The sequence below is a fragment of the Sanguibacteroides sp. AM78-02pH3A genome, from assembly GCF_027666085.1.
Taxonomy (GTDB): Bacteria; Bacteroidota; Bacteroidia; order Bacteroidales; family Marinifilaceae; genus Gabonibacter; species Gabonibacter massiliensis.
Window position 1 is genome coordinate 519,196 of the sequence record NZ_JAQEHX010000001.1, and the last position, 115,343, is coordinate 634,538.

At 41.1% G+C, this 115,343-nt stretch carries 98 protein-coding genes, 4 tRNA genes and 2 pseudogenes (2 of these 104 only partly in view); 40 read left to right on the forward strand and 64 right to left on the reverse strand.

Annotation, left to right across the window (positions count from 1 at the left end):
- On the reverse strand, nucleotides 1–1,503 hold the 5' portion of the coding sequence (gene purH, locus PGR74_RS02230) for a bifunctional phosphoribosylaminoimidazolecarboxamide formyltransferase/IMP cyclohydrolase (RefSeq protein WP_041504899.1). The gene continues 36 nt to the left of window position 1, outside the view; the window shows 1,503 of its 1,539 coding nt (coding positions 1–1,503); the start codon lies at nucleotides 1,501–1,503; the stop codon falls past the left edge of the window.
- A 190-nt stretch (nucleotides 1,504–1,693) separates the two neighbouring features.
- Here purH and PGR74_RS02235 point away from each other — a divergent pair, with 190 nt between their 5' ends.
- Nucleotides 1,694–2,215 (forward strand): hypothetical protein, encoded by a 522-nt coding sequence (locus PGR74_RS02235; RefSeq protein WP_041503653.1) that lies wholly within the window; start codon nucleotides 1,694–1,696, stop codon nucleotides 2,213–2,215.
- Nucleotides 2,216–2,221: 6 nt separating this feature from the next.
- Here the strand turns inward: PGR74_RS02235 and PGR74_RS02240 are convergent, their stop codons facing one another.
- Together PGR74_RS02240 and PGR74_RS02245 are read right to left on the reverse strand one after the other, a co-directional pair.
- The gene (locus PGR74_RS02240; RefSeq protein ID WP_041503652.1) at nucleotides 2,222–3,484 is read right to left on the reverse strand and encodes an outer membrane beta-barrel protein; all 1,263 of its coding nucleotides are present in this window, start codon (nucleotides 3,482–3,484) and stop codon (nucleotides 2,222–2,224) included.
- On the reverse strand, nucleotides 3,474–4,007 hold the full coding sequence (locus PGR74_RS02245; protein WP_041503651.1) for an RNA polymerase sigma factor: 534 nt from the start codon (nucleotides 4,005–4,007) through the stop codon (nucleotides 3,474–3,476). Before PGR74_RS02245 ends, PGR74_RS02240 begins: the two co-directional genes overlap by 11 nt.
- Nucleotides 4,008–4,198: 191 nt before the next feature.
- Here PGR74_RS02245 and PGR74_RS02250 point away from each other — a divergent pair, with 191 nt between their 5' ends.
- The gene (locus tag PGR74_RS02250) at nucleotides 4,199–4,891 is read left to right on the forward strand and encodes a hypothetical protein (protein ID WP_041503650.1); all 693 of its coding nucleotides are present in this window, start codon (nucleotides 4,199–4,201) and stop codon (nucleotides 4,889–4,891) included.
- 108 nt (nucleotides 4,892–4,999) lie between these two features.
- Here PGR74_RS02250 and PGR74_RS02255 read toward each other — a convergent pair whose 3' ends face one another.
- Complete coding sequence (locus PGR74_RS02255) at nucleotides 5,000–6,784, reverse strand: aminopeptidase P family protein (RefSeq protein WP_041503649.1); 1,785 nt, start codon at nucleotides 6,782–6,784, stop codon at nucleotides 5,000–5,002.
- 629 nt (nucleotides 6,785–7,413) lie between these two features.
- On the opposite strand from PGR74_RS02255, the gene PGR74_RS02260 reads away from it, so the two are divergent.
- Nucleotides 7,414–7,827 (forward strand): helix-turn-helix domain-containing protein, encoded by a 414-nt coding sequence (locus PGR74_RS02260; protein WP_052634659.1) that lies wholly within the window; start codon nucleotides 7,414–7,416, stop codon nucleotides 7,825–7,827.
- A gap of 38 nt (nucleotides 7,828–7,865) precedes the next feature.
- Here the strand turns inward: PGR74_RS02260 and PGR74_RS02265 are convergent, their stop codons facing one another.
- The 13 genes from PGR74_RS02265 to PGR74_RS02325 form a co-directional block, all read right to left on the reverse strand.
- Nucleotides 7,866–8,771: a dihydroorotate dehydrogenase gene (locus PGR74_RS02265; RefSeq protein WP_041503648.1), complete on the reverse strand. Its 906-nt coding sequence runs from the start codon at nucleotides 8,769–8,771 to the stop codon at nucleotides 7,866–7,868.
- Nucleotides 8,759–9,520, reverse strand: a complete 762-nt coding sequence (locus PGR74_RS02270) for a dihydroorotate dehydrogenase electron transfer subunit (protein ID WP_041503647.1) — start codon at nucleotides 9,518–9,520, stop codon at nucleotides 8,759–8,761. Before PGR74_RS02270 ends, PGR74_RS02265 begins: the two co-directional genes overlap by 13 nt.
- 19 nt (nucleotides 9,521–9,539) lie before the next feature.
- A complete protein-coding gene (gene uvrA / locus PGR74_RS02275) occupies nucleotides 9,540–12,302 on the reverse strand; it encodes an excinuclease ABC subunit UvrA (RefSeq protein ID WP_041503646.1) in 2,763 nt (920 codons plus the stop codon).
- Nucleotides 12,303–12,459: 157 nt separating this feature from the next.
- Nucleotides 12,460–12,900: a 50S ribosomal protein L9 gene (gene rplI, locus PGR74_RS02280; protein WP_041503645.1), complete on the reverse strand. Its 441-nt coding sequence runs from the start codon at nucleotides 12,898–12,900 to the stop codon at nucleotides 12,460–12,462.
- Between the two features lie 21 nt (nucleotides 12,901–12,921).
- Nucleotides 12,922–13,191, reverse strand: a complete 270-nt coding sequence (gene rpsR / locus PGR74_RS02285) for a 30S ribosomal protein S18 (RefSeq protein ID WP_041503644.1) — start codon at nucleotides 13,189–13,191, stop codon at nucleotides 12,922–12,924.
- A gap of 3 nt (nucleotides 13,192–13,194) precedes the next feature.
- Nucleotides 13,195–13,542 (reverse strand): 30S ribosomal protein S6, encoded by a 348-nt coding sequence (rpsF, locus tag PGR74_RS02290; RefSeq protein WP_200889858.1) that lies wholly within the window; start codon nucleotides 13,540–13,542, stop codon nucleotides 13,195–13,197.
- A gap of 153 nt (nucleotides 13,543–13,695) precedes the next feature.
- Nucleotides 13,696–14,724, reverse strand: a complete 1,029-nt coding sequence (mltG, locus tag PGR74_RS02295; RefSeq protein ID WP_041503642.1) for an endolytic transglycosylase MltG — start codon at nucleotides 14,722–14,724, stop codon at nucleotides 13,696–13,698.
- Between the two features lie 6 nt (nucleotides 14,725–14,730).
- The gene (locus PGR74_RS02300) at nucleotides 14,731–15,777 is read right to left on the reverse strand and encodes a nucleoid-associated protein (RefSeq protein ID WP_041503641.1); all 1,047 of its coding nucleotides are present in this window, start codon (nucleotides 15,775–15,777) and stop codon (nucleotides 14,731–14,733) included.
- A gap of 4 nt (nucleotides 15,778–15,781) precedes the next feature.
- Nucleotides 15,782–17,377, reverse strand: a complete 1,596-nt coding sequence (locus tag PGR74_RS02305; protein ID WP_235375070.1) for a DUF3078 domain-containing protein — start codon at nucleotides 17,375–17,377, stop codon at nucleotides 15,782–15,784.
- A gap of 10 nt (nucleotides 17,378–17,387) precedes the next feature.
- The gene (locus PGR74_RS02310) at nucleotides 17,388–18,197 is read right to left on the reverse strand and encodes an SDR family oxidoreductase (protein ID WP_041503640.1); all 810 of its coding nucleotides are present in this window, start codon (nucleotides 18,195–18,197) and stop codon (nucleotides 17,388–17,390) included.
- Nucleotides 18,198–18,430: 233 nt separating this feature from the next.
- A complete protein-coding gene (locus tag PGR74_RS02315; RefSeq protein ID WP_041503639.1) occupies nucleotides 18,431–19,675 on the reverse strand; it encodes a tetratricopeptide repeat protein in 1,245 nt (414 codons plus the stop codon).
- A gap of 58 nt (nucleotides 19,676–19,733) precedes the next feature.
- A complete protein-coding gene (gene gyrA, locus PGR74_RS02320; protein ID WP_041503638.1) occupies nucleotides 19,734–22,232 on the reverse strand; it encodes a DNA gyrase subunit A in 2,499 nt (832 codons plus the stop codon).
- A 152-nt stretch (nucleotides 22,233–22,384) separates the two neighbouring features.
- Nucleotides 22,385–23,146 carry an MBL fold metallo-hydrolase gene (locus PGR74_RS02325; protein WP_041503637.1) on the reverse strand — a complete coding sequence of 254 codons (762 nt, stop codon included), beginning with the start codon at nucleotides 23,144–23,146 and terminating at the stop codon, nucleotides 22,385–22,387.
- A 119-nt stretch (nucleotides 23,147–23,265) separates the two neighbouring features.
- Between PGR74_RS02325 and PGR74_RS02330 the strand changes: the two genes are divergently transcribed.
- On the forward strand, nucleotides 23,266–23,997 hold the full coding sequence (locus PGR74_RS02330) for an SAM-dependent methyltransferase (RefSeq protein ID WP_041503636.1): 732 nt from the start codon (nucleotides 23,266–23,268) through the stop codon (nucleotides 23,995–23,997).
- A 44-nt stretch (nucleotides 23,998–24,041) separates the two neighbouring features.
- Here the strand turns inward: PGR74_RS02330 and PGR74_RS02335 are convergent, their stop codons facing one another.
- The 3 genes from PGR74_RS02335 to PGR74_RS02345 all read right to left on the reverse strand — a co-directional run bounded on the left by PGR74_RS02335 (nucleotide 24,042) and on the right by PGR74_RS02345 (nucleotide 25,755).
- Complete coding sequence (locus PGR74_RS02335) at nucleotides 24,042–24,623, reverse strand: dienelactone hydrolase family protein (RefSeq protein ID WP_041503635.1); 582 nt, start codon at nucleotides 24,621–24,623, stop codon at nucleotides 24,042–24,044.
- Between the two features lie 133 nt (nucleotides 24,624–24,756).
- Nucleotides 24,757–25,308 (reverse strand): NADH peroxidase, encoded by a 552-nt coding sequence (locus PGR74_RS02340; protein WP_041503634.1) that lies wholly within the window; start codon nucleotides 25,306–25,308, stop codon nucleotides 24,757–24,759.
- Between the two features lie 21 nt (nucleotides 25,309–25,329).
- A complete protein-coding gene (locus PGR74_RS02345; RefSeq protein ID WP_041503633.1) occupies nucleotides 25,330–25,755 on the reverse strand; it encodes a Fur family transcriptional regulator in 426 nt (141 codons plus the stop codon).
- Between the two features lie 177 nt (nucleotides 25,756–25,932).
- Here PGR74_RS02345 and PGR74_RS02350 point away from each other — a divergent pair, with 177 nt between their 5' ends.
- The 4 genes from PGR74_RS02350 (at nucleotide 25,933) to PGR74_RS02365 (ending at nucleotide 29,965) form a co-directional block, all read left to right on the forward strand.
- Nucleotides 25,933–26,247 (forward strand): hypothetical protein, encoded by a 315-nt coding sequence (locus PGR74_RS02350; protein WP_041503632.1) that lies wholly within the window; start codon nucleotides 25,933–25,935, stop codon nucleotides 26,245–26,247.
- Nucleotides 26,248–26,327: 80 nt separating this feature from the next.
- Entirely contained in the window at nucleotides 26,328–28,463 is a 2,136-nt protein-coding gene (locus PGR74_RS02355; protein ID WP_041503631.1) for a TonB-dependent receptor, read from the forward strand.
- A gap of 14 nt (nucleotides 28,464–28,477) precedes the next feature.
- On the forward strand, nucleotides 28,478–29,170 hold the full coding sequence (locus PGR74_RS02360) for a hypothetical protein (RefSeq protein ID WP_041503630.1): 693 nt from the start codon (nucleotides 28,478–28,480) through the stop codon (nucleotides 29,168–29,170).
- A 138-nt stretch (nucleotides 29,171–29,308) separates the two neighbouring features.
- Nucleotides 29,309–29,965, forward strand: a complete 657-nt coding sequence (locus PGR74_RS02365; protein WP_082027475.1) for a superoxide dismutase — start codon at nucleotides 29,309–29,311, stop codon at nucleotides 29,963–29,965.
- A 29-nt stretch (nucleotides 29,966–29,994) separates the two neighbouring features.
- On the opposite strand, the gene PGR74_RS02370 is transcribed toward PGR74_RS02365, so the two are convergent.
- From PGR74_RS02370 to PGR74_RS02395, 6 genes are read right to left on the reverse strand one after another with little or no spacing between them, the layout of a single operon-like run.
- Nucleotides 29,995–32,172, reverse strand: coding sequence for a S46 family peptidase (locus PGR74_RS02370; RefSeq protein ID WP_041503629.1), 2,178 nt, complete (start codon nucleotides 32,170–32,172; stop codon nucleotides 29,995–29,997).
- A gap of 31 nt (nucleotides 32,173–32,203) precedes the next feature.
- Nucleotides 32,204–32,785, reverse strand: coding sequence for a Maf family nucleotide pyrophosphatase (locus PGR74_RS02375; RefSeq protein ID WP_041503628.1), 582 nt, complete (start codon nucleotides 32,783–32,785; stop codon nucleotides 32,204–32,206).
- A 2-nt stretch (nucleotides 32,786–32,787) separates the two neighbouring features.
- On the reverse strand, nucleotides 32,788–33,732 hold the full coding sequence (locus PGR74_RS02380) for a geranylgeranylglycerol-phosphate geranylgeranyltransferase (protein ID WP_270516663.1): 945 nt from the start codon (nucleotides 33,730–33,732) through the stop codon (nucleotides 32,788–32,790).
- 54 nt (nucleotides 33,733–33,786) lie between these two features.
- Complete coding sequence (locus tag PGR74_RS02385) at nucleotides 33,787–34,314, reverse strand: KdsC family phosphatase (RefSeq protein WP_041503626.1); 528 nt, start codon at nucleotides 34,312–34,314, stop codon at nucleotides 33,787–33,789.
- Between the two features lie 12 nt (nucleotides 34,315–34,326).
- On the reverse strand, nucleotides 34,327–35,157 hold the full coding sequence (locus PGR74_RS02390; RefSeq protein ID WP_041503625.1) for a Rossmann-like and DUF2520 domain-containing protein: 831 nt from the start codon (nucleotides 35,155–35,157) through the stop codon (nucleotides 34,327–34,329).
- Entirely contained in the window at nucleotides 35,154–35,639 is a 486-nt protein-coding gene (locus PGR74_RS02395; RefSeq protein WP_041503624.1) for a hypothetical protein, read from the reverse strand. Before PGR74_RS02395 ends, PGR74_RS02390 begins: the two co-directional genes overlap by 4 nt.
- Before the next feature lie 131 nt (nucleotides 35,640–35,770).
- Here PGR74_RS02395 and PGR74_RS02400 point away from each other — a divergent pair, with 131 nt between their 5' ends.
- From PGR74_RS02400 to buk, 4 genes are all read left to right on the forward strand, one after another.
- Complete coding sequence (locus tag PGR74_RS02400) at nucleotides 35,771–36,559, forward strand: aminotransferase class IV (RefSeq protein WP_052634657.1); 789 nt, start codon at nucleotides 35,771–35,773, stop codon at nucleotides 36,557–36,559.
- Nucleotides 36,560–36,677: 118 nt separating this feature from the next.
- Entirely contained in the window at nucleotides 36,678–38,084 is a 1,407-nt protein-coding gene (locus tag PGR74_RS02405) for a serine hydrolase domain-containing protein (RefSeq protein ID WP_270516664.1), read from the forward strand.
- Complete coding sequence (locus PGR74_RS02410) at nucleotides 38,017–39,138, forward strand: glycerate kinase (RefSeq protein WP_082032903.1); 1,122 nt, start codon at nucleotides 38,017–38,019, stop codon at nucleotides 39,136–39,138. The genes PGR74_RS02405 and PGR74_RS02410 overlap by 68 nt, the downstream gene beginning before the upstream one ends.
- Before the next feature lie 114 nt (nucleotides 39,139–39,252).
- The gene (buk, locus tag PGR74_RS02415; RefSeq protein ID WP_041503622.1) at nucleotides 39,253–40,326 is read left to right on the forward strand and encodes a butyrate kinase; all 1,074 of its coding nucleotides are present in this window, start codon (nucleotides 39,253–39,255) and stop codon (nucleotides 40,324–40,326) included.
- Nucleotides 40,327–40,419: 93 nt separating this feature from the next.
- Here buk and PGR74_RS02420 read toward each other — a convergent pair whose 3' ends face one another.
- The 3 genes from PGR74_RS02420 to ahpC all read right to left on the reverse strand — a co-directional run bounded on the left by PGR74_RS02420 (nucleotide 40,420) and on the right by ahpC (nucleotide 43,591).
- Nucleotides 40,420–41,232, reverse strand: a complete 813-nt coding sequence (locus tag PGR74_RS02420; RefSeq protein ID WP_059027200.1) for a M48 family metallopeptidase — start codon at nucleotides 41,230–41,232, stop codon at nucleotides 40,420–40,422.
- A 158-nt stretch (nucleotides 41,233–41,390) separates the two neighbouring features.
- Complete coding sequence (gene ahpF, locus PGR74_RS02425; protein ID WP_041503620.1) at nucleotides 41,391–42,941, reverse strand: alkyl hydroperoxide reductase subunit F; 1,551 nt, start codon at nucleotides 42,939–42,941, stop codon at nucleotides 41,391–41,393.
- An 86-nt stretch (nucleotides 42,942–43,027) separates the two neighbouring features.
- A complete protein-coding gene (gene ahpC, locus PGR74_RS02430; RefSeq protein ID WP_041503619.1) occupies nucleotides 43,028–43,591 on the reverse strand; it encodes an alkyl hydroperoxide reductase subunit C in 564 nt (187 codons plus the stop codon).
- Between the two features lie 125 nt (nucleotides 43,592–43,716).
- On the opposite strand from ahpC, the gene PGR74_RS02435 reads away from it, so the two are divergent.
- Nucleotides 43,717–44,640 carry a hydrogen peroxide-inducible genes activator gene (locus PGR74_RS02435; RefSeq protein WP_041503618.1) on the forward strand — a complete coding sequence of 308 codons (924 nt, stop codon included), beginning with the start codon at nucleotides 43,717–43,719 and terminating at the stop codon, nucleotides 44,638–44,640.
- A 10-nt stretch (nucleotides 44,641–44,650) separates the two neighbouring features.
- On the opposite strand, the gene PGR74_RS02440 is transcribed toward PGR74_RS02435, so the two are convergent.
- The 6 genes from PGR74_RS02440 to PGR74_RS02465 all read right to left on the reverse strand — a co-directional run bounded on the left by PGR74_RS02440 (nucleotide 44,651) and on the right by PGR74_RS02465 (nucleotide 55,480).
- A complete protein-coding gene (locus PGR74_RS02440; RefSeq protein WP_041503617.1) occupies nucleotides 44,651–45,805 on the reverse strand; it encodes a M20 metallopeptidase family protein in 1,155 nt (384 codons plus the stop codon).
- Nucleotides 45,806–45,809: 4 nt separating this feature from the next.
- Nucleotides 45,810–47,138, reverse strand: coding sequence for a nucleobase:cation symporter-2 family protein (locus PGR74_RS02445; RefSeq protein WP_041503616.1), 1,329 nt, complete (start codon nucleotides 47,136–47,138; stop codon nucleotides 45,810–45,812).
- Between the two features lie 20 nt (nucleotides 47,139–47,158).
- Nucleotides 47,159–47,728 carry a xanthine phosphoribosyltransferase gene (gene xpt, locus PGR74_RS02450; protein ID WP_041503615.1) on the reverse strand — a complete coding sequence of 190 codons (570 nt, stop codon included), beginning with the start codon at nucleotides 47,726–47,728 and terminating at the stop codon, nucleotides 47,159–47,161.
- 131 nt (nucleotides 47,729–47,859) lie between these two features.
- Entirely contained in the window at nucleotides 47,860–51,546 is a 3,687-nt protein-coding gene (gene purL / locus PGR74_RS02455; protein ID WP_041503614.1) for a phosphoribosylformylglycinamidine synthase, read from the reverse strand.
- 175 nt (nucleotides 51,547–51,721) lie between these two features.
- Entirely contained in the window at nucleotides 51,722–55,171 is a 3,450-nt protein-coding gene (locus PGR74_RS02460) for an AAA family ATPase (protein WP_110688401.1), read from the reverse strand.
- Between the two features lie 236 nt (nucleotides 55,172–55,407).
- Nucleotides 55,408–55,480 (reverse strand) — tRNA-Gly (locus PGR74_RS02465).
- Nucleotides 55,481–55,845: 365 nt separating this feature from the next.
- Between PGR74_RS02465 and PGR74_RS02470 the strand changes: the two genes are divergently transcribed.
- Nucleotides 55,846–56,757 carry a L,D-transpeptidase gene (locus PGR74_RS02470; RefSeq protein ID WP_152614092.1) on the forward strand — a complete coding sequence of 304 codons (912 nt, stop codon included), beginning with the start codon at nucleotides 55,846–55,848 and terminating at the stop codon, nucleotides 56,755–56,757.
- Nucleotides 56,758–56,769: 12 nt separating this feature from the next.
- A complete protein-coding gene (locus PGR74_RS02475; protein ID WP_082027469.1) occupies nucleotides 56,770–57,459 on the forward strand; it encodes a murein L,D-transpeptidase catalytic domain family protein in 690 nt (229 codons plus the stop codon).
- A gap of 9 nt (nucleotides 57,460–57,468) precedes the next feature.
- On the opposite strand, the gene PGR74_RS02480 is transcribed toward PGR74_RS02475, so the two are convergent.
- From PGR74_RS02480 to PGR74_RS02490, 3 genes are all read right to left on the reverse strand, one after another.
- Complete coding sequence (locus tag PGR74_RS02480) at nucleotides 57,469–60,861, reverse strand: golvesin C-terminal-like domain-containing protein (RefSeq protein WP_146216409.1); 3,393 nt, start codon at nucleotides 60,859–60,861, stop codon at nucleotides 57,469–57,471.
- A 256-nt stretch (nucleotides 60,862–61,117) separates the two neighbouring features.
- Nucleotides 61,118–61,190, reverse strand: a tRNA-Gly gene (locus PGR74_RS02485).
- Nucleotides 61,191–61,419: 229 nt separating this feature from the next.
- Nucleotides 61,420–61,854: an Hsp20/alpha crystallin family protein gene (locus tag PGR74_RS02490; protein WP_041503611.1), complete on the reverse strand. Its 435-nt coding sequence runs from the start codon at nucleotides 61,852–61,854 to the stop codon at nucleotides 61,420–61,422.
- Nucleotides 61,855–62,020: 166 nt separating this feature from the next.
- Between PGR74_RS02490 and PGR74_RS02495 the strand changes: the two genes are divergently transcribed.
- Genes PGR74_RS02495 through PGR74_RS14110 form a run of 3 tightly spaced genes read left to right on the forward strand, consistent with a single transcriptional unit; the run spans nucleotide 62,021 to nucleotide 64,239 of the window.
- Nucleotides 62,021–62,533: a gamma carbonic anhydrase family protein gene (locus PGR74_RS02495; protein WP_041504032.1), complete on the forward strand. Its 513-nt coding sequence runs from the start codon at nucleotides 62,021–62,023 to the stop codon at nucleotides 62,531–62,533.
- A 23-nt stretch (nucleotides 62,534–62,556) separates the two neighbouring features.
- Nucleotides 62,557–63,207, forward strand: a complete 651-nt coding sequence (gene rpe, locus PGR74_RS02500) for a ribulose-phosphate 3-epimerase (RefSeq protein ID WP_181416479.1) — start codon at nucleotides 62,557–62,559, stop codon at nucleotides 63,205–63,207.
- A gap of 42 nt (nucleotides 63,208–63,249) precedes the next feature.
- Nucleotides 63,250–64,239, forward strand: coding sequence for a cell division ATP-binding protein FtsE (locus tag PGR74_RS14110; RefSeq protein WP_316933177.1), 990 nt, complete (start codon nucleotides 63,250–63,252; stop codon nucleotides 64,237–64,239).
- 80 nt (nucleotides 64,240–64,319) lie between these two features.
- Here PGR74_RS14110 and PGR74_RS02510 read toward each other — a convergent pair whose 3' ends face one another.
- Nucleotides 64,320–64,766 (reverse strand): SPOR domain-containing protein, encoded by a 447-nt coding sequence (locus tag PGR74_RS02510; protein WP_052634653.1) that lies wholly within the window; start codon nucleotides 64,764–64,766, stop codon nucleotides 64,320–64,322.
- 171 nt (nucleotides 64,767–64,937) lie between these two features.
- Between PGR74_RS02510 and PGR74_RS02515 the strand changes: the two genes are divergently transcribed.
- The 4 genes from PGR74_RS02515 (at nucleotide 64,938) to PGR74_RS02530 (ending at nucleotide 70,340) form a co-directional block, all read left to right on the forward strand.
- Entirely contained in the window at nucleotides 64,938–67,490 is a 2,553-nt protein-coding gene (locus PGR74_RS02515; protein WP_041504893.1) for a S9 family peptidase, read from the forward strand.
- Nucleotides 67,491–67,492: 2 nt separating this feature from the next.
- Nucleotides 67,493–67,960 (forward strand): CYTH domain-containing protein, encoded by a 468-nt coding sequence (locus tag PGR74_RS02520; RefSeq protein WP_110688404.1) that lies wholly within the window; start codon nucleotides 67,493–67,495, stop codon nucleotides 67,958–67,960.
- Between the two features lie 129 nt (nucleotides 67,961–68,089).
- On the forward strand, nucleotides 68,090–70,114 hold the full coding sequence (locus PGR74_RS02525; RefSeq protein WP_041503608.1) for a transketolase family protein: 2,025 nt from the start codon (nucleotides 68,090–68,092) through the stop codon (nucleotides 70,112–70,114).
- A 153-nt stretch (nucleotides 70,115–70,267) separates the two neighbouring features.
- A tRNA-Met gene (locus PGR74_RS02530) sits at nucleotides 70,268–70,340 on the forward strand.
- A gap of 93 nt (nucleotides 70,341–70,433) precedes the next feature.
- Here the strand turns inward: PGR74_RS02530 and PGR74_RS02535 are convergent.
- The gene (locus PGR74_RS02535; protein WP_041503607.1) at nucleotides 70,434–70,976 is read right to left on the reverse strand and encodes a GNAT family N-acetyltransferase; all 543 of its coding nucleotides are present in this window, start codon (nucleotides 70,974–70,976) and stop codon (nucleotides 70,434–70,436) included.
- A gap of 292 nt (nucleotides 70,977–71,268) precedes the next feature.
- On the opposite strand from PGR74_RS02535, the gene PGR74_RS02540 reads away from it, so the two are divergent.
- From PGR74_RS02540 to PGR74_RS02550, 3 genes are all read left to right on the forward strand, one after another.
- Nucleotides 71,269–71,341 (forward strand) — tRNA-Met (locus PGR74_RS02540).
- A 162-nt stretch (nucleotides 71,342–71,503) separates the two neighbouring features.
- A complete protein-coding gene (locus PGR74_RS02545) occupies nucleotides 71,504–73,453 on the forward strand; it encodes an LruC domain-containing protein (protein WP_110688405.1) in 1,950 nt (649 codons plus the stop codon).
- 44 nt (nucleotides 73,454–73,497) lie between these two features.
- Nucleotides 73,498–74,049 carry a nitroreductase family protein gene (locus PGR74_RS02550; RefSeq protein WP_041503605.1) on the forward strand — a complete coding sequence of 184 codons (552 nt, stop codon included), beginning with the start codon at nucleotides 73,498–73,500 and terminating at the stop codon, nucleotides 74,047–74,049.
- Here the strand turns inward: PGR74_RS02550 and PGR74_RS02555 are convergent.
- The 4 genes from PGR74_RS02555 to fabG form a co-directional block, all read right to left on the reverse strand.
- Nucleotides 74,046–77,273, reverse strand: coding sequence for a UvrD-helicase domain-containing protein (locus tag PGR74_RS02555; RefSeq protein WP_110688406.1), 3,228 nt, complete (start codon nucleotides 77,271–77,273; stop codon nucleotides 74,046–74,048). The genes PGR74_RS02550 and PGR74_RS02555 overlap by 4 nt on opposite strands.
- A gap of 53 nt (nucleotides 77,274–77,326) precedes the next feature.
- Nucleotides 77,327–78,484, reverse strand: a complete 1,158-nt coding sequence (locus PGR74_RS02560) for an iron-containing alcohol dehydrogenase (protein ID WP_041503603.1) — start codon at nucleotides 78,482–78,484, stop codon at nucleotides 77,327–77,329.
- An 11-nt stretch (nucleotides 78,485–78,495) separates the two neighbouring features.
- Nucleotides 78,496–79,473 (reverse strand): DUF6340 family protein, encoded by a 978-nt coding sequence (locus PGR74_RS02565; protein ID WP_041503602.1) that lies wholly within the window; start codon nucleotides 79,471–79,473, stop codon nucleotides 78,496–78,498.
- A 183-nt stretch (nucleotides 79,474–79,656) separates the two neighbouring features.
- Entirely contained in the window at nucleotides 79,657–80,403 is a 747-nt protein-coding gene (gene fabG, locus PGR74_RS02570; RefSeq protein ID WP_041503601.1) for a 3-oxoacyl-[acyl-carrier-protein] reductase, read from the reverse strand.
- A 248-nt stretch (nucleotides 80,404–80,651) separates the two neighbouring features.
- Here fabG and PGR74_RS02575 point away from each other — a divergent pair, with 248 nt between their 5' ends.
- The 7 genes from PGR74_RS02575 to PGR74_RS02605 all read left to right on the forward strand — a co-directional run bounded on the left by PGR74_RS02575 (nucleotide 80,652) and on the right by PGR74_RS02605 (nucleotide 86,050).
- Nucleotides 80,652–81,119: a hypothetical protein gene (locus PGR74_RS02575; protein WP_041504028.1), complete on the forward strand. Its 468-nt coding sequence runs from the start codon at nucleotides 80,652–80,654 to the stop codon at nucleotides 81,117–81,119.
- 139 nt (nucleotides 81,120–81,258) lie between these two features.
- Nucleotides 81,259–82,260: a phosphate acetyltransferase gene (pta, locus tag PGR74_RS02580; protein WP_041503600.1), complete on the forward strand. Its 1,002-nt coding sequence runs from the start codon at nucleotides 81,259–81,261 to the stop codon at nucleotides 82,258–82,260.
- 25 nt (nucleotides 82,261–82,285) lie between these two features.
- Complete coding sequence (locus PGR74_RS02585) at nucleotides 82,286–83,485, forward strand: acetate/propionate family kinase (protein ID WP_041503599.1); 1,200 nt, start codon at nucleotides 82,286–82,288, stop codon at nucleotides 83,483–83,485.
- A gap of 117 nt (nucleotides 83,486–83,602) precedes the next feature.
- Nucleotides 83,603–84,193 (forward strand): LemA family protein, encoded by a 591-nt coding sequence (locus PGR74_RS02590; protein ID WP_041503598.1) that lies wholly within the window; start codon nucleotides 83,603–83,605, stop codon nucleotides 84,191–84,193.
- A gap of 23 nt (nucleotides 84,194–84,216) precedes the next feature.
- Nucleotides 84,217–84,663, forward strand: coding sequence for a TPM domain-containing protein (locus PGR74_RS02595; protein WP_041503597.1), 447 nt, complete (start codon nucleotides 84,217–84,219; stop codon nucleotides 84,661–84,663).
- A 13-nt stretch (nucleotides 84,664–84,676) separates the two neighbouring features.
- Nucleotides 84,677–85,435 carry a TPM domain-containing protein gene (locus tag PGR74_RS02600; protein ID WP_041504027.1) on the forward strand — a complete coding sequence of 253 codons (759 nt, stop codon included), beginning with the start codon at nucleotides 84,677–84,679 and terminating at the stop codon, nucleotides 85,433–85,435.
- Between the two features lie 30 nt (nucleotides 85,436–85,465).
- Nucleotides 85,466–86,050: a DUF4251 domain-containing protein gene (locus tag PGR74_RS02605; protein WP_041504888.1), complete on the forward strand. Its 585-nt coding sequence runs from the start codon at nucleotides 85,466–85,468 to the stop codon at nucleotides 86,048–86,050.
- Between the two features lie 95 nt (nucleotides 86,051–86,145).
- Here the strand turns inward: PGR74_RS02605 and PGR74_RS02610 are convergent, their stop codons facing one another.
- Genes PGR74_RS02610 through PGR74_RS02620 form a run of 3 tightly spaced genes read right to left on the reverse strand, consistent with a single transcriptional unit; the run spans nucleotide 86,146 to nucleotide 87,565 of the window.
- Complete coding sequence (locus PGR74_RS02610) at nucleotides 86,146–86,616, reverse strand: YqaA family protein (protein WP_041503595.1); 471 nt, start codon at nucleotides 86,614–86,616, stop codon at nucleotides 86,146–86,148.
- Between the two features lie 47 nt (nucleotides 86,617–86,663).
- A complete protein-coding gene (locus PGR74_RS02615) occupies nucleotides 86,664–87,128 on the reverse strand; it encodes a YqaA family protein (protein WP_041504887.1) in 465 nt (154 codons plus the stop codon).
- 41 nt (nucleotides 87,129–87,169) lie between these two features.
- Nucleotides 87,170–87,565, reverse strand: coding sequence for a hypothetical protein (locus PGR74_RS02620; RefSeq protein ID WP_041503593.1), 396 nt, complete (start codon nucleotides 87,563–87,565; stop codon nucleotides 87,170–87,172).
- Nucleotides 87,566–87,949: 384 nt separating this feature from the next.
- Here PGR74_RS02620 and PGR74_RS02625 point away from each other — a divergent pair, with 384 nt between their 5' ends.
- Nucleotides 87,950–89,095 carry an amidohydrolase gene (locus PGR74_RS02625; protein ID WP_041503592.1) on the forward strand — a complete coding sequence of 382 codons (1,146 nt, stop codon included), beginning with the start codon at nucleotides 87,950–87,952 and terminating at the stop codon, nucleotides 89,093–89,095.
- Between the two features lies 1 nt (nucleotide 89,096).
- Here the strand turns inward: PGR74_RS02625 and PGR74_RS02630 are convergent, their stop codons facing one another.
- From PGR74_RS02630 to PGR74_RS02670, 9 genes are all read right to left on the reverse strand, one after another.
- Nucleotides 89,097–90,206: a clostripain-related cysteine peptidase gene (locus PGR74_RS02630; RefSeq protein WP_181416480.1), complete on the reverse strand. Its 1,110-nt coding sequence runs from the start codon at nucleotides 90,204–90,206 to the stop codon at nucleotides 89,097–89,099.
- 169 nt (nucleotides 90,207–90,375) lie between these two features.
- Nucleotides 90,376–92,187, reverse strand: coding sequence for a peptidase U32 family protein (locus PGR74_RS02635; RefSeq protein WP_110688408.1), 1,812 nt, complete (start codon nucleotides 92,185–92,187; stop codon nucleotides 90,376–90,378).
- Nucleotides 92,184–92,861: a dethiobiotin synthase gene (gene bioD / locus PGR74_RS02640; protein ID WP_041503590.1), complete on the reverse strand. Its 678-nt coding sequence runs from the start codon at nucleotides 92,859–92,861 to the stop codon at nucleotides 92,184–92,186. The genes PGR74_RS02635 and bioD overlap by 4 nt, the downstream gene beginning before the upstream one ends.
- 21 nt (nucleotides 92,862–92,882) lie before the next feature.
- On the reverse strand, nucleotides 92,883–93,677 hold the full coding sequence (bioC, locus tag PGR74_RS02645; protein ID WP_052634646.1) for a malonyl-ACP O-methyltransferase BioC: 795 nt from the start codon (nucleotides 93,675–93,677) through the stop codon (nucleotides 92,883–92,885).
- A 2-nt stretch (nucleotides 93,678–93,679) separates the two neighbouring features.
- Nucleotides 93,680–94,327 (reverse strand): DUF452 family protein, encoded by a 648-nt coding sequence (locus PGR74_RS02650; protein WP_052634644.1) that lies wholly within the window; start codon nucleotides 94,325–94,327, stop codon nucleotides 93,680–93,682.
- A 1-nt stretch (nucleotide 94,328) separates the two neighbouring features.
- Complete coding sequence (locus tag PGR74_RS02655; RefSeq protein WP_041503589.1) at nucleotides 94,329–95,486, reverse strand: aminotransferase class I/II-fold pyridoxal phosphate-dependent enzyme; 1,158 nt, start codon at nucleotides 95,484–95,486, stop codon at nucleotides 94,329–94,331.
- Nucleotide 95,487: 1 nt separating this feature from the next.
- Nucleotides 95,488–96,756 (reverse strand): adenosylmethionine--8-amino-7-oxononanoate transaminase, encoded by a 1,269-nt coding sequence (bioA, locus tag PGR74_RS02660; RefSeq protein ID WP_200889855.1) that lies wholly within the window; start codon nucleotides 96,754–96,756, stop codon nucleotides 95,488–95,490.
- A gap of 54 nt (nucleotides 96,757–96,810) precedes the next feature.
- Nucleotides 96,811–97,773, reverse strand: coding sequence for a biotin synthase BioB (gene bioB, locus PGR74_RS02665; RefSeq protein WP_041505006.1), 963 nt, complete (start codon nucleotides 97,771–97,773; stop codon nucleotides 96,811–96,813).
- Nucleotides 97,774–97,775: 2 nt separating this feature from the next.
- Nucleotides 97,776–98,105, reverse strand: a complete 330-nt coding sequence (locus PGR74_RS02670; protein WP_041503588.1) for a hypothetical protein — start codon at nucleotides 98,103–98,105, stop codon at nucleotides 97,776–97,778.
- 156 nt (nucleotides 98,106–98,261) lie between these two features.
- Between PGR74_RS02670 and PGR74_RS02675 the strand changes: the two genes are divergently transcribed.
- Nucleotides 98,262–101,225: a PEP/pyruvate-binding domain-containing protein gene (locus PGR74_RS02675; protein WP_041503587.1), complete on the forward strand. Its 2,964-nt coding sequence runs from the start codon at nucleotides 98,262–98,264 to the stop codon at nucleotides 101,223–101,225.
- Nucleotides 101,226–101,277: 52 nt separating this feature from the next.
- On the opposite strand, the gene PGR74_RS02680 is transcribed toward PGR74_RS02675, so the two are convergent.
- From PGR74_RS02680 to PGR74_RS02700, 5 genes and pseudogenes are all read right to left on the reverse strand, one after another.
- A complete protein-coding gene (locus PGR74_RS02680; protein WP_052634642.1) occupies nucleotides 101,278–102,147 on the reverse strand; it encodes a YwqG family protein in 870 nt (289 codons plus the stop codon).
- A gap of 117 nt (nucleotides 102,148–102,264) precedes the next feature.
- A pseudogene (locus PGR74_RS02685) lies at nucleotides 102,265–102,489 on the reverse strand (GNAT family N-acetyltransferase); the annotation flags it as partial.
- A gap of 12 nt (nucleotides 102,490–102,501) precedes the next feature.
- A complete protein-coding gene (locus PGR74_RS02690; protein ID WP_110688410.1) occupies nucleotides 102,502–102,711 on the reverse strand; it encodes a hypothetical protein in 210 nt (69 codons plus the stop codon).
- A 53-nt stretch (nucleotides 102,712–102,764) separates the two neighbouring features.
- Entirely contained in the window at nucleotides 102,765–105,986 is a 3,222-nt protein-coding gene (locus PGR74_RS02695; RefSeq protein WP_146216410.1) for a hypothetical protein, read from the reverse strand.
- Between the two features lie 35 nt (nucleotides 105,987–106,021).
- The gene (locus PGR74_RS02700) at nucleotides 106,022–106,468 is read right to left on the reverse strand and encodes a fibronectin type III domain-containing protein (protein ID WP_110688412.1); all 447 of its coding nucleotides are present in this window, start codon (nucleotides 106,466–106,468) and stop codon (nucleotides 106,022–106,024) included.
- Between the two features lie 279 nt (nucleotides 106,469–106,747).
- Between PGR74_RS02700 and queC the strand changes: the two are divergent.
- The 3 genes and pseudogenes from queC to PGR74_RS02715 all read left to right on the forward strand — a co-directional run.
- Nucleotides 106,748–107,425: pseudogene (queC, locus tag PGR74_RS02705) on the forward strand (7-cyano-7-deazaguanine synthase QueC); the annotation flags it as partial.
- A gap of 15 nt (nucleotides 107,426–107,440) precedes the next feature.
- Nucleotides 107,441–107,977 carry a 6-pyruvoyl trahydropterin synthase family protein gene (locus PGR74_RS02710; RefSeq protein WP_041503583.1) on the forward strand — a complete coding sequence of 179 codons (537 nt, stop codon included), beginning with the start codon at nucleotides 107,441–107,443 and terminating at the stop codon, nucleotides 107,975–107,977.
- Nucleotides 107,956–108,813, forward strand: coding sequence for a 7-carboxy-7-deazaguanine synthase QueE (locus PGR74_RS02715; protein ID WP_235375069.1), 858 nt, complete (start codon nucleotides 107,956–107,958; stop codon nucleotides 108,811–108,813). Before PGR74_RS02710 ends, PGR74_RS02715 begins: the two co-directional genes overlap by 22 nt.
- Nucleotides 108,814–108,836: 23 nt before the next feature.
- Here the strand turns inward: PGR74_RS02715 and PGR74_RS02720 are convergent, their stop codons facing one another.
- Both PGR74_RS02720 and PGR74_RS02725 read right to left on the reverse strand, forming a co-directional pair.
- Entirely contained in the window at nucleotides 108,837–109,355 is a 519-nt protein-coding gene (locus PGR74_RS02720) for a GNAT family N-acetyltransferase (RefSeq protein WP_041503582.1), read from the reverse strand.
- 4 nt (nucleotides 109,356–109,359) lie between these two features.
- Nucleotides 109,360–111,261, reverse strand: coding sequence for a RecQ family ATP-dependent DNA helicase (locus PGR74_RS02725; RefSeq protein WP_041504884.1), 1,902 nt, complete (start codon nucleotides 111,259–111,261; stop codon nucleotides 109,360–109,362).
- A gap of 137 nt (nucleotides 111,262–111,398) precedes the next feature.
- Here PGR74_RS02725 and PGR74_RS02730 point away from each other — a divergent pair, with 137 nt between their 5' ends.
- From PGR74_RS02730 to PGR74_RS02740, 3 genes are all read left to right on the forward strand, one after another.
- The gene (locus tag PGR74_RS02730; RefSeq protein ID WP_041503580.1) at nucleotides 111,399–112,241 is read left to right on the forward strand and encodes a hypothetical protein; all 843 of its coding nucleotides are present in this window, start codon (nucleotides 111,399–111,401) and stop codon (nucleotides 112,239–112,241) included.
- Nucleotides 112,242–112,331: 90 nt separating this feature from the next.
- Nucleotides 112,332–113,666, forward strand: a complete 1,335-nt coding sequence (locus PGR74_RS02735) for a peptidylprolyl isomerase (RefSeq protein ID WP_041503579.1) — start codon at nucleotides 112,332–112,334, stop codon at nucleotides 113,664–113,666.
- Between the two features lie 48 nt (nucleotides 113,667–113,714).
- Nucleotides 113,715–115,280 carry an OstA-like protein gene (locus PGR74_RS02740; protein ID WP_270516666.1) on the forward strand — a complete coding sequence of 522 codons (1,566 nt, stop codon included), beginning with the start codon at nucleotides 113,715–113,717 and terminating at the stop codon, nucleotides 115,278–115,280.
- A gap of 45 nt (nucleotides 115,281–115,325) precedes the next feature.
- Here PGR74_RS02740 and PGR74_RS02745 read toward each other — a convergent pair whose 3' ends face one another.
- Nucleotides 115,326–115,343, reverse strand: the final stretch of a protein-coding gene (locus PGR74_RS02745) for a thiamine diphosphokinase (RefSeq protein WP_041503577.1). It continues 612 nt past the right edge of the window; only the last 18 of its 630 coding nucleotides appear in the window; its start codon lies off the right edge, out of view; it ends in the stop codon at nucleotides 115,326–115,328.

The window sequence follows — 115,343 nt, forward strand, 5'->3', positions numbered from 1 at the left end:
AGCTATCCCGTATTTGTCGGCAGCATCAATGGATTCCTGATCCCGGATAGAACCTCCGGGCTGGATTATAGCCGTGATACCAGCCTTATGGGCTGCTTCCACGCAATCGGCAAAGGGGAAAAACGCATCGGATGCCATAACGCTACCGGGGATACGCTCTGCTCCCTGACGAATCGCATTTTCTAATGCCCAAATCCGGCTGACCTGTCCCGGGCCTACGCCTGTCGTACACTTATCCTTTGCAATCACAATAGCATTAGACTTAGTATGCTTTACAACTTTCCATGCAAAAAGTAAGTCCTTCAACTCTTCTTCCGTCGGGTGACGCTGGGTTACCACTTTAAGTTCTCCTTCGGTCAATCGGTGATCCATGTCCTGTATCAATAAACCGCCTAAAACGGTTTTAGCTTTAGGCGTGGTATATGTCCTCCGATCGATATCTTTTACTTGCAATAATCTTAAATTTTTCTTTTTGGAGAAAACGGACAATGCTTCTTCGGAAAAAGAGGGAGCGACGATCACCTCTAAAAAAACGGGAGCCATTTTTTCAGCGGTAGCCTTGTCTATTTCCCGGTTGGCGGCTACAATCCCTCCATATATGGAAACCGGATCCGCGTCATACGCTTTCTGGAAAGCATCCGCCAAGGTTGCGGCACTCCCGACACCACAAGGATTAGCGTGTTTCGCCGCTACAATCGTAGGTTCATCAAACTCTTTCAATGCCTCTAACGCCCCGTCCGTATCCCCGATGTTATTGTATGATAACTCCTTGCCTTGTAATTGGATCGCTCCCGTTAATGTCCCTTCCGTCTCCTGGATACAACTATAAAAAGTTGCTTCCTGATGCGGATTCTCGCCATATCTTAAATCTTGTTTCTTTTCATAAGTTAAGGTTATGGTTTTGGGAGAGGTGATATGCAGACGTTTCGAGAAGTAGTTGGCGATCAAAGCGTCGTAATGCGAGGTATGAATAAATACTTTGGCAGCCAATTGCTCTTTCGTCTCCGGCAAGGTTTCTCCGTTTTCCCTTATTTCAGCAATAACCCGCTCGTAATCTTCCGGATCAGTAACAACCGTCACGAAAGGATAATTTTTAGCTGCGGCCCGGATCATGGTAGGCCCGCCAATGTCTATATTTTCTATGATCTCCTCGTGCGAGACTCCTTCTTTCAAAATCGTCTGTTTGAAAGGATACAAATTACAAACCACCATATCGATGGGCTCTATACCCAATTCGGCCATTTGTTGTTTATGTTTTTCATTGTCCCTGATTGCCAAGATACCCCCTTCGACATTGGGATGCAGCGTTTTCACTCTTCCGTCGAAACATTCCGGAAATTTTGTCAGGTCAGCGATATCTTTCACCTGAATACCCTCTTCCTTTAATATTTTTGATGTTCCTCCGGTAGAAATAATTTCCCACCCCATAGAATTTAGAGATTTAGCAAAGTCAACAATTCCACTTTTGTCAAATACACTAATCAATGCTTTTTTCGTTCTCATCCGGATTTATTTTATTTTTTTAAACGAAATCAATTATACTCGTTGACAAAGGTAAAAAAAAGATAGTTATTTTACATGTTGAGTATATAATTTCATAGAAAAAATATATAGGAAAAATATTTTTCTTACATCGGAAACGTGGGGTTATAAAAAATAGTTATATTTGGTCAACACTAAAAATGATATTTTTATGAGTGACAACGCTTTGGATATTATAGTATATATAGCATTGACCATCGGAGCCAGCTTATTGGGAGTTCTAAAGTCTTCTAAGGATAAAAACAAAAAGAGGCAACCCTCTGCGCCACACGAAACTGTTCGTCCGGAAATTTACGTTCCGGCAGAAGATGGGACAGAAGGAGATTTTTTCGATCAAATTTTTGGTAAACGGGTAGAGGTCCCGCAACAGGAAGACGAAATAGAGAAGCCGGAAGTCGGAACGGAAAAACAAATTATACCCGATTTTTTAAAAAGGAAAGAGACGGAAGCCATCGCTCATTTCGGAAAATCCGATGAAGAGAGGATGGAAATATTAAAGAGCGATCAACGGGCCCGAAAAGATATGAGAGACAAACGCTTTGCCGCTTTATTCCGACTGCACGAAAATGACATGCAAGAAAGCGATACGAGCGAATCGAATTCCGGTAATACAATCCGTTTCGATTTGCCGGAAGCGGTTATCGCGAGTGAAATATTGAATCGCAAGTATTAACCTCTTCTAAAAAGATATTCCGAAACCGGTGGAAAAAGTAAAAGTATAAGGATTGTACCGGATATCCGGATCTTTACTTAAAGATTGCAAGTAATACCTGAAGCCGGGTTCTATTTTAAAATGAATCGATTTACCAATCGGATATTCAACGCCCAAACCGACATGAGTACTCATGTTAATACGGCGAATATTATCCGTTTCTCCCATCTTTTCTTTTACACCCTCATAGCGCAAATAGGTCATGTTACGTACTAAAAAACTTGCGCCAAATCCTCCCAAGATACTGAATTTCAGTTTGTTGTTATTCAGATAATAGCGGAGGGAAAGAGGAACTTCTATCGCGTCGAACTCCTGCTCAATGCTTCCCGTTGTTTCGCTATTGCTTCTCAATAACTGGGAATTGGAAACGAATACGGCCGCGTTAGACCGGCTTTTTACGTTTCCAAGCGGGGTAAGTACCCGTGTTTGGTTGTTGTAGCTGCTCATCATGGCATTTGTCTGGGGAACGAAAACCTTAGAATCGCTCGTTTTTTGGCCGATACGGGTGTATCCGATACCCGTTTCGATAGAGATCCGGCTTCCCGGCGATACGGCAAAAGTAATCCCCCCGTTCATATTGAAGATGCCGCTTAACTGATCGTCCGTGTAGCTAACAAGTCGGCTCTGTTTGTTTTCCATGTGGTAGCTACCCGAAGAGTATCCCGGAGAAACATAACCGCCGAGGGTATACTTCAGGTTCATTTTCTTCTTTTTCACCACCGGCTGTTCATGAATTAATTTGAGATATCGGCGTTGATTTTCCAACGCTTCTTTATTTATTAAAGGGATAAAATCCTCGCGAATAGCCGTCTTTTCCAGCTCGGCTACCGGGTGCGATACCGGCAACAGACCGGAATCGAAAAATTGAACCGTCATCGGATCGACCTTGACGAATTCCGGTGTTCCGGATTCTTCGATTTTTCGGTGGGCAGCCGGAGGAATGTTCGGGACTGGCGAGTGATATGCCAAGAGATAGGGGGCCGGTGGCTTTAAAGACTGAGTTTTTACCAACGGAGGATAAGATGTCTTTTTCTTTTCTTGTTGAAGCATAAAAAGCGAGGAGAGAAGCAAGACTATTGCTGCCGCCGCTCCACTATATATAAATAACTGCCTAAACCTGTTTTGTTTGCCACCCAGGCGAGAATTTATGCCGGTCCACACCCTTGCCGGGGGATCGACCGTAACCTCTTCCAGGGCTGTCTTAAATAGTTTTTCTAAATTATTGTCCATAACTTAGGTATGTATTAATTTTTTTCTTTAAAATCTCTTTTGCTCTCGCTAAATTCGATTTTGAAGTTCCGTCCGAAATGCCGAGCATGGAAGCAATCTCTTTATGAGATAACTCTTCCATTACGTACAAGTTAAATACCAACCGGTATTTTTCCGGCAATTGACTTACAAAACCAAACAACACTTCCGAAGGAATGTTCAAACCCGCATCGACATCTTCCATTTCGATCTCGGGAATCTCTTCCACGGGTTGTACGGGATTATTTTTACGGTACTTTTCGAGAGCGATATTGATAAAAATACGTTTCATCCATCCCTCGAAAGAACCTTTGCCCGAATATTGACCTATACACTCCAAAGTTTTAATAAAACCGTCCTGTAAGTTATCTTCCGCCTCTTCGCGCGTTTTGGAATACTGAATGCAAACTGCAAACATCTTGGAGGAGAACATGCGGTAAAGTTGTTCTCCGGCTTGTCGATTGCCTTTTTTGCATTTCTCTATTATTTTGTCCAAAGTATACATCGATAACTAACGCTAAGATGCTGTAATTTGCTAAAGGTTGCGTTGATTTGGCGAAAAAATAAAAAAACTTCACGATCAGAGAAAAAGCACTCCTTTTTTTTGCATCGTATTGTTTTTTTGCGAATATTCGCACCATGAAACACAGAATTAGTGTGCTATTTAATTATTTTAAACAATAAAAACAACTAAAAATGAGAACTATTTTAAGATTAAAGCAATTTATCTTTGTATTATTGAGTGTCACCTTATTGAACTCTTGCCTAAAGAGCGATGATCCTGATTTTGCGATTACCTACGCGAGTTGCGTAGTGCTTCAAAAAAATATAATCGACGGGGATCAAGTCGAGAAAAGATTCCTCCCTCATATTCAAATTATAGCCAACGAGGTGATGGAATCTTATACCTGTCAGGGACCCGAGGGGATTCTCAGCATGGAGTCGATGCCCGATTCATATGGCCAGGGAGCTCAAAGTAAAATATTGAACAGTCAATTTTCCACTACTTTCCCCAAAGGGAATTACAGGGTTTCCGTAAAGAATGCTAAGCAAGAGATAGCCGGATGGTCCGTCGATATCAAAGATACCGAGAAAGTATTGGGGACGATCGAAGCAACGATATCATATGAAAACGGAAGAGTAAAAGCCAAATGGAACAAGGTGGAAAACGCTAGTTTTTATCTTGTCGGAATCGGAACGAAAGGAGAACCGTACTCTTTGATTAACGGTAAAAAATTTACGGACAGTCCCGAAAGCGGAGTGGATTTCGCTATTAGCGATATCAGCGCAGGTTTTACCAAAGGCGAATATCAATTGGTGGTGCGTGCCGTTCAGTCGGAGGCAGGTATCGTGTTGGATAGCGAAAGCGTTATAATTACTTTGGACTAATCATCAGCGTAGTATAATCGCTCGAAACAGAAAAATGGAGTTCATAAAATGAACTCCATTTTTCTGTTTCTATATTCGCCCCGGTCGAAGATTTTGATGTCGCGATTTTCAGCTCTTCAGAGGATTGGTTTTATCCCGTAACCATTTTGCCTCCTCCGCTGACAAATAGGGAGACGTCTCCCGGTACACCCGCTCGTTATAAAGATTTAGCCACTCTGTTTCTTCCTGTTCCAAAAGTTCAGGTAAAATAGCCGAAGTGTCGAAATAACAAAGCGTTATCGTTTCAAACTTATAAAATTCTCCGAATTCGTTAATCGTATCCGTCCGGCAAACGATCAAATTTTCGTGGCGAATACCGTGAAGACCTTCCCTGTATAATCCCGGTTCGTTAGAGGTCACCATTCCCGGAAGTATCTCCTGGTCCTTTAAGTCGGGACGAATGGATTGCGGCCCCTCGTGCACGTTTAAGAAATAACCGACACCATGTCCTGTTCCATGACCGAAGTTTCTGTGATTCATATATAAAGGCAACCTTGCAACTATATCGATATTGCACCCTCTGGAGCCTTTGGGAAATATCAATCTGCTTAAATTGATCATACCTTTAAGGACCAGGGTATAGTCCTCTTTTTCCAAATGCGTTAATTCCCCTACGGGCATAGTACGTGTAATGTCGGTTGTACCGTGCAGGTATTGCGCACCGGAATCAACCAAATACAAACCTTTGGCTTGAATCTCGGATTGATGTTCTTTCGTGGCGGAATAATGGGGTAACGCGGCATTTTTTCCATAAGCGGAAATACATTCGAAACTGTCGGAAACGTATTCGGAATCCGCACTCCGGAATTTTTGTAACACCGCGGCAGCTTCCAGTTCGGCAACGGAGCGGGTGGCTAATGTATTTTCGAGCCAATAGAAAAATTTTGTCAAGGCAACGGCATCTTTGCGGCACGCCAAACGAAATCCAGCTAATTCCGTTTCGTTTTTCACTGTTTTCAGCAAAGGTATGGGAGAAACGATCTCCTTCACCTTGAATTTCTGACAAATCCGATGATACACGGCGTAATTACAAGTAGTCGTGTCCAAAATAAAATCGGCAGGGGACTTCAATTCATCCAAGTAAAGAAAAAGATGATGATAATCGTGTATCTCTACGCCGTCCGCACACAGTCGGCTACCGGTTTCCGGTGTGATTTTATCCTGTTTTACAAATAAATGGGCTTTCTCTTTATCGATTAAGGCATAAGCGATGGCAACCGGATTATAAGAGATATCGTTACAACGGATATTGTAAAGCCAGGCTATTTCGTCCAAAGCAGAGAATAGAATATGGTTGCCGTTATTACTAATAATAAACTCTCTTATTTTCTTAATTTTGTTTCTGACCGTTTCTCCGGCATATCGATCGGGTAATACGGTTATGGCTCCTTGAGGAAAAGCCGGACGATCCAGCCATATCTCACCCAAAAGATCCGTTTTTTCACAAACGGCTATGTTTTTAAGGGCCAAAGTATCTTTTAAGGTGCGGACATCGTTGACAGACATACAAAAACCGTCTATGCCGACGTTCTCACCCTGTTGCAAATGTTCGCACAACCATTGGGGATAATCAACGGCTCCGGGAATACGTAGTTTATGTAGTTCTATCTCTGTTTCGCTCAATTCCTGTTCTGCTTGAATAAAATAACGGGTATCCGTCCACAAGCCCACATGATCCCTGGTAACAACGACCGTACCGAAAGACCCTGTAAAACCGGAAATCCATTTCCGTTGTTGCCAGGGAGCGGGTAAATATTCACTATTATGAGGATCCGTTCCGGAAATAACGTAAGCGGCTATATTTTCCCGATCCATAATTCTTCTGAGTTCTGCTATTTTTTCCGCGATTGTCATGATTAACGTGTTTAATTTTTTTCAAATGTAAAAGAATTTCACGAAGATAACAAGGCGTTAATTATTTACATTTGTCATAATGTTTGAGTCAAAAATGAATTTACATTTGTAAAAAACACGTTGCGTTCGGACAAGGTTTCTTCCGGTAAAGAAAGGGTTTACGAATGTAAAGAAATAAGAGACAGAAAGTATTTAACACTTTGATACAATTATATTTTTACTTCTAATTATCAATGATTTATATAAATAAATTCATCTTTTACTTTAGATTGAAAGAGTATCTGAAGATGATTTTTACATGAAAACACACAAAATTGAGATGTTTTTAATACTTAAGCATCTAATTACCAGTAATATATTAGTGTTTATATCATGTTTTTATTTATAATATCAAAAGAGGTATTTTTATTTTAATACACTAATAAACAATGTATTATTTTATCATAATAGAAAAAAGGAGGGGGATCATATTTAACTACTTGGTACTTAAGTAAGATACTATTTTCACTTTCGATATACCTCTCTTTCTGTTTTACATATGTAAATAGAAAGAATTACAAATGTAATTTGCTTTTCCCCCTTCGAATCATTACATTTGTAATGCATAATATTTACAAAATGATAATCAAATGCAGGATCGGTTGAATCAATTATTTGCACAAAAAGAGCTCACTGCTACGAAATTTGCGGCGATGATCGGCGTGAGCGCTTCTACCATTTCTCATATATTAGCCGGGAGAAACAAACCCGGTTTTGATATCATCAACAGCATAGCGGAGGTATTTCCGGATATTAGTCTTACCTGGTTAATAACAGGAAAAGGTCCCATGTATACCGGAAGTGTTCCGGAACAGCCCATGAAGAAGCCGATAGAAGAACCATTGTTGTTCAAGGAGGAGGAGATCCTTAAAACCAAGCAGGTTGAAAAAGAACTTCCAGAATGGAGCACCTCTTTTCGGGTATCGTCCGAGAAAAGCAAAAACTTAAAGCGTATTCTGCTCTTTTTCGATGACGGAAGTTTCGAAGATTACAATAAAGAATAAGAGACCGGGAGAAAATTCATTTTCTCCCGGTCTCTCTTTTAAATCAAACCAATGATATCTTTAACGGATTTAAAACCGTTCTGATCCAAATATTCATTGATACCCCGTATCACTTTTAGCGTAATAGCCGGATCTATAAAGTTGGCCGTACCGATTTGGATTGCCGATGCTCCAGCCAATAAAAATTCGATGGCATCGTTAGCAGAAGTTATTCCTCCTAAACCTACAACCGGTATTTTTACGACCTTGGCAACCTGCCATACCATTCGAAGAGCTACCGGTTTTACACAGGGGCCGCTTAACCCTCCGGTTACCGTACTCAGAACAGGTTTTCGACTTTTTGTATCGATAGCCATTCCCATTAACGTGTTGATCAGGGAGACGGAATCAGCCCCAGCCTCTTCGGCGGTAAGGGCGATCTCCTGAATATTGGTCACATTGGGAGATAATTTCACCATCAGGTGTTTTTTGTATGCCTTTCTAACTTCTTTTATCACTTCTCGGGCAGAAGCACAACTGGTTCCGAAAGCCATACCGCCTTCTTTCACGTTAGGGCAAGAAATATTAAGTTCAATGGCCGGTATATTTTCCAGTTCATTGATTTTTTCCGCCGTCATTACGTAATCGGCCACGGTAGATCCGGAAACATTTACCAAAATATTACTTTTTATCGCTTGTATCTCCGGATAAATGTGTTCGATAAAATAATCCACACCCTTATTTTGAAGGCCTACCGCATTTAACATTCCGGAAGGCGTTTCGGCCATACGGGGATAGGGATTTCCTTCCCGGTGTTTTAAGGTGGTACCTTTCACGATAAAACCGCCCAATGCGCTTAAGTCGATGAAATCCTGAAACTCTATCCCGTATCCGAATGTCCCGGAAGCAGTCAAAACCGGATTTTTCAGCTGTAACCCGTTGATATTGATACTTAAATCTGCCATGTTAAATCTTTTATATTAAAAATAGGACCTTCCGTGCATACACATTTATGGCCTGTCGTCGTTTCCGTTACGCAACAGAGACAAGCGCCGATCCCGCATGCCATCGTGTTCTCGAGAGATACCTGACAATCAATATTATTCTTGTTAGCATAAGATGCAACTGCTTTCATCATCACTTCCGGTCCGCAACAGAAGATATGGTCGAAGTGCTCTTTCAATATCGAATGTTGCGTGGGGTATCCCTTTTCTCCGTAGGAACCGTCTTCAGTTGTGTAGTATACTTTTGCATATTTTTCAAACTCTTCCCGGCGTAAAATCTCTTTTTGCGTGCGGGTTCCGATCAAAAGAACGGGATCCATTCCCCCGGATCGCATGACACGCGAAAGGTGGAGCATGGGTGCCACCCCACAACCGCCTCCGATTAGCAAACATTTGCCATCCTGTGGTATTTTAAAGCTGTTTCCTAAAGGAAGGATAATATTCAACTTTTCTCCCGGTTTAAGTTCTCCCAAGGTTGCCGTTCCGCATCCCACTACTTTAATATAGAGATAGAGAAGGCCTTTCTCTCCATCCACATCATGAACCGATATGGGACGTCTCAACAAGGTGGAAGGGGATTTGTCCACTCTCACGTTTACGAATTGTCCCGGTAGAATGGGGGGTAATTCATCGGAATGAAGTACCAGCAGAACGGTATCCTGATTTAATAGCTGATTTTCTTTTACTGTAAAATCAATAATTTTCTTCATATCTGTATGTTTCAAACGCTTATTGGTACATCTCTAATTTTTCTTTTAAATATTTTCCCGTGTAGGAATTCTGGCATTTGGACAACTCTTCGGGAGTTCCCTCGAAAACCAAATAACCTCCCTCGTTACCTCCTTCGGGTCCTAAATCTATGATGTAATCGGCACATTTGATTACGTCCATATTGTGTTCTATGATTAAAACGGTGTGTCCTCGGTCAATCAAAGCATTTAAGGATTCCATCAATTTGTGGATATCGTGAAAATGTAAACCTGTCGTAGGTTCATCGAACACGAATAGGGTAGGGTCCGCGTTTTCCTGGCTTAAATGGTAAGCAAGTTTTACGCGCTGACTCTCTCCTCCGCTTAACGTACTGGAGGCTTGCCCCAGTTTTATATATCCCAGCCCCACGTCTACCAGTTTTTGCAATTTGCTAACAATGCTCCGTTCACTGTGACTACTACCGGTACCGAAAAACTCGACCGCCTGATTGACCGTCATCTCCAGAATATCGTATATATTTTTATCCTTGTATTTTACTTCCAGTATCTCCTCTCTGAAACGACGTCCTTTACAATGTTCACACTCCAGGTATACATCGGCCATGAATTGCATCTCCACTTTTATAATACCTTCCCCCTGGCACTCTTCACACCTTCCACCCGGGACATTGAAAGAGAAAAAAGCCGGTTTGAAACCATTCGTCTTGGATAGTTTTTCTTCCGCGAAAATTTTTCGTATATCGTCCCAGGCTTTAATGTAAGTTACCGGATTCGAGCGGGAAGATTTGCCGATAGGGTTCTGGTCAATAAATTCGACACCGAAAATCCGGTCTAAGTCACCGGAAAGACGATTGAAACTTCCGGTTCTATCCGAATAATCCCCGTAGTATTTTTTCAAAGCGGGAACCAGAATCGTTCTGATCAGGGTACTTTTTCCAGAACCGCTTACACCGGTTACCGCTGTCATAATGCCGAGAGGAATCCTTACGTCTATGTTTTTTAAGTTGTTTTCGGTCGCTCCTTTCAGTTCGATCCGATAGGGAGAAGTCCGACGATGATCCGGTACGGGAATGTATTTTTTGCCGGACAGATAATCTGCCGTCAGCGTATCTGCTTCCCGTATCTTATCTAAAGTTCCCTGGTATACGATTTCTCCTCCCAGTCTGCCTGCCAAGGGACCCACGTCGATAATCTCATCCGCCGCCAACATAATATCTTCGTCGTGTTCAACGACAACCACGGTATTACCCAAATCTCTTAATCTTTTCAGAACCTGAATCAGACGATCCGTGTCTCTGGAATGTAATCCGATACTGGGTTCATCCAATATGTACAAAGAACCCACTAAAGCCGACCCGAGAGAAGTGGCCAAATTGATACGCTGCGATTCTCCTCCGGAGAGGGAAGAAGAGAGACGGTTCAAGGTCAAATATCCCAAGCCCACGTCCAACAGAAATTCAATTCGATTATGAATATCCGGAAGAACCCGATCGGCTATTTGTTGATCCGGCTCTGAAAGAGACAGTCGTTCAAAAAAATACTTCAGCTCCGAGATCGGCATATCGACCAAATCGGTGATGGCTTTATGTCCTACTTGCACGTAAGAAGCCTCTTTCTTCAAACGTGTTCCATGACAGACCGGGCATTTGGTCTTTCCGGTATAACGTGCAATCATCACCCGGTTCTGAATCTTGTATTTTTTGGATTCCAAATGTTCAAAAAAAGCATAAATTCCCATCGGACTGTTCCAAAGAAGCTCTTTTTCCGCTTTAGTCAATTCGTAATAAGGCTTATGTACGGGAAAATTCGTATGATGAGCCTGACGAATGAAATAGTGCTTCCATTCGCTCATCTTCTCTCCGCGCCAACACATGACGGCATCGTCATACAGGCTCAATGATTTATTGGGAACAACGAGATCCTCGTCTATACCTAAAATTTTACCGTATCCCTCGCATTTGTTGCATGCCCCGATCGGGGAGTTAAAACTAAACATATTGACGGAGGGAATTTCAAAGGTTATACCGTCAGCCTCAAATCTGTTGGAAAAAGAACGAATCTCTCCGTCCAATTCGATGTAGCATACTCCTTGTCCTTCATATAAAGCCGTTTCAACGGAATCGTTAATCCGGGAGATGGTATCCTTCTCTTCATGCACGGTAACCCGATCGATAACCAAAAACAGGGGAACATCCGTTTTAACCTCTTCATTGCTCTCTAAAAAATCGGATATACGCGTAAATTCATGACCATACTTGATACGGCTAAACCCTTGATTCATCAAAAGTCCCAAACTCTCTTTCGTCACCGAAACAGGCTTGGCCATAATGACGACGCTTTTATCCGCGTGCCCCTGAATAATATAATCACAAATATCGTCTACGCTATGCCGTTTTACCTCTTCACCGGAAACGGGAGAGATGGTTTTACCGATACGGGCATACAACAACTTGATGTAGTCGTATAATTCGGTAGAGGTACCTACCGTTGAACGCGGATTGGAAGTATTTACCTTCTGTTCTATCGCCACTGCCGGGGGAATCCCCTTTATATAATCGCATTCCGGTTTATTCAGACGTCCCAAGAATTGACGGGCATAAGCGGATAGGCTCTCCACGTAACGACGTTGTCCTTCCGCGTACAAAGTATCAAAAGCCAAAGATGACTTGCCGCTTCCCGATACACCGGTAATCACGATCAGCCGATTCAGTTTGATTTTCAGGTCGATGTTCTTCAGATTATGAACCCGTATACCCTTCAACTCAATATATTGTTCGCTCATAAAATCTATCCTCCAATTCTTGCAAAGATAAGATTTTCACTTCATTTTCTATTTACATGAATGTGAAATGTACATAAAAAAAAGCACCTTTACGGGTGCTTTTCGTTTGGAATATGTTTGGAAATACGTTTAAGTCTTGTTTATGACTTGTTTTTAATTATTCTGAAACTACTTCGAATTCTACATCGACTTTCACTTCCCTGTGAAGTTTGATGATTGCGCTGTAAGTTCCAATCTCTTTCACATCTTTCAGCATGATCTTCTTTCTGTCGATATCGAATCCTTTCTCTTTCAGACATTCAGAAATCATGATGCTGTTAACGGAACCGAAAATCTTACCGGTAGAACTGGTTTTAGCTCCGACAGTAAGTTTTACTTCAGCCAATTTTGCTGCAAGTTCCTCAGCTTCAGCTCTCAATTTTGCTTCTTTGTGAGCTCTTTGTTTCAAATTCTCAGCAACTACTTTTTTTGCTGACTCTGTTGCTAAAATAGCATAACCTTGGGGAATAAGGTAGTTACGACCGTAACCTTGTTTAACATTTACAATGTCATCCTTATGACCTAAGTTCGCTATGTCTGTCAATAGTATAATCTCCATTTGTGTCCTCCTTCCTTAAAATTATTTCATCAAGTCGGTTAAGTAGGGCAACAAAGCAAGGTGTCTTGCTCTTTTCACGGCGGTTGCTACTTTCTTTTGGAATTTCACAGAAGTTCCGGTAATTCTTCTGGGAAGAATTTTCCCTTGCTCGTTCAAGAATTTCTTCAAAAATTCAGGATCTTTGTAATCGATGAATTTGATTCTTGCTTTTTTGAACCGACAGTACTTTTTCTTTTTGACTTCAACCGTAGGAGGGGTCAAATATCTAATTTCGCTTTCGTTCTGTGCCATGGCTTATTTCTCCTCTTGTTTTACTTGATTTTTAGCTCTTCTTTTTAACGCATACTCGTAAGCATACTTGTCTAATCTAAAGGTCAGAAAACGGATCACTTTCTCATCGCGTCTGTAAGCGGTCTCTAATTTGTCCACTAAAGTACCTTCAGCCTCGAATTGAAGCAAGTGATAAAAACCTGTAGTTTTCTTTTGGATAGGATAAGCCAGCTTGCGCAGTCCCCAAGCCTCTTCATGCTCGATATTACCTCCATTCTGGGTAATAACGTTTTTGAATTTTTCTACCGCTTCCTTTACCTGTATTTCAGATAAAACGGGAGTTGTGATGAAAACGGTTTCGTAATGATTCAACATAACTGTTTGTTTATTAATAAATTAAATAATAAAAATTATTTTATCGCCCGCAAAGTTACTACTTTACTCCGAATTTGCAAAGAAAGTAAGTATTTAATTTTGAGTTTTTTGCCATTTGTTTTATCCTCTCTGCTTGGACATCGTTCTTAATTATCTCCAAATTTTCCTTCTATCCAATTCCCGGTGGTATTCCCGCGCATGAGCGTTATGCTGTCGCAATGTTCTGGAGAAATAATGGTAACCGGAAAAGTCGCTTTTGGCACAGAAATAGAGGTAATCATGTTTCTGATAATTCAACACGCCATCAATAACCTGAATAGAGGCCATTCGGATAGGACCGGGGGGTAAGCCGGCATACTTGTAAGTATTATAGGGAGAATCTATTTCCAAATAGCGATCCAAAATCCGGGTAATCGTAAAATCTCCCAACACGAATTTAAGGGTCGGGCAAGCATCCAGCTTGATGCCCTTTTTCAACCGGTTCAGGTAAACCCCGGCGATGACGGGATACTCTTCCTTTTTTACGGTCTCTTCTTCAATAATCGAGGCCAATATGGTCACTTCAAGTGGAGAAAGTCCTATCTCTTCCGCTTTTTTCTGACGCTGTTTATTCCAAAAACGCTGGTACTCCTTATACATTCTATTCAAAAAATCAGTAGTTGAAATATTCCAATATATCTCGTAAGTATTGGGAATAAACATACCGATCACGGTTGCCGGGGAAAAACCGTATCGGATAGTCGTATCAGGATTACGAAGCCGAGAGAGTAAATCATCGGACGATACGGCCAATTGAAGAGATACCGTTCCGGCAAATTCTTCTAACGTACGTATATTATTAAATGTCAGTTGTACCGGAGATTGATTTCCCGAACGTAACATATTGATCAATTCGTTATTGTTCATACCTTCTCTGATCCGGTAACGTCCGGATTTTGCTTTTGCTTTTTTCAACCGGGCAACCTGCAGCAGGGTAGAGGGATGTTTGACATATCCCCGGCTTCGCAAGGTGTCCAGCACCTCCGTTATCGAACCGGAGCTTCGAACATAAATGATTCCGTCGTCTTTTACCGTAATATTCGGATAAAATACATAGTAATATCCGATTCCTGCTCCCATTAATCCCGCAATACACAAGGCCGCAAAGAGTATGATAATTCTTTTCGTTGCTTTAATCATGGAGGTTCAATTTTCTTCCCGGAAAAATAATTTATAATAATTCATATCTTTGGCCGAATCGTATCCTTTCTCGATGTATTTTTTTTGGCCGTGAATGTAAACATGAAAATTCTTATCCAATTTTAAAACGTGTTTAAAATAACGTTTTTCATCTTTTACGGCGCTATCCGACACGTCGAAAGAGTCCTTCAAGGCTATTTCATTTTTCTCCTCGTAGAAATTTTTAAAATCTTCAAACGCGCGAATGACTTGCGGATCCATGACAATCTCTTCTTTAAATCGATCTTCATCAAAAGTGTCTGCTTTTTTGAAATAATCGATGGATCTATTCAACATATCGATCTGATCGGCTTTAGGAATATCGTTTTCCTGATTATAAACCTCTTGTACGAAATCTTTACATAACTTCAAGTAATTGGAAGTCTGAAAATAGTCATCCTCCTGCTGTTCCAATCCCAAAAAATCAGTTGTCCAATATACCGCTTCCGTATGATTAGTTTTATCCAAAACAGTAACCCGATAGCCGCTCTCCTCGTTCATGTTAAATATCAGACAAGCCTTATCTAACTTTTTAATGTTAATACCGGACTCACTGGTTAGTTGATAACTATTTTGATTAACAATGATTTTCAAAAAAGTATCTTTATTTTCCGATTTAAAAATACCGATCGCATCGCAAGTTCCGTCTTCCAATAAACAGTTTTTAAAATGCACCAAATAGAGTTCTCCGGATTTGATATTCGGATGGTTGGATTGTTCGAACAAATGCCGGGCGATGTCGATGGATGCCTTATAGAAAGAGGCAGGGTCCTCGAACACAGAACGTATCGCCGCGTACACGGGATTGCGGGAAAGTTCTCCCTCGTAAGCGGAAAAACGATAAAAGGCATCTCTTTTGAAAGGAGTCAGAAAATAAGTTTTCAGCAAATTATGAACTTCCTGTTCGTCCGGAACAAAATTAGATTCGGAAAACCGGATGTCTCCTTCTTCATACTTATTTCCTATATCGTGAATAACGATATTACCAATTTCACAATTTTCAAAATTCATCATAAGATTAAAATCTAAAATATATACCGAGATTCAGCGTCTCTTTGAACTGTATTTTTTTCGAATAATTTTGATCGTATATGGCATTCATATAAACGGATGTCTTCATAAAATAATTTATTTTGAAATCGAGACTCAAACGCCAATCAACGGTTATGTATTCCGGTTTCTCATAATAACTGGAAAAAATAATCAACCGGTTATCTATTTTCAAAAACTTAAAAAATTCATGCTCATTCCTTAATTCCACTTTGGCTCCGGCATCGCTCCTGTACCTTTTTCCCTTTTCGACACCATAACGTGTCGGATCAACTCTGGCCGTATCCCGAACATAGATCCATTGTCCGGCAATAGGCGAGAGGTAAAGAGAGATATTGTTTTTAGGTTTATAATCAAGACCTAAGGAGATGGTGAAGTAACCCGGAGAGAGAAAATTAGCGATAATTTGGTCGTTTTTAGGATAATTGTGAGTCCTGAACAGTACCGTATTCATATCGAACTGAGCCGCGTAATTCCAGTGTTTAAAAGCTTTTACTCCTAATTTGGATAATACTTCAAATTTATCTTCGTTTTTACTTAACTCTTCCTTTCCGCTCTTTAGCGCCCCTAATCTATACCGGAATGCATTCTCCCAGGATAAACTGTTCTTCTTGTAATTTAAAAAATACTTCAAATCGGAAAGAATAGAAAGTGAATTTTCACCCCCAGAAGCCCAACTGTCACTAAAATATCCTTGTCCGAATGCGAAACTGATATCCCAGTAATACCGCCAGTAGTTTCTTTTTATCGGAAGAGGTGTCAGGGGTTTTAATTTTAAATAGGCCGAGTCCTGTATCTTCAAGCTGATATCTTTTGAAATTTTATCGGCTTGACTGTACTTCTGATACATGTTTTCATCCACAAAAAACTTCACCCGATTTCCACGGGAAGAGACTCTTAACCAGGATCCCACGGAATCTCCCGCGACGCTTTTGGTCGAAAAATAGTAGTAATAGGTTTTTCCTCTATTCAACCAAACCTGATTGGGTTTATCCGAAGCGTTCAGTATGATTAGTGGAATGGAATCCCTGCTTTTTTCACGCATCCATTGATAATTCTCATCTTTTTCCATAAAAGTTAGAAGAGATTGCAAATCTTGATTCAAAAGTATATCGTAACGTGCCGAATCCATAGGATTTCTCTTACGGTATTCCAGGCTATCTTTTTTGATTCGTTCCCGTATTTGTTGAATGGCTTTTTCTTTTTCTTCAATGGTTGCAAAATAGGCCCGAAGATAATTTATCATGTATTTTATATGTTCATTTTCAGCGTATCCCCTCAACGTATTTATGGCTTGTTTCAACTCGTAATATTTTGATCTGTCTCGGGTAAGTTTTTCCAACGCGTAACGAACGGCGGGATTTTCTATATGTTCATTTTTTAATTGTGCCGATCGATAAACCAAATCGGGAATACGGGTAAAACGGAGTGAGTCCGTCCGACTGATTTTTAAAACAGTTATCGGAATGGGATAAGATTTCATGATTTTCAGTATTCCCTTTTCCTGAGCGAAAAGAGAAAAAGAGAGGAAATTCAGTATAAAAACAAATACATAAAATCTCATCGATTCACAATTATTTAAAAGGAGAATCAGGTTCCTTGGCCATATGATTATAAGCCAGTTTATCCAACAAGCTGGGCCACCATTTACTTAAGAATACGGATATTTTTCCCTCCACTAATGTCATAATAATTTCCCGTTTCCGTTTTCTTATTCCTTTCACGATGATTGCAGCACACTCCTCTGCAGACATCATCTTACTTTCTTCCCGGGGACTTTCTCCTTGCTGGTTTCCATCTGCAACCAGTGCGGTTTTACGAATATTGGAAGCCGTAAAACCGGGAGCTGCAACCAATACATGCAACCCTTTTTTCAAATTTTCTACCCTCAAGGTGTTCAAAAAACCTCTTACGGCGAATTTACTTGCTGCATACCCGGTTCTCCCCGGTAAACCTACAAAACCGGCCACAGAGATAATTCCGACCAAACTGCCCTTGGAATGAAGTAAATAGGGGATAGCATATCTTGAACAATAGACAGTTCCCCAAAAATTAACATCCATAACGCGCCGAATGACATCCACATCCAACTCGTCAAATAATGCCCTCATGGAAATCCCGGCATTATTGATTAAAATATCAATTTTCCCGAATTTCTGGACGGTTTGCTCGATCAAATGTTTACAATCGTCTTCGCGGGTCACATCCGTTTGAACCGCAAGAACCTCAATACCTTTATCGTTCAGCTCTTTTTCCATTTGCTGAAGTTCCGCCAAATTGCGGGCTGCCATTACGATTTTACTCCCGAATTTTGCAAATTCATATACTAACGCCTTACCGATTCCGGAAGAAGCTCCGGTAATGATTACCACTTTATTTCGCATGAGATAATTTTATTCATTACTTTGACTTACAAAAATAAGAATAAAAAGTGGATTTGAAAAACAGATCGTTTATCGATAAAAATGAAAAATTGCCTCGTGGGAATTGCTTGTATAATTTGTCCTATAATTTATATTATGTTAAGTGTAATATGTAAAAAGAATTAAAATACCTTCTACCGCAATAAAAAAGACGAGACTTTTTGAATCTCGTCTTTTTAGAAGAAACCGGACTTTTATAAACTTTCCAGCATCTCTTTTGTTTTTTCATATTTCTTCATGTAGTCCGTATTGGGTTTTTCCCTCAACCGGTAATATAACTCTTTCAACGTGGTCAACGTATTTTTCTCTCCCGGTTCCAATTCCAAGGCTCTTTCAAAATAAGGAATAACCGACTCGTATTCTTTCAATATCTGTTCATAAGCCACTTTATACTTAGCGTCATCCAGTTCGTCTATTTTGTTATGTTTTTCGATAACTTTGTTCAACTGAATATTTCCCAAGTTGTACTGGGCTCTGAAATCATCCGGATTTAATTCCAACGTTTTAAGATACATCGCTTCGGCTTTATCCGTTTGCTTCAAAATCTCGTACATATCACCTTTAGCACGATAGAGCTCCGAATTGTCGGGTGTTTGTTCAATAGCCGCATCTAAGAATTGTTCTGCTTTTTCCGGGGTATCTCCTTGCAGGTAATAGTTGATCAACTGAATCAGCAAATAAGATTCATTCGGGAACAATTCGTGTCCTTTCAGCAGATACTGAACAGCTTCTTCCTGGTAATTTTTTCCTAAAACGCTATCCCCTGCATCATTTGCATTCTTGCTTTGAGTAAACAGGATGCTGATAATCATCGGATATACTTTTGAGGCGTCATAGTTCAATTCCAGTGATTTTTTATAAAAATCCAACGCCTGTTCCAAGTCTCCTGCCCGTTGGGCCGTAATACCTGCATTGTAAATAATAGCCGTATCAACTCTTTGGCTTCCGTATTCCGAGGCATTGATTTCCAACACGCGTTTAAAATTATCTAAAGCGAGGGCAAAATCTTTTTTTGCGGCGTCAGGATTTGCTTTATTATCATTATCCACTCCTTTATTATAATTTTCGACACCATAATTTTGAAAATCAGCAACCAGGTTGGCATATTGATTGATCAAATCTTTTTTAAATTTTCCCTTATCATCCAGTTTAATGACTTGTTGAAAAGCTTCCCACGCGATATTCAGAGGGTCTTTTACCAACTTCAAATAATCCGGATTTTGAGACTCGTAAATGGCTTGGTAAATCTGTCCTTTTACAAAATAGGCTTTGGGCCAGCTTACACAATTCTCGTGAACGATAGCTTCATCTATTAATTCTTTGGCTTTGTCTAACTTTCCTTGCGTGAAAAAGCTAACCGCAGAAGTAACTTTCCCCTTTTGTGCAAATGTGAAATTCGCACAAAGTAGAAGTGCAATGATAAAAGATAGTTTTCTCATACGTTATAAAATTTGTTTTACATTTAGATGTTTTTTCAAATCGTCAGTTATTTTCGTTTTACTCTGTTCCGTCTTCGATATCCCCCTGCTTCTCTCCTTCCACCTCTTCTTCTTTAGCGGAAGAGACCTTAGCAACAGCGGCAATAGCATCATCGTTTCTTAAATTAATCAATTTCACACCCTGCGTATTCCTTCCCATTACCCTTAATGTCGATATATCAAGACGTATTGTCAGGCCTGATCTATTGATAATCATTAGATTGTCATCGTCTGTTACATCGATTAAAGAAATCAGGTTACCAGTTTTCTCCGTTAGATTAATGGTCTTCACACCTTTTCCTCCCCTATTGGTAATACGATAATCTTCAATATCGGAGCGTTTTCCGTATCCGTTTTCCGAAACGACCAAAATATCTGCTTTTCCCGGTTCAACGCATATCATACCTATAACCTCATCGTCTTCACTACCCAGCGTTATACCTCTGACACCTGAAGCCGTTCTTCCCATCGGACGAACCTTATTTTCAGGGAAACGAATGGCTTTACCCGATTTGACGGCTATCATGATATCGTTTTCTCCGTTTGTCAATTTGGCATCCAAAAGTTGGTCCCCCTCTTTTATCGTAATTGCATTTACACCATTCGCACGAGGACGCGAATAGGCTTCTAAGGTCGTTTTCTTCACGATACCTTGTTTGGAACATAAAACGATATAGTTGCTGTTTATATAATCCGTATCTTTCAGATCCAAAATGTTAATATAAGCTTTGACTTTATCGTCCGGTTCAATATTTAACAGATTCTGTATGGCTCTACCTTTGGATTGTTTCGTACCTTCCGGAATTTCCCATACTTTCAACCAGAAACATTTTCCTTTTTCGGTGAAGAACAGCATCGTATTATGCATGGTTGCCGTAATCATGTGTTCCAGGAAGTCTTCATCGCGAGTTGCGGATCCTTTTGATCCTACTCCTCCCCGATTTTGAACCTTGTATTCACTTAAAGGAGTACGTTTGATATATCCCATATGCGAGATGGTGATCACCATCTCTTCGTCGGCATAAAAGTCTTCGGGGTTGAATTCTTCAGATGCGTATACGATATCCGTTCGCCGCTCGTCTCCGTATTGCGCCTTTATCTGCAATAACTCATCTTTAATGATTTGCATCCTCAGTTCCACGCTTTCCAAAATAGCTTTCAGATGCTCGATCAATTTCATGATCTCTCCGTATTCCGTCCTTAGTTTATCCTGTTCCAGGCCTGTTAACTGACGTAACCTCATTTCGACAATAGCTCTGGCCTGAACCTCGCTTAGAGAGAAACGTTCTATCAATCCGTTTTTAGCTTCATCGGGGGTTTTCGAGGCACGAATAATACGAATGACTTCGTCGATGTGATCGGAAGCAATAATCAGACCTTCCAGGATATGGGCACGATCCTCCGCTTGCTTCAATTCAAAACGGGTACGACGGGTAACGACATCATGACGGTGATCCACGAATAACCGAATCAAATCCTTCAAATTCAGCAACCGGGGTCTTCCACCGACCAACGCGATGTTATTGACCCCGAAAGAGGTCTGCAATGCCGTGTGTTTCAATAATGTATTTAAAACGACATTGGCAATCGCATCTTTTTTCAGATCGATAACGATTCGCATTCCATTACGATCCGATTCATCATTGATGTTTGAAATTCCGTCTATCTTTTTTTCATTCACCAAGTCTGCAATCTTAACGATCAACTCGGCTTTATTAACCATATAAGGAATTTCATGCACAATGATCTTCTCTCTTCCGTGAGGTGTCGTTTCTACGGAAGTTTTAGAACGGACGATAACCCGTCCTCTTCCCGTGTGATATGCCTCTTTTACTCCACTATATCCGTAAATCGTACCTCCTGTCGGAAAATCAGGAGCTTTGATGATCCGGATCAGATCATCGATCTCAATATCATTATTGTCAATGTACGCGCATATGGCATCGATGGTATCTCTAAGATTGTGAGGCGGCATATTGGTCGCCATCCCGACGGCGATACCGGATGCGCCGTTTACTAATAAAATAGGAATCCTGGTCGGTAATACACTCGGTTCTTTTAAGGATTCGTCAAAATTAGGTATCATATCGACCGTATCCTTCTCCAAATCTGCCAAAGTCTCTTCGGCAACCTTCATCAGACGTGCTTCTGTATAACGCATAGCAGCCGGACTATCCCCGTCGACCGATCCGAAATTACCCTGCCCTTCTACCAATCTGTATCGTAGAGACCACTCCTGAGCCATACGTACCATTGCCATGTACACGGAACTATCTCCATGAGGATGATATTTTCCCAATACTTCTCCAACTATTCTGGCTGATTTCTTGAATGGTTTACCAGAGGTCACCCCCAATTCACTCATTCCATACAACACCCTTCTGTGCACCGGCTTTAAGCCGTCCCGAACATCTGGTAATGCGCGGGATACAATCACCGACATTGAATAATCAATGTACGAAGATTTCATCTCCTCCTCGATGTTGATTTTAATAATTTTTTCTCCGATGTTTTCCATTTAATATGATCTAATTACTCTATTAACAAATTGGCAATAAGGTTATTATGTGTAAAATAACCCTTTCTGTCCCAAAATTTCACAAATGTAATAAAAACGACCGATTAATTGAAATTTTATCCTCTTTTTTATTAACATTTGCGAGACGAGATTCAAATTTCAAATGTCAGCATATCATGGGCTAACCGTACGTTCGAAGGTAATTCTGCAGAGACTTGGGTACTCAATCCCATCTGATGCCCGATATGTGTGATATAAGCTTGTTTAACTTGTAATTCCCGAATAACCTCCAAAGCCTGATCCAATGAAAAATGAGATATATGAGGCTCTTTCCTTAGTGCATTGATAATCAAATACTCCACTCCTTTCAGTTTTTTCTTGTTCTCTTCAGATATGAAATTTGCATCCGTAACATACGCAAAATTACCGATCCTGAAAGCGGTAACGGGCAATTTGTAATGCATGACCGTGAGCGGGATAATTTTTATATCGTCCACATAAAAAGGACGATTATCGATGACATGCATGCTCATATCGGGGACACCCGGATACTTAACGGGCATGAAAGCGTAATCGTAATCCTTATGGACGGCATCACAGGTTCGTTGATCGCAATAGATATCAACATATCCTCCTTTTATCCAATTAAAAGCTCTTACATCATCCAGTCCCCCGGTATGATCTTTGTGTTCATGTGTCAAAAGAATGGCCCTCACGTCCTTTACGTGTGCCCTTAACATTTGGTACCTGAAATCAGGACCGGCATCGATCAACAATTTTTTCCCTTCTATTTCAATCAGAGCAGAACTTCTCAATCGTTTATCGCGGGTATCACTGGATCGACACACTTCACATTCGCATCCGATAACGGGTATCCCTTGCGAAGTCCCACTTCCTAAAATCGTTATTTTCATCGGTTAAGCATTTAATATCATAAAAGAATCTCCGGAAATCTCCCCCGTCAGCCTCTTTTAATACGGACAAAATTAATAAGATAAAAATAATCCTATATATTTGCAGCAAACATTTTATCATGGGAAAATTATATTTACTCCCCAATTTACTTGGAGATACGGAAGTTCGGCAGGTACTTCCCGAACACGTGACCGACATTTTAAAAAAACTAAGGGTATTCGCAACGGAAAACGTCAAAAACACCAGACGGTTTTTAAAAAAAATAGATAAAAATATTTGCATCGACGAATTGATTTTTTTGGATCTGAACGAGCACTCGACACGGGAAGAGATCGAATCTTATCTTCCTTACTTGGCCGTGCAGGATGTAGGTATTATTTCAGAAGCCGGATGTCCGGGTATTGCCGATCCGGGTGCGGAGCTCGTGGCATTAGCTCATCAACACCAGTTTCAAGTCGTCCCGTTGGTCGGTCCTTCGTCCATCCTTTTAGCTTTAATGGCTTCGGGCTGCAACGGACAAAATTTTTCATTTAACGGTTATCTGCCGGTAAACAGACAAGACCGGGCCAAAGCGTTGAAAATATTCGAGAAGCAATCCTTACAAGAAAACAGGACTCAAATATTTATTGAAACACCTTACCGGAATCTGACGTTATTGGAAGATATGTTATCCGTTCTCTCTCCGACAACGAAACTGACCATTGCCTGTGATTTAACAACGGCGAACGAGTACGTCAAAACACGATCGGTGAAAGAGTGGAAAAATGAAAAACCCGATATACATAAACGACCGACCATATTCATCGTGTACGCGGGAATGAATGAATGTAAAAAAGGCTGTCGATCGTAAAATCGGGACAGCCTCCTATAAGATAAAGTCTCTTTTTCAAATATTTAGTGAGTATTGAACCACCGGTAAACATTCTTTACCGTTTTATCTAACACTAAAGGATCTTCATAGTATTGCACACGAGAAACCGAATCTTCCCAAATGGCCATTTTGTCTTCCGCCTTAATGGTCGCGTATATCTCCCGTGCCGATTCCAAACTTTCGTTTTCTCCGCCATGGATAATGATCGTAGGTGTTTTCAGTTGAGAAGCTTCTTTCTTCTTGTAACAACCGGATACGAGAGCAATAGCTCTCAACCGTTGCTCTTCTTCGCTACGATTAATGACCTCGTTCGTTCCGTGACAAATACCGACCGCATACATTTTGTCTGCATCTACCTCTTCTTTGAAGCTCAGGTAATCAATGGCGGCTTTAATGTTTTCGGTCTCTTCCAAGCATAAGGTAACATAACCGTAATTAGCCAGTCTCGTGGCATATCGCATAGAAATTTTATCATCTTTTGAGTTCTGCGGCCCTAACACGATCACGGCCGGCTTTTTTCCTGCCTCTTCAGGATTGCATAACCATCCTTTTATTGTATTTTCATTAGATAAAATCACGTCTTCACATGTATAACTTCTCATCATCTTCTTTGTTTTAATATTATTACCTGATTCGTTTACGGAAAACAAAAGCAAAGGTTACACTTTTATCGAAAAAAAATGAAGAAAGGACCTCCTTAAACCGGGAAGTCCTTCATAAAAAAAGAGTTATATCTAATTATTTTTTAAAATAACGATTATAAAGCCCTTCAAAACCTTTACCGTGGCGAGCCTCGTCCTTGCACATTTCGTGAACGGTATCGTGAATCGCGTCTAAATCCAACTTTTTAGCTAACGTGGCAATACGTTTTTTGTCTTCACATGCTCCGGCTTCAGCTTCCATGCGTTTTCTCAAGTTTGTCTCGGTATCCCACACGCATTCTCCTAACAATTCTGCAAATTTCGAAGCATGTTCTGCTTCTTCCCAGGCATAGCGTTTGAAGGCTTCGGCTATTTCCGGATATCCCTCGCGGTCAGCCTGACGGCTCATGGCCAAGTACATTCCGACCTCCGTACATTCGCCGTTGAAGTGAGCTCTTAATCCTTCAAGCACTTCAGCATCAACTCCTTTTGCCACTCCAATCCGGTGCTCGTCGACAAAGGTCAATGCACCTTCGGTTTCAACCAACTCCTTGAATTTACTTTTCGGTTGCTTACATTGAGGACAAAATTCAGGAGCTTCATCTCCTTCGTGAACATAACCACATACGGTACAAATAAATTTTTTCATAACGCTCATTTTAATAAATTACTACTTATCTTTTCTCTCTATACAATTTTTACAAAATCCTTTATAATACAGATGAATTTCCGTGACGACAAACCCCTCCTCCCCCTTAAAAGAAAACTTTTCCATATCTTCTACGGAAAGGTCGTGTACTTTTCCACACCCCATACACATGAAATGGGCGTGAGGCATGGTATGGATATCGAACCGAATATTTTTCTCGTCAATAACTATCGGAGTAACGGCTTTTTGCCCGACAAATAATTTCAACGTATTATATACCGTCGTTTTGGATAAAGTCGGGTATTCCGGAGATAACGCATCATAAATCTCCTCTACGGTAGGATGTATTCTATGGGAAATCATATAATCCATTATGGCGATCCTCTGCACCGAAGGCTTTATATGATATTTACCTAAATACGCCTGAATCTCCTGTATTTTATTCATTATTTATTTGTAACAATTACATTTTTTAAACTTGTACAAATATATAAAAATTGTTTCTTTAACAATTTATTTACAAGTATAATTCTTTAAAATTTAGAATGTTTCTAATTAATTGTATTTTTCGATTAATTTTGATATTAGCATGAAGCGTATCTATATTTTTAATAGCTTTGTAGCATGTTTTTTATAGGCCCATCGGTACATATATTTGTATATCTGCTTGTTTCAGCCTTTTTCTTTATCTGTTTTTATACAAAAAGCGAAACAAGAATTCGGGAAAACTTACCGGAAGAGAAAATTATTACTCTCTCCCAAGGGACTTTCGAGACATTATCCGCGTGTAAAATAGTAGATTTTATAAAAAATACGATTCATAAGGAGCCGGAGGCGGCAGAATTTTTAGTTTTAAAGAAAAAAGTTTTACCCTACATCATAAATTACAAAGATCCTCTTTCGTCGAGTAAAACCCTTCGAGCCCCTCCTGCTGCTTAATTAGCTTTTTCGCTTTCCGCTATTACGACATCCGTTTGTAATGCACTTTGAACTGATTTACCTTACTAAAATTTATTATAATGCGAATAACTATTTGTATAATACTATTTTGCATCCTATCCAAAGCCCTAAAAGGGCAAAGCAGTACGGCCATTCGCGAGCAAGATTCAACTTACAGCATAATTGAACAATTAAAAGAGGTCGTCGTATCTGCCGAGAAAAGGATATTGCCTATAAACAGTATTCCCATAGCCTTAACTGTCATCACGGGGAAGAACCTGCCGAACGAAAATAATCTGGATTTAAGGAATCTATCGGGAATCGTTCCCAACTTTTACATACAGGAGGACGGTCTCAAATTATCAACCCCCTTGTATATACGCGGAATAGGTACCGTTTCCGGTACTCCTCCTGTCGGGTTATACGTGGACGGAGTTCCCGTTTTCGATAAAAATGCTTTTATTTTTGATCTGTACGATGTCAAACAGATTGAGGTTTTACGGGGACCGCAAACAACACTTTACGGAAGAAACAGTATTATCGGATTGATCAATATCACAACCAATATACCTTCAAATGTTTTTTCCATGGAAGCGAAAGCCGGAGTGGCCAGTTATAATTCACAAAACTACATGATATTAACGAATTTGCCTCTCCGTAACGTTATTTATAACAAGCTGTCTTTTACTTATAACCGCACGGACGGATACTTTAAAAACAGGTATACGGGAGGTAAGCCTAATCAATCCGACTCTTATAATCTGCGTTATCAGGGATTAGTACATACGAACAACACCTGGAAGATAGCTTTGGGTATGAATTACAACCATAGCTTCGACGACGGATACGCCTACCACGCGATCGATTCGTTAAAACGACATCGCTATACCGTGAATTACAACGCGACCTCTTCCTATGAAAGAGATCTGGTATCTACTTACGTTAACCTGAAAAGAAATTTCGAACGAACGTCTTTCCTGTGGGTGACTTCTTACTCCTGGTCGGAAGACAAGCAGCTATTAGATGCCGATTTCACTCGTTATGATGTTTTTCAGAATGAAAAAAGCTCTAAACAAAATCTGATTACGCAAGAGATCAATTATCAATCGACTCAGGCAAAACGCATAGATTGGACTGTCGGGACTTTCGGTTTTTACAAAGACTTAACGAATAATTATTTGGCATTATTCGGAGAAGACCGGCAATTGTTGCTTCCGATTGATTTGGACAAGGCTTTGTATTATAACAGTACAAAAACCTGGGGAGCTGCCGGATACGGTCAGATTACCGTAAAAGATTTACTTCCCGGACTAATGCTCACCATCGGATTGAGATACGACTATGAAAAGGTAAAACTGTCGTATCGCGACAGTCTACTCTATCACGGAGAGCAAAAATTTACCGGTTATCATGATTGGAAAGAGTCCAAAGATTACAAGGAGTGGTTACCCCAATTTTCTATTTTACAGAGGTGGAGCGACCAATTGTCCGTTTACGCGAGTGTATCCAAAGGCTATAAAGCGGGAGGTTATAATATTATTTCTAATGAAATGACGTCTCAAATAGTCAAGTTGGGCTATGATAAAGAGAGCCTGTGGAATTACGAGACGGGAGTAAAATATTTTAGCCGAAACAGTAAATTCAACCTGAACGCTTCTCTTTTTTATATCGATTGGAAGGATCAGCAGATATTCGTCATGGGCATGATGGGACCAAGTATCAAGAACGCCGGAGATGCCCGAAGCATAGGAGGCGAAATGGATATGAAATGGGAATTTGTGTCTCGCCTAACCTATTTCTTATCTGCAGGATACAGCGATTCGGAGTATTACCATCACCTGAACAAAGAGTATGAAGGAAATAAAATCGTTATGGCCCCCGACTTCACGATGAATACGGGATTCTCTTACTATAAACGCATAAAATTTTTCTGTTTTAATACTTTGACAGCTTCTACTTCGGTAACCGGTTTCGGGACACAATATTTTGACGAAGCAAATCGCTTGAAGCAGAATCCTTATTTCCTCTGGAACATGGATTGGGGTATATCAGGGAAGTACATTGACTTCAGAATATGGGGAAAAAACATATTGAACAAAGCGTTTTTCAGCTATATGTTTACCAGTCCGGTAGGAGCCAATTTACCCGCTTATCGCCATTCAGGGCAATCCGGAGCCCCTTCAAGATTCGGAGCTTCCATTACGTTTAAAATTTAAATAAAACAATCATCATGAAAAACAAATTGACTTCTATCATTTCGATATTATCCCTGTTATTCGTTATCGTTTCTTGCAATGACAACAAAGAACCGGAACCCTTTTTGCAAGGAACATGGGCTTACAAAGCTCCTTATTTCGTGTTCGAATATAGCGAGGAAAACATAGATGTGAATTGGGGAGGACAAACACTTCAATTTAAACCCGAAGAGTTAACGACGATGTTCAAGTCCATGGCAGGAACTAAAATGGGAGAATATTTTGTCGGTATACAATTTGTTTCCGAATCGGAAATGAATATCAATATGAAATTTAAAGACCAGACACAAAAGACATTAAAAGCCACTTATGAAACTCAAGGAACCAAGTTGGGTATCTTATTGGATAAAGAGAGTTTAAAAGAGATTACCGGAAAAGAATTGAATATTCCTCAACTCTCTTTCGATTATAAAATTATCAACAACCAGTTGACGGCCTATTTGAACTGGAGCTATCTGAAAGGCTTTTTAAATACACCCTATGTATCCGGTATGTTAGATCAATTATTTCCCACGTTGGCCGCAACGCTTCTGAAAGACCAGTGGCAATTTATGCCGGAACAAGCTCAACAGGCCGTGGTCAATCAGCTGAAACAGATCTTTAACGAAGTTAAATCAAAGACAGAAGACTTAGAGATCGGTGTCGTAATGGAATCCGTTTCCCTCTAAAAATGATTATATTGCAAATATATGATACTAATTTGGCAAAAAAAGATTTAAATTGTATAACTTTATAAGGCTTGAATTGCAACTTTCGTTTGGAATCGGACGTATAACAGTAGCCTGTCAAATTAAAAAAGATACATTATGAAAACAGAAGAATTTAAAGAGTTAGATGTGTTGATTTCATCGAACGTAATAAATGCCAGAGGTGAGGACAAAAAATTCAAATTACCCCCTCTTCCTTATAAAGAAAACGGTTTGGAGCCTTATATCAGCGAGAAAACCATTCAATTCCATTACGGAAAACACATGGCTACTTACATCAATAATATGAACAATCTGATTGCCGGTACCGAATACGAAAACATGTGTTTAGAAGGGATCGTGATGAAATCGGAAGGCGGTTTATTTAACAACGCCGCCCAATCTTATAATCACGCGTTTTATTTTGAGGCATTCAAACCTTACGATTCGGCCAAAGTGGTTCCAACCGGAAAAATAAAAGAGTTGATTGATAAATCTTTCGGTAGCTTCGAAGCTTTTAAAGAAGCATTCACAAAAGCCGCCACGACCTTATTTGGTTCCGGATGGGCTTGGGTGATACTTACGAAAGAAGGAAAACTCGAAATCGAACAAACCGGAAATGCGGACAATCCGTTGAAACGCGGTAAAAAACCGATCTTAACCATAGACGTATGGGAACACGCTTACTATTTGGACACTCAAAACGCCCGTCCGAAGTACATAGAAAATTTTTGGAATATCATTGATTGGAACGTTGTCAATCAGCGGTTAAAATAAAAAATCGGGAGAATATCTCCCGATTTTTTTTAGGGTACAATCTCCATCTCTTCGATCAGATGTTTAGCTCCCGCGTACTTATCGATAATAAATAATACATAACGTATATCTACCGCAATATTTCGGCATATTTCCGGACTGTATTGCATATCGGACATTACCCCTTCCCAAGCCCTGTCGAAATTCAGACCGATCAGATTTCCATCCGCGTTCAACACGGGGCTTCCGGAATTTCCACCTGTCGTATGATTGGTTGCAATAAAGCAAACCGGCATCTCTCCATCCTGAGCATACGAACCGTAATCTTTGGATTCGTACAACTCTTTTAATTTCTGAGGAACATCGTAATCATAGATTGCGGGATTGTTTTTTTCCATAATTCCCTCTAAAGTCGTATAATGCTTATAATACACGGCATCTCCCGGCGTATACCCTGCAACCTTACCATAAGCGATTCGCAAAGTTGAATTGGCATCCGGATAAAACGTTTTATCCGGTTGCATCTCCATTAAACCGGCCATCCATAAGCGATCCAGCGTTATTAATTCATTCTGTATCCGGGTTAATTCCGGTTTTATCTTTTCTTTGACCAACTCCTGAATCCCGTTCATGAATTGATATATCGGATCTTTCTTAATTTTCTGCAAACCCTTAGGCGTCACATGTTTTACAAAATCAAGAAGAGCCTCCCGATGCGTGAATAAGGATTTTTTAAAGATATCCGCCGCATAATGATCGTAACTCTTCTCTCCGTGTTTGATATATTTGGAATTTAATTTGACCATGCCAGGGATCCACTCCTCTCCCAACTCCTCATTATTATACAACCGAAGCATCTCTGCCATGATTTTCTGATCGGTAGCCACATCATAATCTTTATAAAACGCCTCAATCTTTTCCGTAAGTAATTTTTTATACTCCTCTTTGTCGTCAATTTTATCATAAAGATCAAAGAGTTTGGATAAAGAGGATGCCAAACCAACGATTTCGGCACCGCGCAAACCGGCTTCCATGGCATAGGCTCCGGCTAATGCAAAATCCTTTCTTCTCTCGTACAGATCGCGGTAGCGGTCTGTTAATCCGATATATTGCGTTTTCTGTTCGCCACGCGCCCATCGATCGAATAGCTGTTCCAATTTTTTCTTTTGTTCTGCCGTTTTGAAACGTTCCAGTCCTTTAATCTCACCCTGCCACTTTTTCCAGGCATTAGCCACATTCGCGGCTTTGGCGGCATATTTAATACGTAATAATTCATCCGAATTCATAGCGGCATTAATGACATTCAATTTCGCCGTCCGGATTTTTATTTTATGAGGATCTTCTATGTTCGCGATCTGTTCGATAGCATACGAGGTTAAGTATTCCTGCGTAGTTCCCGGATAACCGAAAACCATGGTAAAATCACCTTCCTTTACTCCTCCTGTTGAAATCTTAAAATATTTGGCCGGAGTATAGGGTATGTTATCTTGTGAATAATCGGCCGGTTCGTTGTCTTTTCCGGCATATATCCGTAAAACGGAAAAATCCCCCGTATGGCGAGGCCATACCCAATTATCCGTGTCTCCTCCGAACTTACCTATTGCAGAAGCCGGAGCTCCCACCAAGCGTACATCCCGATAGATTTTAAATACCGACAAAAAATATTGGTTCCCGTTGAAATAAGGTTTAATATTAGCTTTCAAATTCGTTCCTTTTACCGCTTCCGACTCTAATCTCCGGGCTGTTTGCGTAACGGCTTCGATTCTCTCTTCTTCTGTCATTCCGGGTTTTACGGCCGCATTGATTTTATCCGTAACGTCTTCCATTCGCACCAGGATAGAAGCCGTAATCTTGGGATTGGCCAATTCCGCTTTTTTATCCTGCGCCCAAAAACCATCTTTCAAGTAATTGTGTTCCAGACTGGAATGAGCCTGAATCATTCCAAAAGAGCAATGGTGGTTCGTAATAACGAGTCCTTCGTTACTCACTATTTCCCCCGTACAAAAGTGATGGAACGGTGAATCTTCCCGCCCCAAACCGATAACTGCATCTTTCAAGGAGGCGTGATTAATATCGTAAATATCTTCCGCGGTAAGTTTAAAACCGGCTTTTTGCATATCTTCGATATTATACTTCTTTAATAACATAGGAATCCACATTCCCTCGTCTGCCATACTGGGCAGGGCCAATAGGACAAAGGCCAAAAAACATACTGTAATTTTTCTCATATATAACGATTTAAAATGATTTTTATCGAATTTACCAATCCAGATTCTTTAAGGTCTCGTAAAGCTTCTGCGTAGGTAACCCCATTACATTATAGAACGATCCTTCTACTCTCTCAATCCCGATATACCCGATCCACTCCTGAATACCGTAGGCTCCCGCCTTATCATAAGGTTGAAACGTATCCACGTAAAATATGATCTCTTCATCCGATAGAGTGTTGAAATAGACGTTCGTAAAAACCGAGAACGAGTGTTGTCGCATCGTCGTGGTCAAAGTAACACCTGTTACAACCACGTGTCGACGTCCGGATAATTCCTTCAACATACGGATGGCCATATCCCGATTTTGAGGCTTACCAATAATTTTGTCATGGAGGCATACCACCGTGTCTGCAGTAACCAATAATTCATTCTTTTCCAATTCATGTCGAAAAGCTTCCGCTTTCAAACGGGAAAGAAATTCCGGTACCCGCGTAACAGGTATACCCTCCGGATATTTTTCTTCGATGTTTTTCGTCCGGACCTCAAACGTGAATCCGGCATCCCTCATTAATTGCTGTCTCCGGGGGGAAGACGACGCCAAAATCAATTTATAATTGTTAATAATATCCATGTTCACGCTACACTATTAAAGAAGTATTGTAACAACAAGCTAAATCCCACACACAGAACCATAATAAGGCGTATCAAATAGAATTGAAATTTTTTACGATCATCCCTTAAAACCGAATAGACATAGAACAAATAGGGTATGAATAGACCAACTGCAAAATATCCTAATACGACCCACGAATGTGAAAATTCTATGGCATAAAGTACGAACATGGATACAATGCACCAGCATACGAGAATAGAGATAAAAATTTTAGTCTTTCTGATTCCCAATTTTACCGGAAAAGTCATCACTCCGTCATCCCGGTCTCCCTCTATACTGTATATATCTTTATTGACTTCATAAATCCACATGTTGAAAAAAAGAAAATAAGAGAACCATCCCGTCCAATACAATACGGCATTGAAGTTTATTCCCGTTTTTGCGATAACATCCGAATAAGTATGAGTCAAAAGAGGGATTTCAAACAATACCGCGGACAACGGAATGCAACCGGCCAAAAAAGCCACGATCAGATTTCCCCAAACAAAACGTTTTTTATAGCGTGAAGAGTAGAACCAAAGCAAAAGCGAAACGGCCAAAAATAAAATCCCGAATTCCCAATGGCCGACTCGTTCTCCCATGTAAAATGCAATGACAACGGCTACTATATTTAAAAAAGTATGCAAGATGATAGCCATACGCCTGCTTATCGTTTTTCCGACAATAATCTCCCGGTTTCCCGAAAGTCGGTCTGTCTTCGTGTCAAAATAGTCATTGATCACGTACGCTGCTGAAACAAGGCAACAGACAGAAACTACAAGGAACGAAAAATCTCCATCCGACAACTGCAAGGAAAATCCTCCCTGCGCCAAGATCGGTACGATAACGAAGTAACGCATTGCATACATGGTAAAAGCAGCAAAGGCAATTGTTCGTAAACGGATTAATTTAAAAATTTCCAACATCTATAAATTCTTGTAGTTAAACGCTAAGATCGTTACTGACTTTCGCCCATTTTATTACATGCACTTTACATAACATTGCGTATCCATCCACTCCCCTTTGGCCTTCAATACTTGAGATACTACATCCCTCACACAACCCAATCCCCCGGGGATATCGGAAATATAACGGGAAATCGACTTTATTTCTTCACAGGCATCAGCGGGACATACAGGTATACCGACTTGAGTCATTACGTTGTAATCCGGTATATCATCCCCCATATACATCACCTCTTCCCTTTTCAAACAATACTTTTGTAGAAATTCGTCCAATGCCTCCACCTTATTCGCGATACCGAGATAAATATCCTGAATACCCAGTTTTTGAAAACGTTCCCTTATTCCGGGAGCGCACCCTCCCGATATAATACATACCGGATAGCCTTTTTTGATACAATACATCATGGCATAGCCGTCTTTTGTACACGATGTCCTTACCAATTCCCCTTCAGGGGTAATATTCATCTCGTGACGGGAAAAAACACCATCCACATCAAAGGCAAATGCCTTTATCGTTTTAAGTTCTTCTTTAAAAAAATTCATATTATTCATTTTTTACCAAAGTGTTGGCATATCCGCTATTTCATCTTGCTTCGTCGGATTATCCTCTTTCGTCTGACTCTCTTTAATCATTTCCGACAATAAAGCATACAGCTTTAATAAATTTTTATTCTCTTTCAACATACTCTTATGCCCGTTCAGGATAGATTCATCTCCCCGTTTAGCCGGTCCGGTTTGAGCCTCCATAGGAGTCATTAACATGACTTTGTGTGCCGTTTCGAAGATCAAAGGCCGTAAGACCGAAAAAGGCAACCCACTATTTTCCAACATTTTTTCAGCTATATGATACAAGTAATTAGGAAAATTACAAGCAAAAACGGCTGCCAAGTGTAGCTCTTTACGCTGATCCGAATGGACGGGATATATATTATCCGATAAATCAGTTGCCAACTCCCTTATTCTCTCCATTGCAACAGGAGAATTCCCTTCTATACACAGGGGAATTTCCTTGAAATTCAAATCTCTTCCTTTAGAAAAAGTCTGAACAGGATAAATAACCCCGTATTGCTTCGAAAAAGGTTTGAGAATCTCCATAGGAAGACTTCCTGACGTATGCAGTAAGAGTGCATCATCATGTATTCTAATTGACTTCAAAAGAGGATGTAACACGTCGTCACTTACACAAAAAAAATATATATCCCCATCCGGATAAATTTGTGAAAGATCAGATGTATAAGAGATACCTGTTTTGCGACCTAATTCTCTTGCGGATTCGATGGTACGGCTGTATATCTGACATAAATTAGCTCCCGCTTTCAATAAAGCGGCGGCTAAATGATGTGCCACGTTACCGGCCCCGACTAATATGATTTTATCTTGTCTCATTCCTGATATCCTATATTTTTCGGTTTTATTTTCCCCGTTTTCAACGCCTCGCAAAGACGATCGACAGCTTTGCAAATATCTTCATAAAAAAACTCAGAAATCAATACCAACTTTCCCTCCGTAACCTCCAAATGCTTATATCCATTTTTATTTTCATTCCGGTTTATTAGCAGTAAATCTCCCCCAGGAATAAAGGTATGAGTCATTTGGTTGCGTAGTTTATCGTACAAGTAATAATTCTCATTTAACAAACGGTAGCGTCCTCCGAACAATTTTGTAACACCGGAGGCAAATCTTTTAGCAGACTGCCCTTTAGCCTTCATCGGTTTCGTATCCAAAAAACTTCCCAGCACCTCAACAGCTTGTCCCATAATAACAAACTGCATATACGATAATTCAAGTTCCACTACCTTCGAGAGCTCTTTTATCATGACATTCCGCAAGAAATATTCTATCCGATTGATTTGTTCGCTTGTTTCCATAATTCCAGCCAAAATTAAGGCAAATAATTGAAAGTTGAAAATGGATGCAAGAGAATATAAAGTTTAAGAACTTTAACGATCACTTATTCGTTTTATCCTGTAACTTTGCGTCAGGTTAAATGAATACGAATATGATGCTATACAATAACGTTCCTATAGAGAAACGGTCGTTTTCCGAGGATATTTTAAACACGGGACTAAGCCTTTACGAAGTATGCAGGGTTTTTAGAGGAAGTGTCATTTTTCTCGAAGACAATCTCTTAAGACTGGAGAATTCCATACGTAAATCGAACGTAAATATCGATATCCATGCGCTCCATATAAAAGACAAACTGGACCACTTAATTCGTTTGGAAGGGATCAAAGAGGGTAATCTTAAATATGTCCTACACATCACTTCCGACGCGATTGACGAATACATATATCAGATCCGGCACTCCTATCCTACAGAAGAAGCTTATCGCTCGGGAGTTGATACGATTACTTATCATGCCATGAGGGATAACGCCGAAATAAAATACATTAATCCTCACTTGCGCGAAACGACCAACGAACTCATTCGTTCGCATGGAGTTTACGAAATCTTACTGATAGATCAGGACGAATGTATCACGGAAGGATCTCGTTCCAACGTATTTTTTATACGCGACAACATTTTTTATACAACTCCTGTACCTTATGTTTTACCGGGTACAAGCAGAAAACGGGTACTTGAGATTTGCCGGCAAGAAAATTTCCCTGTCGTGGAAAAACGCGTGTCCTGTGCGGACTTGGAAAACTACGACACCGCTTTTATTACAGGAACTTCTCCTCTCGTATTACCGATACGTAAAATCGATCACCTGTTTTTCAATCCCGCACACCCCTTATTGAGAAAAGTCATGGAACGCTATTTTTCATTATTAACTTTAAATTTTTAACCTGATTTCACATGCTTTACTTTGAATAAGAATATCTTTTTCTTAATATTGCGAACGTATTGTATACTTCTGTTATCTAAAGAAATACAATGCGTTTTTTTATTACGAAACAGAGCCTATGAAATATATTATAAGTTTGATCATTTTATCAGGTGTTCTTTTGTTCAGGCCTTGGAATATCAACCGTACTCAGGCCGATATGATGGAAACGACAGAAGAGCGGCCTATGGAAGATACCCTTATACCTATTCACGATATCATTCATAATTATTATTCCGATTTATCCGAAACAAAACGTTTAGATGCAACTATCGAACGATTTATGAATCAATGGGAAATAAAAGGAGCCTCTTTGGCTATAATGAAGGATGGAAAATTGATTTACAGCAAGGGATACGGGTATGCCGACGAGGAATCTCAGACCAAGGTTGATGTGAGTCATATCTTTAGAATCGCTTCTATTTCTAAATTAATTACGGCAACCGGTATTATGAAGCTGGTAGAAAGTGATAAATTATCCTTAGAAGATAAAGTTTTCGGAGAAAACGGAATATTGAACGATACCGTATACCAAGCGATCAGGGACAAGCGGGTGAAGGAGATAACGGTAGAACAGTTGCTGCGACACAAAGGAGGATTCTCTTTAAGGTACGGAGATCCCATGTTTCATCCGGTAGAAATTGCTAAAAAAATGGGCGTTCCCCCTCCTGCCGATTTGAATACGATAATCAGGTTTGTATTATCAAAGCGTTTAGGATTCCGTCCGGGGACCAGTACTTGCTACTCGAATGTAGGATACGGGATTCTTTCCAAAGTAATTGAAAAGATAAGCGGACAATCTTATGAAAAATACATTCAGGACAGCATACTGATCCCTGCCGGCTGTTTCGATATGCACCTGGGTAACAATTTACGCGAAAGGCGCTACCCGAACGAAGTAAAATACTACGAACCCACCAACGCCGAATTAGTACGGGCATGCGATGGAAGGGATACATTGGTACTTCGATCCAACGGGGGAAATAATATCGAAGAACTTTACGGCGCCGGAGGATGGGTAGCTTCTCCGACCGAGTTACTACGATTCCTGTCCGCGATAGACGGAAATGACAATTATCCCGATGTATTAACTCCCGAAAGCGTCAAGACGATGACGGCCAATATTTACAATGCCCTGCCGATCGGCTGGATGAACACGAATTCCAGAGGTGATTGGTGGAGGTCAGGGACCTTAGCCGGAACGAGTGCTATGATGAAACATCAAAAAGACGGTTTCAGTTGGGTTTTCATTACGAATACAAGCAGTTGGACCGGAAGTAAATTCCCGAACAAAATAGAACGGATGATGCATCAGGCTCTAAACCGGGTAAAATCCTGGCCCGAACGGGATCTTTTTGATCCGGAATATTGTAAAACGATAGAAAACTCTCAAGAATTATTAGCAAACGAACCCGCTCATGAACCCCTTTCCTCCAAAAATTCTCTTAGCACCCAACGCCTTCAAGGGAAGTCTCTCAGCTTTTGAAGCGTGTCATATCCTTTCAACATCTCTAAAGAGAAACGGAATTGAAACGATATCTCTACCCATGGGGGACGGAGGAGATGGAACTGCCGCCGTATTAGCTTATTATTATAAAGCTCGGCCCATAGAAACCGTGACATGTGACGCGTTGGGACGAACCCGGAAAGCTATTTACTACGTTGACGGAGATACTGCTATCATCGAGTTAGCCGAAAGTTGCGGGATAAAACACTTGAAAAGAGAAGAATACGATATTTTAAATACGAATACGGCGGGGTTCGGAATAATGATCCGTAACGCAATAGAGTGCGGTTTTAAAAAATTAATTCTTTGTATAGGAGGAAGTGCCAGTGTGGACGGAGGAATGGGAGCTTTACGGGAAATAGGTTTGTCCATAGAAAAAAAATCAGATACATACAGGAACGATATTATTGATATGAAGGACATTCATACCGATTATATACAAAATAGATTTAAGGATATAGAGTGTACCGTCTTATGTGATGTGGATAATCCGATAACAGGAGAACAGGGAGCTGCTTTCATGTTCGGTCCCCAAAAAGGGGCGTCTTCGGAACAGGTCATTTTATTGAATGAAAAGCTTCATAATCTGACCTGCTTGTTAGAATCCAAAACCCGGAAGTCGTTACATACCCTGAAACACGGAGGTGCTGCCGGAGGGATTGCTTTGTCTTTTTGTTCTTTGTTGAATGCTAAATTAGTATCCGGTTCCACTTTTTGTATAGAACTTGCTCGACTAAGGGATTATCTCTCTTCTGTCCAAGCAGTAATAACAGGAGAAGGTAAAATAGACGTACAATCTCTGCACGGAAAAATTCCCGGATCCATTTCCGACCTATGTCGTGAAAATCATAAAACGGTATATGCTATTGCCGGAATGACAGACCATCGACTTCTCTCCTCTTTCGACCAGGTCTTCACATTGCTATCTCATGCTTCTTCCGTGGAGGACTCTATCATAAATGCAAAAGAATATCTAAAAATCATTGCCCAGGAAATCTCGGATGTATTTTACGCTTCCATCTATTCCATGTAACCTCTGCAAAATAAATTATCACTTTTCCTTTGACATTTGCTTACAATTTATAAATTTTGCAGCTTCAAAACAGACAATCATAAATAATTATCTAATAACAAAAACTTATAATTTATGTCTTATAAAATTCTTGCGATTAATCCGGGGTCAACTTCCACGAAAATTGCTATTTACGAGGATGAGAATGAGCTATTCGTGAAAAATATCAAGCATTCATCCGAAGAAATCGCCCGTTTTGAGACCGTTGCTTCTCAATTCCAATTCAGAAAAGAGATCATTTTAACCGAATTGAAAAATGCCGGGTTCGATATCAACGAGATCCATGCAATCGTTGGCCGGGGAGGATTGGTTAAGCCTATAGAATCGGGAGTGTATGAAGTAAACGATGCCCTTATAACCGATTTAAACAACCCTCCTCTCGGAGAACATGCATCCAACCTGGGCGGATTGATTGCTCACGATATCGCCCGCTCTTTAAATAACGGAGCCAAAGCCTATATCGCGGATCCGGTCGTTGTGGATGAAATGGAAGAAGTTGCCCGTCTCACCGGACATCCCGCATTCCGAAGAGTCTCCATTTTCCATGCATTGAATCAAAAAGCAATTGCAAGAACTTATGCCAAAGAGATTGGGAAAAAATACGAAGATATCAATCTGATTATTGCCCATTTGGGAGGAGGCGTTTCCGTCGGAGCACATAGACGGGGACGAGTAATTGACGTAAACAACGCTTTGGACGGAGACGGACCGTTTTCTCCGGAACGTTCCGGTACCTTGCCTACCGGACAATTGATAAAAATGTGCTTCAGCGGAGAAAAGACTCAAGCCGAGATAAAAAAGATGATCAAAGGTGAAGGCGGATTAGTAGCTTATTTAGGAACTAACGATGCTTATGAAGTAGAGCTGAAAGCGAAAGAAGACCCGCAATGGAAACTGGTTCAGGACGCAATGTCATATCAGGTGGGTAAAGCTATTGGAGAGATGGCTGCCGTTTTGAAAGGTGACGTGGATGGCATTCTGTTAACCGGAGGAATCGCACATAACCCCTTTCTGGTTGCTTATGTAAAAGAGATGGTCGAATTCATCGCCCCGCTAAAGGTATACCCCGGAGAAGACGAAATGCGTGCTTTGGCCATGAATGGCCTGATGGTTATCCGCGGAGAACTTACCGGAAAAATCTACCAATAAGAGTCGGTCTTTAAAAGAGGAAAAGGCTCTAGTCAGTATAAAAAAAATGAGAAGCGCTTTGCTGCGCTTCTCATTTTTTATCGATTCATTCATTTATTTATTTTCAGTCGTATCGACAGGCTTCTGAATACCTTCAGTCGTCGTGCGTTCTTCCATACGCTTTATGCGTGAATCCAAATCGGGATGAGTAGAAAATAACTGGTTCAGTTTACTGTTTTTTTTCGCTCCAGCCTCTTCCTGCATTTGTTTCAATCTATGAAACGAAAGAGCCATCGCCCATGGATTTTTCCCGGCCTTCTTCAAAAATTCATAACCGTAATCATCCGCATCGCGTTCCTGTTTTTGCGAGTAATTGGCTTGCACCAAAGCTTCACCGAGATCACCTAACTGCGAATCGGTCAATGCGGCAACTTTTCCGCCTTGAGACGACACTCCGTCTTTTAAAGCGGAAGTCAACAATGCCGTACGAAAAGCTTTCTTCGAGTCCTTATGGGCCACATGTCCCACCTCGTGTCCAATCACACCCAACAACTCCTCGTCACTCATAATATCCATTAACGAAGAAAAGACGCGTACGCTACCATCCGCACAAGCAAAAGCGTTAACGTCAATCACATAGTACACTTTAAAATTCAAAGGAATACCCTCCACCTCCTTCAATCCTTCCGTCAGTTTCTTCAGTCGAATAGTATAAGGATCATCATCGGCACATACCTGATTGTGCTTATCCATCCAATCGATATACTCCTTTACATACGCGGCCATTTGTTCGTCAGTCAGCGTAACCGCCTGCACCGCTTTCGATGCCCCGCTCACTGCTTTTTTAAGTTTTAACTGCGCCATTACAGGCATCACGAATGTTGTACACATGAGTACAACCGCACATTTCACAAAGAATCTTATCATCATATTTTAGCATAAAAAATTACGCGGCAAATAAAATAAAAAAAATCCATACCAGATAACAGTTAAGCGACTTTTTTAGACTTTCTGCAAGTCATAAAATTCCTCGGAAATCTTTGGTTCCGAGGAATCTTTTGTAAGAGTCTTTCTCTCTGTTTTGATCAGACGACTCCCCGTATACGATCTTCAAAGGCCGTAAGAGCAGCTTTTGCTCCCTCACCCATCGCAATGATAATTTGCTTGAAAGGCACGGAAGATACATCTCCTGCGGCATAAACTCCTGGAACATTCGTCCGGCAATAACTATCTATGACAATCTCGCCTCCGCGGTTCGTATCCAAATATTCCCTAAACGGGAGCGTATTGGGAGCTAAACCGATCTGCACAAAGATACCATCCAATTCAACGATACGTTCTTCCCCCGTTCGATGATCTTTTACGCGAATCCCAGTCACCTTCTCTCCATTTCCAATCACCTCCGTGGTTTGAGAACCGGTGAAAATATCGATATTAGGCATACTTTTAGCCTTCTCTTGTAATACCTTATCGGCTTTCAATTCATCCAGAAATTCAAATACAATCACGTTCGAGCAGATTCCAGCCAGGTCTATTGCAGCTTCGATCCCCGAATTTCCTCCCCCGACAACCGCCACTCGTTTTCCTTTATAAAAAGGACCGTCACAATGCGGGCAAAACGCTACGCCGCGTCCAATGTACTCTTCTTCTCCCGGTACATTCAATTTACGCCAACTTGCTCCCGTGGCAATAATAACTGCATCCGCCATGAATTTTTCCCCACCGGATACCGTTAATTGTCTTTTACTTTCTTGTATCTCTATTTTCTCTATTTTTCTATGCTCGAACAAATCGATAGGATAACGATTCATATGAGTCCTCAAATTATCGGCTAACCGATCTCCCGTGGTTTCGGGAATGGATATTAAATTCTCTATCCCTACAGTTTCTTTCACCTGCCCCCCTATCCTTTCAGCGATGACCGCGACACTCAATCCTTTACGAGCCGAATAAATGGCGGCAGAACATCCGGCCGGTCCTCCTCCAACAACTACAACGTCGTATTCTTTAGCAGGTATCTCCCGAACGTTTTCGATTTTCCCGTACCGAACTTCCAATTTATCCAATAAAGTCCCGAAATCACCCCTTCCGACATGCAATAACTGCCCGTCCGCAAAAACGGCAGGAACTCCCTGAATCCTCAATGCATCTATCTCTTGGGGATAAATAGCTCCATCCACCATTTCATGTCGAATCGCACCGTTTAACGTGGTCATTGCATTCAATGCCTGTACGATATCGGGGCAATTGGTACAGGTTAAAGAGACATAAGTCGTCAAATGTATGGGACCTTTTAAAACTTTTACACGGTCACATATTCCTTTATCCGGAAAATTTTTCCCTTTTCCGTCCAAATTCAATATCGCCAGCAATAAAGAAGAAAACTCGTGTCCGTTAGGAACCGCCCTGAATTTTATACCGGTCATTTTGCCGTTTTTCAGTAAAACAAAGGATAAACCTTCTCCCTCTCCTACTCGACAGGAAATTTTCTCGGAACAGGAAGATACGTCTTCCAATAGTTCCAATAATTCCGCACGACTTCCATGTTCCGGCGAAACAGAAATATCGAAAAGGTATTCTGCCTCCAACGGGCTAAATATTGTATATAATTGTTCTTTTAATTCAGAATCTAACATCTTGTTTTATTTGTTTTTAGTGGTTTCCTGACGAAGAAATAGGGTCGAGATAAAGTTTCCCGACCCCGTTTTCCTCTCAATTTATCTTAAATCTTTCCGACCAAGTCAATACTCGGTTTCAACGTTTCTTCTCCTTTTTTCCACTTGGCAGGACAAACTTCATCCCCATGTGCCGCGACAAATTGAAGAGCCTGAAGACGACGGAACAATTCTTCCGCATTACGTCCCACATTACCGGCCAATACCTCGTAAGAAACGATTTTCCCCTCCGGATTGACGATAAAAGTACCCCTCTCTGCCATTCCGTCGCTCTCGATCATAACATCAAAACTGCGGGCAAGCATTCCTGTCGGATCAGCCAACATGGGATATTGTATTTTCTGAATGGTTTTTGAGGTGTCATGCCATGCTTTATGAACAAAATGAGTATCACAGGATACGGAATAAATTTCACAACCTGCCTGTTTAAAATCTTCATATTTATTCGCCAAATCCTCTAATTCCGTAGGACACACGAATGTAAAATCGGCCGGATAAAAGAAAATCACGGACCACTTGCCCAGGACATCCGCTTTACCGATTGTTTTAAACTCTTTATTTACATAGGCTTGAACCTTAAAATCTACAATCTCTTTTCCAATTAGTGACATAATCTTCATTTTTAATTTATACTGTTTATCTATCTGTTCTTATTAGTTCGATACAAAAATATTCTGAATATTTTCATCAATCAAACAGATATTATTTATATTTGTATCTATAAAATCTATATACAATGACAATACAACAGATGGAATACATTGTGGCGGTCAATAAATACCGTCATTTTGTGACAGCTTCGGAAAAATGCGGAGTAACCCAACCGACCCTGAGTATGATGATTCAGAAGTTGGAAGAGGAGTTGGAGATTAAAATATTCGACAGGACCAAGCATCCCATAGAACCAACTAATATGGGGCTACGGATCATCAGGCAGGCCGAAGCTTCTCTATTCGAAATCCGAAAAATCAAAGAGATGGTCATTGCCGAGACCGAATCTCTTTCCGGAAATTTGCAGATAGGCATTATTCCAACAGTTGCCCCTTATCTTGTTCCTGAATTTATTACTTTTTTTAAACTCGAATACCCGACAGTAGACCTCTCTATCTCGGAGATGAGAACCGATAATCTCGTTCACCATCTTCACGACGGATTGATAGATATCGTTATTGCTTCTACTCCATTGAATAGACCTGATTTTTATGAGATACCGCTCTATTATGAACAGTTCGTGGCTTATTTCGCCCCGGAAAATCAACAAAAAGATCAGGTTCTAACAGCGGAAAATTTGCCGGGAGAAAATCTTTGGGTGCTACAAGAAGGCCATTGCATCCGGAATCAAATTTTTAATCTATGTTCTCAAACGGCCAGTTACAACCACATTTACGAAGCAGGAAGTATAGACACATTAATCCGGATCGTAGATAAAAACGGCGGGTATACCTTGATTCCGGAATTACACCTGCCGTTTTTGACGGAAGAACAGAAAAAAAATATCAGATCCATCGCATCTCCTCCTGCCGTGAGGGAAATCTCAATTATCATACGGAAAGATTACGTTAAAGAAAGAATGATAAATGCCGTTGCGGACACGGTGAAAAAAATCATTCCTTCGTCTATGCTTGACGACCGATTAAAAAAATTCTCCATAAAGTTGTAACTCTCAAAGTTTATCGGTTATTCAGAAAGGTCAAACAATTCTTGACCAGCAAGTCTATTCCTATGGATATTGCTTTTTCATCGGGGGCTAACCGGGGGCTATGCAAGGGCGGCATAGATTCGGAATCTTCCGGGCAAACACCCAATACCCATAACACGCCCGGTATTTTTTCCAAATAGATAGCGAAATCCTCTCCCAATGTCAGGGGATCCATCTCGATTACATTCTCTGAACCGACAAGATCGGAAGCATTTTTCCGGAGCAAACGGGTAAGCTGTTCGTCATTCACGAGTACGGGAAGTCCATTCCAAGTATTATCCATTCTAAAAGAACACCCGTAAAGTCCGCAGATAGCACGGGACTTTTCTTCTATCAACTCGAAGATTCGATGGCGTAAAACGTTATCGTGCGTGCGAACGGTTCCCAAAACATCGACCCGGTCCGGAATGACATTATTACAGGTTCCACCGTGAACAGAGGTAATTGAAAGAACCGCCGGAATAAAGGGATTCCTGAATTTAGTTATTAAAGTTTGATAAAACTGTATCAGATGAGCAACGGCCAGTATCGGATCCGATCCCATTTGCGGCATGGCAGCATGCGTTCCCTTGCCTTCCACTGAAAAAATAATATTATCCGAAGAAGCAAAAAAAGCTCCGGCACGTATACCGATACGACCGGTTTTCAATCCCGGAAAAATATGTTGAGCAAAAATCGCCTGCGGCACAGGGTCCTTTACGACTTCCGGTAAAAGCAAACGAGCTCCTCCCGGCCGTTTCTCTTCGCTCGGCTGAAAAAGTATTTTAACCGTCCCGTTCAACTCTTTCTCTCTCCTTTTCAAAAAAAGGAGAGCCCCCAAAACCATGGCCATATGCATATCATGTCCGCAAGCATGCATCATTCCCTCCTTTTCAGAACAATATTCCAATCCGGTCTCTTCTTCTATCTTCAACGCATCCATATCGGCCCGTAGGGCAACACAACGCTTCCCTCTGCCCACATAAGCAATAATACCCGTACCGATCTCCTGATAGTCAATATGATGATCCTCCAGTATCCCTGTTATATATTTTTGCGTATTGAATTCCTGCATGGCAAATTCCGGATGCCGGTGGAAATAACGCCTGTACTCTATGGCCAACGAATAAATATCTTCTGTCTTCATTTTATCATTCTTTAATTCGAATCAACGCGTTTGATACAATAGCTGTCACCCCTCCGGCCGTAATTCCGGAAGAAAAAATGTTCTTTATCGTGTCCGGAAAATACATTAAAATTTCAGGAAGCAACTCCACACTCAATCCTAAAGAAAAACTGAGAGCCATTACCAAGGTCGCTTTGCGATCGATATTCTGAGAAGCTATAATTCGTATGCCGGCCGCGGCCACCGTTCCGAACATCAATAAAGTAGCTCCTCCTAAAACCGGTTCCGGCATCAAGGAAAATACCAACCCTACGGCCGGAAAAAGTCCCAGAAGTATTAAAAAGGCAGCAATATAATACCCTACATAGCGACTGGCAACTCCCGTCAATTGTATCATTCCGTTGTTTTGAGCAAATATTGAATTAGGAAAAGAATTGAATACGCTTGCCATGAAAGAATTAAATCCATCGGCCATAATACCTCCGGAAACCCGTCTTATAAACTTGTCTCCCTCCACGGGTTCTCCGGATATCATGGAATTAGCCGTGATGTCTCCGTATGCCTCGATAGCGGTAATAGTATAAATTAGTCCTACAGCAATAAAGGAAGACCACTCGAAAGATAATCCGTACTTGAAGGGAAGGGGAATATGGACACCACCGTAATTCCGGACAGAAGAAAAATCAATCATCCCCATAAAATAAGCTACAACATACCCGGCACCCAAACCGATAACGATAGAACTCATCCGAAGGTATTTATTCCCGCTCCGGTTAAAGAAAATAATCAATACCAGAACAAAGGCCGCCAGTTCCAAATGCTCGAAACTACCAAATGTTCCGTCGGCTTTAGCCAAAGCCCCTCCACCACAAGCCGTAATCCCCACTTTAATCAAACTCATGCCGATCAATGTAACAACTATTCCGGAGACAAGGGGAGTAATTATCTTTCTGGCATATTTCAATAGCCGACTAATCAACATCTCGACAAAAGAACCAGCCATACAAACCCCGAAGATCAAAGGCAATCCTCCCGTTAATCCGGTAGAGATAATCGGACCGATAAAAGAAAAACTCGTTCCTTGTATACACAGCAACCCCGTTCCTATACAACCTATTCGTTTGCATTGAATAAATGTGGATATTCCTGATGCAAAAAGAGCCATGGAGACTAAAAATGCAGTAGTTTCCACATCCAAATTCAACGCCCCGGCTATTATAAGGGGTGGTGTCACTATGGCGACAAAAATAGCCAATAAATGCTGTAATGCGGCAAAAAAAGCCTCTTTAAAAGGCGGCCGATCCTCAATTCCATAGATCAAGGCTGAACGCTCCTGCTTGTTTTCCATGTCCATACCTCCTCTAATTACCGTATTTATTCCCGTATTTCAATCCGGCAGTTATCCAAACTATCGATGATCGCCAAGGATTCAACAAGGATATTCCTATTTCTTAACAAATCTCCCCCGTGCTGAAATGCCTTCTCTATGATAAATCCCATCCCGACTAACTCTGCTCCAGCTTGCTCTATCAAATCAATGATACCGTTAGCGGCATTGCCATTGGCTAAAAAATCGTCGATAAAAAGAATCCGGTCTCCTTTACCTAAAAAATCTCTACTGATACACACGTTATACTCCCTGTCTTTCGTAAAGGAACGAACCGTTGTCGAAATCGTATTTTCCATCGTTTTGGGCTGCTTTTTCTTAGCGAATACGACCGGTAGCTCTAATAGATACCCGACCATGATTGCCGGAGCTATTCCGCTGGCTTCAATCGTCATTACCTTGTTGAAATTCAGGTTGGCAAACCGACGAACAAACTCAACCCCGATAGATTTCATCAAGATGGGATCCATTTGATGATTTATAAAACTATCCACTTTTAAGATACCTCCTTCAAAACATCTACCATCCTGCAGAATCCTTCTTTTTAGTAACTCCATAGGTCTTTATATTTATCTATTTCACACTCCCTGCAAAAGTATAAAAATCTCTTGTGATACGATCCGTTCTTTTCAAATTATAAAAAAGCAGCCATAAGAATGGCTGCTTTTTTATATAACAATAACAATGTTTATTTCTGTGCTTCTATCCATTTTTTAGCATTCACGAATGCTTCGATCCACGGACTCACTTCATCCTCTTTCCGATCTTCCGGATAATACGCCCAGTTCCAAGGAGCCATAGAGCGTTCCAAATGAGGCATTATCGCCAAGTGACGACCATCCTTGCTGCAAATAGCCGCCGTTGCCAGAGGAGAACCGTTCGGATTAGCCGGATAGCGGTCGTAACTATACCTGACAGGAATATGATACTCCTCCTGTTCATAAGGTAAATAGAATTTCCCTTCTCCATGAGCGATCCAAATTCCCAGACGAGATCCCGCTAACGTTTTCAACATAATTGAATCATTCTCCACGATATCCACGTTTACGAAAGCTGATTCAAACTTATGGGAATCGTTATGCAGCATCTTAACTTTCTTCTCTTGCTCCGGATAAACCAAATCCAACTCCACCATTAATTGGCATCCATTACAAACACCCAGACTCAAGGTATCCTCCCGCTTATAAAAATTCTCTAAAGCGACACGCGCTTTTTCATTGTATTTAAACGCACCGGCCCATCCTTTTGCCGAACCTAAAACATCCGAATTGGAGAATCCTCCCACAAAAACAATCATATTCACGTCTTCCAGATTTTCCCGACCGGAAATCAAATCCGTCATGTGAACATCCTTAACATCGAATCCTGCTAAATACAGCCCCCAAGCCATCTCCCGATCGCATTGGCACCCTTTTTCGCGAAGAATAGCAGCTTTTATACCCGAAGGAGTCGAACGATTCGAATCCAACCCCAACGCGGCTAATTTTCCAGTAAAAGAAGAGGGGAATCGATATTTCAATTCATTCTGCTTGTAATTTTTATACCTCTCCAATGCCAACTCAACTCCGCTTTGACGACGATCTAAAAGATAAGAGGTTTTAAACCACAAATCCCTTAAAGAACGAATATCCAGGTTCCACCGCGCACTATCCTTTTTAATCGTCAAACGGCCGCTCTGAGACAATCCCCCAAGGAAATTATAGGCAACGCCGGCCTCATCCAAAATCCGGGCCACCTGTTTACAATCCTTTACCTGTATCAATACTCCCGGATTTTCAGCGAATAAAATTTTCACGATATCCTTTTCAGCCAAATAAGAAAAATCGATATCCAGTCCCAAACGATTGTCGGCAAAACACATCTCCAACAAAGCCGTGATCATCCCCCCGGCCGAAATATCATGACCGGCCAATACATACCCCTCTTCTACCAATTGTTGCAAAACGGTGAAAACATTTGCAAAATATTCCGCGTCTTTAACATCCGGAGCATCCTTTCCGACCTTATCCAATACCTGAGCAAAGCTGGATCCGCCCAATTTCAATTTATCGAATGAAAAATCAATATATACGATTTCTGTTTGCGGGTCGACTTTTAAAACAGGAGAAACTATTTTTTTTATATCCTTCACCTCTCCAACCGTAGAGATAATGACGGTCCCCGGGGCATAGACTTTTTTGTCTCCGTATTTCTGTGTCATGGAAAGAGAATCCTTTCCCGTGGGAATATTTATACCTAATTGGATGGCAAATTCACTCGCAGCCTCTACCGCTCCGTATAAACGAGCGTCTTCGCCCGGATTTTTACAGGGCCACATCCAGTTAGCAGATAAAGATATTCCACGTAACCCTTGCTCTATGGGTGCCCAAACCAAATTAGTCAACGCTTCCGCTATGGCCAAACGCGAGCCCTTTGTCGGATCGATCATAGCAGCAACCGGGGCATGACCAATAGAGGTGGCTATCCCTTTCTCTCCCTTATAATCCAAAGCGATAGCCCCCAGATCATTCAACGGTAATTGCAAAGGTCCGGCACATTGCTGAAAAGCGATACGACCGGTCACTGAACGGTCTACTTTGTTGGTCAACCAATCTTTACAAGCTACCGCTTCTATCTGCAACACTTGTTCGATATACTCTTCGATCTTATTTATATCATAATCGACCTCCGTGAAATGTTCCTTCACGTTTTTATCCTCCATAATTGTTTTCGGCGGATTCCCGAACATATCTTTCATCTCCAGATCTATAGGCTTTTCTCCTGTCTCGGCATCAATAAAGGTAAAACGGTGGTCTCCCGTAGCCTCACCGATTACATACATCGGGGCTCTTTCCCGGTCTGCAACGCGCTGTAAAGTAGCAACATCTTTCTCTTTCATCACCAATCCCATACGCTCCTGAGACTCGTTCCCCACGATCTCTTTGTCGGAAAGAGTCGGATCTCCCACGGGCAATTTTTCCAAGTGAATCAATCCCCCTGTCTCTTCCACCAACTCCGACAAACAATTCAAATGTCCGCCAGCACCGTGATCGTGAATGGATACGATCGGATTTTCATCGCATTCCGCCATCGCCCGGATCGCATTACATACTCGTTTTTGCATCTCCGGATTGGAACGTTGCACGGCATTCAACTCTATTGCACCGGCATAAACCCCCGTATCCACGGAAGAAACGGCTCCCCCTCCCATACCAATCCGGTAATTGTCTCCTCCTAATAATATAACTTGATCTCCTACTTCCGGAGTATGTTTCATGGCCTGTCTGCGGTTTCCGAAACCGATACCGCCCGCTTGCATAATTACTTTATCGTAACCGTATGTTTTGTCATTCTCCTCATGTTCAAACGTCAACAAGGAACCCACGATCAAAGGCTGACCGAATTTATTTCCAAAATCCGATGCCCCGTTGGAAGCTTTTATTAAGATATCCTCCGGTGTTTGGTAAAGCCACTTCCGCGGATCGATTTTCTCTTCCCAAGGACGATCTGCCTCCAAACGCGGGTAAGAGGTCATGTATACGGCCGTACCGGCAATAGGAAGAGCAGCCTGTCCCCCGGCAATTCGATCCCGTATCTCTCCTCCTGTTCCCGTGGCAGCCCCGTTAAACGGTTCCACTGTAGTCGGAAAATTATGGGTTTCCGCCTTCAAGGATATTACCGTATCGATCTCTTTCGTTTCGAAAAAGTCCGGTTTATCCTGCGTACGAGGTGCGAATTGAATCACATGCGGACCTTCCAAAAAGGCACAATTGTCTTTATAAGCTGACACGATCCGATTCGGATTGGTCTTTGAAGTCTTTTTTATCATCGAAAAAAGAGATTCTTCTTTAGTCTCTCCATCGATAATAAATGTTCCGTTAAAGATTTTATGACGGCAATGCTCCGAGTTTACCTGAGAAAAACCGAATACCTCCGAATCCGTCAAATTTCGTTTTAACTTTTTACTTAAGTTTTCCAAATAAACAACCTCCTCCTCGTTCAACGCGAGCCCCTCTTGTTGATTATAAGCTCGTATATCTTCGATATAAACGATGGGATCCGGTTTCTTATCGATCGTAAAAACAGATTGATCCAATCCTGCATAAAATGCCTGAAGCATAGGATCGTATGTTGCTTTCTCATTACTACGAGCAAACTCTTCAATCCTTAGGATCCCCGATATTCCCATATTTTGAGTGATCTCTACAGCGTTAGTACTCCAAGGAGTTACCATTTCCCGGCGAGGACCCACGAAATATCCTTCCATCGCCTCTTCTCGAACTCTCTTTGCCCCGCTGAATAACCATTCTAATTTACTAACATCCAAAGGATTTTCTGAATCTTGGTAGTGAACGGCATACACCGTTTCATCTTTTTGGTAGAAAACTATTGCCATGCGTTATATCTGTTTATTTTGAATTCCACGTTTCACCCGCGAATATAATAAAAAACGAGGGATCTTTCCCTAAAAACAGGATTCGAACATAAAATAAAACAGAATTAACGGAATGACGAAAATGCCTATAACCTTTACCAAAGAGTATTGTATGCAACAATCTATTTATTCGAACTTACATTTTATATCCGATCGTATTCCGCTCCCTGACCATACTGGCAAGGAATTCCGGAGTGAATTGTTCCACATCGTGTTTAGTTATCGAATACATTTTGCCTTTGTTCTCTTTAAGACCGGTTTTAGCTACCCGTTGAATCCTATTTCGAATCATCATCTCAGCTACCAATTTGATCAGGCGAGCACTGGCGTGATTTTTTTTCTTATTGTCGACCAAATGGGAAATAAATGAAACGATTTGCTGTTGAGCCGTACGAGTCATTTTGGATTTTTCGGTAGCCAGATCCCGCTTCAATATTTCCAACAACTCCTCTTTCGTATAATCCTCAAACACCAAAACATTAATCATATCGGAAACTTTTTCCACGTCATCGTTCAACATGATTCGCGGAGGATTCTGCTTGGCGTATATAATCGTGTAAGCCCCCGGTTTTTCCGCCAATTGATTAACCAATAGGGCACGTACCCTCTCTTTCACTCCCGGAACATCATTCAAACGACTGGAATCTTCATCGAAGAAGAAAAGCCCACCTTTCGATTGAATCAGCGCATTGCCTATATTCTGCATGGCTTCTTCGTCTGTTTGTCCGATCAGCTTCTCTACCCGGAAACGTTTTACCTCCTCTTTGTCAATAATTCCCATAGCCTTATATAGACGGGCTATGATTCGAGCTACCGTCCCTTTGCCCATACCGGAATTACCTGTAAAACACCATTGTAAGGAGAGACGGGTATTTAATTTTACTCCTTGTCGGTTGTAATGTCGGGCCAAATCCACAAAATCGTGAATTTGTTTTTTTAATTTAGCCTGACCAACCATATGATCCAGATCCTTCAAAGCAGCTGCAATCTCTTTTTCATCGAACCGATCCTTGTAGGAATTGGGTAATTGAGAAGTTATATCGGGGATATCAATCTCCATCAAGGTAGTAATCTCCTTCCGGGTCAATTCCCGTTCTTTTCGGATTTTCATCGTTCGTGATGAAAGATTTCGTATAGCCTGATCTACCATCTTTTCCACGAAAAGAGCGTTTCCAAAATGTTTATCGTGTTCATCGTATACCTTAGATACTAACTTCTTAAAAGCCTCTTTGGCTTTGGGGTGTAAACTATAATTTTTTTCTTTCACTTTCTGAACGGCAATCTCCAGCAACTCTTCAGGCGTGTAGTCTTCAAAATAGAATGAATAGGGAAAAAGCAATTTCAACTTTGGGTTAGCAGTCAGAATTTTTTCCATCTCTTCGGAATCTCCCCCCAATATGACCACGGTATCACCGTTCTCGGTTTCGGATAATTGATTTAAAATCATGCCTAAAGCCGTCATACCCGTTACCTCCTGAAACAAAGTATGAGCATTCTCAAGATAAAGAATCCCCCCTCGAGCTTGTTCATAAATATAGAATGCCATTTGCTGGGGAGATACACTTCCGTCTCCGATCAATTCCCCCCGAGTTCTTACCGTTACCGCAGAACTTTCCAACACTCCCGCCGTATTGAAAATTTCCCCCAACATTTGAGCGACCGTAATTTTTCCGGTACCGGGATTACCCGTAAAAATCATGTTCAGCGGAGGAAGAACATCCGTAAATCCGTGTCTTTGCCTTTCCCGGATAAAATAGACATAATTTATATAGTTAATCATGCTGTTTTTCAATTTGTCAGATCCGATCATTTCATTCAATTTCTTCAATGAGTCTTCCGGACTCGGTTGCTCGCAAGCATCGATATCCTCCTCCCGAATCAACATCATCTCGTCCTTCGTGTAACTACCGGAACGATTAGCCATCAAACGTTTAGCCAATTTCGATGCGGCCGAAGCCAAACGATCTTCTAAAAAATGCCCGTTTTCAAATCCTTCATTTTTAAACGTACAATAATCATTTAAAAGCTTGGCAAATTTCTCTTCCGCTTTTGGAGTAAATTTATATTGACGTAAGGTTAACATCCGATGCGTAATCTCCATAAGTTCATCCGGAGAATAATCTTCAAAAACCAATCGAGTGGGGAAACAACGTTTCATGTCGGGAATTCCCTCCGCTATGGCCAATAATTCATTCTTATTGCCGGCCAATATAACCAACACACGAGGGGATTCGTTATCCAGAATATTCAATAATATATTCCATATTCGAATGGCCGGATCATTCGGATTATTCGTCGGATAGAGCTCGTCCGCATCTTCTATCAACAATATACCGCCTTCGCTCTTGGACAAGGCGTCCCGAATCAACTCTTCTTCTGCCGTTTGTCCGGGATTTGTTAAATGTTCCCGACGGTACCGGTGCAACTCACCGTTGCTTAATATGCCCTCTTTATAAAATATTTTTCCTATAAGTCGGGCTACCGTACTCTTCCCCGTTCCCGGATTGCCCATAAACAACATATGCATGGGAGGAAACTCATCATCAAATCCGTTCTCTTGTCTCATTTTTACAAATTCGACCAACTCGTTCACCCGGGTAATCTCCTCTTTTACGTTCCTCAACCCTACCAATTGATATAGTTGCTCTAAAGCATCTTCCTTTTCCATCCATTTTTCATCATTTCCCGGATGAACCGTATCGGTACGCTCCATGGATGCGACCTCTTCGTTAAAACGATACGGTACATCTTCCGTCCCTATTTCAAAATCCAATACGAGTACGACCTGATCAAAACAAAGTAATTCCACCGTATAACTTCCCGTTTCCCAAAAATGCTCCAATTTTCCACCTAAATCCACGGCAAAACAGAGCAATCGTTTTCCCTTCGAATCGGATACGTAATACTTTCCTTTAACCATCCGGGTTGCTTTCGTCATTCCATTATGATCCATAATGTTAACGAGAAATTCATAGGTCCAATCCTCTTTCAAACGATTTTCCGCCACAAGATAAAAACGTACGTCTTGCAGGTTATTTCCGTTCAACATGCGAAAAGAGTGGGGACGTTCCGTGTTGGGATCTTCCTCGCAACACTTATCAAATCCGGCATCAACAACCTTAAAATAATCCGCCACATCAGCATGAGCCTCCAGCAAATGAATCTCATCCGATAAAGCGGCCATTCCGTTGACCACCACCTGTACCCGGTATACCCCCTCCCGGAAAACAAACCCATTCAGATCCGCTAAAACAAACGAAACAGAATAGTTAAAGACATTCATATCTTTAGGAATAACCACTACCTCCTCTTTCTTGGCCACCATAACTGGATTATCTTCATCCATAAAGAATAAACCGACAACAACCGAAGCATTCCATGAACTTTCATCATAGCGTTTGTTTATCCATTCCGTATCGATATAAAATGCCTCCACTTCATTTGAACGATAGACCGTACGGTAACGTTTATGTCCCGTATAATCAATGATATTACGATTACTTATCCGGATACTTTTAAACTTAAACTCGTCTTCAGGATTTGCTTTCTTACCTCTGTTTTTTACAGTATTTTTTTTGTCGGCCATATCGTTTTACATTTTGGATTTTCACTATATGGTTTCATTGGATCCATACCGGATGAATCCGTTACACCAACTTCTCCAAAAATAATTTTATTTTCGTCCAAAAACAATTCTTTCCTATTTTAATTAATTCGCTATTTTATAATATATTAAAAAACAGAAAGATGAGTATTTTTATCGATTACAGCTCCCGACTTTTACATAAAATAAAAGCGGTGATGAAACATCACCGCCTATCGAGCGAAAAACGGGACTCGAACCCGCGACCCCAACCTTGGGAAGGTTGTGCTCTACCAACTGAGCTACTTTCGCATTATCATCAAACAACGTTTTGGCATCTTCAAACCTACCCAAGGTTGCCTCTATACGCTTAGCTTCCGGGGGGAAGGTTGTGCTCTACCGACCGAGCTACTCGCATACTTTTTTAAGAACAGGACAAAGGTATATAATTAATTCCAACACGCAAATTTTTATTTTAAATTTTTATACAAAAAAGTACCGGACAGCCTACCCTGTCCCTCCATTCGACGGAAGGAGATGTCAATTTTCCCATCAATAACTAAATAAATATGTTTTCTTGTTTTTAATTCACAAACATTCATAAACCCCTATCTTTCTACGGGTTTATAACGTATATTTAATCGAACTAACGAAGATAAAAATACACTTGTACAAGTATGATAAGAATATGTTTTCTATTCGTGTGTCTATTCGTGTACGGGCAAAAGCTCCCAACAGTAACGTTAGAAAAAGCGTTACTGTATAATCGCCACTCCCTGAAAGATACGTTTAACTCGGGAAAACAGAAACGGGTATTCCAGTGGCATAAAATAGCCCATCAATTAGATTATGTCACGGCCTTCCAAAAACGACATATCGTTTTAGGAGTATTACAAAATTATAAAAACAGAAACGGATTGGCACCTCTTGTTAAGAACATTCAAAAAAACAAGTATAATCAACAACAAGATACCTTGGGGGTAGAACGAAATCAGGCCATTCCTCTTTACCGGACAAATGATTTAACCGCACCGGAACGCTACGGACCGGACGGAGCTTTAATTGCTATTTTACAGGACAGTGCCCAATTCATCAAGGTGACATTGGCCTCTTTCCGAGGGGTATGGATGGTTCCACGCAAATACATAAAAACCCTGGATTCGGTTACTTTCGATAAAGCGATCTTCATAGACCGTACCAATCAATACGTGACGACATTGGAGAACGCCGATTCGGTTTGGCTGATCAGGAGTATGAATCCGGCAACGACAGGCCTGCATCGGCCTCCCTATTATAAAGAGACTCCTACCGGTATATTTGTACTACAAAACAAAATACCCAAAATGTATTACACGAAAGACGGATCGTATCAAAATGCAGGATTTGCACCTTATGCCAGTCGTTTCAGTCGAGGGGCCTATATTCACGGCATACCCGTGAATTATCCGGATACGGTCATCCACGAATACAGTTACACGCTCGGAACTACGCCCCGCTCCCATATGTGCGTACGTAATGCCACATCTCATGCTAAATTCATTTACGATTGGGCTCCTATAGACAAAACTATTGTTATTGTAATAGAATAAACTCAACCTATCATGATCTCAAACAAAATCAGCTACCTATTATTTATTTCATTACTCGTCTTTCATACAAATTCAGGTCAAGCCGACACACCCCTCAATAGTTTCAGCCTCTACCATGAAATGAAATTAAACCAGTTGATGGATTACAAAGTTTTCAAATACGCCATTGACGGATATAACAAAATTCCCGTCAAAAAACCGATTCTTACCGTCATTGATTTCACAAAGCCCTCTACTTCGAAACGACTGTTTGTTATAGACCTTAAACTAAAAAAACTACTATTATCCACCCATGTCGCTCATGGAAAAAACAGCGGAAATAATTACGCAACCTCTTTTTCCAATACGCCGAGTTCGTACAAAAGTTCCTTGGGATTCTTCCTCACGGAACGGACGTATCAAGGTAAAAACGGCTATTCGTTGATCTTGGAAGGATTGGAAAAAGGGATAAACGACCGAGCCAAAGAGAGAGCAATTGTAATCCATGGTGCAGACTATTGCGATCCCTCACTTTTATCATCAAGAGGTCGCCTCGGGCGCAGCCTGGGGTGTCCGGCCCTTCCCCGGCAGGTATCCCGCAAAGTCATCGACCTGATAAAAGAGGGATCCCTGCTATTCATTTTCGGAAAAGACATTCGTTACGAAAAACAGAGCCCTATTTTATCCGCCCCTCTTCAACATGCTTTACACCCGTCTCCCTGATCTCTTTTATCAATCTATTTTTATCCATTTTACAGCATCGGCAACAATCGCTAAATCTTTTCTCCCCTTTTCGTCCTTGTCCGAGAGAGTAACGGAAACTTCTCCTTCAGGGAAATCGAACTCGCCAAGAGAAGTCCAAACAGAATGTATTTCCGCATCATTCCCCTCTATTTCAATATGTTCCTCTATCCCTTCGCTTTTTACCGTGTAGTAAAGAACAACATCGGATAAATAATTTTTATCAACTCTTTTGACGTATCTGTCAAAAGGTATATACCCTGCCTTTACCATAACCCTGTATTTCCCCTTTTCCTTTAACCGGGCTTTCCAGGTTGCCGTGCAACTACCCGAACCAAAACTCTTGTAATAACAACTTCTCACGGAATCCCCCTGAAAATTCGGACCAATAAAACTCTTCCACAAGCGGATCGACTCACTTTCTCTATTCAAATGGGTACTCTCCTCTCTCTTCTTAATCCCGAACCATTTTTGCAGTATGGTCTGGTTTACCTTATCATCAAATGAAAAACCGGAGTCCATATTATCCACCATGGTTTCTCGCGGGTCCGAAGCAAAAACAGCAGGGTCTATATCTGTCCAGCTAACCCGCGTTTCCAGTTTTTCAGGTTTTTCACGGGTTCCTCTTTTCCACACCATAAAGGTATTCGGACGATTGGATGACATACCGGTAGTTACTTCCGCATTCGGTCCCCATTTCGCACAATAAGCCATATAAAATGATTTGGCTTCCCCGGGATTCAAATAACAACTGTAACGTTGAATAGCCTCTTCATTTTTTATACAGACCACGACAAAGCCGCCCTCTTTCCCGCAATTCTTCACTTTTCCTTCCAGTTCTGCCCATCCGGATCCGGTCACGAACTTACCGGATATCGGATCCGGATAAAAGTAAGAGGTTAAATCTTTTATTTTAAAATATTGATTGTGACGAACGTTCAACCATCTTTCAAACACTCTTCCGACATCTCCTCCCGTTCGACTTTTTAGCTCTTCACAAAAATCCTCAAAACGAATCATTCCCCGGCGGGTATGGTAAATATCATCTATCGCCCTAAAGAATGTATCCACGGAAACTTTCAACCCTATATGGTCCACCAAATCGCGTAAACTCCACAACATCACGTTGTACCGCGTTGTTTGAGCGATATTCTCGTCCAACATAGCTTCTTTTAAACTGTGTTCCCGGATGTAATCACGAGCCGTCTCCATATCCCCGACTCCAAATTTTCCCCCCCTACCCATTAAAAACGACTTATCCAAATAAAACCTGTCCCACAGTATGTTGATAAAGGGATATTGTTCCGAGTAAATCGACAAACGACGATCCGTCATTAAAGAACTAATATCCGACGGATTCAGTTTCACCGCATTCGAAGCATAACTGTTTTGCATTAACAAAGGATGACTGTTCGATCCCGGTGTCCAGTCCTTACTCAAACAGTACCAAAGATTAATACCTTGTTCCAGAGTAGGATTTTGTGCCTCTTGCATATAGACCTGTCCATCCCCGATATTAATAGGAATGGGAGATCCGTCCCCAACGGGTTTATTGAGTATATCGAACATGTCGACAGTATAGCTTCTTTCCGGCAAGAAAAAAATCCCGGGTTCGATTTGACCGCCAAGGACTCTGCCTTCATTGGATTCTATCCGAAACGACAACGGGGTCTCTATCAAACTCAGACGAGCCGTCGCCCCGTCTTTCCAAGTTAAATCCGCAAAATTCAATCCATCAGGAAACATATACGGGTTTTCGTAAAAAAATAATTTCACGTCCTCCACTTTCGCCGCGGCAAAATGCTTAAAAAAAGCCTTGGGTTCCGTTATGGTATTCAAGGAAAGCCTTACCAGACTATCCACATCCAACTGTCTCGTTTTAAAATTCCCGCCACAAACCGAGATCCCCGGTAAATAACCGGAAGAGATGAAAACGAGTGTGTCTCCCCGTTCGGAAACTCTCCCTTGCGAAAAGAGGGAAGCTTGACGAGGAGCCACCACCTTCAGGTAATAAAGCGTCATATCCTTTCCCGTGTTCATCGGCATAAAAGGATGTACCGGGGCAATCGCCGTCGGATACCATCCGCACGCGGGTGTCAACAACAAATAATCATCCCCGATAAAAGCACTGCGCCGGCCCGTGGGAAAGAACAGATCGTTATAGAAAGGATTCTCGTAATCCTGATCCGACAATTGCAAATTCGTGAAACTCTCATCGATTTTTCCCGAGTAACACACACGTAACCGCAAGGAATCACCGCCATCTATAGGACGATCCAATATAATAATTTGTCCGTCCCGCTTAAAATTTACGTTTTTTCCCCTCTCCTCCACGTCTTCGACCCGTAATCCCGGATTCAGGAAAAGAAGAGGTCGGTCGATCTTTTCTTCTGTCAGGTTACACAAAATCAGATCGCTTTCCATGAAAAGCCGATCCTGCCGTTGCTCCATCCTTATCGAATGACGTTCTATATGACAAAGTTTTCCCTTCCAGTGATTACGGAAACTTTCACGATATTTTTCACGAGTACTTCGATCAGACCAATAAGCGGCCTCAAGCAAAATACCACACGCAATACCCAACAAGATAAGGGTTCCCCCCCCATAGGCGTAAAAGGTCGCACGTTTTTTCACGCTCGGTAAACGCTTCATTCCCTTTATGCTGCAAAATACGAATCCCGTACCCAACAGCAAAAAAATCGAACGATGCAATAAATAATATCCTAAACCCAGATGCCCTGTCACATCTGAAAACAGATTAGGCACCCCGGTCGCTAAAAAATCTACCGTACCATGTAATACATAAGGCAACCACACGATCGATACGCCTAACCAGCCGAGCAGAAGCAAAAGTGCCAGGTAGCGAAAACGCATAACACGAACCGACCAAAGACTCAACCCCATCATAAAAATCAAAGAAGGAATATTCAACGTGAAAAAATAAAACAGGTAATACCACGGATTCAAAGGTGCCAAACTGTTTAAATTTACAAAAAAGATGCAGGCTAACATTACAATCACGTTTACAATGGAAAACAACATGACATTCCCCAATATCCGTCCCCACGTGTAGTCTGCATTCCCCATCGGACGGGCATATATCGGCTCTAAGGTTTCTCCCATCCCCTCCCTCCTCGGGAAATCAGTCATTATAACGATCACGAATAACGATTGCAGAACACTAAACAGATAGGCATTTATCAGAGGCACGGATGACGGAAGAGCAACTAACTTCCAATTCTCACAATACCCCTCTCCCTGCAAAAACAGTTGGTATAAGGTAATACTGAATAAAGAAACGAAAACAAACAGCAAAAATACCCATCCCCTGCTTTGTTGTTTCGCCTCGTAAACGGCTACATGGAACACGTCACGCATTTTCATAAGTCATTCGGTTATAAAACGGTAAAAAATAGTTATCAGATTTCCTTTTTGTCGGTAGACTAACGGAAATTCAGAATTCACCGTCCGAATACCAATCTCCCCCTCAATTTCTAATTTCTTTATTTAATTTAGATTTTGTAAAACTAAATATATAGTAGATAAAAAACAAATAAAATTTACTATTTTACAAATAGGGATAATTTCTTTTAACAATACAAAACGTCGTCCGAATTAAAATCGGACGACGTTCTACCGGAGCGAAAAACGGGACTCGAACCCGCGACCCTAACCTTGGCAAGGTTATGCTCTACCAACTGAGCTATTTTCGCAAATATAATCAATAACACTTTTGGCATCTTTAAACCTTACCAAGGTTGCATCGATGACGCTTCGCTTTGGGCAAGGTTATGCTCTACCAACTGAGCTATTTTCGCAAATTATCAAATGCATCTCACATGCCTTTTATTGCGATGCAAAGGTAAACTCTTTTTCAAAAAAGAACAAAAAAATCGGCCGATTTTTTTTTAAAAATCGACCGATCACTCAAAATAAAACCACCTACTTTACCTGTATCGTCTTATTTAATTTAGCTCTCTCTTCGTTTTTAGGCATCGTAATATCCAAGATACCGTCTTTATAAACCGCTTCGGCTTTACCGACATCGTATTTATCCTCCGGCAATTCTATCGTACGATGAAAAGAGACGGAGGTAAACTCTCTTCGTAAAAATTTTTGTTTACCATCTTGCTCTTCCTTCTCCTCTTTTTGTTCACCGGATATTGTCAGAAAACCATCTTTATACTCTAACTTAATATCTTCTTTTTTCATCCCCGGAACTTGAAGTTCCAACGTCAGATTCTTATCGTCCTCTTTCACGTTCAAAGCCGGAATCCCTCTTTGTTCGTTAATCGTCTTAGGCCATGTATCGAAAAAATCATCAAAGAGATTAGAATAAAATGGCCTTAAATCACTATTTCTTTTCACTATGCTCATAATTTTACCTCCTCTATTAAAAGTGATCGTTTAGTTTAATTGTACATCGTCTTATACGTTGAAAATTCCAAAGTGTTACAAAAAGAATATATAAAATCACGAAAGGAAATTGTTTTCTGATGCATATTTCGTAATTTCGAATCCTGAAAATAACGAAGATTTTACTATGGCAATTATTAAAGAATTAAACGGACATTCTCCCAAGTTCGGAGAAAATTGTTTTATTGCTGAGAATGCAGCAATCATTGGAGAAGTGGAAATGGGCGATAATTGCAGTATTTGGTACGGTGCTGTATTACGGGGAGATGTACATTATATAAAGATAGGTAATAATGTAAATATTCAAGACAACGCAACCATCCATGCCACCTACAAAAAGTCGCCAACAAATATAGGTAACAACGTATCCATTGCGCACAATGCGGTCGTCCACGGGTGTACGATTCATGATAATGTACTAATCGGCATGGGAGCCATCGTGTTGGACAATGCCGTTATAGAAAGTAATTCCATTGTCGCCGCGGGAAGCGTGGTAACCAAAGGCACCGTCGTTGAATCCGGTTGGGTATATGCCGGAGCCCCGGCCAAAAAACTGAAAGAGATGGGGCCGGAATTACTTCGTGACGAGGTGGAGCGTATCGTAAACTCCTATTCCACGTATGCAAGCTGGTATAAGTAATTTAAAAAAACGGAATAAATTATATGAGTATCATAGTCTCTCCTTCCTTACTATCTGCAGATTTCCTTCACTTGGCCAAAGATGTTGAAATGGTTAACGAAAGTTCCGCAGACTGGTTTCATTTGGATATCATGGACGGCGTTTTCGTCCCGAATATTTCTTACGGTCTACCACTCGTATCACAAATAAAGAAAGCAGCCCGGAAACCGTTGGATGTGCATTTGATGATCATTCAACCCGAACGTTACGTGGAGGCTTTTCATAAAGCAGGAGCCGATATATTGACGGTCCATTACGAAGCGTGTACGCATTTACACCGGACTTTACAACAGATCAAATCACTGGGAATGAAGGCCGGGGTAGCTCTCAATCCGCATACCCCGGTACACGGCTTAGACGATATCATTCAAGACATCGATGTGGTTTTGCTTATGAGTGTCAATCCCGGATTCGGCGGACAATCTTTTATAGAAAGTACGCTCCAGAAAGTTACAAAACTCAAAAAACTGATAAAGGAAACAGCATCCTCCACCTGTATAGAAGTCGATGGCGGTGTGAATTTCGAGACAGGACGTCGGCTTGTGGAAGCCGGGGCAGACGCTTTGGTTGCGGGGAGTTTCGTATTTAACTCTCCGGACCCGAAAAAAAATATTGAAGGATTGAAAAATTTATAATCCGCCGACCGAAGGTGTAAAAAATAGTAAAACGATACGCTTATGTCTATGGGAACTATTATCAAGCTGGAGCAAGCAGCTATCCGGCAACAAAAGAACACGGTGTTAAAGAACGTTAACCTGGAGATTGCCGAGGGCGAATTTGTTTATATCATCGGAAGAGTAGGTAGTGGAAAAACGTCTCTATTAAAAACAATATATGCCGAAATACCTTTAGAGTACGGAAAAGCGGAAGTTGCCGGATTCAAATTAGGCAAGATAAAAAAATCCCATATCGCCCTATTAAGACGAAAATGCGGCATCGTGTTCCAGGATTTCAAATTACTCACGGACAGAAATGTTTATGCCAACTTAGAATTTGTATTGAGGGCAACAGGATGGAGAGACAAAAAAGCGATCCGGGAACGAATAGACGAAGTCCTCGATAAGGTGGAGATGCCGGATAAGAAAGATAAATTCCCGCATCAACTCTCCGGAGGAGAGCAGCAGCGTATTGTATTGGCCCGGGCTTTATTAAACGCCCCTCCCCTTATTTTGGCAGACGAACCGACCGGAAATATAGATCCGGAAACCTCCTACCATTTGATCGAACTGCTGAAAGACATTTGTGACAGCGGGAAGACGGTTATCATAGCAACCCACCAGTACGACCTGATCACCAAATTTCCCGGACGGGTTTTCCGATGTGAAAACGGAACCATTCTTGAAGACCACTCTTTTTCTGAGATTGTAGCGGAAAACCCGCCCTTAAGTGAAGAAGAGATCGAAAATATCGTGGAGAGCAACCCGGAAATATTAACACGGAATCCGGAAAACGAGACTTCAACGGTAGAAGAGTGCGTCATAAACACGACTGGCAATAATATGCCTGTGGAAGAAAGCGTTATGGAGTCCTTGGAATCGGAGCAGATGCCGACGGAAGCCGAAAGCATGGAGGAAGGAAAAACAGAGGACTCATTTTTAACAGAAGAAAAACAGACAGATAAAAAGGAAAATGCGCCGAACGATGCGATAGGTATTGAATTAATATAAAAAACGGGCCGAATCCAAAAAAATACCGCTTATGAAGTGAAAAACATCATAAGCGGTATTTTTTTATATCAATCAGATTTTTAGTTATCTTTCGTAATCAATAACCACGCATCCGAAAACTCCGGATATCTCTCTCTCACCCGTATCAGTTCGGCCCTTGCCGGGGCCTCTTCGTCAAAACCGGCAATACTTACCCGATTCATTCCGGCATCATTTTTCATAATGATACTATTATATCCCTCACCGATCAAACGGTTCCGTAACCTAATAGCATTGTCTTCATTAGAGAAACTTCCTACAATAACGTTATACTTTTTCATAACATCGCCGTGGGTCATGGTTACTTTCTCTTCCTTAGAAACAACAGGCTTACCGTTTGTCTTCTTCTCCTGCGTTTGTGTTGTAGGAACTGTTTGCTCAATTACCACATCTTCCTCTTCTTCGAAAGGCGGAGCATATACCTTTTTATTTGTCCCGCAACTGGCCGCAATGACAGCCAACATAATTATCAATACAATACTTTTCATTTTTTCCCTTCTTTAAATGTTATAAATCTTTTATCTACGCAGAGCAAAATTAATGATAAAAATTACATCATAATAAATTTTATTCAGAATTTTCAAACATTCTACGTTTTAGGATTAACTTTGTTCTGTTTTAAAAGGACAAATAAACAATTATACCATAATCAAAAAAGAATGAAAAAACTACTCCTTTTCGTTTGGGTTATATTTTCCTTTCAAGTGCAAGGACAAATAATCCGGGAATGGATGAGTCTCCCTCCTATTCCTGTGGAAATGCCCGCTTTTCACGATCAAAAAAACGGGAACAACCAATCTTTCACTCCCGTTTCGCTTTTAGAATTCTCGACTCTATCCGTCGAAAATCTCACTCCTGTTCCGGAAGGCATCGAACAAGGAACAAAAGATTTTCAATGGCGACGTTCGGATGCGGTTGACGGGAAAGTCCGTTACTCCTCACGGGGAAAAAAGCCTTCGATCGTCTATAACGCCGTTTATATGGCCAACACGGAATGGATGGATGGCAGCATGACTTTCCATTTCAGTACTCCCGCGGAAGTATTTATAGACGGAGAAAAAGTACTTACTTACGAAGCCTGTAACGAGGAAGAAGAAAACGTCCCTAAAGAGATACGCAGAAATTGGATACCGGGCAAACACACGATAATCGTAAAAAGTCTTGTACTCCCGAACTCCCCGCAAACCTTGTTTTCCGCCTCCTTTAAAGCAGGAGATGAGTTCAAAAACATTCCCGTAGAGTTTACCCTTTCCCCCATGAGAGGAAAAAATATTTACGATGTATTGAACGGAACCCGTATCGGAGACATACAAACCTCCCCTTCTGGTAAATATTTGCTTTTAAGTGAAACGGAAATCATAAAAGGCAAGAGTAGCCGAATAACCTATCTTTATCGACTTACAAATAAAGAAATCATTTACTCTTTTTACGGAAAAGAGACGACCGACATCACTTGGGTACCGGGGCAAGATAAACTCTCCTTTTTGATACCGGAAGGAAAAGGACATTCACTTTATACCTATGATCCTGAAACCCGACGCCAAGAATGCCTCATCAAAGCCGATCGCTCGATCTCAGGATACCGATGGTCTCCCGATCGAACCTACTTGCTTTATTACCAATCGGAAAATTATAGCGAAAAAGAGTGGGAGTTGCGTAAAATCGAAGGTATGGAAGACCGCCAACCCAATTACCGTACCCGTTATTTCCTTTGTAAATATGATTTCAAAAGCGGAATCCACTCCCGTCTGACTTGGGGAAATCAAACCACGTCAATCATGGATATCAGTCACGACGGTAAACAGGTTGTCATCACTACAAACCGTCCGGATTACAACGAATATCCGTATAGTAAGCAATCCGTTTATCTGATGGATATACCGTCGAACCAAATCGATACCTTATGGCAAGACCGCCCGGTCAGCATATATTGCTCGTTTTCTCCCGACGATAAGCAACTGTTGGTGAGCGGAGGCGCTAACGCTTTCGGGAATACAGGTGTTAACATTCGTAAAGGACAAATCGTAAACGAATACGATACCCAACTTTTCATTTACGATCTGGAAACCCACCGGGTAGATCCGATTACCAAATACTTCAATCCTTCAGTCTCTACTTCCTATTGGCATAAAGACGGCTCTATTTATATCATCGCGGGCGACACGGATTATATCCACCTGTTTCGTTACCGAAACGGTAAAATAGAAAAGATCGATTGTCCGGGAGACGTCATCCAAAGACTCTCTTTACCGCAACAGGGTGATTTAGCTGTTTACACGGCTTCCGATCAAAGTTACCCCACTCGTGTCTATACCTTAAATCTCACGGATCTGAGCACGCAATTATGGGATAACCCGGCTGAAGAACAGTACAAAAATATTGTTTTCGGAAAAGTCAAGGATTGGGATTACCAATACAAAAGGGGCACCACTATTGACGGACGCTATTACCTTCCGGCCGATTTTGATCCGAGTAAAAAATATCCGATGATTGTCTATTATTACGGAGGGACCTCTCCCGTCGAAAGAACTTTCGGAGGACGCTGGCCGTTTAATTTATACGCGGCGAACGGGTATGTCGTGTATGTTATGCAACCCTCTGGTGCCACGGGATTCGGACAGGAGTTTTCCGCACGTCACCAAAACAACTGGGGAATCATCACGGCAGACGAGATCATCGCGTGTACGAAAGCTTTCTTAAAAGCACATCCGTTCATAGATCCTCAAAGAGTAGGCTGTATGGGAGCCTCCTACGGCGGTTTCACGACCATGCTTCTGCAAACCCGTACCGATATATTTGCCTGTGCGATCTCCCATGCCGGAATCTCGTCCATATCCAGCTACTGGGGTGAAGGATATTGGGGATACAGTTACAGCACCCAAGCAGCTGCTTACTCTTTTCCCTGGAACCGAAAAGACATATATGTTGATCAGAGTCCTTTATTCAACGCGGACAAAGTGAAAAAACCGATATTGTTATTACATGGAACAGCCGACGTGAATGTACCCACCGGAGAGAGTATCCAATTCTATACGGCATTGAAACTATTGGGCAAAGAGGTGGATCTGGTTTTGATCAACAATGCCGACCATGCAGTAGTCGACTACGATCAACGAATCCTATGGAATAATACCATTTTATCTTACTTTGCCAAATACTTAAAAGGTCAACCGGCCTGGTGGGAGAATATGTATAAAAATAAAAATTTATAATCATGTTCCGGGAAATCGAGCGCAAATTTTTAGTCAACGGAGATTTCAAATCACAAGCATTTAATAAGACTCAAATCACACAAGGATATCTGTCTTCCGTACCGGAACGCTCCGTAAGGGTACGCATAAAGGGAGATCGCGCCTACCTGACCGTAAAAGGAAAGGGTAATGCTACCGGGGCGAATCGTTTTGAATGGGAAAAAGAGATATCCGTCGGTGAAGCCGAAGCATTACTACAAATCTGTGAACCCGGAATCATCAATAAAACCCGCTACTACGTAAAAGCGGACAAATTCACGTACGAAATAGACGAATTTCACGGGGGCAACGAAGGTTTAATTTTAGCAGAGATAGAATTGGAAGATGAAAACGATACTTTTCCGAAACCGGAATGGATAGGAGAAGAGGTCACGGGAAAGCGGAAATACTACAATTCGATGCTAAGCAAACACCCCTTTTCGGAATGGTAAACACATAAAAATCAGGATGAATATATAATCCTGATTTTTATTGAATCCCCGCTGTCTATTTTCTTGTTTTCCCATGGGAAAATCGTAACTTTGCGCAAAAATTTTAACAATATCTCAAAAAATATAGGCATGGATAAAATCCTAAATCGAGCAGCGGATAACATCCGTATTCTTTCAGCCTCCATGGTTGAGAAAGCTAAATCTGGCCATCCGGGTGGAGCCATGGGTGGAGCCGACTTTGTAAATGTTTTGTACTCCCAATTTTTAAATTTTGACCCGGACGATATGAGTTGGGCCAACAGAGACCGATTTTTCTTGGATCCCGGACATATGTCCCCCATGCTGTACTCCATTCTCAGTCTCGTGGGGACTTACAGTATGGAAGATTTACAAAATTTCCGTCAATGGGGAAGTGTGACTCCGGGACACCCTGAAGTCGATGTTAAACGAGGAGTGGAAAACACCTCAGGCCCCCTGGGGCAAGGACATGCCATGGCCGTGGGGGCAGCAATCGCAGAGCGATTTTTGGTCGCTCGATTCGGTGAATGGATGGCCCATAAAACCTACGCTTTTATTTCTGACGGAGGTATTCAGGAAGAAATTTCTCAAGGAGCCGGCCGTATTGCCGGAACATTGGGATTATCTAATCTGATTATGTTTTACGACGCAAACGAGGTGCAGCTTTCGACCCGCGTCAACGAAGTGACCAGAGAGGATACGGCCATGAAATACAAGGCATGGGGCTGGAATGTCATTACCGTAAACGGAAACGATGCGAAAGAAATCACAGAGGCTCTGAAAGCTGCCAACGAAGAGAAGGAACGACCTACCCTTATTATCGGGAAAACATTAATGGGAAAAGGAGCCGTAGGGGCTGACGGGGAAGATTTCTCCGACAAGGTCTCCACTCACGGACAACCGTTAAGCGCCGCAGGCGCCTCTATCGAGAAAACCATTGAAAACTTAGGAGGAGATCCACAACATCCGTTTGTTATATTCCCAGAGGTTAAAGAATTTTACAACAAAGTATTAGAACAGAAGAGGGCTTATGCCAAGGCTAAAAAAGCAGAACAAGCCGCTTGGGAAAAAGCCAACCCGGAATTAGCCGCAAAATGGCATCGTTTCTTATCCGGCAAAGCTCCCGAAATCGACTATAAATCCATCGTACACAAGCCTGGAATTGCTACCCGTGCCGCATCGGCCGACGTATTAGTCGAATTAGCCAAACAGGTTGAAAACATGATCGTCAGCTCTGCCGATTTAAGCAATTCCGATAAAACAGACGGATTCATCAAAGGCGGAGCCCGAAATCTGATAAAAGGAGACTTCAGCGGAGCTTTCTTCCAAGCCGGAGTTGCCGAATTAACCATGGCTGTTATCTGTAACGGGATTGCCTTACATGGTGGTATATTCGTAGCTTGCGGTACGTTCTTCGTGTTTTCCGACTACATGAAACCGGCTGTTCGTTTAGCCGCGTTGATGGAGATCCCCGTAAAATTCATCTGGTCGCACGATGCATTCCGCGTGGGGGAAGACGGACCGACTCACCAACCTATCGAGCATGAAGCACAGCTCCGGTTAATGGAGAAACTTCATAATCACTCCGGCAAAATGAGCCTGTTGGCCCTTCGTCCGGCGGATGCCGCCGAAACTTCCGTCGCGTGGAAAATGGCCATGGAAAACACCTCCACCCCTACCGCACTGATCCTGTCCCGGCAAAATATCAAAGACCTGCCGGGAGGATTCGATGAAGCCTTACAAGCAGAAAAAGGAGCATACGTGGTAACCAAAAACGCGGAGAATGTCGATATCGTATTGATCGCTTCCGGTTCGGAAGTATCTACCTTACTGGAAGGTGCACAACTATTAAAAGAACGTAAAGGCATATCTTCTCAAGTGGTATCCGTTATTTCCGAAGGATTATTCCGCGAGCAATCCTCAACATACCAAGAAGAAGTTATCCCGGCCAATAAGCCCAAATACGGTTTGACAGCCGGTCTTCCCGTCACGTTGGAAGGACTTGTCGGAATAAACGGACGAATCCACGGAGTAAATCATTTCGGTTATTCGGCCCCGGCGAAAGTATTGGATGAAAAATTCGGATTCACCGGAGAAAACGTATATAACGAAGTATGCGAAATGTTAAAGAGATAATTTCACAAAAAATTAAACAAGAACGGGGATCGTAAAATCCCCGTTCTCTATTTAATTACCGGACATATCGCAAAAACAAAAAAATCTTTGTATATTCCGAATATAGCATTATCTTTGCACTCGCAAAGCAAGGAAAGTTGTTTTAGCACATATTGCGGGATGGAGCAGTTGGTAGCTCGTTGGGCTCATAACCCAAAGGTCGTCTGTTCGAGTCAGGCTCCCGCTACTAAATAAAAACCGTTCGAAATTCTCTTTCGAACGGTTTTTAATATTAGCCAGTTTGTTTGAACCGTCTACTCGTCGGATCCTTTACAGCTGTTTATTTCTCTATTAAACCGTAATTATCGGTATACACCTTCCGTTTTATGGTCTCTATAAACTCGGGTAAACGTTCGGAATGTTGGTTTCCCATAATCCAAAGCGGACAAGAATCCCGGACTCCGTCGTAAGAAGGCTGTATATATTCCTCCTCCAGAACCTGATACCCGTTCCGCTGATAGTAACGGACACGCCGGGTAGTCATCTCGTCTTGCATCGGCTCGACTTCCAATAACCGAATCCCTTTCAGATGATCAGCCACGTAATTTAGAACCTGTTGCCCGATCTTCTTGTTGCGCATGGATGGATATACCGCAAGGTGCTCTAAATAATAAAAATCCTTCATATCCCAGTACACGAAAAAACCGCACAACTCTCCGTCACATTCAACGACACTAAAATACATATCGGATTTCTCTTTTATCATCCGTCTCAATTGCCCTATGTCTCTTCTCTCTTCCGCCGGAAAAGCATCCTCGTAGAGAGGAATCAAACGATCCAGATTCCGATCGTCAGGACTTGTTATTCTAATCAAATTCATCATATTCTTGTTGTTTATGTATACCTTTTACTTGTTTTTCTCGATAACAAATTTATTGTAACCGTTTCAACTTCGAACGGAACGCGAATGGCGGAAAAATTAAACGTATCCCCCAAAAGCGGATACCCCTCTCCTTTTCTTTATGAATGTTTCCATAAACCGATCTTTCTGCAAAGATAGGAAAACATAGGGAAGTTTATATAATGACTGATTTATTTACCCGAATATTTGGATTAGTAAAAACAAATAACTATCTTTGCACTCGCAAAACAGAAAAAGTTGTTTTGGCTTATATTGCGGGATGGAGCAGTTGGTAGCTCGTTGGGCTCATAACCCAAAGGTCGTCTGTTCGAGTCAGGCTCCCGCTACGATAAAGAGAACCCATTCAAAGGGTTCTCTTTTTTTATTTAGAAAAAATATACATTATCTACGTTTTGATAATTATTATTAATAACAGTATTCAATCCATTTATTTGCAACTGAAAATTAATTCATTACATTTGCAAAATGTGACCTAAATAGATACTAAAATGAAAACCAAAATTGTAAGCACAGGAATTATTGTTTTTATCGCTATACTTATAGGCTGTACGGATAAAGACATGTCGAAGACCCCTCCTCCGGGAGATGGAAACGCGTTTGACTACCGTACGGCAAACAACATTACTGCAAATGTAAATTATAGTGTTCCCGAAGGGTACGCGTTAGCGTTCGAAGCTTACGCGGAAGATCCGATTGAGATCGTAAATGATGAACCCGTGAAAAAAGAAGGTTTAAAAACCTTATTCAAAGGAATCACGGACAATGACGGAAATTATTCGGAATTAGTACAGATCCCTGCATCTATTAAAGAAGTATACCTATACACTGATGCTTTAGGTGTTCCTTCTGTAATAAAATATTCCATCGATGGTACACAAGTAAAATCCAAGTCCGTTAGTTCGCGGACAGGAGAAACGGATTATATCTACTCTACCCGTCCAAGCGAATTGAAAATAGTAAACGACGGCAAATGGAATGTTAAAGGTGTTCCGAATTATTTAGGCGCTCCCAAAAATGTATCGTCAGACGGACTAAAGATGGTGAATTCAAGTTTAGGCACGAAAAGCGATAATGTCGATAATTATATTGCAGAAAGCGGGGAAGCCAATATCAATATCGTTAAAGACGGAGCCATTATCGATTTAGTCGTTGTACACAATAGCGGCAATACGGTAACTAATACGATGGGATATTATTATTACGATTCTCAAAAACCACCCCGTTCCGTTGAAGATATTCAAAAAATCGTGTTATTCCCGAACGCTACTTTTGCCCCGAAAGCCGGTTTACAATTGGGAGACAACGTTCGGTTAAAATATTGGGACGAAGCCACCCAAAGCTGGATAGACCAATTTCCAAAAGGAATAACCATCGGATGGTTTATTTTAGTCGGAGGTTTCAATTCCACATCCTATGCCATATCCCAACCGGATACCTGGAAAGTATATGCCTATTCCAATACGGAACTCAACGATTTACAGCGAAAACACAACGTGATCGTCCGGGATCCCAACACGAAAATCCGTTATATCGGTTTCGAGGATAAAAACTTCCATCAGGCAGACTACCGTGACTTTATTTTCTACATAGAGGCCGATCCATCGTACGTGGAATACAACGACGACAACATTCCGGACGGAAAAGATTTGACGGATAGCGATGGGGATGGTGTTCCGGACGTAGATGACGAATTTCCGGACGATCCTCTATTAGCTTACACCATAAAATACAACGGAACGGTTGCTTTCGAGGATATATGGCCTTACCAGGGAGACTATGACATGAACGACGTCGTGATGGAATACAATACCATTCACTATCTGAACGCCCGAAATTTAATCGTTAAAGTAAAAGACGTATGGACGTTAAAGAATAACGGAGCCCAGTACACAAATGGTTTTGCTTACCAATACGAAACCAGCAGCAGCATGATTCGATCAATGAATATAACGTCAGACTACACGATTCCTACCCGTTTCAGTTTGAATAGCAAAGGGCTGGAGAACAACCAAACAAAGGCAACGATCATTCTGTTTGACGATGCGGAAGACGTGGTTAAAACAGGAAAAGACATGGTTTTTACCGTAGAGACGACTTTAGGCGGTATGAAATCCAGCGAGTTAGGTTTACCACCTTATAATCCTTTTATTATCGTCGAGTCCAATAAGCAACGAGGCCGCGAGGTACATCTGCCTAATCACAAGCCTACGGATTTAATGGATATGAGCCTTCTGCATTACGGGCATGATCTTTCCGAACCGGCAAAAGGACTCTACTTCATATCCAACAACTATTTCCCGTTTGCCATTCATATCGTGGGAACTTCTTTTGATTTTCCTAAAGAAGGACAACGTATCGATGAAGCATTCCCGCAGTATACCCGATGGGCAACTTCAAACGGGACAGAAAACTTAGAATGGTATAAACACAAAAAATAATAACCGATAAGGGTACCGTTCCAGTACCCTCTATTTTTGAATATATGGAACCACAGGAATTATTAAATCTCTTTTTACAACGACAAAGTGTCAGAGGATACTCCAGCGAACCCGTATCTCAAGAGAGTTTATCGAGGTGCATCGAAGCCGCCCGCCTGGCTCCTTCAGCCTGCAACGCCCAACCGTGGAAGTTTGTCATCGTCAAAGACCCTGAATTAAAGAATAAGGTAGCGGACGCCACATCGGGAGGAATTCTTCCCATGAATCATTTTACCAAACAGGCCCCTGTTATCGTCGTCATGGTTAGAGAAAAAGCAAATCTCTCTTCCCGTATCGGTCAAACATTAAAGAATAAGGATTTTACCTTAATCGACAACGGCATTGCGGCAATACAATTTTGCCTTCAAGCTACCGTTGAAGGATTGGGAACTTGCATCATGGGATGGTTTAATGAAAAAAAGATAAAGGATTTACTACATATCCCTTCGTATAAAAGAGTAGAATTGATCATCCCTATCGGACATCCAGCAGACCCGATCATTCGTCCCAAAATTCGAAAAAACACGGATCAAATCAGCACCGTAGACAGCTACTAAAAATCCAACTGCAATTGAGTGCCGGACCCGACAGGATATATTTTATTCATGTTTACATACCAAATATATCCTTTCACCTCCTTATACCCCATTTGTCTCAGTATTTTACAATAGAATCCCATTTGCTTACTGTACTCCTCCTCCTCTTTGTATCCGAACTTGTAATCTACGATAACGACCTTATTCCCGTCAAACATAACCCGGTCGGGCCGAGCTCTTCCCGCGTTCGTAAAAAGGATATCCCGTTCGGTAATGACGCGATAACTGCCGTCAAACCAAGAAGCCACAGGAACATTATCCAAATAATCGACTAATTTTTTTCGGTACATCTCCTTTTCATTATAATGTATTAAACCGGTACGATATACCTCATTTACCGCCCGTTCTATATCTGTCGTTTTTTCGATACGACAGAAAAGTTCGTGAAACAATTTTCCTTCGTCTACCGCCGAATTTCCCTTCTCTTCAATATCCGTGTAATCTTCGTATTTATAACGTACCCGGACACGATCTTTCAAATCGAAAACCGGATACTCTTTTAACGTAATCCTGTTATCTACCGTCTCTTTCCTTCCTTCCTTCAAAATACCGTATTCCCCTATACTTAACTGTTTTTCCCCGCTGTTCCATCCGGATAATAAACGAGTTGATTCCAGTCTTTCCAACACTTGATACAAAAAAGATCCAATATCAGCCGGTCGCCCTTCCTTACTGATTTTAGGCGCATAAGGGAAAACATGCAAGGCTCTCTTTGCTCTCGTCAAAGCGACATATAAAAGATTTAAATTATCGATATAGGTCTTCATATGCTCTTCCAAATAAGCCTCTTTAAAATGGCTGTCCGATAACTTTGAAGAGTAATTCAGTGGAGCATATTCCAAATCTTTAAACCCCTCCTCCTTGTTATCGCACCAAAGGCGACGGGCATGTCTCATATCGTCCAAATCCCAGTTACAGAAGGGAATGATCACGGTATCAAATTCCAATCCCTTGGACTTATGAATGGTTAATATCCGAACAGAATTGGTCTCTTCCGAAGTTGAGAGAACCTTTTTATCCTTCTCTTTTTCCCACCATTCCAAGAATACGGGTATGCTGCTCGTATTGTTCTCTTCATATTCGAATATAATATCCTGAAAAGCAATTAAATAAGGCAATTCATCTACCCGGTCCCTCAGTTTCATTGCCGCAATAATAGCCTCTACCATTTCATACAAAGACCCGGTCGTCTCTCGATTTATCTCCTGCAAAAAAGGAATACCCAAAGAGGTCATGAAGGTCTCTTCTGAAGCGACTGCCTTAAACCGCGTATCCTGATCATCCCAATTTTCGTTTCTGACATAAGTAAAATAGTGGTACGACAAAACGGCCCGGTTTACCAAGTCATAAGGAGTCATTATGTATTTTAATACACTAATAATCAAAACGACATACGGAGAAGCCGCCACGTATAAAGAATCATTCGAAATAAAAGGAATAGGTGCAGCCGGGTGCAGACGATTATACTCAATAATATAATCGGCTACAAAAGCCCCTTCCTTACCGTTTCTTACAAGAATCACGCTATTCTTCAATTCCTCCCCTCTCCCCATACTATTCCGGATTACTCCCACGACGGCTTCCATAATGGCTTCCGCACTCCCCTCTTCCTGTTTATCCCCTCCATATTTTATTTGTATATAACCCCGTTCATCGCGGCGTATTTTCTGTTCCGTATGGGCATAAGCCTCCAAGATCGAGAAAGAGTAATCGTTCTTTCCCTCCTCTTTATCATACATCTCTTTCAATTGCAAAGCCGCCTGGGAAAACAGCAGGTTATTGAACATTACAATTTCTCCCGCACTTCGCCAATTATGCTCCAAAATCTCATCGCAAATCCCAAACGTTTTAAAATCTTTTTCCACACCGGAGGACAACAAACGCCAATCGCCGTTTCTCCATCGGTAAATACTCTGTTTTACATCCCCTACCACCAACGCCTTTCCTCCTTCTGACAACGTATTTACAATTAACGGCCGGAAATTGGACCATTGCATGGCCGAGGTATCCTGAAATTCGTCAATCATGACGTGTTTATAGAAATTTCCTATTTTCTCGAATAGAAAAGAGGTATCGTTAGCAGCAATCAGCACGTTTAAGATACGGGTAGTATCACTCAGTAACATAAGGCCTTTTTCCTCACAATAGGCTCGGATCTCCCGATACAAATCATTCAATATACCCAACTGGTACAAATTATCGAGTAACAATCTGGCAGAATGATAATCCACCACCTCTTCGTCGTAGAATTGAATGCTCTCCCCCAACCAGCTATTTAGGGTAGGATAAAGGTTCTCTATTTGGGTTCGAATTTCCGGATGCTGTTTTTTAGCGATCCATGCATCGGGATTATCGAGAGCGTTTCGGGTCGAATCCGTTATACCGTTTAAATTTTTGTCTCTTAGTTTATAAAAATAGTTAACGACTCCTCGTTTCCCATTTTTAAAATCTTCTACCCGCAAATTATTTGTTTCAATCAAATGACATGCCCTCTTACCATACTCTTCCAATCGTTTTTCGAAACGTTTCACAATACCCCGCAAAAACGACTGATAAGCTTTCAAAAAATCCCGATTACCGAATTTTTGTTGAACGGCCTTATCGAACAACATGTAATTCTCCCCGAACAATTCTTTTCCCAACTCCGCAATCTTCCCTTTCACACTCCACGATTTAGCCTCTTCCACGCTATTGTTCATCAACTCGGTAATCCAAACCCTCAATTCCTTATCCTCGTTCATCCGTTGCATGATCTGGTCGACCGCCCTCAATAGCACGTAATCACTATCCAACTCCACGTTATACCCGGGAAATATCCCCAATTCCTTCGTAAATGCCTTAATGATCCGTTGAAAAAAACGGTCGATGGTAGTTACGGACAATCGACCGTAATCGTGCAGAATCAATGTACGCAATACGATAGCCCGCTCCTTAACTTGTTCATCGGATAAACGTAAATTCGATTTTAAAGCCTCATTGTAATCACTTTTTTCACCCTCTGCCAATTTATTCAATTCCCGAATAATACGGGATTTCATCTCTTCCGTCGCCTTATTCGTGAACGTCACGGCCAGAACATTCTTATATTCTAAAGGAGAAGCAAAGACTATCTTAAAATATTCCATGGTCAGGGCAAAAGTCTTTCCTGCTCCGGCAGAAGCCCTGTATATTTTCAATTTGGACATTAAAATGGAAATTAAAAAGAAGGTGTCTGGCAAAAGCCAGACACCTTCTTCTCTTATAATCTGGATGTTAAAATGACTCTCACGTTATCCACGTTCACATCGTCAATTCCTCCCAATGCAAACTCTCCCCGATCCCGGAAACGTTTCTCGATACGATCAATGGTATCAATACCTATACCATAATCCGACAAACGGGTTTTGATTCCCATGTCATTGAAAAACTGTTCTGTTTTCGCAATAGCCTGATCGGCAGCCCCCGGCTGTGAAATATCCAAATCCCAAACCCGTTGTGCATATTGAAGCAATTTATCGTGGCGCAACATCTTCGTGGCTTTCATTACACCCGGCAGAACAATGGCCAAGGTCACCGCATGGTCCAATCCATGAAACGCCGTCAGCTCATGACCGATATGGTGCGTCGACCAATCCTCCGTTACCCCGCAAGCGATCAATCCGTTCAACGCCATGGTTGCCGCCCACATAAAATTAGCCCGGGTTTGATAATCCGGTTGTTCTGCTGCGATCATTTGGGGACCGAGAGCGATTAACGTTTTCAATATTCCTTCCGAGAAACGGTCTTGAATTTCAACATCCTGAGTCGTTGTATAATATTGTTCCATCACATGCACGAAAGCATCCACTACCCCATTGGCAATCTGATGCTTCGGTAAGGAGAAAGTAACCGTCGGATCTAACACGGAAAATTTCGGGAATACATGACGAGATCTAAAAGCCAATTTTTCTTCTGTCTCTTGCCGGGTAATTACAGCCCCGCTATTCATCTCGGATCCCGTAGCCGGTAAGGTTAAAACCGTAGCCAAGGGCAAAGCCGCATGAACGGGAGCCATCTTAGCCAGAATGTCCCACTTGTCTTCACCTTCAAAACAAGAAGCCGCTGCAATAAACTTCGTACCGTCTATCACCGATCCTCCTCCAACAGCCAACAAAAAACCCACGTTCTCATTCTTGGCAATCTCCACCGCTTTCATCAGAGTTTCATAATGCGGATTCGGCTCAATTCCGCCGAATTCGATTACATGAAAATCTTCAAGTGCGGACATAACCTGATCGTACACGCCATTCTTTTTAATACTGCCACCACCATAAGTGATCATTACTTTAAATCCCTTGGGGATTAATTTTCCAATCTCACTAATCTTCCCTTTACCAAAAAGAATTTTTACCGGATTATAATAATTAAAATTCTCCATATAAAATGCTTTTATAACTGATTTAATAATTTGCGATCGTCTTTTATTCTTTGATTCAGTATTTGAATATAATGCTCTATGTATTCCGATAGATTATTATTTTTCACGTTGGATTTTTCCATATGTCTTAAAGCCGCCTCCAACAGATCGATCGCTCCCTGAAAATTACCTTGCCGCTCATACAACCAAGCGATATTTACAGTAGCCTTCACTGCCACGAGCGGTCTCATATTCAATGCCGCATTCCATATTTCATAGGCCTGATCGTACTTTTCATCTTTCAAAAAATAATATCCCAATTTCAAGGCATTATTACTCATATAGATTCTCCTTTTTTCTGGCTGCCAGGTCGGAACCAGATGTTTGGCGTAATCCAGCCCCAACTGATAATAGAAATCGCATATCGCATTTATATCTTCCCCGGCAGTTATAGCGGATCTCAATACATTGGAATACATGGTATCTATAGGTTGATTACTCTCCGTATCGTACAATCTTAAAAACAACGCATTGTCTACCACTGCATTATATCTATCGTACAAGCGAAACACACAAGATTCTATCCCCAGGACATAAGAGTATACCCCCTTGTTAACGGTTTGCAACTCTGAAAGAGTCAACGGTGCGGGAGTAATGGTATCTCTCATGTATTTGCTATTCAATCCGACGGCACGCCCCAACACTACTTTTTTAGCACTATTGTGAATACCAGCCTGAAAACCGTCGTAAAAACATTCCACCAAATCCCCCCGGGTCAATCCCGACAGATTTTTCAACTCCCGAAACGCCGTCGAATCGGATTGATATATCAACTTACGGTCTAAAAAAAGAATTTTGATATCTCCTTGTTTCAACTCTCGGTCTGCAGGTTCTAAAACGTCGATATCGAGTAAACGATAACCCGCACAAGAAATTAAACAAGAAAACACGAGAAACAATAAAGTCCCCCGTACGCATCGATCTACTATCTTACCTCTTTTATCATACATATTACTTTCTTTTACGTTATCTCAAAACTAACAAAAAGTAAGCCATAATCATTTCATGTAAAGATAAGGAGATATTTGAAAGCAAACAAGAATTCAGATCAAATCACGTACAAAATTTGACCTTCAATCAAAACAAAATGCCCGATCCGAAGATCAGGCATTTAAATTTTTCACTATCTGAAATTACATGTTCATACCGCCGCATACATGAATGGTTTGTCCCGTAACGTAAGCAGAGAGATCTGAAGCTAAAAATACGCATACCTTCGCAATATCTTCAGGCGTACCACCTCTTTTTAACGGAATTTTTTGAGCCCATTCGTTTCTCACTTCCTCCGACAATTTCGCTGTCATATCGGTAATAATAAAACCGGGAGCAACCGCGTTGGCTCTAATATTCCGGGACCCCAACTCTTTGGCAACACTCTTGGTAAAACCGATAATTCCGGCTTTAGAGGCAGCATAATTAGCTTGTCCGGCATTTCCACTAACACCGACAACAGAGCTCATACTGATAATGGAACCGGATTTCTGTCTCAACATGATTGCCGAAACCGTTTTTGTAAAATTGAAAACAGACTTCAAATTTACATTCATAACAGCATCCCATTGTTCTTCACTCATTCTCATCAACAACGTATCTTTTGTTATTCCTGCATTATTCACCAAAATATCGATGCGTCCGAATTCCTTGGCAATCTCTTCCACCGTTGCCGCTGTTGCGGCGAAATCGGCAGCATTAGAAGCATACATTTTCGCTTTTACCCCCAAAGCGGCAATCTCTCTCTCCGTTTCCTGAGCAATCTCATCGTATCTCAAATCAGTAAAAGCAATGTTCGCACCTTGTTTAGCAAATTCTAATGCCACAGCTTTACCGATACCTCTTGAAGCTCCGGTAATAATGGCCGTTTTTCCTTCTAATAATCTCATATCAATAGCTTTTTTAAAACTAAATTAAACCTTAGGCATCATGAAGTAAACCCGTTACTCTTTTTTACCCTAACGGAAGACAAAAGTAGTCAATTAATTGAAAAATGAAAATTCTGGTACCCCGGTTTTATACTTTCCGAGAAACTCTATTGAAACCTTCTTTCTACATAAATAAATTTATCCTTTACCGGGAAATAATATTAAATTTGTCATTCCAATGGATTCATTCTCGTAAAAATTTAGATAATATGGAACAACAACTTCAACTCAACGATCATAATAAACAAGAACATCCTCCCATGCATACGGCAGAACATATATTGAATCAAACGATGGTCCGGATGTTCGGTTGCGAAAGATCTAAAAACACGCACATTGAAAAGAAAAAATCCAAATGTGATTATTATTTATCCGCGTCTCCCTCGGAAGAACAAATGGCCGAAGTCGAACGTAAAGTCAATGAAGTCATCGGTATGCATTTACCGGTAACCGCAGAATTTGTAGATAAAGATCATGTTCCGGAAGAGATTGATCTCAGCAAATTACCCGAGAACGTCAGTCAAACCCTACGTATCGTACGCATAGGCAGTTACGATACGTGTGCCTGCATCGGCCGGCACGTGGCTAATACAGCCGAAATCGGTATTTTTAAAATCATTTCTTACGATATGGAAAACCAAAGATTAAGGATTCGTTTTAAATTGCTCCAGGAATGATTCTGCGATTTTTGCAATCTCTGCTTGACAATATTCTTGAAAATTGCGAACAATAGCTTACAAAAAGTTACGTTATTGATTAAATTATTTCTACTTTCGCGAAAGAAATGAACAACAACTTATCATAAAAAAGATACTTATGAACCTTCTTGAACAAATCAAAGAAAACGCGAAAAAGTACAACAAAAGAATTGTACTCCCGGAAGGGACGGAGGAGCGTACGCTAAAGGCTGCTGATATTCTTCTGAACGAAGGAATTGCTCAGATTATTTTAATCGGTAAACCGGCAGAAATACAAACGCTGGCAGATAAATTTGAACTGAAAAACATCGGGAAAGCTACCATCATCGATCCTGAAAATCATCCGAAAAAAGAAGTTTACGCGGATATGCTTGTCGAATTACGCAAAAGTAAGGGCATGACCAAGGAAGAGGCTCTTAAATTAGTAACCAATCCGCTCTATTTAGCGACTTTGATGATTAAGAACGGGGATGCGGACGGAGAGGTTGCCGGAGCCAAAAATGCGACAGGCGACGTACTAAGGCCTGCTTTGCAAATCGTAAAAACATTGCCGGGTATATCCGTAGTATCGGGGGCATTCCTCCTGTTAACCGATAAACCGGAATACGGTGAAAACGGGTTAATCGTATGTGCGGATTGTGCCGTACTTCCGAATCCGACGGCCGAAGAGTTGGCTCAAATCGCCGTAGCTACAGCAGGTACGGCTAAAGCCATTGCCAAAATAGAACCGCGAGTAGCCATGTTAAGTTTCTCAACGAAAGGTTCCGCAAAAAACGAATTGGTTGATAAAGTGATAAAAGCAACCGAATTAGCCAAACAGATGGCTCCTGACATAATGATCGACGGCGAAATGCAGGCTGACGCCGCTTTGGTTCCTTCCGTGGGTTCCAGCAAGGCTCCGGGTAGTCCCGTTGCCGGAAAAGCCAATGTCTTAATCTTCCCCAGTTTGGAAGTAGGCAATATCAGCTATAAATTAGTACAACGCATTGCCGGCATAGAGGCCGTAGGTCCAGTACTTCAGGGAATGGCAGCTCCGATTAACGACCTGTCGCGGGGATGTTCCGTTAGTGATATCGTAAATTTAGTCGCCATTACCGTAAACCAAGCCGCAAGTAAATAATTCACCCCACGTAAAACCGAATGTCATGAATATATTAGTTTTAAATTGCGGAAGTTCATCCATCAAATATCAGATATTAGATATGAAAGAAGAACCGGTTGTATTAGCCAAAGGATTGGTTGAGAAAATCGGTCTCCCGAAAGGGAACTTCACCCATAAACCTTCAGGAAAGGACAAATACGAGATAGAGGAGTCCATAAAGGACCACATCACAGGTATCAATCTTATCTTAAAAGCTCTTGTCGACCCGACTTATGGCGTAATCGAATCTTTAAACGATATAAACGCTGTCGGACACCGAGTAGCTCACGGGGGAGAATATTTTTCCCAGAGCGTATTGGTCGACGACGATGTAAAGAAAAAAATCGCCGCTTGTTGCGAGTTGGCACCGCTTCATAACCCGGCTAACCTAAAAGGGATAGAGACTATGGAACAACTGCTTCCCGGAGTTCCTCAAGTCGCTGTTTTCGATACCTCTTTCCATCAAACTCTTCCCAAGGAAGCCTACGTATACGGATTACCCTATAAATATTACGAACAATACGGAATCCGTCGGTACGGTTTTCACGGGACCTCACACAAATTCGTTGCAGAAAAAGCCTGTAAAATATTGGGTTGGGACATAAGCGAAAAGAAGATCATTACCTGTCACCTCGGAAACGGTTCGTCCATTACGGCTATCGACCATGGCAAATCGGTAGACACCTCCATGGGATTTACCCCGAACGCGGGTGTCATCATGGGAACCCGTACAGGAGATCTGGACCTGGGTGCTTTGCTTTTTATCTGTGAGAAGGAGGGGTTAAACATCCCGCAAGCCAACGATCTGATCAACAAAAAATCGGGACTGATGGGAGTTTCCGAAGTTTCTTCCGATTGTAGAGAGTTACAAGCCGCGGCAGCAAAAGGAAATTCTCAAGCCCGTTTGGCCTTAGACATTTTAGCTCACGATGTAAAAAAATACGTGGGTAGTTATGCAGCCGTACTGAACGGGGCTGATTTGATCATATTTACCGGAGGTATAGGAGAAAATGATTGTGAGGTGCGTCAACAGGTATGCGCCCATATGGAATACATGGGAATAGATTTCGATTCCAAGGCGAATGACGGTGTTCGCGGCAAAGATATAATATTGACAAAACCTCATTCAAAAGTAATCGTTATGAGTATTACCACCGATGAAGAATTGGTAATTGCTACAGATACAATGAATTTGGTAAAATGACGAGTACAAGTCCCGCTAAAAACGAGGCCGCATTGCTGCGGCCTCGTTTTTTAGTTTGAATTTTTATTTTATCTTTGTAAAAACGATCTATTAGTTTTACATAAAACAGAAACAAAAATGAAAAAAAGTTATATCGTATTAGCCATAATAGCCATCATTGCTATCGGCATTTTTGCATGGTTTCAAGGAAGCTATAACCAAATGGTAACCAGAAGTGAAACCATATCCTCCCAATGGTCTAATGTTGAGAACCAATACCAAAGGCGAGCGGATCTCATCCCCAATTTGGTAAACACGGTAAAAGGATACGCGGAACACGAACAAAACACCTTAACACAGGTAACAGATGCCCGGGCGAAAGCCACTCAAATGCGAATCAATTTCGATCAGCTGGATGAAAAAACCTTACAGAAATTCAACAATATGCAAGGAGAATTATCCTCTGCCCTATCCCGTTTGATGGCCATATCCGAACAATATCCTGATTTAAAGGCAAATGAGAATTTCAGAGATCTCCAAGCCCAATTGGAAGGAACAGAAAACCGTATTGCCGTGGAAAGACGTAAATTCAATGAAGAGGTAAAGGGATATAACGCATACATCCGTTCTTTTCCCAAAAATATTTTGGCCGGGATGTTCGGTTTTATGCCTAAACCTTATTTCGAAGCCTCAAGCGGTGCCGAAAAAGCCCCGGAAGTTAAATTCTAACATCTAATCTCAATCCTGTTATTATGTCTCCAGAAAAATATTTCACGGAAGAACAAAAAGATAAGATGGTAGCAGCTATTAGGGAAGCGGAGAAAAATACATCCGGAGAAATTCGCATTCATATCGAGAACCACTGCCCAAAAGAAATTCTGGATCGCGCTGCGGATGTGTTCGCCAATTTAAAAATGCAAAAAACAGCCCTTCGTAATGGAATTTTGTTCTATATCGCCTTGGTCGATAAAAAAATGGCTATATTAGGAGATGCCGGGATCAATGCCAAAGTTCCCGACAAGTATTGGGACGAATTGAAAAACCGTATGATTGAAAAATTTAAACAGGGATATATTACGGAGGGAATTTGCGAAGCCGTCATTCAGGCCGGAAAACAATTACAGGAATTTTTTCCCTACCGGCAAGACGACGTTAATGAACTACCCGATGACATTTCATTCAATCCATCCGAAAAGTAAAATGAATTATAACATGAACATCCAGAAACTCATTATATTATTCATATTTAGCCTAATCAGCGTATCCGGTTACAGCCAAAAATTTCCGGAGCCGATGCAACCCAAAAGGCTGGTGAATGATTATACGGAATTATTCAACAAAAAAGAGATCTCTTCTTTAGAAGAAAAATTATCCCATTTCAATAAAACTTCGTCAACCCAGATCGCCGTGGTAACGGTCTCTTCGTTGGATGGATACGACATCAACGATTACGCGGCTCGTTTGGCCGAAAAATGGGGTATCGGCCAAAAGGGGAAAGACAATGGAATATTGATTCTGATCAAACCTAAAAAAGGAAATGAAAAAGGAGAAGTCGCCTTATCCGTCGGTTACGGATTGGAAGGTGTTATTCCGGATATTACAGCTTCTCGTATCATCCGAAACGAAATAATTCCCTCTTTTCAGCAAGGGAATTATTACATAGGGATAAACAAAGCAACCAATGTATTGATGGATCTGACAAAAGGAGAATTTACAGCGGAAGAGTACGAACAGCAATCGGAAGGTTCGCTTTTGGTATTTATTCCCCTTTTCTTCTTTATTATTTTGTTTCTTTTTATTCGGCGGCGTAAAGGATTTTCTCCCGGACACTCCTCCGGTCCGTTTTTTATCGGAGGTATTCCATTCGGGAGCAATAGCGGAGGTTTCGGCTCATTCAGCAGCGGAAATGGCTCCTTTGGTGGATTCGGAGGTGGTTCCTTTGGAGGAGGCGGTGCCAGCGGAAGCTGGTAACGATATATGTGTAATTATAAACCAATGATTATGAAAAAACTATTTTTTATTTTAATGGCCATTGCAGTACTAATACCGACAATGGCAGAAGCGCAAACTCAGAAAAAGAGCAAACGTGAAATCAGAGCGGAAAAAAAGGCAGCAGAAGCAGAACAGGCTAAAATAGCACATGACAAAGCTTTAAAAGCGTTGGAAGCCAATGACTGGGCTTTCGAGACCAAAGAGGTGTACAACTCCCAGGGTAAACGTTTGACCCTACGGAATCGTCCTAATGTCGTCGGTTCATCCGGAAAAAGGTTAGTCGCTAATTTAGCGTATGGTGAAAGCGATAGTTATATAGAGCTCATCAAAGACGGACCGATAAAAAAAGTTGAAAAGAAACAAGATAAAAGAGGAAACTGGATTTACAAATTTTACGTCAATCATCCTTTTGCCGCAGAGGTAACCGTCATCCTGACCAAAGACAGTAATGCTGCCAGTATCACCGTCAGCGAAGGAACAACCGGCGTGAATGCCAACGGTATCAATAGTGTTCCGCAGACACACCATTTCAGCGGATTTATCTTACCGGCAGAGGAATCCCATCATTACAAGATGATCCGTGTCGAAAACTGAAAAAGATATCAATAAACCGCCCGTACGTCGAAATCAGTACGGGCGTTTTTTTATTTCCGGATCGCACCAACCGATTCCACGGGTATCGATATATCCTACAAATGGGAAATAAACTTTACGAATTTATCCGTCCAAAGTAAGTATAACACCAACCAAAACAAAAATCGTATCAACCTTCCGAAAAACATAAAAATAAATGATTTCACGGCATTAATACGATAAAAACCAAGAGCCAACGCGAAAAGATCCCCCAAAACAGGAACCCATACCAAAAGAGCCATAACGCTTTTGTATTTTTCAATTCTGTTTTTCTGCCGTTTCAATTTTTCGGGTGTCACTTTAAACCAACGCTGTATCCACGTCCATTTTCCGGCATATCCCAACCAATAGGTCAACGTCCCACCTAACCAATTCCCCGTTGTTGCGATGGCTAAACACCATACAGGTTTTCCCCCGGCTGCCAACATCCCCAACAATAAGGCATCCGCTCCCATCGGAATTACAGTGGCCGAAATAAACGAACCGATAAATAAACCCAAATATCCTAAATCAAGAAGTGAATCCATGAAAATACCTTTTTCACTTATAACGCAAGCGAACAAAGTATGTTATATCATCGGATCCATTCGACAAACCGATCGGCATACCGAATATACAAAAGTGTCCAAACAAGAAAACGGACAAAACGGCCGACCAACATATATAGAGCCGACATTTTAGGGCTCACGCGATAAAAACCGAGAGCGATGGCAAAAAGATCTCCCACAAGGGGAAGCCAAGTGAACAAAGCCAGCCAAACCCCGTATCGATCAATCTTTTCCTTCTGTCTCTCCAATTGCTCTCGCTTCACTTTTAACCAGCGCTCGAGCCAGTCCCAACGTCCAAGCCATCCCAGCCAATAGGAGGTCAAGCCTCCCAACCAATTTCCGATAGTGGCAATTATCAAACAAATCCATGTATTCCCTCCCAAGGAAAGTACCCCTACCAATAAGAGATCCGCACTCATCGGAATGATTGTCGATGCTAAAAACGAGCCGATAAATAATCCCCAATATCCCCAAGCGACCAATGATCCCATAACAATTACCTATAAAACGCAAAAATCTTACAAATTTATATTCAATTACCCGATAAAAAATCGGTTATCTCCCTTCTCTTTTTTTCTCTTTGAGAAGAATAGGTTTTCGACCTGCATTCGATAGAGTCGTATAGCTTTAATACCAATCGGAATAGATAATTTTTCCGACGAGTATCTACTGTAAAAACAGCATCTTTAAATATCAATTCGGAAAGCATCTCCGCTTTTTCCACAGGCTCATACAAGATACAGTGACTAATAATTTGTTCTCCCTCCCCTGTTATTTTTTCCCGGTCGATATGAAAATAGGTAGAATAAAATTCATTTAAAATAACAGATATATCTTCGTATTCATTCTTATTCTTTCCTCTGAATCTCTCATCAAGCGCTTTGAAAAACACCTCCATCTGCCGCAATAGATAATCTCTTTGAATCATACTCGATCTGATTTATAGCATAAATCCGGCTAAACAACTGGATTTAAAATGATACTTACGTTCTTTAGCAACTCAAAATTACAAAATATACATCCAAATCAAAGGTCGATACCCCTATTTTTCCCGATAAATCAAATAAAAGAGTCCACTCTGTTTCAGAATCTATCGGGATCTTTTAAGGACAAACACAACAAAATAAAGACCGAATAGTTATTGGGTTTATAATATTATATATTTATCTTTGCGGCAGAATTATTTCATATAACACAATGTGTTAAAAATCAATATATTACATCATTAAAATTATTATTTACTCCATTATAACAACTCTATTTGATCGTTCTTTTTCAAATACTGATTTTATGCTTATAAAATAATAAATATATGCAAACACACTCTTTTGATTCGATCCGTCACCAATTACATCGACAACCGGAACTCTCCGGCAAGGAAAGAGAAACAGCCCGTTTTATCGAAACCTCTCTCCGCCCGTTTCATCCGACTAAAATCATTCGCTCCATAGGAGGACACGGCTTACTGGCTGAGTATTTCTTTTCCGAAGAGGGACCAACCCTCTTGTTTCGGGCTGATATGGATGCTGTCGCTATTGATGAATCGAAAGATAATATTTCCTATCGTTCGGTTCGTACCGGGATATCGCACAAATGCGGCCACGACGGTCACACGACCATTCTATTACGATTGGCCCAAATGCTTTCCGAAAAACCGATGAGACAAGGACGGGTATTGCTCTTATTCCAACCGGCAGAAGAGACTGGCTGCGGATCATCCGCCATTTTGGCCGATCTCGTACTTCCCCAATACCATATCCAATACGTTTTCGCTCTTCACAATATTCCGGGATTTTCCGCGTCCGCCGTATTATGTAAACCGGGTAGTTTCACCTGTTCCGTCATCAGTGCGGCAATTACACTCTCCGGCAAAACAGCTCATGCAGCAGAACCTTTAAAAGGAATCAATCCCGTAAACGCAACCTTTAGAATAGTCGAAACGCTTACAGGATGGAATCAATACGATATAGAGAAAGAGGATTATTTCCTGGCGACCTTGGTAGAAATCCATATTGGAGAAGAAGCCTACGGGGTAGCAGCGGGAACAGGAGTTATCCGGGTAACTCTACGTGCTAAAAACGATCGGCTACTCCGTCTGCATATGCAGAAATTAGAAAAACTGATCGAAATAGAAACGGCAGCTACTCCCGGTTTAAATTCGGCTATAACATGGCTGGAATCTTTTTCTGCCAATGTGAACGATCCGCAAGCTGTCCAACACATAAAAAAGGCAGCGGAAACCAACAAGCTACCCTACCTGGAAATGAACGTTCCTTTTAGCTGGGGAGAAGATTTCGGTCTTTTTACCCAAGAGTACAAAGGAGCTATGTTCGGGTTGGGAGCCGGAGAAAATTGTCCCCCGCTTCACTCCCCCCAATACGATTTTCCGGACGAGCTCATCGAATCCGGCGCGGGTATGTTTTACTCGATCGCCCAAGAGATTCTAAACACGAAATAAATCACAATCCATATACTCCAGACCATGATAACGTGAAGTAATAGTTATTTAGACCGGGCCAATCCGGAAAAGGGACATAGGTGCTGATACCGCTAAATCTATCTTTATCCACGGGAACATAATCCCAAAAATATCGGGTAGCCGCACAATAAAGGACTACCTTTTTCAGTTGGGCATCGAATTTAGCGAGCTCCTCCCGAGTAGCTACCTGACGGATTAAATCGGCAAAATCATAAAAGGTATAATTTATAACTGCAAGCGGCACGTAATACCGGTAAACACTACTCTTGTCTTGGGTCTGTACTTCCGGTAATTTTCCTTCCAAGATTTCCTGACAAAGGACGTATAAAGCTTCTAACTCGGAAGTCTTTATTAAAGTGATCGTAGCCGTTTCCGTCGTCGTATTATTGAAATCGTAATAAACTTCACAAATCTTTTCCAAATCCGAATCCTCCCCCCAAAAATAAGGAACGACTTGTTCGTAAGGAAGTCCCTTTGCAGGAACTAACGTAGGAGAAGCAATGATATAATCCGCCTTATTCCTCAGTTCATAAAAAACTTCTACGGCTCCCATCAGACAAGCATCGAAAATGATATAATGAAAAGATTTATCGGGAATAACGGCCGCCAACTCCTTAATATCCATCTCGGAACCATGATCTTCTCCGAAACTCCGAGCTTTCACGGATGGACTCTCGGGAAACCAACCTGTCCCGTGAGACCAAAGAACCAATCCGTATGATTTGGCCGGATACAATTTTTGTGTTTCGCGAATAACCCGTGCCAAAACGGCAGGTGAAGCTGAATTTTCCTCCTTATACTCCTTTATCACCCGTTGCTTTACGGAACCGTTTTTCATCACCTCCAATTCAAGTAATTTCGGGGCAACATTCGGTTGGTCCCAATAAACAATTAAATTACCGTTATCTTCTTTCATTCCTTTCATCATTCCTTCCATATTCTGGGATGAAAAATAGGAAAGATTATTATCTCCGGCAATATATACCAATACAGTCCTCTCCTTTTGAGGCTTTATCTTTTCATCATGACAAGCACCCAAACAAAAGAAAACGACAATGCTTATAATTCCTCGAACAAACAAAATCTTCATAAAATAATTTATAGAACAAATATAGCGAAAAAAACGAAAAAAATAGCCCTTGAATAAATCAAGGAGCATTTATCTGAAAAGGTTTTATGATCAAAATTAGATAAGGAATAAATAAGTTACGGATTTTATTATTTGAAAACAGCTTTTCAGGAAAGAAAGGAACAACTTTTTATTTTAAAGCTATCACCTTCATTACACAGGACTGGCAATCAAACTCCAACCGAAAACGCCCTAAATTATTAGAAAGATATAGCGGAAACTTTAAGTCACTGCACTTATTCGTTTTGCGACATAAATCTAACTCGAATAGAAGACAATAACGAGTAGTCATCACCTCTTTTCCGCAATAATCTTTTCTAATTTCAAATCCCTTTTCCGGAATCTGTACTCCATGTTCCCGGTAAAATTCTCGCGAAAATTTATTAACGATATTTAGCTTCCAATCAGAATTTCCGGTATACGTCAACTCACCGTTCAAAGGTTCTTGTATCCATTTCACCCTTAACTCTTCGCGCTTTTCCTGCAATTTATCCAATAACTGTCGACGATACGTATTCAACACGGCCGCCTGTATGAATAACACATCTTTTCCACGATACTCAACCGAATCACATCTAAAATCCGTATCCCCGCATTTTTTCAATTGTTGACAAATTCTTTCAGCTTGTTGCGGCTGTTTTGCCTCATCGAAACGCTCTTCGCTTACTAAAGTAACATGAACCCGATCCTCATCCGTGGCAGACAATATCAATCTTCGATCTTCCGTACACACGTCAATCCTTACTCCTATTTTCCGAACGGCATTTCCTTTTTCCAATCGGACGACAAACCGATGATCGTAATTACGATACAACGGGGTACCGGGAGAGATATTCACCTTTTCATTGCAATTCAACCATTCACCTTCCACCGTATTGATTTTTATACCCTTCAACTCCCCGTTCTCCATATAACACAATCCGTCAGCATTATGAAGTTCTTCAAAAGCATTTACCTGCAATCGGTTTCCTCTGGTACATTTTACCTCCGCCACTTTTTTCCCCATGGATTTTGGCGTATCCATATTAACCAAACCGACGGATCTCCCGGCATAAAAATATTCCGAATACCCCCGGTTAAAACTTCTTTCCGGGTCAGCCTCAAAATCGGCCGATACACTACCGGACCCCACGCGCGCATAACCTCTTTCCCGCTCTACGATCCTATTCAGCCGCGAAGAGTAGTAGCTTGTCACATTAGCGACATAGGGAGTATCCTTCAGGCGTCCCTCGATCTTAAACGAATCGATGCCCGCTTCTGCAAGCTCAAACAATCGATCGGAAAGATTCAGGTCTTTTAAAGACAATACATGCTTCTCCTTCAACAAAAGTTTTCCCGTCGCATCTTCCACGTTCCATTTCATACGGCAAGCCTGAGCACATTCCCCCCGATTGGCGGAACGTCCCAATAGATAATGCGACATATAACACTGTCCGCTTAAACTGACACATAAGGCGCCGTGCACGAAATATTCCAATTCTGCACTTACCTCCCGCCTGATCTTTTTTATCTCTTCCAACGACAGCTCCCTGGCCAACACAATCCGTTGAAATCCAATCTTGTCCAAGAATTTAATCCGTTCCAACTCGTAATTGTGCATTTGAGTGCTCGCGTGCAAGGCTATAGGAGGGATATCCAATTTCAGGATACCGGGATCTTGTATGATAATGGCATCTACGCCAACCCGGTATAGCGCCTTTATCAGTTTCTCCGCTTCTGACAGCTCCTCATCGTAAAGAAGAGTATTCATAGTCACGAATACCCGGCAATAAAAACGATGAGCGACAGAGACTAATCGTGTAATATCCTCAATAGAATTTCCCACCGCCTTTCGTGCCCCGAAAGCAGGCCCTCCGATATACACGGCATCGGCTCCATTTTGAATGGCGGCCAAAGCAACCTTCAAATTTTTGGCAGGGGATAAAAGTTCTAATCTTCTCATTTCGACAATAACGGCCCCACCTCTATATCAGGATATTCCTTCCCATGCACGACAGGCACCTCTATCAAACGGCAAGAAGGAAAGAAATCATGCAAATAACGCTGAAAAATCGTAATGGAATCATTTGTAATCCACTCGCTATCATTCGGAAATCGGTTATACACCAGCAGGGCAAGTTCTATTCCCCGTTGACGACATAACTCCAAACTCATCAACGTATGGTTTATACTGCCTAATTTGGAAGAGGCAACCAAAATCAAAGGGTGCTTCTTCTCTTGAATATAATCAATGGTAAAATAGTCTCTGGTGACCGGAACATACAATCCCCCGGCCCCTTCCAACAATACGATATCGTATAACTCGTCCAATTTACGGGAAGAAGCCGCTATCCGGTCCGTATCCAAAGTCACACGATCGATCTCCGCCGCCAAATGAGGGGAAGCAGGGTAAGTCATCACGTAGGGACAAGTCGTTCCGTCCCGATCTATTTCGAGCGGACCGATTTCCATAATTTCCCGATGCTTTAAAATATCTTCAGAGATCCCGGTACAACCAGTCTGTATAAACTTTTGGGTAACCACCCGAACTCCTTTTTTTCGTAATGAACGGGCTAATAACCCCGTTATAATCGATTTTCCGGTATCCGTATCGATACCGCTTACAAAATATATCATATCGTGAATCTATATTTACATTTACCAACTGGCAACGCCATAGGTATTCATAATCCTCGGTTTCTTTCTACATACCAGATACAAGGGATGATAAGTTAAGGTCACTTTCCCATCCATAGCAAAACGAGCATTATATTCGTCAATAAATTCCTGAACCTTTCCCTTGGTCCATACCCGTTTATCACCGGATACATTTACTCCCGTTTTCTTCAAATGCTGTAACAACGCCAAAGGATCGTCAAACTCCATCAACCTGAACTCTTCTCGGATTTGTTCAATCTTAAAATATGGTTCCAAAAGTCCCATCAACTCCTCCTGTGTCCGGTATCTTAATCCTCCCCCCGTTGTCAATCGAATTTCCCGCAAGTTGTACTTTCCAAAAGTACTGAAAATCATCAAACCGTCCTCCCGCAAATGTTCGGATAATTTTCTGAAAGTCGCTTTCGGTTCGTTCAACCATTGAAAAGTAGCGGCAGAAACAATCAGGTCGAATCGCCCCGGCAATGGAATCTCCTCGATATCCCCCGGTAAACAATGAGAAGCTATGACCTGATACAAACGTGCTGTACGGGAACAAACTTCCTCGACGATATCATTGACATAGATCTCGTCTTCCTTAAAACAGCGTCTTAACTCTTCCGTGAACAATCCCGTTCCACATCCCACCTCCAATATATTTTTAGGAATATAATCCAAACTGGACATAACCATTCGGTTTAATCGTACAGCCATCGCCTTTTGTACCATTGCGTTAGCGTTATAAGTAGTTATACTACGACGAAAACGCTGTTCAACCTCGTGTTTATTTACAGCCATATTTATATTATTAAATCCCAGTTTTCAAATACGTAAAAAGGATAATGTCCCCCTACTATTTTTTTTATTTCACTTCGTCCCCTCCACCAGTTCTCTTGATTTGTCACCGGAAATATAATATCATTTTCCGAAATATACACCCTATTCCAGCAAATTTCTCCTTTTAATCTATCGGATTGTTCCCGGATGGCTTTCAACTCTTCCAATTGCTCCTCCAAATTCCTATCCGGATGATGTTGTTTAAACCGGGTGCGTTCCCCTGTTCCCGATAACATCCGAACAAAAAATTTATCTCTTCCACGCTCATCCATCCCCCTCTCCGTAAGCAGATACACATGAAGAGGGATACCGTACAGATTATCCACGGGACGTTCCGTTCCGTTGATTGCCGTACTTCTGTCCACGGGTAAATTCCACAAGGGAAGCAAGACGGAAGCTGCCCATACACCCATGGACCAGGCTATCACATCTATACTTTCGTAACCGTTTAAAACCGGAGCTTTTTCACCTTCTATGTTCCGGTAATCGTAAAGCATCAACACGTCCGACTCCCCGGTCATATGACTTACGGCTCTTTCGTCCAAACCCCATCCGCTAAAAAAAAGAATTACCCGCTTGTTACCGTTTTTTTTTAACCAAACTCTCCGCATCCTAACAACTCACTTCAATAAATTCGAATAAGCACTCGTAATCCTCTTCCGGAATGGCTGCATTCAAAGAAAACCGTATTCGGGCCTCGTTTTTAGGTACGGTAGGGTATCTCACCGGTAATACAAAAAAACCATTATCCCGGAATTGCTCAGACATATAAACACTGTTTTCGTTACTTCCACATAAAAAAGGTACGATATGAGAATTTCCCCTGGTTTCAAATCCCCTGTTTATCAATGTATTTCTCAATCGTTCAGAAATCGTCATCAACTTCAAACGCTTGGAATAAAAATCAGGCATACGATTTAAAATAAAACGAGTCCAAGCCACGTTTATCGGCGGTAATGCCGTCGTAAAAATCAAACTTCTCTGCGTATTAACCAAAAATTCTCGAAAAAGATCGTCACAGACTACAAAAGCCCCGTATGAAGCAAAGGCCTTACCGAATGTACCGACAATAAAGTCAATATCTTCCATACATCCCTGTTCCTCACAGCATCCTAAACCGTTCGTTCCCCGGACTCCAACGGCATGAGCTTCGTCCACGTACAAAAAAGTATCGTACTCTTTTTTCAAATCACATAATTCCTGCAAATCACACACGTCCCCGTCCATACTGAAAATGGACTCAGTCACAACAAATACATTCTCGTATTTTTCCCTATGATTAAACAGGATCTCCCGCAAATGTCCATAATCCAAATGCCGGTAACGCAACATCTCCGCTTCACTCAACCGCAATCCGTCAATAATACTCGCGTGTACAAGTTTATCGGCAACAATCAAATCCTTTTTACCCGCTAACGCAGGCAATATCCCGATATTAGCATGATACCCGGAATTGAATACCAATGCTGACTCCTTACCGTACAATTCCCGCAAATCATTCTCCAATACCCCGTAATATTCATGATTACCCGATAACAAACGGGAAGATACGGCGCTGTACGATAGCAATTTCACATCCGTCTCCTGACGAAATTCTTCATACAGATGCGGATCGGAAGAGAGTCCCAAGTAATCGTTGGAGGAGAGATTCAACATTTCGCGTCCGTCATGGTGGATCAAAAAACCATTATGCTGAATCTCCTTCAACTCCCGATAATTTCCAGACTCCTTTATCTTATTTAATTTATTGATGTAACGCTCTCTGTTCATATCATTTCAGGTTAGAAAGAACCCGCAACAAAGCCTGTGTCAAACGAGAAAGTTCTTCCGGACGTATGATGTAAGGCGGCATGATATATACCAATTTACCGAAAGGACGTACCCATACGCCCTCACGTACAAATGCAGATTGGATATAGGCCATATCCACGGGTTCTCTTAACTCGATAACTCCTATGGCACCCAACACTCTTACATCGGCAACGTTACTGTAATGTGCGGCCGGGGCCAACTCGGTCCGCATCTGCCTTTCGATTAGACCGATCATCGTGTCGATATCATAGCTCATGATCAGATCCAAAGAAGCATTGGCGGCAGCACAAGCCAAAGGATTGCCCATAAAAGTAGGACCATGCATAAACACACCCGGATTTTTCGAGCATATACCCGTGGCTACCTTTTCTGTTGTCATCGTGGCTGCAAAACTCATGTATCCTCCGGTGATCGCTTTCCCTACGCACATAATGTCCGGAACGATACCCGCGTGATCACATCCCCACATTTTTCCGGTCCTCCCGAAACCGGTTGCAATTTCATCACAAATCAGAAGTACATCATATTGTTTACACAACTCTTTGACTTTCCAAAGGTATTCGGCGGAATAAAACCACATGCCTCCGGCACCCTGTACAATCGGTTCCAGAATAACAGCCGCGATACGATTGTGATTATTTCGCAAACACTGTTTGAACTCTTCTATATCCGCATCACGACAAGGTTGTCCGTATCGAACCCGGGGAGAAGTAACAAAATAGTGAATGGGCAAAGTTCCCCGGAATATACTATGCATTCCCGTAACAGGATCACAAACGGACATCGCATTCCAGGTATCACCATGATATCCCTTGGTAATGGTCAAAAAATGTCGTTTTTCCTCCCGTCCCTGCGCGTACCAGTACTGAAGGGCCATCTTCATCGCCACTTCTACGGCCACGGAACCGGAGTCACTGAAAAAGACCTTCTCTATCCCGTAAGGGGTCAGTTTCACTAATTTGGCAGCCAACTCTACAGCCGGACGGTGCGTTAATCCACCAAACATCACGTGCGACATATTTTTCAATTGCTTTTCAATAGCAGCATTAATTTTCGGATGATTGTACCCGTGTACTTCACACCACCAGGAAGACATGCCGTCAATTAACCGGGTTCCGTCTTCCAATTCTATGTACACGCCCTCAGCTCGTTTCACCGGATACACCGGAAGCGGATTTACCGTAGAGGTGTAAGGATGCCACAAATGTTCCCGATCAAAGCGAAGCATCGCTTCCGTCGTCATTGTCTCAATAAAATTTTCCATAACCTTCATTTTTCGATTTTACTTTCTTGTGATAAACCCCATTTTCTCTACTTTTTCCATATCTTCCATAACCTTTGATCCCACCGTAGTCAATAGGTCCCCGACAATCGCCGAATTAATTCCGGCTTCTATCGCTTCTTTTTCTATATGTGCTATTAAATTTCTACCTCCGGCAAATCTTAAAAAGGCATCCGGATGAATAAAGCGAAACACGGCTATCGTCGTTAATACTTCCTCATCCGCCAAAGGTGCTGCATTCTCCAAAGGAGTTCCCGGAATAGGATTCAACACGTTGATAGGAATTGACTTAATCCCCAAATCTCGAATCATCAGAGCCAGATCGATGCGATCTTCCATCGTCTCTCCCATTCCTATAATTCCTCCGGAACAAACTTCCATTCCTACCTCTTGAGCCGCACGAATCGTCTCTATTTTTTCATCCGTCGTATGAGAAGAACACAAGGAGTGAAAATAACGACGAGAAGACTCCAAATTACAATGGTAACGTGTTATACCAGCCTCTTTTAATCTAAGTAATTGTGTCTTGTTTAACAATCCCATGGAGGCACATAAATTGATATCCATCCCTCGCTTTATCTTTCGGGCATAATCACACAACCGATCTATATTTTTATCGGAAAGAGCTCTTCCGCTCGTTACAAAAGAAAATTTATTCACCCGATAAGTCGCATTCAAACGAGCCAATTCAATACAACTCTTTTCATCGATTAAATCATACTCATCTACTTTTGTCCGAAAAACTGCCGATTGGGCACACCATTTACAATTTTCAGAACAACGTCCGGAACGCGCGTTGATAATCGAACAAGTATCGAAATAATTTCCGACGAAATGATCCCGTATCTCTCCCGCAGCCTCATATAAAGCCCTTTTATCCTTTATCAGGGATAACTCCAGAGCCTCCTCCTTAGTAATCGACTGTCCTTTAAAGATTTTCTCTTTCAATGTATCTATTAACATATCTATATACAAAAAAGGTATACCCATTGTTCACAACAAGTATACCCATCTATATTAAATTTTTCATTCCCATGCTTTACAGGAAACTCCGCACCAACACATGATGATACCACCTCGCATACCTGTTTTAGTCCGCCATCCGACTCCTCTCTCTTATCCTTTACCATGATTTTCTTTGAGACTCCGGAAAAATCAACGATTATCCCCTTTAAAGAAGATTTTCCTAATGCTACCTTACAAATATCTATCGATAACGTCGCTATCCTTACCTCTTTTCTCAAAGAGGCAAAAATAGCATATCCCTTACGATTCCATTTGGAAAAGTATACCATGCATCTAAAGCAAAAATATCTTCTGTTCATAAACTCCCAACACAGCGGATATAATAAACGGCTGCAATTTACTAAAATTTTTTTATATTTAGCGATTCAACAAAAAAAACAGAAAAGTCGACTTAATCGTAAAAGCGAATAAAAATAAAACTTGTTATGGAAAAAATAGATTTGAATCGCATATATAAACGCAAAAAAAACGATAGAGATATTTTTCAAGAACTTATGCCCTTTAAAGTAAAGGAGATTCTATTAGTGGCAAACTATTACGATGCCTACACGATCGAACGGGAAGGGCAATTTTCAGACAAAATATTCGGAGAATACCTGCAATTGAATTTATTTACGGCTCCCCGTTTCACCTCTGTAGCGAGCGAGTCGGAAGCTTTGAAAAAATTAAGGGAACGACATTACGATCTCATTATCATCATGGCCGGCTTAGATAAACAGACCCCTTTGATAATCAGCCGTAACATAAAAAAAGTACATCCCCATATCAAACAGTTAATGTTAGTTAACAACAACGGAGACCTTGCTTACTTTCATCGCATCGAAAAAGAGGTACACGAATCCATCGAACGGTTATTTGTTTGGAACGGTTCGACGAAAGTCTTCTTGGCTATGGCCAAATATCTTGAAGACCGAATGAATTTGGAAGCTGATACACGTTTAGGGGATGTCAGAGTCATATTGGTGGTGGAGGATTCCGTCAAATATTACTCCCGTTATTTACCCTTACTCTATACCGAAATCATGACCCAGACACAAAAAATCATCGCGGACGAACCATCGGACGACGAGCTGGGACTTATATTGAAAATCCGGGTACGTCCCAAAGTGATTTTAGTCAGTACCTATGAAGATGCGATAGAGATTATTGATAAATACAAAAATAATATCATCGGTGTCATATCAGATGTTCGTTACGCTAAAAACGGCATCGAGGATGAAGATGCGGGTGTTGAGTTGATTAAATACGTTCAGCGATTAGGATACAAGATTCCCTGCCTTCTTCAAAGCCATGAAGAGGAAAATGCCAAACGGGCAGAAAAAATCCATGCGGAATTCATCAATAAAAACTCGCTCACGCTGGCACAAGAAATAAAAACTTTTATCAAAACCCGTCTCGGGTTCGGAAATTTTATTTTTCGAGACAAATCAGGACACCCGATAGATAAAGCGACTTCAATCAAAGAGTTTCGAAGGAAATTGACCACCATACCGGATGAATCTTTGGAATACCACTCTATTCGCAACGGTATTTCCACATGGTTAATGGCAAGGGGAGAAATCAATCTCGCTCAAAAATTACGACGGTATAGTTTTGAATACTTTAAAAATACCGATGAAATTCGCCAGTTTATTGCCAACGTTTTCGAATCTTCCAAACTAAAAAAAATAAGAGGACGTATTATTCCGTTCCGGCCGGAATTGGTCGACTCCAACCGTTATATCACTCGCCTGGGACTCGGCTCTCTCGGAGGCAAAGGACGCGGATTAGCATTTATATCCAACTTTATTGAGAATGTTTACCTTAAAAAATTAATTCCCAACTTAAAAATCGCTATTCCCAAAACCGCCATCATCGGGGTGGAAGAATTCGATAATTTTCTGGAATTAAACGATTTATATAAAGAAACTTATATCAACAACGAATACGACCACCTAAAAAAGGCCTTTCAACAGGCCACCCTCTCTTTACCATTGAAAGAAAAGCTACGCCAGTATCTTCAAGTCATGACCAAGCCGTTAGCAGTCCGGTCTTCCGGTCTGTTTGAAGACTCCTTAAGCCAACCTTTCGCCGGTGTGTACGCGACTTATTTGATTCCTAACAATAATCCGGACTTTGAACGCAGATTGGAAGAACTGGAAGATGCCATCAAATTAGTTTACGCCTCTGTCTTTTCCGATGAATCGAGGGCTTATTTCAAAGCTATTGACAGCATGATAGAGGAAGAAAAAATGGGTGTAATCATACAGGAAGTAATCGGGAACGAACACAACGGACGATATTATCCCGATATCAGCGGGGTCGCCCAATCTTATAACTTCTACCCCTTTTCCTATATCAGGCCGGAAGACGGTTTTGCTGTTACTGCCATAGGACTCGGAGCTTACGTGGTAGGAGGTGAAAAGACTCATCGTTTCTCTCCGGCATTTCCAAAATTGCAATTAGCTTCCATACAGGACAAAATCCGTAGCTCCCAAAATTATTTTTACGCTATTGATATGAAACACCGGGGATACGATTTAATCCGAGACGGAGAAAATGCAGCAATTAAAGCCTATGATTTAAAAGAGGCCGAACGAGACGGCACATTGGAATACAGTGCTTCGGTTTATGATTTCATGAACGATCGTATCGTCTATGATCTGAATGAAAAAGGTCCCCGAATTATTGATTTTGCCAAAATCTTACAATACGATTATATTCCGTTAGCCTCCACTCTACAAATCTTGCTGGATATCTTCTCGCAAGCCATGGGGTCACCCGTTGAAATTGAATTTTCCCTTAATATAGAAGAAAGCATACCAGTATTCTATTTATTACAAATCAAACCGTTAATTAAAAACGAATACTCTATAGATATCGATACGCTTCACATCGATCAAAAAAAGATTCTTCTTAAAGCCAATAAAGGTATGGGAAACGGAAAATTGCAATATATCCGGGACGTCGTCTATATCGATCCTCGGAAATTCGACAGACTCAAAACCCGGGAAATGGCAGAAGAGGTAAAACAACTCAATGCCGAAATTGCCCGGGAAGAAGAAAAATTCATACTGATCGGCCCGGGACGCTGGGGTACACGGGACCCGCTTACGGGAATTCCCGTCCAATGGTCCGATATCGCCAATGCAAAAATAATAGTGGAACAAGGACTTCCTGATTTTCCGTTGGATGCCTCTTTAGGTTCTCACTTTTTTCATAATGTTACCTCCATGAATATCGGTTATTTTGCTATCCCCTTCGAATCCCCCGATTCATTTATTAGGTTCGACGTACTCGAACAACAGGATGTCATTCACGAATTAACCTATGCCCGACGAGTCCGTTTCAAAAAGCCGTTGACCGTCTGGATGGACGGCAAAAAACAAACTTCCGTCATTACTTATTGAAAAACACCCAAGAATGATACTATTCTTGGGTGTTTTTTCATGCGAAACGTCTTTAATAACAATCCCAATTATATAAGACGTTAGAAAAATCACGTCTGGCCAAATCTTCAGGCTTTATAAAAAAATGACAAACACCCGAATCCCCCCAAAGAATCGAATAATCATTCGTCTCCTCCGAATCCAATTGAAACAATAGCACGGTATGCCCCCGCAAATTCTCATGGTATTCCCGAGGATCTATTTGCGTAAACATCGGGTAACCGCCGATATGATGCCCACCTCCCTCCAACTGATCGTATACTCCATCCGTAATCTCTTCGGATATCCGTTCTAAAGATGAGACTTGATTCGAGGGATAGACTTCATTATAGGCATCCAAGACTAATTTATCAAAACGAAAATCCCCCCCGCCCATAGGCATCTCGCCTAATTCGAAATTCAACTTCAATTCGTCGGATACGGGAAATACTTCTTTGTCCCTTCTCTCCTCATCGAAAGGAAGTGCAGAAATCAACTCCGCCTCTTTATCGACTTTCTCATGATAAATGACCCGAAATCCCTTTTGAAGGGTCAATTCTTCGAAATTCAACCCGTACATTCCTCCGTCACTAATATAAAATTGTAACATTCCCGTCGCGGGAAATCCTTCTAAGGAAGGTATCTCTTCAAAATTGATCTGAGCTAAAAGACGTAAAGGCCTCTCCTGCCCCTCCTCCGACACTTCCGTGGGATATGGAAAATCCACGGGCAAATAAGGAACTCCACCGATTTTACTATTATATAAAGAACACTTTTCCTTAGCCGGACGGAGCCTTATACTGGGAGTCGTTGTCTTTTCCCGAATAACACGAACTATTTTATCGGCAGGAGTTTCTATTTTAGCACATCCGCCATTACCGAATAATTTACTGAATATACCCATGAGTCTATCAATTCTTAGTAAAACACATATACATCGTACAAATATAACCGTTTGAATTCACTTTTTCCACTTATTACACAAAACTCCGTGTAAATTCAAAAGAATAATGAATAACCTTTAAGACAGCCGTTTCTTTAAATAATACATATCGATACATTGTTTGCCGTCCTCCCATATCGGCTCCGGATAGTTGGCAATAAAAAAATGTTCGAGCGTGTGATCGGTTTTAAAACCGTTTCTCTCGTAATAACCTACTCCCGACTCACTCGTCCCGCCCCACAGGCATTCGAATCGATCTCGGTAATATTCCGTCAGGTAATTCAATAAATAACTGCCGTACCCTCTATTCCGATACTAGGAACAAACAGCCAGATTCTTGATCTCCCCTTTCCGGTCCACCACGACCTCCCCGATAACCGTTTTACCCGCCAACAACACAAACATATCTCCCTCTTCGATATAACGATCGATCATCTCCTCCGAAGGATCCGCATCCAATAACAAATCCAAATAACGTTTCCTGTCGAAAGCCACTCGTCTTACTTCTACATTTGTCCTATCCATACTCATATTACATTTCAGACAAATATATCCTATTTTAACGAATGAAAAAACAATTATTTTACTTTTACCCACTTCACCGCATCGGCAAATACTTTTTGATAAGAATCTGATCCCTTATCACTTAATTTGATTTGAGTCATTCCGATCCGAAAATCATATTTACCAAGAGATATCCAGCCGGGTTGTTTCATCTCTGTATAGGTAAGAGAAACTATTTTTTCTCCTTCTTTACATGTAAAAATATAGGTTTGCACAGGTTCCTTTTTAACTACAACTTGCCCGTCAACAGCATTCATCGAATACATTTCATTTTCAACCGCGTTAGCATTATTATAAACAAATAATTCATATTCCCCCTCTTCTGGTAAAGTAGTTTCCCACACGGCATAAGAATTTCCAATTCCTCCTTTTTTCTCCAGAAAGCCGGCAACTGGTTCCCCATAGCCTCCGGCCCAATCAGAATATTTCCAATGAGAAATATTCCTAAAAAACTTTTTATCCTCCAACAAATAAAATCCAGAATCTCTATCGTCAACCACATACTCTCCTTTTTTAGACATGAATAAGGTCGTATCTGCATCAAAAACACCGGCGTATGGATTCATAAGCATACCTTCCTCTAACTTAATATCCCTCCATAAATAAGATGAAGGAATATTTTGAGATAAATTGGTTTGAATTTCCAAATTAAATTTATCCACTTTCCGATAATCAAAATAACAACGAATCTCTTTGCAAGCTCCGACAGGAATAAAATAGTGAACACTCCTTTCAAAAAATGATCCAGCCAGAGTTATAACTCCGCCAACATTTCCTTTATTCCAAACTTTTACGCTTTGTAAAAGACCTAAACTTCCATCTGGATTTTCAACCTGCCATAAACATATATCTCTTAATCGAAAGGAAGGAAGTCTGGTCTCTTTATATATTTTACGCGTAAAATCAATTAAATCCACATCGAAACGTTCTTGAAACGCTTTACCAAATTCCTCATAATTTGTTTCACAAAAAGTATTCCGTCGAATAAAATCTTGGGTAAAAAGATAAAATTCATCAAATGGAACTTTACAAAGCAATCGCTTCAAGTAATCATTGGCTTTTAGCCACATCACTTGGTCAAAAATAACATTCTCCCTCGGTTGCTGAAATAAATATTCCAAACTATTTTCCTGAAGATAGGCTATTGCCGCAGGAAAAGTATTACTCTCTCCAAAACTATTAGCCATTGTATCCCAACGTTTTTGTATATATTGAAAAAAGATATCAATAGCCTTGAATTCAGGAGAATATATATAAAAATGATTTTTCCGAGTTAGAGAAGATATATCATATTCATTTTTTATCTCCTTCTCACGCTCTAATGGTCCAAACAATACATTTCCTTTTTTTAGAATACGGACACTTTCAAAATTTTGAAGATAAACCATATTAAAGAATTCATGCTGAGGAGTGCTTATTCCTTCATTCAAAGCATTTTTCCAAACCTTGAAAGCAGAAGAGAGCAGAGCCTCCCGTTCCGGACGAAAAATTAATTCCGGTTGAACATATTCACTTCTGTCTCTCCATACTCTCGAGTAAGCAGCAAAATGAATAGGCGTCTCAATTAATGCTAATTTATTATAAACATAGGCTTTATGTTTAGTATAACGAAAATCAAAAGACCATGAATCAATTAATTCTTTCGGATCAGTAAATTGATCAACTAGATATTCGTGTCCCTTAAACAAATATATTTCATACAATTTACCCTCATGTTTTATCGCTTTATGAATATATTTTCCCATACAAAGCGATACTCCGGTTAATTTTATTGGAGATATGAATATTACGGTATCTTTCCGGCACTTCATTTCTCCTTGTGAAATTACACATCGTTCCTTTTCTCCTGTCACAGTCAAGCGAAAACGTGTATAATTCTCTATAGTCGAATAAGGAGAACTAATATTTACTGTTGGAACTGATATCGGATACCACATGCATTCAGGAGTCAATAAAGTATAATCGGAACTCAGGTAAAAGAAATCATTTCCCATTTTAAAAATAGAATAAGTTCGTTCCTCCATTCGATCTGACAAATGTGTTATTTCCGGGTAACAAAGTTCCGAGACAGGCCTTCCATGATACAATAAAGTTATCTTTTTCGTTTCATGCGCTTGTAACTTGCAATTTAAAACAACGACCTGTTTTTCTCTTGTGAAATTAACAATTTCATCTTCTACCATCATACTCGTTATCTCTAATCCGGGATTCAAATATAATATAAAAGATGTCAAAGGTTTATCGTAAGGATTATACACGACCATTTCGCTTGTCGATTCATAGGAATTGCCAACTTGTTTAAAAGATATATCATGACTGACAACTCTTATTTTAAGTTGTTTATCGTACTTTTCGAATACTATTCGAATTTTCTCTCTCTCCTCCTCTTCACGCTTAAAATGAATTATATAAATAAACCCTAGAACAAATCCCAATAATAGAAAGGAACTTCCTGCAAAGACAGTATAAACTCGTACTCGATCACTATTCCAAATACGGTTTAAAGTCAAAATGCCTAAAAATAACATACCTACTCCTACTAAAAAAAAGATTAGCCTATGAATAAAATAAATATTCAAAACAGAGAAACCTGTTACATCAGAAAAAACATTAGGTAAATAAGTGGCAAACGGATCAAAAATACCAAAGAAATAATCAGGTACAATCTTTACTAAAATAAAAGACAAAAACAGTAAAACAAACCGAGCCATTGCTTGATTTTTCACTACTCCTTTTACCATCACACTATATCCCAAAACAAATACGAATAAAGGCAATGTCAAAGTAAAGAAGTAAAAAACATAAGGAAAAATAGCAAAAGGAGCATCACTCAGCAAAATATTAATAAATATAGCAATCAATGCCAGCATACAATCCAATCCTAAAACAACAATCATAAATCCTACAATTTTTCCAAGAGTATAATCTATATTTGAAAAAGGACGAATATCGATTGAGGATAATGATTCATCATAACGCCTTTTGCTAATGAATCTTCCTCCGAAAAAAACAGTTATAAAAATTAAAAAAAAACTTATCAAATAGGCATTAGCGAACGGAATAGCAGAGGGAAGTGAAATAGCTATCCAATCTGGATTTTTTATATTTCCTTGTCTTAACAAATGAATACAAGTTACTAATACTATACAAAATAGCGATACGAATCGAAATCCATTGTCTCTCATCAGTATCTTAACCTCATATTTTGCAATTTGTTTTATATTTTTATAGCTCATGCCACTTTAATTTTATTCTGTTCGCTAATACTTCTTTATTTTGTCGGTCGGAACGGAACTTTGACTTCTGACTTATTATTAAACTTCAAAAAATCAAATGGTGTACTAAAAGCCTTAGAAATTGATTTTCCACTGATCGGCGGACAATCGTTACATACCAATCTAACCTCACTTTCCGAATTATTATAAGGAACTCGTGCTCGACCTGGTTCACTAGGAGCACTTGTGCCGACTTTAGTTACAGCCATTACCCTAAAATCATAAATACCAGGGTCCAATATTACGGTATACATCGGATTATTGCCAGGTAATGGCAAAATATCCTTAACCAATCTTACCCACTCTTCTGCTCCAAGATTTTTTTTCTCAATAATATATCCTAAAACTTTAGATCCTCCATCACTAAGGGGTTTTTTAATGTAAATAGTTACTTTTGAAGCAAATAAAGGTGCAGATAATACAATTAACAGTATTGCTACCATGCTTTTTTTTTAAATTCTTCTCATAATAATTTAAATATAAAATAAATTAAACATACAGTATATTCCCTCTTTTTATATACTATCTCAACAAAAGAACGATCTAATATTACAAAAGGATGAATCAGATTTCAATTATTTTAATAATAAGATCATCAAACACAAAATTTGATTAAAATTTCATTTATTGCTTTCATTTATTTTATCAAATAAGCCTCTCGGGAACAGCCTTGTTCTACAAAATATTTTCACTACTTTTGTAAAACAAAACAAGAAGTAGAAGACATTATGAAGAAAGCGATTGTTTTATTATCGGGAGGATTGGATTCGACGACTGCAGTTTACCTGGCAAAACACCGGGGATTCGACGAACTGTATGCTATAACCTTCCTATACGGTCAAAAACACGATAAGGAATTACTTTCTGCAAAAGCCGTCGCAAAAGCCGTCGGCGTTAAAGAACATAAAATCGTCGAGTTGATGTTGAACCAGTGGGACGGTTGTTCCCTTACCGATGAAAAGATCGACATTGCTGACGGAAATATCGAACGGGACGATATTCCGGCTACTTATGTTCCGGCCCGAAATATGGTATTTTTATCCGTTGCCGCCTCTTACGCGGATGCCCTGGAGATCACTGATATTTTTATCGGAGTCAGCGAAGTGGATTATTCCGGTTACGTGGATTGCCGGGAAGAATTTATCAAAGCCATGGAAAATGCCATAAACTTGGGAACGGTTTTGGGGGCCGAAAAGAAACGCCGTATAACCCTACATGCCCCTTTTATGCATATGACCAAGGCTGAAGAGGTTCGTTTAGGAACGACACTGGGAGTAGATTTCGGTCTCACGTGGAGTTGTTACCGGGGAGGCGACAAACCTTGCGGTACATGCGACAGCTGTCTCTTACGGGCAAAAGCGTTTGCCGAAGCCGGAATTGAGGATCCCGCGATAGAGTAACTCAAAAAACACCATATGTTAATTCGTAAATTGTTTAAATTCGAAGGAGCCCATATCGTACGGAACTGTTCGTCGCAACGATGCAGAGAGAACATCCACGGCCACTCCTATATCGTTGAAGTGTTTATCGCCTCCGACAAGCTGGACAAAGGCTACATGGTCATGGATTTTGTACTATTAGATAAGGTAAAGGAACTGATCGACAGCTTCGATCACTCCTACTCTCTCTGGCAAAAAGAAGAAGAAGATTTGAAACAGTTCGTATACCGCTATAACCGTCGAGTAGCGGAGATCCCCGTGTCTCCCTCCGCCGAAGGCTACGCTTTATTGTTTCTATTCCTGATCGATAAAATCCTGCAACGTACGGAACATAAAAACGGAGAAGGGAATGTACGGTTAAATTCCGTGCGGGTACATGAAACGGCAACCGGTTACGCGGAAGCCTTCCGGGAAGATCTGTCTTTGGTTGACTTCTCCTTGAAAGACATCCGTTTCTCCGAAGCCATTCAGGAAGAATGGAAAGACAATGTATGGTGGAAAACATTAAAGTGAATCGAGTTCATTCAACGGTTATGTTTATTCAATTGGCAAAAGACGGCATCTTTCCTATTACGCGGGATAAAGCAGGTAATCCATTAAAAAAACTTCCGGCTTCCGGGTTTACTTTTCCGGGAACCATTCAAGGAGAAGGAAAATTGAACGGTATACCTTCACTGTTTATCCGATTGGCAGGATGCAACTTACATTGTTGCTGGCAAACTCCGGAAGGAGTCGTCGAATGCGATACGGCCTATGCCGCTTTTAAGATCGAGGAGAGCTTCCGGCTTCCGGTTACGGATATCACTCGGATCGTTAAACACAACCGGGAAAACATCCGTCACATCATCATTACGGGGGGAGAACCCCTTTTGCAAGCAGAAGGAGTGCTTATGCTTTGTCGGGAACTGAAAAAAGAGTACCCGTTTCATATCACCTTAGAGACAAACGGAACCCTTTTCAATGAAGCTTGCGCCGCCGAAATCGATTTTTTCAGCATCTCCCCTAAATTAGCCAGTTCTACTCCCCCGTCGCCACATGACCGTCGGCACAGTACCACCCGGATAAATTTAGGAAACATCCAATCGTTCATCACTCATGCACGGCAATACGGAAAAGATTTTCAACTCAAATTTGTTTATTCCGCGGAACACGATGGGGAAGAAATAAAAAAGATATTGACTCAGCTCACGGATTGGAGAAACGAAGATATTCTATTGATGCCCATGGGAGCAACTCCCGAAGAGTTACAACGTACTATTCCCAAGACTTTGGAGCATTGCATTCGTAACGGCTGGCGCTATTGCGACCGTCTTCACCTCTCTCTTTTCGGCAATAAACAAGGAGTATAATCCACTATAACAGGACTTCTTCTTTAGTTAGTAGCACGGTATACAAGATGAGTCATCTCCCTACCGTTTACTATTTTATCATACTCACCTACCATTTTCATACCGACCCTTTCCGCCACGGCACGGGACGATAGGTTTTCAGGACGAATATCGGCAATCACTATCGATGCACCCAAAACACGGAAAGCATATTCCATACAAGCTCCTGCTCCTTCCGTCGCGTATCCCTTCCCCCAATGTTTTTTACACAATATATAACCTATACCGATATATTTTTTCCCTTCTATCTCTTCCGGCAACAAACCGATTTGGCCTATCACCTCGTGCAGCTGCTTGTCCCACGCCAAAAAATAAGCGTATCCGTATCTTTCATAATTCTCGTTCATCCGTCCGATCCAAGAGTATACCTGTTCGTCTGTAAAAGTATATCCCCACGCGTACATAACCTCCCGGTCCTGTAACATCGTCGATAAAATCGAAAAATCCTCCATGGACATTTTTCGAAGAATCAATCGTTTCGTCTCTAAAAAAACACCCTCCATTGCTTTACCTTTTTAATCCCAGCCGGGTACGCGTAACATAATGAATAAGATCCTCATCCAATAAAAAACGGATTCGGGCGATCACCGCATCCCGATCGCCGGGTACGGAACAAACCAATTCTTTTATATCCATATCTCCTTTAGCAAGTTCTGCAAGGATTTCCTGATCGATCCTCTCCTTTCCCAATTTTACGGAAGCTTTTCTTCTATCTATGCATACGTCGCATATCCCGCACCCTTTATACTCTTTTTGTCCGAAATAAGCCATCAAATACAATTGCCGACAAGTCTCTCCCAACTCGATATACCCTACCATGGCTCCCACTTTCTTCTGGTAGGCCTGTTTCCTCCATTCATACGCTTCGCGGCCGATCGACAAATAAGACAAGGGTAAGCGAGGCTGATGATACAAGATATAGGGTCTGCTGTTTCCCGGAACATAACGAAGAATCTTTTGTTTGGCCAAAACGACAAAAGCGTGATAGAGTCTATACCTGTCCACATTCAGTTCCCCCGCGATATACTCTTCATCCACGTACACGTCCTGCACGAATATACCGGCATAACTCCGCATCAACACAACCATCAGACGCTCCGACAACTCATCTCCCAAATCCACGTCGTATAACTGATCGCGTAACAACAGAAACCTAACTCTGGAACGAGAGTTGATATCTGTCGTACATTCCATATACCCCGCCACACTCAATATACCGATAGCCGAAAGTACTTTCACCTGATCCAGCTCGAAACAAGAAGCAAAAGAGTCCGGATCGAATTCGAATACTCGTCCAGCCCCCTCTCCTTCTCCCAATTGGAAATGATTCCCCAAAGCTTCATAGACCCGCTTCACGTAATCTTTTTCCGGAAACTCTTTCTCTACGCGATTTTTTAAAGCCGTTAAAGAAGCAGTATTGTATAATAAAACGGCATATGCCCGCTGTCCGTCTCTTCCGGCACGTCCGGCCTCCTGAAAATAAGATTCCGGAGTATCCGGAATATCATAATGCACAACCACTCTGACATCCGCCTTATCGATACCCATACCAAAAGCATTTGTCGCAACGATGACAGGAACTTCTCCCGTTTTCCATGCCTCCTGTCTTTTTTCTCGTTGCACAGCCGACATCCCGGCATGATAATGATCCGCGCGTATACCCGCTTTCCGCAAAAAGTCAGCCAACTCCTCCGCTTTCTTACGTTTACGTACATAGACAATAGCCGGAGCATTCACCCGGGAAAGAATCATCCGTAACTCTCCGGCTTTATCTTCCACTTTCCGGACGACATAAGATAAGTTATCCCGACGGAAACTTTTTGACAACACGTGAGCCGCCTTAAATTTTAATTGTTCCTGTATATCCTTAACGACTTCAGGAGTAGCCGTCGCCGTTAGCGCCAATACCGCAACACCAGGAAAAAAATCACGAATCTCGGCTATACGCAAATAAGAAGGCCGGAAATCGTATCCCCATTGAGAGATACAGTGAGCCTCGTCCACGGCTATCAAAGACAAAGGCATCTCTTTCAGCTTCAACCGAAATTGCCCGGAAGTCAAACGTTCCGGAGAGACATACAGGAATTTAACCCCTTTATAAATGCATTTGTTGATCACGGATGCGATTTCATCCGCATCCATTCCCGTATGTATGGCCTCAGCGGCAATATCCCTACGCCTCAAATCTTCTACCTGATCTTTCATTAAAGCGATTAACGGCGTCACGACCAAGCAAATGCCGTCAAGAACCATTCCCGCCACCTGATAGGTCAAAGACTTCCCTCCTCCGGTAGGCATTAAAGCAAGTGTATCTTTACCCTCTAAAACAGACAAAATAATCTCTCTTTGGAGAGAACGGAATTCATCGTATCCCCAATACTTTTTCAATATATCATCGATCTTTACCATCTTTTAGCTGATTTCCCTACAAACGTACAAAATAAGTCGTTTCTAAAAAATTACTACTCCTATTTTCAACTTTCATCCGCGAAAAGATCTATTTAAAACGGTTTTTTACTATTTTCGCCCAACTATTTAACAACAACATGAAATCGATAATTATACTTGTCTTGTTCACTCTACTCCTCAGCGGATGCGGTAATAAAATCGATCCGAACGATGTACCGGTAGCCAAAGTATTGGATAAATACCTGCTTCTATCCGAAGTAAATGAAATAATCCCTCCGGGTACCTCCAAAACAGACAGTACTTTGATAGCACAAAAATACGTGAGAAAATGGATCACAAAAGAGCTATTATTAAATAAGGCCCTGCAAAATCTTTCCGATAAAGAAAAAGACATCCGCAAACAGGTAGAAGAATACTCTTCCTCTATCCTAATTTATAAATACAAGGAAAAACTGATATCCCAAAAATTAGAGGCTCAAATCCGTCAAGCAGAAATAGACGAATATTATGAAAAAAACAAATATAACTTCGTATTGAGAACTCCCGTCGTCAGAGCTCAATTGATTATCATCCCGAAATCGGCATCTAACATCAATAATGTTCGAAAATGGATCCGCTCCAATGAAGCAAACGATCAGGCGGCTTTAGAAGAGTATTGTATCACCAATGCTAAAAAGTACGATAATTTCAATGATAAATGGATAGAATTAAGATATTTATTAAATATTCTACCCATCACTCAAGAAGATTGGGAAAAGAAATACAAGAATAAAGAATACCTTGAGATAGAAGATGATGAAAATTACTTTTTCTTGAGAATCAAGGAGATCTTAAATGAACACGATACAGCCCCGGCAGATTACGTGAAACAGGAAATTGAAATTATTTTACGGAACAAGAAAAAAATGAACTTCGAAGATAATTTGGAAAAACAGATCAACGAAGAGGGAATAGAAAAAAATTACGTCAAAATATATTGAAATCGTAGAAAATCGAGAGATTATTCCGTGTTTTTGAAGAAAAAGTATTAGTTTAGAGCGTTTTTATTGAAATAACTTTACAAATAAATTATGAGATATTTAGTACTACTTACGTTATCATTCTTAATAAGCTATGCCTCAGCACAAAATAATGTTATAGACAAAATTGTGGCTGTCGTGGGAGAAGAGATCATATTAAAATCGGAAATCGAAAATCAGCTGATACACCTAAGAAGTGAAAATATACTCGATCCCCAAATCGATTATAAAACTCAGGTATTGGAACAACTCCTGGTAAACAAATTGTTGTTGGCACAAGCGAAAGTAGACAGTGTCGTTGTGACGGACGAAGATGTGGAAAGAGAGTTAAATGCCAGAATAGATAGTTATATTAATCAAATCGGTTCTCAGGCAAGAATGGAGAGTTATTTCGGTAAATCGATAGAAGAACTTAAAAACGAAATGCGAACCGTTGTAAAAGAGGGAGCAATTACCTCGGAAATGCAACAAAAAATCGTAAAAGACGTGAGAGTCACTCCTTCTGAAGTTCGTTACTACTATAAAAAATTAAATAAAGACAGTATAAGAGACGTAGGAGCTCAATACGAAATTCAACAAATCGTGATTCGTCCAAAAATCAGCGATTCGGAAAAAGAGAGGATCAGAAACCAATTGAGAGAATTCAGGGATGAAGTTTTAAGCGGCAAACAATCTTTTACTGTTTTGGCCGGACTCTATTCGCAAGATCCCGTGTCTGCTTCCAAGGGAGGAGAGTTAGGATATATAGCTAAAAGCCAATTAGCCCCCGAATTCGCGGAAGCGGCTTTTGCCTTAAAACCGGGAAAACTTTCTAAAATCGTAGAAACAGAATATGGATTCCATCTCATTCAGGGAATCGACAGACAGGGAGATAAAGTAAACGTACGTCACATTTTGTTACGTCCGCGTATAGAAGACAGCCAACGGCAAGAAGCCATACAGAGAATGGATTCCATCGTGAAATATATCCAAAGAGACAGCGTGCCTTTCGAGTACGTGGCTGAAATGCGTTCCGATGATAAAAACACGAGAAATAATTACGGGTTAATCGTAGATGAAGACGCCAACCCCAAACTCCCTTTGGAGATAATTAAAGGGGAAATGGCCAAACAGGTAAAAAACCTTCAAGTAGGAGAAATTTCAGAGCCTTTCTGGGATCAATCCGGTCCTATCGAAGAGTATAAAATTATAAAAATCAAGGCTTACTACCCTACCCACAAAGCCAATCTTCAAGACGACTGGAGTTTCTTCGAGAATAATTTATTAATAGAGAAACGACAAAAGGCTTTTCAGAAATGGATAAAAGAAAAGCAAGAAAGTACTTATATACATATTGACGACGAATACAAGAATGCCAAGTTTAATTTTGACGGCTGGATCAAATAAATTCCTAAAAGAGTAGGCCACGTTTTAATCAATATAATCGTAAACAAAATGCTACGTATCTGGGGAATTATATGGTGTATCTGTCTTGGAGGATTGATTGGGAATATTTCCGCACAAAACAAAAAACCGGCAAAGATCGACATAAAACATGCTGATAATCTTAAGATCGACAACCTGAAAAAAATAAATAAATTTATCGGCAATGTTCATATGACTCATGAAAATATGCTTATGTGGTGCGACAGCCTTTACCAATATCCGGACAGTAACTATATTGAAGCTTTCGGACATGTTAGAGCCAGACAGAACGATAGCATACACTTGGCAGGTGATTACATGCATTACGACGGCAACACGAAAATGGTGAAAATCAGAAACAATGTTTCTTTAAGAGATCCTAAGATCACCTTAACAACCAACTTTTTAGATTACGACGGTTTGTTTGAAATAGGTTATTATTTTAATGGCGGACAAATAAAAGACAGCGTAACGGTTCTAACCAGCAAATTAGGAAACTACTTTACCAAGACCAAATTAGCGTACTTTAAAGATAGTGTACGAGTAGATGCTCCCGACTATATTATCCACTCGGATACCCTAAAATACCAAACAGAGACGAAAGTGGTCTCCATATTAGGTCCTACGAATATATACGGAAAAGGCGAAGAGGGTACTACTTTATATTCAGAGGATGGATGGTACAACACGTTGACAGGACATGCCGAACTTTACAAAAATAATCATATCACTTACCTAACTTATGGAGGAACAGCCAAGACCATGGTCATCGACAGTATTACGCAAGAAGCTCTTTTAATAGACGATGTAGTACTTACCGATACGGTCAATGATGTCATTGTAAAAGGAAATTATGGAATGGTTAACCAAAAAAGTAACAACGCTTTCGTTACCGATCGCGCTTTATTGATTCTCGCGGGAAAACAAGACTCTTTATTTTTACACGGCGATACCCTTTTTTTAAACAAGGATACATTAGGCAATAATATTTTAAAAGCTTACTACAAGGTCCGGTTTTATAGTAAAGACCTACAAGGAGTAGGCGATTCCGTGGTCTACTTAACGGTCGATTCTATGATCTCCATTTATAAGCGTCCGGTAATATGGGCCTCTGGTAATCAAATGACGGGAGAAATTATATCTATTCTTACCGGAAAAGGAACCGTAAAAGAGTTTTACCTGAAAAATCAGGCTATGATGATAGCCCGAAGGGAGGAAACCGAAATATTCGATCAGCTCAAGGGTAGGAACATGACCGGTTATTTTAAAGATAACGAACTTTATAGAGTGTTCGTGGATGGAAACGGAGAGAGTATTTACTATCCGGACGACAAAGGAGCCATTATAGGAATGAACCGGGCCACGAGTTCAAACATACGTATCGAAATAAAAAACCGAAAGGTAACGGATATTATCTTTATAAACAAGCCGGAAGGAGAACTGAATCCCTTGTTCCTTGTTGATCCCGAGGAAGCTCGGCTAAAAGGCTTTCAATGGTTAAAGTACCTTCAGCCTAAAGATAAACACGATATATTTAACAATCCGTTACCGGAAACAAAAGAACCTGTCAAGCAAGAAGAAAAGGAAGACTATTAATCACATAAAACAAATATTACTACTTCATTCGAAACGAATCTATAGTCACATTTGACGATAAAC

Bases quoted from the DNA above. Each gene is read 5' to 3' on its own strand.
- PGR74_RS02720 (WP_041503582.1), bottom strand. From the start codon at position 109,355: ATGGAGGGTGTTTTTTTAGAGACGAAACGATTGATTCTTCGAAAAATG.
- PGR74_RS02365 (WP_082027475.1), top strand. From the start codon at position 29,309: ATGAAAACAGAAGAATTTAAAGAGTTAGATGTGTTGATTTCATCGAAC.
- PGR74_RS02325 (WP_041503637.1), bottom strand. From the start codon at position 23,146: ATGAAAATAACGATTTTAGGAAGTGGGACTTCGCAAGGGATACCCGTT.
- PGR74_RS02385 (WP_041503626.1), bottom strand. From the start codon at position 34,314: ATGAATTTTTTTAAAGAAGAACTTAAAACGATAAAGGCATTTGCCTTT.
- PGR74_RS02435 (WP_041503618.1), top strand. From the start codon at position 43,717: ATGACAATACAACAGATGGAATACATTGTGGCGGTCAATAAATACCGT.
- PGR74_RS02675 (WP_041503587.1), top strand. From the start codon at position 98,262: ATGGAAAAAATAGATTTGAATCGCATATATAAACGCAAAAAAAACGAT.
- PGR74_RS02695 (WP_146216410.1), bottom strand. From the start codon at position 105,986: ATGAGCTATAAAAATATAAAACAAATTGCAAAATATGAGGTTAAGATA.
- PGR74_RS02520 (WP_110688404.1), top strand. From the start codon at position 67,493: ATGTTCCGGGAAATCGAGCGCAAATTTTTAGTCAACGGAGATTTCAAA.
- PGR74_RS02260 (WP_052634659.1), top strand. From the start codon at position 7,414: ATGCAGGATCGGTTGAATCAATTATTTGCACAAAAAGAGCTCACTGCT.
- PGR74_RS02560 (WP_041503603.1), bottom strand. From the start codon at position 78,484: ATGGAGAATTTTAATTATTATAATCCGGTAAAAATTCTTTTTGGTAAA.
- PGR74_RS02605 (WP_041504888.1), top strand. From the start codon at position 85,466: ATGAAAAAACTATTTTTTATTTTAATGGCCATTGCAGTACTAATACCG.
- PGR74_RS02245 (WP_041503651.1), bottom strand. From the start codon at position 4,007: ATGTATACTTTGGACAAAATAATAGAGAAATGCAAAAAAGGCAATCGA.
- PGR74_RS02445 (WP_041503616.1), bottom strand. From the start codon at position 47,138: ATGGACATGGAAAACAAGCAGGAGCGTTCAGCCTTGATCTATGGAATT.
- PGR74_RS02340 (WP_041503634.1), bottom strand. From the start codon at position 25,308: ATGAAAAAATTTATTTGTACCGTATGTGGTTATGTTCACGAAGGAGAT.
- PGR74_RS02400 (WP_052634657.1), top strand. From the start codon at position 35,771: ATGATGCTATACAATAACGTTCCTATAGAGAAACGGTCGTTTTCCGAG.
- PGR74_RS02310 (WP_041503640.1), bottom strand. From the start codon at position 18,197: ATGCGAAATAAAGTGGTAATCATTACCGGAGCTTCTTCCGGAATCGGT.
- PGR74_RS02420 (WP_059027200.1), bottom strand. From the start codon at position 41,232: ATGATAAGATTCTTTGTGAAATGTGCGGTTGTACTCATGTGTACAACA.
- PGR74_RS02375 (WP_041503628.1), bottom strand. From the start codon at position 32,785: ATGGATATTATTAACAATTATAAATTGATTTTGGCGTCGTCTTCCCCC.
- PGR74_RS02690 (WP_110688410.1), bottom strand. From the start codon at position 102,711: ATGGATAGGACAAATGTAGAAGTAAGACGAGTGGCTTTCGACAGGAAA.
- PGR74_RS02405 (WP_270516664.1), top strand. From the start codon at position 36,678: ATGAAATATATTATAAGTTTGATCATTTTATCAGGTGTTCTTTTGTTC.
- PGR74_RS02490 (WP_041503611.1), bottom strand. From the start codon at position 61,854: ATGAGCATAGTGAAAAGAAATAGTGATTTAAGGCCATTTTATTCTAAT.
- PGR74_RS02335 (WP_041503635.1), bottom strand. From the start codon at position 24,623: ATGATGAGAAGTTATACATGTGAAGACGTGATTTTATCTAATGAAAAT.
- PGR74_RS02480 (WP_146216409.1), bottom strand. From the start codon at position 60,861: ATGAAAATGCGTGACGTGTTCCATGTAGCCGTTTACGAGGCGAAACAA.
- PGR74_RS02585 (WP_041503599.1), top strand. From the start codon at position 82,286: ATGAATATATTAGTTTTAAATTGCGGAAGTTCATCCATCAAATATCAG.
- PGR74_RS02575 (WP_041504028.1), top strand. From the start codon at position 80,652: ATGGAACAACAACTTCAACTCAACGATCATAATAAACAAGAACATCCT.
- PGR74_RS02610 (WP_041503595.1), bottom strand. From the start codon at position 86,616: ATGGATTCACTTCTTGATTTAGGATATTTGGGTTTATTTATCGGTTCG.
- PGR74_RS02700 (WP_110688412.1), bottom strand. From the start codon at position 106,468: ATGGTAGCAATACTGTTAATTGTATTATCTGCACCTTTATTTGCTTCA.
- PGR74_RS02440 (WP_041503617.1), bottom strand. From the start codon at position 45,805: ATGAAGACAGAAGATATTTATTCGTTGGCCATAGAGTACAGGCGTTAT.
- PGR74_RS02330 (WP_041503636.1), top strand. From the start codon at position 23,266: ATGGGAAAATTATATTTACTCCCCAATTTACTTGGAGATACGGAAGTT.
- PGR74_RS02535 (WP_041503607.1), bottom strand. From the start codon at position 70,976: ATGATGAATTTGATTAGAATAACAAGTCCTGACGATCGGAATCTGGAT.
- PGR74_RS02725 (WP_041504884.1), bottom strand. From the start codon at position 111,261: ATGGTAAAGATCGATGATATATTGAAAAAGTATTGGGGATACGATGAA.
- mltG (WP_041503642.1), bottom strand. From the start codon at position 14,724: ATGATTAAAGCAACGAAAAGAATTATCATACTCTTTGCGGCCTTGTGT.
- ahpF (WP_041503620.1), bottom strand. From the start codon at position 42,941: ATGTTAGATTCTGAATTAAAAGAACAATTATATACAATATTTAGCCCG.
- PGR74_RS02740 (WP_270516666.1), top strand. From the start codon at position 113,715: ATGCTACGTATCTGGGGAATTATATGGTGTATCTGTCTTGGAGGATTG.
- bioB (WP_041505006.1), bottom strand. From the start codon at position 97,773: ATGTTAATAGATACATTGAAAGAGAAAATCTTTAAAGGACAGTCGATT.
- PGR74_RS02510 (WP_052634653.1), bottom strand. From the start codon at position 64,766: ATGAAAAGTATTGTATTGATAATTATGTTGGCTGTCATTGCGGCCAGT.
- PGR74_RS02240 (WP_041503652.1), bottom strand. From the start codon at position 3,484: ATGGACAATAATTTAGAAAAACTATTTAAGACAGCCCTGGAAGAGGTT.
- PGR74_RS02395 (WP_041503624.1), bottom strand. From the start codon at position 35,639: ATGGAAACAAGCGAACAAATCAATCGGATAGAATATTTCTTGCGGAAT.
- PGR74_RS02670 (WP_041503588.1), bottom strand. From the start codon at position 98,105: ATGGTATACTTTTCCAAATGGAATCGTAAGGGATATGCTATTTTTGCC.
- PGR74_RS02345 (WP_041503633.1), bottom strand. From the start codon at position 25,755: ATGAATAAAATACAGGAGATTCAGGCGTATTTAGGTAAATATCATATA.
- PGR74_RS02545 (WP_110688405.1), top strand. From the start codon at position 71,504: ATGAAAACCAAAATTGTAAGCACAGGAATTATTGTTTTTATCGCTATA.
- PGR74_RS02600 (WP_041504027.1), top strand. From the start codon at position 84,677: ATGAACATCCAGAAACTCATTATATTATTCATATTTAGCCTAATCAGC.
- PGR74_RS02470 (WP_152614092.1), top strand. From the start codon at position 55,846: ATGATAAGAATATGTTTTCTATTCGTGTGTCTATTCGTGTACGGGCAA.
- PGR74_RS02735 (WP_041503579.1), top strand. From the start codon at position 112,332: ATGAGATATTTAGTACTACTTACGTTATCATTCTTAATAAGCTATGCC.
- PGR74_RS02305 (WP_235375070.1), bottom strand. From the start codon at position 17,377: ATGAGATTTTATGTATTTGTTTTTATACTGAATTTCCTCTCTTTTTCT.
- PGR74_RS02625 (WP_041503592.1), top strand. From the start codon at position 87,950: ATGCAAACACACTCTTTTGATTCGATCCGTCACCAATTACATCGACAA.
- buk (WP_041503622.1), top strand. From the start codon at position 39,253: ATGTCTTATAAAATTCTTGCGATTAATCCGGGGTCAACTTCCACGAAA.
- PGR74_RS02565 (WP_041503602.1), bottom strand. From the start codon at position 79,473: ATGTATGATAAAAGAGGTAAGATAGTAGATCGATGCGTACGGGGGACT.
- PGR74_RS14110 (WP_316933177.1), top strand. From the start codon at position 63,250: ATGTCTATGGGAACTATTATCAAGCTGGAGCAAGCAGCTATCCGGCAA.
- PGR74_RS02630 (WP_181416480.1), bottom strand. From the start codon at position 90,206: ATGAAGATTTTGTTTGTTCGAGGAATTATAAGCATTGTCGTTTTCTTT.
- bioA (WP_200889855.1), bottom strand. From the start codon at position 96,756: ATGCTTCGCTTTGATCGGGAACATTTGTGGCATCCTTACACCTCTACG.
- PGR74_RS02300 (WP_041503641.1), bottom strand. From the start codon at position 15,777: ATGATGAATTTTGAAAATTGTGAAATTGGTAATATCGTTATTCACGAT.
- PGR74_RS02710 (WP_041503583.1), top strand. From the start codon at position 107,441: ATGTTAATTCGTAAATTGTTTAAATTCGAAGGAGCCCATATCGTACGG.
- PGR74_RS02595 (WP_041503597.1), top strand. From the start codon at position 84,217: ATGTCTCCAGAAAAATATTTCACGGAAGAACAAAAAGATAAGATGGTA.
- PGR74_RS02370 (WP_041503629.1), bottom strand. From the start codon at position 32,172: ATGAGAAAAATTACAGTATGTTTTTTGGCCTTTGTCCTATTGGCCCTG.
- PGR74_RS02590 (WP_041503598.1), top strand. From the start codon at position 83,603: ATGAAAAAAAGTTATATCGTATTAGCCATAATAGCCATCATTGCTATC.
- PGR74_RS02680 (WP_052634642.1), bottom strand. From the start codon at position 102,147: ATGGGTATATTCAGTAAATTATTCGGTAATGGCGGATGTGCTAAAATA.
- PGR74_RS02350 (WP_041503632.1), top strand. From the start codon at position 25,933: ATGTTTTTTATAGGCCCATCGGTACATATATTTGTATATCTGCTTGTT.
- rpsR (WP_041503644.1), bottom strand. From the start codon at position 13,191: ATGGCACAGAACGAAAGCGAAATTAGATATTTGACCCCTCCTACGGTT.
- PGR74_RS02635 (WP_110688408.1), bottom strand. From the start codon at position 92,187: ATGAGAAGATTAGAACTTTTATCCCCTGCCAAAAATTTGAAGGTTGCT.
- fabG (WP_041503601.1), bottom strand. From the start codon at position 80,403: ATGAGATTATTAGAAGGAAAAACGGCCATTATTACCGGAGCTTCAAGA.
- purL (WP_041503614.1), bottom strand. From the start codon at position 51,546: ATGGCAATAGTTTTCTACCAAAAAGATGAAACGGTGTATGCCGTTCAC.
- rpe (WP_181416479.1), top strand. From the start codon at position 62,557: ATGAGTATCATAGTCTCTCCTTCCTTACTATCTGCAGATTTCCTTCAC.
- xpt (WP_041503615.1), bottom strand. From the start codon at position 47,728: ATGGAGTTACTAAAAAGAAGGATTCTGCAGGATGGTAGATGTTTTGAA.
- PGR74_RS02390 (WP_041503625.1), bottom strand. From the start codon at position 35,157: ATGAGACAAGATAAAATCATATTAGTCGGGGCCGGTAACGTGGCACAT.
- PGR74_RS02615 (WP_041504887.1), bottom strand. From the start codon at position 87,128: ATGGGATCATTGGTCGCTTGGGGATATTGGGGATTATTTATCGGCTCG.
- PGR74_RS02315 (WP_041503639.1), bottom strand. From the start codon at position 19,675: ATGAGAAAACTATCTTTTATCATTGCACTTCTACTTTGTGCGAATTTC.
- PGR74_RS02555 (WP_110688406.1), bottom strand. From the start codon at position 77,273: ATGTCCAAATTGAAAATATACAGGGCTTCTGCCGGAGCAGGAAAGACT.
- PGR74_RS02255 (WP_041503649.1), bottom strand. From the start codon at position 6,784: ATGACAATCGCGGAAAAAATAGCAGAACTCAGAAGAATTATGGATCGG.
- PGR74_RS02525 (WP_041503608.1), top strand. From the start codon at position 68,090: ATGGATAAAATCCTAAATCGAGCAGCGGATAACATCCGTATTCTTTCA.
- PGR74_RS02730 (WP_041503580.1), top strand. From the start codon at position 111,399: ATGAAATCGATAATTATACTTGTCTTGTTCACTCTACTCCTCAGCGGA.
- bioD (WP_041503590.1), bottom strand. From the start codon at position 92,861: ATGATATATTTTGTAAGCGGTATCGATACGGATACCGGAAAATCGATT.
- PGR74_RS02550 (WP_041503605.1), top strand. From the start codon at position 73,498: ATGGAACCACAGGAATTATTAAATCTCTTTTTACAACGACAAAGTGTC.
- PGR74_RS02270 (WP_041503647.1), bottom strand. From the start codon at position 9,520: ATGAAGAAAATTATTGATTTTACAGTAAAAGAAAATCAGCTATTAAAT.
- PGR74_RS02235 (WP_041503653.1), top strand. From the start codon at position 1,694: ATGAGTGACAACGCTTTGGATATTATAGTATATATAGCATTGACCATC.
- PGR74_RS02250 (WP_041503650.1), top strand. From the start codon at position 4,199: ATGAGAACTATTTTAAGATTAAAGCAATTTATCTTTGTATTATTGAGT.
- pta (WP_041503600.1), top strand. From the start codon at position 81,259: ATGAACCTTCTTGAACAAATCAAAGAAAACGCGAAAAAGTACAACAAA.
- PGR74_RS02650 (WP_052634644.1), bottom strand. From the start codon at position 94,327: ATGCGGAGAGTTTGGTTAAAAAAAAACGGTAACAAGCGGGTAATTCTT.
- PGR74_RS02475 (WP_082027469.1), top strand. From the start codon at position 56,770: ATGATCTCAAACAAAATCAGCTACCTATTATTTATTTCATTACTCGTC.
- PGR74_RS02380 (WP_270516663.1), bottom strand. From the start codon at position 33,732: ATGTTGGAAATTTTTAAATTAATCCGTTTACGAACAATTGCCTTTGCT.
- PGR74_RS02410 (WP_082032903.1), top strand. From the start codon at position 38,017: ATGAACCCCTTTCCTCCAAAAATTCTCTTAGCACCCAACGCCTTCAAG.
- ahpC (WP_041503619.1), bottom strand. From the start codon at position 43,591: ATGTCACTAATTGGAAAAGAGATTGTAGATTTTAAGGTTCAAGCCTAT.
- gyrA (WP_041503638.1), bottom strand. From the start codon at position 22,232: ATGGAAAACATCGGAGAAAAAATTATTAAAATCAACATCGAGGAGGAG.
- PGR74_RS02360 (WP_041503630.1), top strand. From the start codon at position 28,478: ATGAAAAACAAATTGACTTCTATCATTTCGATATTATCCCTGTTATTC.
- uvrA (WP_041503646.1), bottom strand. From the start codon at position 12,302: ATGAGCGAACAATATATTGAGTTGAAGGGTATACGGGTTCATAATCTG.
- PGR74_RS02495 (WP_041504032.1), top strand. From the start codon at position 62,021: ATGGCAATTATTAAAGAATTAAACGGACATTCTCCCAAGTTCGGAGAA.
- PGR74_RS02265 (WP_041503648.1), bottom strand. From the start codon at position 8,771: ATGGCAGATTTAAGTATCAATATCAACGGGTTACAGCTGAAAAATCCG.
- rplI (WP_041503645.1), bottom strand. From the start codon at position 12,900: ATGGAGATTATACTATTGACAGACATAGCGAACTTAGGTCATAAGGAT.
- PGR74_RS02515 (WP_041504893.1), top strand. From the start codon at position 64,938: ATGAAAAAACTACTCCTTTTCGTTTGGGTTATATTTTCCTTTCAAGTG.
- PGR74_RS02355 (WP_041503631.1), top strand. From the start codon at position 26,328: ATGCGAATAACTATTTGTATAATACTATTTTGCATCCTATCCAAAGCC.
- PGR74_RS02620 (WP_041503593.1), bottom strand. From the start codon at position 87,565: ATGATTCAAAGAGATTATCTATTGCGGCAGATGGAGGTGTTTTTCAAA.
- PGR74_RS02460 (WP_110688401.1), bottom strand. From the start codon at position 55,171: ATGGCCGACAAAAAAAATACTGTAAAAAACAGAGGTAAGAAAGCAAAT.
- PGR74_RS02715 (WP_235375069.1), top strand. From the start codon at position 107,956: ATGGTGGAAAACATTAAAGTGAATCGAGTTCATTCAACGGTTATGTTT.
- bioC (WP_052634646.1), bottom strand. From the start codon at position 93,677: ATGGCTGTAAATAAACACGAGGTTGAACAGCGTTTTCGTCGTAGTATA.
- PGR74_RS02655 (WP_041503589.1), bottom strand. From the start codon at position 95,486: ATGAACAGAGAGCGTTACATCAATAAATTAAATAAGATAAAGGAGTCT.